Annotated in this window: 54 protein-coding genes and 1 pseudogene (1 of these 55 running past the window's edge); 34 read left to right on the forward strand and 21 right to left on the reverse strand. The window is 34.6% G+C overall.

All coding sequences use genetic code 11. From position 1 onward, the window contains the following. From BM246_RS16550 to BM246_RS16560, 3 genes are all read right to left on the reverse strand, one after another. Positions 1 to 1,627, reverse strand: the start of a protein-coding gene (locus BM246_RS16550) for a non-ribosomal peptide synthetase (RefSeq protein WP_083415836.1). 2,348 nt of this gene lie to the left of the window's left edge; 1,627 of the gene's 3,975 nt are visible here — the first part of the coding sequence; it begins with the start codon at positions 1,625 to 1,627; the stop codon falls past the left edge of the window. A 66-nt stretch (positions 1,628 to 1,693) separates the two neighbouring features. Next, on the reverse strand, positions 1,694 to 8,326 hold the full coding sequence (locus tag BM246_RS16555; RefSeq protein WP_074939419.1) for a type I polyketide synthase: 6,633 nt from the start codon (positions 8,324 to 8,326) through the stop codon (positions 1,694 to 1,696). A 329-nt stretch (positions 8,327 to 8,655) separates the two neighbouring features. Further along, the gene (locus tag BM246_RS16560) at positions 8,656 to 9,504 is read right to left on the reverse strand and encodes a class I SAM-dependent methyltransferase (RefSeq protein WP_074939421.1); all 849 of its coding nucleotides are present in this window, start codon (positions 9,502 to 9,504) and stop codon (positions 8,656 to 8,658) included. 492 nt (positions 9,505 to 9,996) lie between these two features. Between BM246_RS16560 and BM246_RS16565 the strand changes: the two genes are divergently transcribed. Both BM246_RS16565 and BM246_RS16570 read left to right on the forward strand, forming a co-directional pair. Continuing rightward, positions 9,997 to 16,818, forward strand: a complete 6,822-nt coding sequence (locus BM246_RS16565; RefSeq protein ID WP_074939423.1) for a T9SS type B sorting domain-containing protein — start codon at positions 9,997 to 9,999, stop codon at positions 16,816 to 16,818. Positions 16,819 to 16,999: 181 nt separating this feature from the next. Next, complete coding sequence (locus BM246_RS16570) at positions 17,000 to 18,361, forward strand: exonuclease domain-containing protein (protein WP_074939425.1); 1,362 nt, start codon at positions 17,000 to 17,002, stop codon at positions 18,359 to 18,361. 80 nt (positions 18,362 to 18,441) lie between these two features. On the opposite strand, the gene BM246_RS16575 is transcribed toward BM246_RS16570, so the two are convergent. From BM246_RS16575 to BM246_RS16645, 15 genes are all read right to left on the reverse strand, one after another. Further along, complete coding sequence (locus BM246_RS16575) at positions 18,442 to 19,176, reverse strand: acyl-CoA desaturase (RefSeq protein WP_042500276.1); 735 nt, start codon at positions 19,174 to 19,176, stop codon at positions 18,442 to 18,444. A 58-nt stretch (positions 19,177 to 19,234) separates the two neighbouring features. After that, entirely contained in the window at positions 19,235 to 19,807 is a 573-nt protein-coding gene (locus BM246_RS16580) for a Crp/Fnr family transcriptional regulator (protein ID WP_042500278.1), read from the reverse strand. 50 nt (positions 19,808 to 19,857) lie between these two features. Continuing rightward, positions 19,858 to 20,622 carry a hypothetical protein gene (locus BM246_RS19800; RefSeq protein WP_083415838.1) on the reverse strand — a complete coding sequence of 255 codons (765 nt, stop codon included), beginning with the start codon at positions 20,620 to 20,622 and terminating at the stop codon, positions 19,858 to 19,860. Between the two features lie 170 nt (positions 20,623 to 20,792). Next, entirely contained in the window at positions 20,793 to 22,244 is a 1,452-nt protein-coding gene (locus BM246_RS16590; RefSeq protein WP_074939427.1) for a sulfatase-like hydrolase/transferase, read from the reverse strand. A 151-nt stretch (positions 22,245 to 22,395) separates the two neighbouring features. Then, positions 22,396 to 23,106 carry an aspartate/glutamate racemase family protein gene (locus tag BM246_RS16595; RefSeq protein ID WP_175489810.1) on the reverse strand — a complete coding sequence of 237 codons (711 nt, stop codon included), beginning with the start codon at positions 23,104 to 23,106 and terminating at the stop codon, positions 22,396 to 22,398. 114 nt (positions 23,107 to 23,220) lie between these two features. Then, entirely contained in the window at positions 23,221 to 24,786 is a 1,566-nt protein-coding gene (locus BM246_RS16600) for a sulfatase (protein ID WP_083415840.1), read from the reverse strand. A 46-nt stretch (positions 24,787 to 24,832) separates the two neighbouring features. Next, positions 24,833 to 26,413 (reverse strand): sulfatase, encoded by a 1,581-nt coding sequence (locus BM246_RS16605; protein WP_074939429.1) that lies wholly within the window; start codon positions 26,411 to 26,413, stop codon positions 24,833 to 24,835. A 176-nt stretch (positions 26,414 to 26,589) separates the two neighbouring features. Next, positions 26,590 to 28,029 carry a SusD/RagB family nutrient-binding outer membrane lipoprotein gene (locus BM246_RS16610; RefSeq protein ID WP_074939431.1) on the reverse strand — a complete coding sequence of 480 codons (1,440 nt, stop codon included), beginning with the start codon at positions 28,027 to 28,029 and terminating at the stop codon, positions 26,590 to 26,592. Positions 28,030 to 28,040: 11 nt separating this feature from the next. Next, a complete protein-coding gene (locus BM246_RS16615) occupies positions 28,041 to 31,196 on the reverse strand; it encodes a SusC/RagA family TonB-linked outer membrane protein (protein ID WP_083415841.1) in 3,156 nt (1,051 codons plus the stop codon). A 347-nt stretch (positions 31,197 to 31,543) separates the two neighbouring features. Next, a complete protein-coding gene (locus BM246_RS16620) occupies positions 31,544 to 32,983 on the reverse strand; it encodes a transcriptional regulator (protein WP_074939433.1) in 1,440 nt (479 codons plus the stop codon). A gap of 142 nt (positions 32,984 to 33,125) precedes the next feature. After that, entirely contained in the window at positions 33,126 to 34,016 is an 891-nt protein-coding gene (locus BM246_RS16625) for a BPSS1187 family protein (RefSeq protein WP_074939435.1), read from the reverse strand. Between the two features lie 533 nt (positions 34,017 to 34,549). After that, a complete protein-coding gene (locus tag BM246_RS16630) occupies positions 34,550 to 36,256 on the reverse strand; it encodes a RagB/SusD family nutrient uptake outer membrane protein (protein WP_074939437.1) in 1,707 nt (568 codons plus the stop codon). Positions 36,257 to 36,274: 18 nt separating this feature from the next. Further along, a complete protein-coding gene (locus BM246_RS16635) occupies positions 36,275 to 39,574 on the reverse strand; it encodes a SusC/RagA family TonB-linked outer membrane protein (RefSeq protein WP_074939439.1) in 3,300 nt (1,099 codons plus the stop codon). Between the two features lie 718 nt (positions 39,575 to 40,292). Then, positions 40,293 to 42,008, reverse strand: coding sequence for a RagB/SusD family nutrient uptake outer membrane protein (locus BM246_RS16640; RefSeq protein ID WP_175489811.1), 1,716 nt, complete (start codon positions 42,006 to 42,008; stop codon positions 40,293 to 40,295). Between the two features lie 52 nt (positions 42,009 to 42,060). Next, complete coding sequence (locus BM246_RS16645; protein ID WP_074939445.1) at positions 42,061 to 45,255, reverse strand: SusC/RagA family TonB-linked outer membrane protein; 3,195 nt, start codon at positions 45,253 to 45,255, stop codon at positions 42,061 to 42,063. A 605-nt stretch (positions 45,256 to 45,860) separates the two neighbouring features. On the opposite strand from BM246_RS16645, the gene BM246_RS16650 reads away from it, so the two are divergent. The 3 genes from BM246_RS16650 to nagB all read left to right on the forward strand — a co-directional run bounded on the left by BM246_RS16650 (position 45,861) and on the right by nagB (position 51,926). Continuing rightward, a complete protein-coding gene (locus tag BM246_RS16650) occupies positions 45,861 to 48,215 on the forward strand; it encodes a beta-N-acetylhexosaminidase (RefSeq protein ID WP_074939529.1) in 2,355 nt (784 codons plus the stop codon). Positions 48,216 to 48,242: 27 nt separating this feature from the next. After that, a complete protein-coding gene (locus BM246_RS16655) occupies positions 48,243 to 49,883 on the forward strand; it encodes a beta-N-acetylhexosaminidase (RefSeq protein WP_074939447.1) in 1,641 nt (546 codons plus the stop codon). 129 nt (positions 49,884 to 50,012) lie between these two features. Beyond that, positions 50,013 to 51,926 carry a glucosamine-6-phosphate deaminase gene (nagB, locus tag BM246_RS16660; protein ID WP_074939449.1) on the forward strand — a complete coding sequence of 638 codons (1,914 nt, stop codon included), beginning with the start codon at positions 50,013 to 50,015 and terminating at the stop codon, positions 51,924 to 51,926. Positions 51,927 to 51,960: 34 nt separating this feature from the next. Here nagB and BM246_RS16665 read toward each other — a convergent pair whose 3' ends face one another. Together BM246_RS16665 and BM246_RS16670 are read right to left on the reverse strand one after the other, a co-directional pair. Further along, positions 51,961 to 52,671, reverse strand: a complete 711-nt coding sequence (locus BM246_RS16665) for a LytR/AlgR family response regulator transcription factor (protein WP_074939451.1) — start codon at positions 52,669 to 52,671, stop codon at positions 51,961 to 51,963. A 15-nt stretch (positions 52,672 to 52,686) separates the two neighbouring features. Next, entirely contained in the window at positions 52,687 to 53,775 is a 1,089-nt protein-coding gene (locus BM246_RS16670) for a sensor histidine kinase (RefSeq protein WP_042500313.1), read from the reverse strand. A gap of 126 nt (positions 53,776 to 53,901) precedes the next feature. On the opposite strand from BM246_RS16670, the gene BM246_RS16675 reads away from it, so the two are divergent. The 29 genes from BM246_RS16675 to BM246_RS16815 all read left to right on the forward strand — a co-directional run bounded on the left by BM246_RS16675 (position 53,902) and on the right by BM246_RS16815 (position 105,885). Beyond that, positions 53,902 to 56,157 (forward strand): GH92 family glycosyl hydrolase, encoded by a 2,256-nt coding sequence (locus tag BM246_RS16675; RefSeq protein WP_042506101.1) that lies wholly within the window; start codon positions 53,902 to 53,904, stop codon positions 56,155 to 56,157. Then, on the forward strand, positions 56,157 to 58,055 hold the full coding sequence (locus BM246_RS16680) for a sodium:solute symporter family protein (RefSeq protein WP_074939454.1): 1,899 nt from the start codon (positions 56,157 to 56,159) through the stop codon (positions 58,053 to 58,055). The genes BM246_RS16675 and BM246_RS16680 overlap by 1 nt, the downstream gene beginning before the upstream one ends. A gap of 24 nt (positions 58,056 to 58,079) precedes the next feature. Next, complete coding sequence (locus BM246_RS16685; RefSeq protein ID WP_042506104.1) at positions 58,080 to 59,045, forward strand: glycoside hydrolase family 130 protein; 966 nt, start codon at positions 58,080 to 58,082, stop codon at positions 59,043 to 59,045. Positions 59,046 to 59,055: 10 nt separating this feature from the next. Beyond that, positions 59,056 to 60,126, forward strand: a complete 1,071-nt coding sequence (locus BM246_RS16690) for a carbohydrate-binding family 9-like protein (protein ID WP_074939457.1) — start codon at positions 59,056 to 59,058, stop codon at positions 60,124 to 60,126. A gap of 6 nt (positions 60,127 to 60,132) precedes the next feature. Next, positions 60,133 to 61,242 (forward strand): family 10 glycosylhydrolase, encoded by a 1,110-nt coding sequence (locus BM246_RS16695; protein WP_074939460.1) that lies wholly within the window; start codon positions 60,133 to 60,135, stop codon positions 61,240 to 61,242. A gap of 6 nt (positions 61,243 to 61,248) precedes the next feature. Then, the gene (locus BM246_RS16700; RefSeq protein WP_074939463.1) at positions 61,249 to 63,495 is read left to right on the forward strand and encodes a GH92 family glycosyl hydrolase; all 2,247 of its coding nucleotides are present in this window, start codon (positions 61,249 to 61,251) and stop codon (positions 63,493 to 63,495) included. A 10-nt stretch (positions 63,496 to 63,505) separates the two neighbouring features. Next, positions 63,506 to 64,528: a glycosylasparaginase gene (locus BM246_RS16705; protein WP_074939466.1), complete on the forward strand. Its 1,023-nt coding sequence runs from the start codon at positions 63,506 to 63,508 to the stop codon at positions 64,526 to 64,528. Between the two features lie 8 nt (positions 64,529 to 64,536). Continuing rightward, a complete protein-coding gene (locus BM246_RS16710) occupies positions 64,537 to 66,873 on the forward strand; it encodes a glycoside hydrolase family 20 protein (protein ID WP_139221917.1) in 2,337 nt (778 codons plus the stop codon). An 83-nt stretch (positions 66,874 to 66,956) separates the two neighbouring features. Next, positions 66,957 to 69,176, forward strand: a complete 2,220-nt coding sequence (locus BM246_RS16715) for a GH92 family glycosyl hydrolase (protein ID WP_074939472.1) — start codon at positions 66,957 to 66,959, stop codon at positions 69,174 to 69,176. Continuing rightward, a complete protein-coding gene (locus BM246_RS16720; RefSeq protein ID WP_074939474.1) occupies positions 69,173 to 70,354 on the forward strand; it encodes a PNGase F N-terminal domain-containing protein in 1,182 nt (393 codons plus the stop codon). Before BM246_RS16715 ends, BM246_RS16720 begins: the two co-directional genes overlap by 4 nt. A gap of 366 nt (positions 70,355 to 70,720) precedes the next feature. Beyond that, entirely contained in the window at positions 70,721 to 72,025 is a 1,305-nt protein-coding gene (locus BM246_RS16725; RefSeq protein ID WP_042506109.1) for a sugar MFS transporter, read from the forward strand. Positions 72,026 to 72,069: 44 nt separating this feature from the next. After that, on the forward strand, positions 72,070 to 73,701 hold the full coding sequence (locus tag BM246_RS16730) for a sulfatase family protein (protein ID WP_074939477.1): 1,632 nt from the start codon (positions 72,070 to 72,072) through the stop codon (positions 73,699 to 73,701). 11 nt (positions 73,702 to 73,712) lie between these two features. After that, positions 73,713 to 74,774: an alpha-L-fucosidase gene (locus BM246_RS16735; protein ID WP_074939480.1), complete on the forward strand. Its 1,062-nt coding sequence runs from the start codon at positions 73,713 to 73,715 to the stop codon at positions 74,772 to 74,774. 22 nt (positions 74,775 to 74,796) lie between these two features. Further along, a complete protein-coding gene (locus BM246_RS16740; RefSeq protein WP_074939481.1) occupies positions 74,797 to 76,323 on the forward strand; it encodes a sulfatase family protein in 1,527 nt (508 codons plus the stop codon). Next, entirely contained in the window at positions 76,324 to 77,970 is a 1,647-nt protein-coding gene (locus BM246_RS16745; RefSeq protein ID WP_074939484.1) for an alpha-L-fucosidase, read from the forward strand. It abuts the gene before it with no gap. Positions 77,971 to 78,283: 313 nt separating this feature from the next. Continuing rightward, positions 78,284 to 79,885: a sulfatase family protein gene (locus BM246_RS16750; RefSeq protein ID WP_042506115.1), complete on the forward strand. Its 1,602-nt coding sequence runs from the start codon at positions 78,284 to 78,286 to the stop codon at positions 79,883 to 79,885. Positions 79,886 to 79,924: 39 nt separating this feature from the next. After that, positions 79,925 to 82,228 carry a glycoside hydrolase family 95 protein gene (locus BM246_RS16755; protein WP_074939486.1) on the forward strand — a complete coding sequence of 768 codons (2,304 nt, stop codon included), beginning with the start codon at positions 79,925 to 79,927 and terminating at the stop codon, positions 82,226 to 82,228. A gap of 8 nt (positions 82,229 to 82,236) precedes the next feature. Continuing rightward, on the forward strand, positions 82,237 to 83,607 hold the full coding sequence (locus BM246_RS16760) for a sulfatase family protein (RefSeq protein ID WP_083415844.1): 1,371 nt from the start codon (positions 82,237 to 82,239) through the stop codon (positions 83,605 to 83,607). A 13-nt stretch (positions 83,608 to 83,620) separates the two neighbouring features. Next, the gene (locus BM246_RS16765) at positions 83,621 to 86,302 is read left to right on the forward strand and encodes a glycoside hydrolase family 3 protein (protein WP_231961873.1); all 2,682 of its coding nucleotides are present in this window, start codon (positions 83,621 to 83,623) and stop codon (positions 86,300 to 86,302) included. 6 nt (positions 86,303 to 86,308) lie between these two features. Continuing rightward, entirely contained in the window at positions 86,309 to 87,739 is a 1,431-nt protein-coding gene (locus tag BM246_RS16770; protein WP_074939489.1) for a glycoside hydrolase family 30 protein, read from the forward strand. A gap of 8 nt (positions 87,740 to 87,747) precedes the next feature. After that, complete coding sequence (locus BM246_RS16775) at positions 87,748 to 89,640, forward strand: beta-N-acetylhexosaminidase (protein ID WP_074939492.1); 1,893 nt, start codon at positions 87,748 to 87,750, stop codon at positions 89,638 to 89,640. A gap of 4 nt (positions 89,641 to 89,644) precedes the next feature. Further along, positions 89,645 to 91,132 carry a sulfatase family protein gene (locus BM246_RS16780; RefSeq protein ID WP_052415494.1) on the forward strand — a complete coding sequence of 496 codons (1,488 nt, stop codon included), beginning with the start codon at positions 89,645 to 89,647 and terminating at the stop codon, positions 91,130 to 91,132. A 22-nt stretch (positions 91,133 to 91,154) separates the two neighbouring features. Then, a complete protein-coding gene (locus BM246_RS16785; RefSeq protein WP_074939495.1) occupies positions 91,155 to 93,488 on the forward strand; it encodes a GH92 family glycosyl hydrolase in 2,334 nt (777 codons plus the stop codon). A gap of 37 nt (positions 93,489 to 93,525) precedes the next feature. Further along, positions 93,526 to 94,830, forward strand: coding sequence for an alpha-L-fucosidase (locus tag BM246_RS16790; RefSeq protein ID WP_206672775.1), 1,305 nt, complete (start codon positions 93,526 to 93,528; stop codon positions 94,828 to 94,830). A gap of 13 nt (positions 94,831 to 94,843) precedes the next feature. Continuing rightward, positions 94,844 to 96,952: a right-handed parallel beta-helix repeat-containing protein gene (locus BM246_RS16795; RefSeq protein WP_074939501.1), complete on the forward strand. Its 2,109-nt coding sequence runs from the start codon at positions 94,844 to 94,846 to the stop codon at positions 96,950 to 96,952. Positions 96,953 to 97,577: 625 nt separating this feature from the next. After that, positions 97,578 to 100,673 (forward strand): SusC/RagA family TonB-linked outer membrane protein, encoded by a 3,096-nt coding sequence (locus BM246_RS16800; protein ID WP_074939504.1) that lies wholly within the window; start codon positions 97,578 to 97,580, stop codon positions 100,671 to 100,673. 16 nt (positions 100,674 to 100,689) lie between these two features. Continuing rightward, complete coding sequence (locus BM246_RS16805) at positions 100,690 to 102,366, forward strand: RagB/SusD family nutrient uptake outer membrane protein (RefSeq protein ID WP_074939506.1); 1,677 nt, start codon at positions 100,690 to 100,692, stop codon at positions 102,364 to 102,366. Positions 102,367 to 102,783: 417 nt separating this feature from the next. Next, on the forward strand, positions 102,784 to 104,859 hold the full coding sequence (locus BM246_RS16810) for a T9SS type A sorting domain-containing protein (protein ID WP_074939509.1): 2,076 nt from the start codon (positions 102,784 to 102,786) through the stop codon (positions 104,857 to 104,859). Positions 104,860 to 105,408: 549 nt separating this feature from the next. Further along, a complete protein-coding gene (locus BM246_RS16815) occupies positions 105,409 to 105,885 on the forward strand; it encodes a hypothetical protein (protein WP_042505125.1) in 477 nt (158 codons plus the stop codon). Between the two features lie 110 nt (positions 105,886 to 105,995). On the opposite strand, the pseudogene BM246_RS20135 reads toward BM246_RS16815, so the two are convergent. Continuing rightward, positions 105,996 to 106,228, reverse strand: a pseudogene (locus BM246_RS20135) (IS1182 family transposase); the annotation flags it as partial.

Consider the following 106,228-nt stretch of genomic DNA (forward strand, 5'->3'; position numbering starts at 1 on the left):
GCATTAAGGCAATTAATGAAACAACAAGCTCTATTGAACGCGGTAAAGCAACCCCAACAATATCTCCAGATTTTACTCCCTGCTCTACAAAGTAATGAGAAAGCTGATTAACTTGAACTTCTAATTCTTGATATGAAATTTCTGTTTCCTCAAACTTTAAGGCTTGCTTTTTAGCAAAAGTTTTGGACACCTCTTTAATAAGATCATGTAAAGGCATCTGTGGATAAACAGCTTGTGTTCTATTCAATTCTTCATATTGAGAAGCATCAACCTTTACAATTTCTCCGATGGTAATATTTGGTTGCGCTACAATCGATTCTAATATAGACTTAAAAGAAGCCATCATACGTTCTATAGTAGATGGTTTAAAAAGCGCTGAATTGTAAGACCACTCTAGAGTAAAATTTTCCTCTGTACCCGTAGCATTTAAAAATATTTCAAAGGTTTCCGACGTTCTCGGATTACTAATTACTTTATATTCTAATCCTTCAAAATTAACCTGAGACGTCATGCCCATATCAATATTAAAAACAACAGGAACCAGCGGTACTCGCGATGGATCTCTATGTAGTGGAAGCTTTTGTAATAACTCGCCAAAACTTAACTGTTGATGATCGTAAGCATCGAAAACAGAGTTTTTTCTATATTTTAAATATTCCCCAAATGAAAAAGACGTATTAAGCTTACTCCGAAGTGGTAATAAATTTACACAATGCCCAATTAACTGCGTTTTGCCTGTTACCGATTGTCCAGCTGCAGGTAAACCAAGCACAATATCATCTTGACCTGTTTCTTTACAAAGAAAAACCTCAAAAGCAGCCATTAAAGTGGTTACAAAACTACAACCAGATTGTATTCCTATTTTCTTTAATTTGGATAGCAAATCTTTCTCTATTGAGAAATCTAAACGATTACTCTTAAAAGTTCTAAGTTTTGGTCTTGCAAAATCTGTAGGTAATGTGAGTTCTGGTATTGATGATTGGTATTGCTCTAACCAGTAATTTTCTGTTTTAATATTTTCTTCGCTTCCTGTAAACTGAATTAACTCATCTACGTATGCACTATAATCGTCTACATTAGGAAGGTTATAGGTTTTATTTGCAGTATAAGAAGAATAAAGCTCTCCTAACTCTTCTAGCATAATTCCGAAAGACCAACCATCGCAAATAATATGGTGAGCCGTAATTAACAACTCATGTTCCTGCTCATTTTTTCTTATTAAAGCAAACTTAATTAATGGTCCTTTTGTTAAATCAAAAATAAAATTAGCATCTTCCAATACATAATTTGCTATAGCCTGTTTTTTTTCTTCTGAAGTAAATTGTGATAAATCGTGTTGTTCAACTTCAAACGAAATAAATTTCATAACGCTCATAAAGCGTCCGTCCCGACTAAAAACAGAACGCAATGCCTCATGCCTTTGCACTAATGTTTGCAAAGCCAGTTCTAAAGCAGAATGATTCAATTCCCCTTCTAAAACAAGAGATATTGATTCATTATAGGCTCTATTTGCATCAATTCCTCCTAAATTACAACTAATCCAGATTTCAGCTTGAGACTGCGTTATAGCAATCACCTTTTCTAGTTCTGGCCCAGAAAAAGGATTGAAATTATTAATTTTGTTCAACGTAATAGGGTTTTACATTAATTTTGATTTAAAACATATAAAGTAGTCGAAAAAAAAATAGTTTTCTTACAACTCTATTTTAGCGAAGCCACTCTCTACATTCAAATCTTCTATAAACCATGCAGGATTTCCCTGTTCATCCATACCTAGGCGTGCACCATTTTTTGGTGGTTCGTTTAAATCTGATGTAAATGATGTGCTATTTTTTGAGTTTGAATTAAAAACACCAGCTGAAACAAGTTCATCTAAACAAGAAACAAATACGCTTTTAAGCTTATTTATATCTTGTTCGTTATACGCGTTAGTAATAAAACAAGGGAAACCATCCCAAATGTGAATTCCTTTTTCTCTCATTAAAACAAAAAGTAATTCAGAATACGGTATTTCCTCTAAAAACTTTAATCGCCATAAAGAACCAAAATAATTAACTTCTATTGGAAGCTTACGTTTTTTGATTTCAATGATTAAATCTGAAACTAAATTTTCAGTCATTGCTGTTAATTTAGTTTGTAGCTCAGGCCCTTGCTCTTTCATGAAAACTAGAGAAGCCTTTGAAGCTGCTAAAGCAAGTGGATGACGAACAAAAGTACCTGCAAAATAGGTAACACCTACCTCAGGGTAAGATTCATCTCCATACTCCCAAAAACCACCATCAATAGCATCCATCCATGTGCTACTACCCGCAATTGCACCAATAGAAAGACCTCCGCCAATTACTTTTCCATAAGCAGCAATATCTGCTTTTATATTAAATAAGGCTTGCGCTCCTCCTGGATGCATTCTGAACCCAGTAATAACCTCATCAAAAACAAGAGCTGTTTCTGATGCTTTTGTAATTTCACGAACTTTATTAAGAAATTCAATGGGCTGAAACTCCGGTCTGCGACTTTGAACAGGCTCAACAACAACAGCTGCTAATTCGTGCGAACGTTGGCGAATGATTTCTAAACTTTCATCTGTACCATATTCTAAAACTAAAACATTTTGAACAGATTGTGATAAAATACCTGCCGCGGCTGGAAAAGTTTTAAGTTTTTTAGAACCTCTTACAAGCGCCTCGTCATTAATACCATGGTACGAACCTGAAAAGGCAACCACAAGCGAACGCCCCGTAACGGTTCTAGCAATACGCATAGCACCTAAAACAGCTTCAGAACCGGTATTACAAAGTGCAATACGCTCATGCCCTGTAAACTCGCTAAGCAACTCACAAACCTCACCAGCTAATGGATGCTGAGGCCCAACTTCATAACCACTTTCAATTTGTTTGTGCAATGCTTCTTTTATAAAGTCTGGTTGATGACCAAATAAGCATGAACCAAAACCATTCAAAGTATCAATATATTCATTGTTATCTAAATCCCATAGTCGATTTCCTGATGATTTTTCAACTACTATTGGGTATACAAGTTCTTTTGTTTCTGGTTTAAAACCCGATACAACTCTCGGATCAGACATATGACTACGATGTTTTTGAGAATATGCCTTACTACCAGCTGTTTTAGTATTATAGCTTTCAACTAAATTATCTAAAAATGCTTTTTGCTTACTATTTACACCTGTTGACTTTTTTTCTATTTTAGGGGACGCACCAAAAGGTTTTTGATGTTCCTTTTTTTCATCTTCAGATAACCCCTCTGAATCAATGATAATAGGAGCTATAATTGGTTTTTGGTCTTGAACAACAGGTGCAGGTCGCGGTTGAACAACCGTACTATCGTGACCTTGTAATAATTCCATTTGCTTTCCAAGAAGCTGTAGTTGCTGAGCTATTAAACCTAATGCCGTATTTTGGTTAGGGTTGCTTACCACATTTACAGGCTGCGGCGATGGCATACTTGGCGCTGTATAATTTACAGAAGCTTGTGCTTGAACAGGGGTAACAGCTGGGGCAGGCGCATATGCTTCTTTAGGTAAAATTTTATCGATATAATCTGCTAACAAATTTGGTGAACCAAGTTCATCATTTAACTGCCTAAATGTAATTGGCGTATTAAATTCATTTTTAAATGTTATAGCCATTTGTGTTAGCACTAAAGAATCTAAACCAAGTTCTAAAAAACTGTGATTAAAATCATTAGCTTCAATTTCAACTCCAGAGGTTTCTTCTATAATCTCTGATATTTTATTAAGAAGGGTAGGTTTTCTCATAAATTTATATTCGGTATTATGCACTAGATCAATAGACTGATCTTCGGTATTTACTATATTATTGATTTGTTTATTAGCATCTAATTCGATAGATAAAGGCTCTACCCAACAAGGTTTACGATCAAATACGTATGATGGTAATAAAAGTTTTTGTCTAGTTTGTTCACTATAAAAAGAATTCCAGTTAGGTTCTACTCCATGTAGCCATAAAGTACCTAATGCATGCAATACAGAATGGTGAGCTGTTTCATTTTCTTTAGGAAATGATAAGCTAGCAATAGAAGCTAAAGATTTTAAACCTGTTTTTTGCATTGACAAAGTTGTTAACGCTCGGCCAGGGCCTACCTCTAGCAATAAAGGATCTTCTAGTTTTAAAACAGTTTCCATGGCTCCCGAAAAGTTTACGGTTGCTCTTAAGTGATTCGTCCAATATTCTGAACTTGTCGCTTCAGCATCAGTTAACCAATCTCCAGTTACTGTGGATACTATAGGTAATCGAGGAACACTTAATGTTATTTTTTTTACTTCTGCTTCAAAAACATCTAAAATAGGATTCATCATTGTAGAGTGAAACGCATGACTCGTTAATAAAAGCTTATTAGCAATATTTTCTACATCTAATACTTTCGAAAAACTTTCAATTTCATTATCAGGTCCTGACACTACAATTAATCGATCTGAATTGATAGCAGCAATGGATAGTGTTTTAGGAATTATATTTTTAACAAGTTCAACATTAGATCGAACAGATAACATGCTGCCTCCAGGAAGTTCACTAACTAGCTTACCTCGCATTGTAATAAGATGTAATGCATCTTCTAAAGTAAATATACCCGCTAAATGAGCTGCTACAAATTCCCCAACACTATGGCCACAAAATAATGTTGGCTTTACCCCCCAACTCATCCATAGTTGTGAAAGTGCGTACTCTACAACAAATAATGCAGGCTGTGTGTATTTGGTGTCTTTTAGCTTTAATTCAGCCTCTTCTGAGTTTTCATCAGGATAAATTATTTGTCTTATGTCTAATTTTATATAAGACTTTAATAAGTCAGCACATTTGTCTACAGCTTCTTTAAATACTTTTTCTTCAGTATAAAGCGATTTACCCATTTGAAGGTATTGTGCACCTTGCCCTGGGAATAAAAAAGCTAATTCACTAGAGGTAATATTTAGTAAATGTGTTTTAATGTTTTTATTGTCGTCTAATAATAATAATTTATGAAAAGCATCTTCTGTATTCTCAGCGATTATAAATCCTCTATTTGCAAACGAATCTCTAGTATTGACTAAAGAATGAGCAACATCAGCAAGGGAAAAATCAGTATTTGTTTTTAAATAATTCCCTAATTCAGATTGATATCCTTGTAAACTATTTTGTGTTTTAGCCGACCAAGGCAGAACCTGTAACGATCGCGAAGCACTAGAAACTTTTTGTTCATTTTCATATTCTTCGACAACGATATGCACGTTTGTTCCTCCAACACCAAAAGAGCTAATTCCTGCTTTTCTGAGACCATCAGATTCCCAAGCGTTTAATTTGTTATTAACGTAAAACGGGCTGTTTTCAAAATCAATAGATGGATTTGGTTTCTCAAAACCTAATGATGGGGGAATTTGACGATTTTTTAGTGATAATATTGTCTTAATTACACCCGCAACACCAGCTGCAGCAGTAAGGTGGCCCATATTACTTTTAATAGTTCCAATAGCACAATACCCGTTAACAGGCTGTTTTCCAAAAGCCATTTTTAGTCCTTCAATCTCTATTGGGTCACCAATAGGTGTTGCAGTACCATGAGCTTCAATGTAACTAATTTCAGAAGGTTGTGCACCAGCATCAAGTAGCGCGTTAGATATAGCGCCAGCTTGCCCTTCTGTACTTGGAGCTGTAAAGCTTCCTTTATTACCACCATCATTATTTATACCAACACCTTTTATAACGCCGTAAATAATATCTCCATCTGCTTTAGCATCTTCTAAGCTTTTAAGAAGAATTACACCAGCACCATCACTAAATACGGTGCCTTTTCCTTTTTCATCAAAAGAACGGCAATGACCATCAGGACTAAGCATAGAACCTTCTTGATAAAGGTGTCCGCTATGAATAGGTGCTGTTATACTTGAGCCTCCTGCCAGAGCAACATCACAACGACCATTTCTAATCGCATCTGCAGCTTCAGCTATTGCTAACAATGATGTTGAACAAGCAGAATGTATACTTACAGCAGGTCCTTTAAGGTTTAAATGATATGCAGTTCTCGATGATATATAATCTTTTTCATTAACAGTATTTGCCTGAAGTACACCAACTTTATTTAGCAACTCTTTATTAGGCAGTACATTATTTTTATAATAGGTATTTGTGCCCGTACCCGCATAAACACCAATACTTCCTTTGTAATGTTTAGGTAGGTGACCTGACTGTTCAAGAGTTTCCCAAGCTATTTCTAAAAATAAACGTTGTTGCGGGTCCATTGCTTCAGCTAGCTTTTGGTTTAGACCAAAAAACTTAGCATCAAACTCCTTTACTGAAGGAACAATCCCTCTTGCTTTTACATAAAGTGGATCATTTCTTAAAGATTCTGAAATAGAATTATCAAGTTCCTCATAAGTAAAAAATGATGTAGTTTCTTTTCCATTTTTAAGAACATCCCATAGCTCATCAATTGATTCAGCTCCGGGGAATCTTCCTGCCATACCAATAATAGCGACATCGCTAGATGCTTTATTCTTTTTTACTTTTGAATAATCAATAGAAGGTGCTGTTTTGCCGTCATTTTCAATATACGTTGCTATTTCTTTTATAGTAGGGTGTTGGTAAATTTTTGTTACTGGTATTTTTAGTTTGAAACGCTTCCTCATTAAGGTTGCTACTTTTTGAGTAAGGAGTGATGTTCCTCCCATTTCAAAAAAGTTGTCATCAATACCTATGCTTGGCACCTGAAGTTGCTCGCTCCATATCGATGCGATATCTTTTTCTAACTTTGTACGCGGCTTTCTAAAAAGTGGTGCAGAATCTGGCCTTACATATTCTGGTTGTGGTAATTTTTCTTTATCAATTTTACCATTTGTAGTAATTGGAAATTCGTTTAACCAAATAAAAATTGAAGGAATCATAGATTCAGGAAGAATCTCTTCTAATTGATTACGAACAATATTCGAGTCTTGATCAGCTGTTGCAGATTGTAAATAGGCAACCAACCTTGGTTCACCACTTTTTAAATTGTTAACTAAAACTGCGTTTTTTTTAATATTTGGCAGTGTTTCTATAACTTTTTCAATTTCTCCTAATTCAATTCGATGTCCTCTTATTTTTACTTGTTGATCTCTACGCCCTAAACACAGCATTTGTCCATTAGGCAAAAGCTTCCCTAAATCGCCAGAAAAATACATTTTATTATTTGCAACGAAATGATCATCAACAAATGATGCAGTATTAAGTTCGGGCCTATTTAAATAGCCTAATGATACACCATCACCACCAATAACAATTTCACCTATTTCTCCTTCATTTACATGATTTCCTTTATCGTCTATTAAGTAAGCATGTGTATTTGCAACAGGTTCTCCTATAGTAATTTGAGCCTGATCTTTAAAAATTCTTGTTAAAAAAGCACAAACAGAAGTTTCAGTTGGCCCATAAATATTCCATAATTCACTACAAAGCTCTAAGAGCTTATTGGCTAAATTTAATGGTACAGGTTCACCACCAATCAACGCTTTAATATTTAAAGGTATTTTCCAATCAGAATCTAAAAGTAATTGCCAAATACTTGGTGTTCCCCACATTATAGTGATTTGATGTCTCAAAGCTTTTTCCAATAACATCTCACCATCCAACTTTGTTTCTTCATCAACTAAAACAACACAAGCCCCATGAAGTAATGGAAGAAAAATTTCCAATACCATAATATCAAATGAAATACTAGTAAGTGCGAAAATCTTATCATCTCTATTAATTCCGGGGTCTATTCCCATAGAAAAAACGAGATTGATAATATTAAGATGAGAAACCTGAACACCTTTAGGCTTCCCAGTAGATCCCGAAGTATAAATTATATAAGCAACCGATGATGGTTCTACTTTTAAACCAAGAGAATATGAAGGTTTATCTTTTATATGTTTAACAACATCTTCAACAAAAATATTTTTAGACGTATCTGAAAGATCATTTTTAGTCGATTTGCAAATAATATAGCTTGCTTCCGAGTCAGCAATAATCATTTCAAATCTTTTTAAAGGATAGCCAGTATCAATAGGTACATAAGCAGCACCACATTGCAAAACAGCAAATATAGAAACAAACAGATCAAGAGACCTATCTAATGAAATTGCAACAATTTGACCAGGACAAACTCCTTTTTCTTTTAAATAATGAGCTGTTTTATTTATCTTAATTTGTAGCTCCTTATAAGAAATTTTAACGTCATCAAACTCTAGGGCAATTGCATTTGGATAAGCTTGAGATTGCTTTTCTAAAAGTTCATGAAGAGTTGATTTTGGATATTCGAGACTAGGTCCTTTTATTCTGTATGTAGGCTTCATTTTTTACATTTATCAATACTTTACAATAATATATTAGTGGGCTCCATTTTTTCGAACTATAAAACATAGTTTTATAACAAGAAACAGGTTGTCACTATTTCAAAAAAACATATTATTTAAGTATCTTTTTAATAATTTACAAAGTTTGGATTTATTTGAGAGGGGGAAGTTTTATCTTTATAATTGTATTACAAATCAAAAATAATTACTATTTCAATGAACAACAATAATTTCCTTTTTGCAGTATTTATTAACGTTAAAATGCAACATCCAAAATAAACAAACCCTCAAAATGCTTTTTTCACATTAAAAAGCAGATTTCATAACATTTAGCTTTTTGCACCGACAAGACATTGAATATATTGCTCATTCCAATCCTTATGAGACATATGCCATATTGTAAATCCTGCATTTTTAAAAAGCTTGGAGTAATTATGAGAGAAGGAACGCTCATGTCCGTAAAGCTGTGAATTTGGGTTTAATCCAAAATCATGATCTAGACCATTAGGTTCCATGGCCACAAAATAACTTTTGCCTAAATTATTTATTTGTTTTAAAAAATCATTTAATTGCTCCTCTGTAAAATACTCTAAAACGCCTCCTGCTGTCAGAAAAACAGTATTAGGCTTACCATTTTTTTCAACCCACTTAACAGCATCTGAAGCGACAAATTCTAACTTAATATTGTTTGAAAACTTATCCCGATTACTACTTATTTGATCTTCACTAAGATCGATACCTACGAAGCGATTAATCTCAGGAAACTTTGAACTTAAATAGTTTAAAACATTACCTTTTCCCGTACCAATCTCCACAAATGTTGTAAAAGCCTCAGGTTCACTAGATAACTCTTCCTTAAGAAGATCCAATATATAAGAACAATTGGGTAAAAAATGACTATTAAAATTATCGTCTGTAGATGAGAAAAAAGCATTCCCCTGATTTTTCCAAAAATTTTGATGCAAATTTGCTAAAGTATCATTATCGGCCTTGCCCTCAACTTTTTTCATAATAGCATCACGCATGAGACGTTCTGAAATACTTAAACTATTCTTCATAACAAGCGTCATTCCTTTTTCTGATAATTCCTTAGCCTTTCTAGGAAACAAAAAAACAAGAAAATTACCAACGGTAAATGATAAAACTCGTAAAATGGTAGAGCGTAATTTTTTAATCATATAATATGTTCTTTTTCAAAACTAATTTAAGCTTTAGAGTTAAATTTTTATTCTATTTAACACCTCAAATTCTATTATTTAGTTTCTGTAACTCTTTACAATAATAACAAAATACAACAAATTAACTATCCTGATTGAGTATAAAACCACTACACATGTTGTACTCAAAACTCACTTTAAGTCTAAAAACCAGAACCTTATGATGAGATTAAAATATTAGAATAAAAACCAAATTTCTAATACCCAAACCTTTTTAAACTCAGCAATACAGAATTACAACTAAAAAAAACACTCAATACAACACCCATAAAAGGAGATACGTCGAACAAAGAAAACTTAAAGCTTTGTTAAATCTTATTTTCCATATATTTATTTTTTTATTAAAATAATCAAGATAATGATATGTGGCACTATAGGTCCCTCCTTATATCCCTAATACTACCAAGCATACTTTTTTCACAAAATATCACCCCTTCAATTGAAATTAGCGATGTGGGAGGTTTAACAGATATTTTGGTAGATTGTGATTATCCCACGGATGCTGACCGTTGTTTTGTTTTACAAGCCAATTATACCACTATTTACGAAACCACTTCTTACCAAGTAAACAGTATACCTTTTACTAACTTATCTGGTTTAACAAATGAGAATTCGGTAACCGTTTCTGCTGACGATAAATGGAGTTCTGTTTTACCCTTACCTTTCGATTTTTGTTTTTATAACGAAGGTTTCAATTCCTTTATTCTTGGAGATAATGGTCTAATCAGTTTCAACACGACACTGGCTCTTGCAGATAGCCCTTATTTTTCAGGAAGTTTACCAAACTCATCCATGCCAACCAATGCTATATTTGGTGCTTATCACGATTTAACAAACGATAACAATGTATTTGGTTGCACCGACGACCCGAGCACACCAGAAAACGAATGTGGCGAAATTAAAACCTATATTACAGGCACCGCTCCACAACGAACCTTTGTTATTAGTTACGAAAACTTAAACCATTTTAATTGCGAAAACACAAGGTCTACAACTCAAATTGTACTCTACGAAACTTCAAATATTATTGATGTTTATATCAAGGACAAACCAATTAACTGCGAAACAACATCTGGAGCTTATCGAAAAAATGCTTTAATAGGAATTCAAAATGAAGATGGAACTTCTGCAACAACGCCTACCGACAGAAATTCTGGTATATGGAGCGCCACTAATGAAGCTTGGCGGTTTACACCAAACGGAATTCCAACAACGGTAGTTCAATGGCGAGATGCTAGCAACACACTCATTGCAACAGGCGATCAAATAACCATTTGCCCAGAAGAATCGACAAGTTATACCGCAAGAGTTACTTACGATATGTGTATTGGCACCGATGTTGTTTTAGAAGATACCATAGATATTACCATTGATTTCTCTTACCCAATAGCTATAGACAATGTGCAAACCGTATGCGACATTGACTTGGTTGGAGAAGAGACTATAGATTTAACAACCTATGCGCCATTAATGGTTGGTACACAAACTGGTTTAGTGTTGAGTTATTATAATTCTCCAGACGATGCAAAAAATGAAACTAACCCTATACCTACTCCAGAGAACTACCTATTAACAAACCCAACAGAAAACATATATGTTAGATTACAACGTGGCGTTGGTTGCTTTGATGTAGGTACATTAACCGTTAATCTAGAAGAATTAGCAACCTCACAACTCTCTCAAATTTCAGAATGCGATGTAGATAATGATAATTCAGAAATTATAACATTTTCCGATTACACCACGCAAATTATTGGTAGCCAATCTAGCGCTACACTTACGTATCATTTAAATCAAAATGAAGCTGAAAACAATCTAAATCCGCAAACCAATCTAACCGCTGCAAATGGCGATTCTGTTTTTGTTCGCTTAACGCTTCAACCCGATGAATCTTGCCCAAATATTGTAGAAATACCCATAGTTCTAAATCCTGTTCCCGTTGTTGCACCTATTGAGGTTACGCTTTGTTCTAATATTGCTATTTACAATTTAACACAACATGAAACAGATGTACAATCGAACAATACCGCGGCTTTAAACTTTAGTTATCATCTTTATGAAAGTTGGGCGGAAAGAAACATTTATCCTTTTGATCCAAATGCCACGAGCAATCCTATAGACCCAGAAGTTTACCGTTTAAATAGCGCTTCTCAAATTTGGGTACGATCGTACACATCAAATGGTTGTGTTGAAGTTTTCCCTATAAATTTCACATATATTGATGGTGTAACCGTCCAAAACGATAACCAAGTCAGTACGGGAACTATTTTCGATTTAACCACATCTATCAATGATATGGTAACCGATTTAACAGGTATTACTGTTCAATATTACGATTCTGAAAATGGAGCACAAATACAAGATCCGAGCAGTTTAATAAGTGATCCTGCTAATTTTGGGGTTACCAATCCTGAAACCGAAGTCTTTGTTGTTTTCACCAATACAGATTCTGGCTGTATCACCATAGGAAGTATCGAATTAGAGTCTGTTGGATTTTCCGGAGGAGCTATCGATGGAGATTTTCAAATTTGTGATACCGATAACGATTCCGAAGAATTAGTAACATTGAGCGCATATGATGATAGCTTAATTTCTAGTTTTGATGATTCTAGACACATGATTGTTACCTATCATATTTTAGAAACCGATGCCAATGCCAACACGGGGGCTATTACCGAAATAAACATTACTACACCTACAACCCTTTATGCTCGTATTGCATTAGTTTTTGAAGGAACAGAACTCGATTTTACTGTGGAAGAAGTTAATTTAGATTTTCAAACCACCATACTTCTAAATCCAGTTTTAGCAACTATTTGCGACGAATTTGGTAACAACAGAGAAATACATGACATTACTCAATATGAAGACGACATCACTACAGAAACAGGTGCCATTTTCGAATATGAAGACATTTACGGACGAGACATTAGCTCACCAGAAACCTACAACATTATTGGACCAACACGAATTATTAATGTCTTTGTAACTACTCCTGACGGCTGTACAACAGAAACCGATATTACGTTCGATTTTTACCCAATAATTACTACAAACGACGCCGAAATTGAAGCTTGTGACAGCGACAACAATAATGAAGAGTTAATTAACCTAAACGATGCTTTACCAGATGTAAACATAAATTTTATAAACTATGAAGCTTCTTTTTACAATACCGAAGCGGAAGCAGAAACAGGCGAACCTACAGCACAAATACCAACACCTGAAAATTATTTAGCAACATCTAACCATTCCGTTTTTGTTCGTTTATATAATACAACCACAACATGCTATAACATAGCCGAAATAGAAATAACAATTGTCTCCATACCCGAGTTGCGATCTAATATGCTAAGTCTTTGTGATTTTGAAAATGATGGTATTGAAAACAATGTTGATTTATCCAATTTCAACTCAGAGATAATTGGAACTCAAAACAACATCAATTTAACGTATTACAACAGTTTAGATGATGCAAATAATAAAAACACACCAATAACTACGGCGAATATAACAAACACCACAACCCTATTTGTTAATCTTTCCGCGCCAGATGGTTGCGATATTTCTGGAGCCATTAACTTCAGCTTAATTTCCTCACCAGTAGTTAACAACATTGATGTTACCGTTTGCGATAACTTCACCGATGGCAGCGAATATTACGACTTGCGCTTAAGTCATGACGCTATCATTTCTGACCCTGCAAATCATACATTCCGTTATTTTACTTCAGAAAACAATGCTATTAATAACAGTGGAGCAATTTCATATAGATATCTAATTACTAGTGTTCCGCAAACTATTTATATAAGGGTTACAAATAGAACCACGGGATGTTTTTCAATTGCTGAAATAACATTAAATTTCTCTTTTCCTATCACTGTAAACGACACCGAACTTACGGCTTGCGACGATGATTTCAACCTTTCCGAAGAGTTTGATTTAACCACTGCTATTCCGGCTATGTTAGCCAATACTACAGGACTTGATATTACTTATTACTCCGATGAAGTAGGCGCACAAACCGCAAATACAACTTTTCTAATTTCAACACCCGAAAATCACAATACAGCTTCAGAAACCGATAATATTTTTGTTAGATTCGACAATACATTAACGGGCTGTTTTTCTATAGGTCGCGTTATTTTAAAAGTACTCGCTACACCTAAATTAATTGATAGCAGTCATACTATTTGCGATACCGATTTCGACGGATTTTACACGCTAGACTTAAGCGACTTAAATGCATTAATCATCCAAGACCACACCAATCTAGTGTTCGCATACTTCACCTCATTCTCAAATGCTGAAAATGAAACAGGAGCTATTTCTAACACTACAAATTATGCCATTCCAAATGATAATCATACTGTATATATTCGAGTAGAAAATCAATTTGATTGTTGGGCTGTTGCAGCAGTTAATATCAGTATTAGAACATCTACCAATGTTAATACTGTTACCGAAACTTTAGAAGCCTGTGACGATGATTTAGACAATTACTCCTTTTTCGATTTAACGTCTTTCGAAAATTTATTCACTACCGAAATTGGAGCTACTTTTAGATATTTTAACACCAGAATGGATGCTAATTTGGAGCAAAGCCAAATTCCAAATCCAACAGCACATCAAAATGTAAATCCAAATTCGCAAACTGTTTTTGTTCGAGTGTCTGTTCCCGATAAATGTGATAATATTACGAGTTTCAATATTGAGACTATCCATATTACCCCACCAACGCTAACCAAAGCAACCTTTTGCGCGGGCACTTCTGTGGTTTTAGATATGGGTCCAACTTACTCAACGTATACCTGGAGCACAACAGAAACCACACAATCCATTGAAGTTTCCGTTGCAGGAACTTACAGCGTAACTTTAGAAGATAGCGATGGCTGTATTGGTACATTTGATGTTGAAGTTGAAGAGTTACCTCTACCAAACGTAATTGCAACATCCATTACAGAATGTGATTATACAGGTATTGCCGATGGATTAATGCAATTTAACCTTCATGATTATGACATTCAAGTTACAGGCAACAACAGCAACGTTACAACTCACTTTTACTTATCGCAAAGTGAATTAGACAATGATTCCAACGAACAAAGCGCAACATTTACAAACACTACAAATCCGCAAACTGTTTACGTAAAAGTAGTAGATAATACCACAGGCTGTTTCGATTCTACAACGCTTACATTAAATAGTAGTTTTATAGAGTTAACGCCAAATACTTATGAAATTTGCGATACCGATTTCGATGGTAATTACAGCTTCAACCTTAGCCAATTAAACACTCTAGTAGTTGCAAACACCACTAACCTAGCTTTTGAATATTACAATTCGCAAACCAATGCCGAAAACCAAAATTCAGCACTTTCCGGTATTTACACCATCCCGAATAATAATCATGATGTTTATGTTCGAGTAGAAAACAGTTTAGGTTGTGCCTATATCACTTCCGTGGAAATACAACACAGAGCGGACACTTCCGTGGAAACGGTTACCGAAATACTAGAATCTTGTGACGATGATTTAGATGATTATGCCATATTCGATTTAACATCTTTTGAAAACTTATTTACTACCGAAATTGGAGCTACTTTTAGATATTTTAACACCAGAATGGATGCTAATTTGGAGCAAAGCCAAATTCCAAATCCAACAGCACATCAAAATGTAAATCCAAATTCGCAAACTATTTTTGTTCGAGTATCTGTTCCCGATAAATGTGATAATATTACGAGTTTCAATATTGAGACTATCCATATTACCCCACCAACGCTAACCAAAGCAACCTTTTGCGCTGGCACTTCTGTGGTTTTAGAGATGGGGCCAAATTACTCAACGTATACCTGGAGCACAACAGAAACCACACAATCCATTGAAGTTTCCGTTGCAGGAACTTACAGCGTAACTTTAGAAGATAGCGATGGCTGTATTGGTACATTTGATGTTGAAGTTGAAGAGTTACCTCTACCAAACGTAATTGCAACATCCATTACAGAATGTGATTATACAGATATTGCCGATGGATTAATGCAATTTAATCTTCATGATTATGACAATCAAGTTACAGCAAATAACAGCAACGTTACAACTCACTTCTACTTATCGCAAAGCGAATTAGACAATGATTCCAACGAACAAAGCGCAACGTTTACAAACACTACAAATCCGCAAACCATTTACGTAAAGGTAATTGATAATACTACCGGTTGTTTCGATTCTACAACGCTTACATTAAATAGTAGTTTTATAGAGTTAACGCCAGCCATATTATATGTTTGTGATGAATTAAATTCTGAAGACGGATTAAACACCTTCAATTTAAGCTTAGCGTCTCCTCAAGTTTTAATAAATTCAACTGAAAATTTTAATGTAGCTTATTATGAAACTTATCAAGATGCAGAACAGCAAATAGATCTATTAGCAAATAATTATCAAAATACTGAGGCTTATTCTCAAACCATTTACGCTCGTGTTGAAAATAACGAAGGTTGTTCATATATTGAAGAAGTTCTACTAGTTGTAAATAGCTTACCTAATATTGAAGTTACTCATGAAACTATTTATTGTCTAAACACCTACCCTGAAACGATCACCTTAGATGCTGGTTTAATTACGGGTTCTACAAATAATTTCACTTATTTATGGAACACTAATGAGACAACTCCTGAAATTGAAATTAACGAAATTGGAACATATAGCGTAACTGTAATATCTTTAGAAGGCTGTTCGAAAACAAGAGATATTATTGTTTCACCTTCAACAATACCAACCATAGATCGCGTAGATATTATAGATGCTATGGACATACAAACCGTTACCGTTTATCTTAACGAGAATAGTATTGGAGACAATGAATATGCCATAGACAGTGAGCTTGGACCATACCAAGACAGCAATATATTTAATAATGTAGAAGGCGGATTGCACACCATTTACGTTAGAGATAAAAATGGTTGTGGTATAAATTCTGAAAAAATTTCGGTTATTAGCATTCCTAAATTCTTTACTCCAAATGGAGATGGTTTTAATGATACATGGCTGCCTTTAGGCATATCTAGAGAATTCCAAACAAATGTTTCTATTTACATTTATGATAGGTATGGAAAACTATTAAATATTTTAGATCCCTTTGGTCCAGGATGGGATGGCTCTTTTAAAGGTTACCCAATGCCATCTTCTGATTATTGGTACACCGTTGATTTTCAAGAAATTTTCAGCCAAAAAAATCGTCAATTTAAAGGCCATTTTACTTTAAAACGATAAAAATCAATTATTTAAATGCTTCTTAAAATATATAAAAATCTAATTTTAAAAATATTTCAATCACAACAGAATCCATAGCTACATATTAAAGCAATTATTGCTTACATTTGTAGTACAACAAGAAAAACACTTCATTTAAATTTAGTGTAGTATTCCTTAAGAATTTAGAAAGATTAACATAATGATTTATACCGTAATTGATGTTGAAACCGCTGGACCAGGAAATAAACTTACCGAGATTTCTATTTTTAGATATGAAGACGATGAGTTAATAGATGAATTTACATCGCTTGTTGATCCTCAACAGTTAATCCCTGAATACATTACCGATTTAACAGGTATTGACGATTTGATGGTTGCTAAAGCACCAACATTCGCAGAAATTGCAGAAGATATTTTATCGATTACCCAAAACGCCATTTTTATAGCGCATAATGTGAGTTTTGATTATAACGCCATACAAAATGAATTTGCGGCAATAGATATAAAATTTGTTAGAAAGAAACTATGCACCGTTAGACTTTCTAGAAAATTATTACCAGGCCACAAAACCTATAGCTTAGGTAAATTGTGTGCTAAATTAGACATCCCGATAGTAGGTAGACACCGCGCAAGAGGCGATGCTGAAGCTACTGTTATTCTATTTAAAATATTGCTAAAACAACCTACAGCAGCAGAAGTTATTGAGTCTTTTTTAAAGAAAGCTACTAAAGAAACTAAAGTACCAAAACATCTTAAACAAGAAACTTTTGATCAGCTACCAAGTACCACCGGAATCTATTATTTTAAAGATGAAAACGATGCTATTATCTACGTAGGCCGAGCTAAAGATATAAAAAAACGCGTGCTAAGTCATTTTTCGAGTAAAGCAGAAAAAGAGATTAATTTATCTAAAGAATTAACCGATGTAGATTACGAGCTTTCAGGTAGTGAAACCATTGCATTACTTATGGAAGATGCTGCGCTAAAGGAACATCTTCCAAAATACAATCAAGCACCAAAACGTGCTCCTAAAGCGTATGCTATATTCAGTTACCAAGATAGAAATGGCATATTACATTTAGCTTACAACACGCTAAAATCGACGCCAAATGCCATACAAATATTATATAGTATTCAAGAATGTAACCATTACTTAGAGGTGCTTTGTAAACAGTTTAATTTGTGTCCAAAATACACGCATTTACAAGAAGGCACTGCAAATTGTTCGCTCTACCCTATTCAATCTTGCAAAGGTATTTGTGATAAAAAAGAATCGATGGCTTTATATAATCTTCGTGTTAAACAAGCTATAGATTACCTTAAAAATATATCTAAAAATGTAATTGTAAAACAAAAAGGACGATATGAAAATGAAGAAGCTTTTATTTTAATTGAAAACAGCAGCTACAAAGGTTACGGTTTTATCGATAAGTACGAGCAAATTAATACTTCGGAAGATTTAGAACCTTTTTTAATTCCTCAACAAGACAACATAGATATTCAAAGAGTTTTGAATAAAATATTGATTAGTCCTGATCAAAGTGTCGTGCAAACCCAGTAACATATTTTATATCTACATAAAACAAAAAAGCAACCTAATTAGGTTGCTTTTTTTGTTTTTGCTATATAATACCGAATTTACTAACTAACGGCTTTCTTCAATTTAATAATATGTAGTTTATCTAAAACAACCATAATACAATACGTAATATCAACCTCAAACCAACGCACTCCAAAATTTGCACGTCCACTGTGAGAATGATGATTGTTATGATAACCTTCACCCATCATTAAAAAATCGAATGGTAATAAGTTTTTAGACGTATCGGCAACTTTAAAATTTCTGTACCCATAAATATGAGCAAACCAATTTATAATTACGCCGTGTATTGGTGCCATTAAAAAAGCTACAGGTAAAAATAACCATTGCCACCAAGCAGTTGCAAAGAAAATAAAAAACACAGTGTATAATGCAGCCCAAACTAATCGAGATACTCTAGAACTTGCAAATTTATCGAAAGACTCCCATTGTGGAACGTTTTTGGTAAACTTATCGGCAACCTCAATTCGTTTTTGATTTATGTCTTGATATATGTTTTTTGTACGCCACATCATAGAAAACACATTGGCATCATATTTAGGCGAATGCGGATCTTTTTCTGTGTCGGCATAAGCATGATGCATTCTATGCATAACGCCATAACCATAAGCACTTAAGTAATTAGAACCTTGAAAAACCCAAGTTAAAAAGAAACATATACGTTCTGCTATTTTAGACATGGTAAAGGTTTGATGCGCCGCATAACGATGCAAAAAGAATGTTTGAAAAAACAAACCTGTATACCATAAAATGATAATAAAAATAAGAATACTCATAATCTTTGTTTAGATAACAAAGGTCTTATTACTTTATGGAAATTACAATGAACCTAGGTTAAGAAATTCGTTTCCTAATTCGGCTTAAAGCCTGTGCTGTAACCCCTATATACGAAGCAATGTATTTTAAAGGCACCTCTTTTATTAAGTTTGGGCGCTCTGTAAATAACTTAAGGTAACGCTCTTCTGCAGTTTCATTTAAAAGCGACTGTTCTCGTTTAGATTTTATAAGAAATAAACGCTCTGACGACATGCGCCCTATAACATTACCAACAAAACTTTTTTGATATACCTCTTGTAAATCTTCATAAGAAATACTCCAAATAACCATATTGGTAAGCGCCTCTATTTGGTAGAGCGATGGTTTGTGTGTTAAAAACGAATCGTAAGCGCTTATAAATTCATTTTCGAAACAAAACCCAAAAGTGATTTCTTTCTCTTTATCTTCCTTCGGAATTAAAAAACGTGCAATACCAGATTCTATAAAAGAGATGTAGTTCTCCACCTGACCAACTTCGGTAAGTTTATCTTTTTTATTAAACTCGCGCTTAATTAATTTAGATGAAAACAACGTCCAATCGGTATCATTTACCGTTATGGTCTCTTCTATATAGGCTCTAATATTTTTCATTTAAAACTATTCTAGTTCTCGAAAAACTCTGGATAAAATATTAATTAAAATTATTTTATATACGCATTAAGTAACTCTTTCAAAAGTAATATATCTTGTTCTTTATTACGTACTAAACGATTTTCTTTATCATTTTCAAAAGCAGCATAATCAATTTCAACTAAATCGATTTCTTTCTTTTGCAGTACATCTCTACGTCTTTTGTTATATTTTTTTATTTGTTCAGCTCTAGTTATACCACTAACGGTCATTACATTTAGCTTCTCTTCATCTTGATCGGCTTCACTTTCCTTTTCTAAAAACTCTATAACTAAATTAGCTTCTTTATAAAAAGCTGCTAAAGGCAATTTCGTTCTCGTTTTTCCTCTTTTATGCATATCTCCTAGTAAAAAAGGAAAGGTATGCTTACGCGATGCTTTTTCGTTAAGCACCTCATCGCATAGGTCTAAAACATAAAACTCATCACTATTTTCTCTAGTTTCTTGAGCTTTTTCTTTTTTAGAAACCGCACCAATAGCTTCATTCGGTACAAACTCTGCTCCTTCTCTTAATAAATACCAATAAACAGCTGTTTCTGTACGTTCTGCATGTACAGCAGGAATTTTATCTAATGCTTTTTCTTTATCTAAAGCTCTAAAAACCTTACGAAGCGGTAACCCTTTTTTTGTGTCTTTTGTAAAAACACCTGCCTCTATTAAATCGGACATAATATCCTTAGCCGGAATAGAGTTTTTTTCCGTATTTGTATTAAAATAATTCTCTATTACTTTATTAATTTGAGCGACTTGATCTTCGCTAATATTACTATTCTTCATGATTATAACTTTTATGCTAATTGTAGCAACTACAATTAAAACGGCCGCAAGATAAGCCAATATTATTACGATGTAATTATACTACTGGTTTTATTAATCTTAAACACATCATTTTACCAGCTAGAACGTAAAAGTCGTACTAATCTAGAAAAAATATCACCGTAACGCCATTACTTTTTAGAAAGTACCGTTTTCATTTGCGCAGGATTAGAATATAATACCTTTTCGTTCTGCATTAATTGTTTATGAATGTGGTGCGTAACATCCATCCAACTCCGTTCTTCAATCCATAACGGATCCATCATTTTAGATTCCCACAGCTTCAATTCATTTTGTAATAATTGATACTCTTCCTTTTTGAATGTTTTTAAGTCTGTGGTTTCCCCTAAATCATTTTCTAAATTATAAAGCGTTGCTCCAAAATCTTGCAATCTCACCATTTTATAATCACCTATTCTAGCTCCTGCTTCTTCCAGTTTTCTCCAGAATAATTTATCGTGCGGATTTCCTGTTTTTTCTCCTTTTAAATACGGCAATAAATTAGCTCCGTCTAAAATTAAATCATCGGCCTTTTTAATGTTTGCTGCGGCCAAAGATGTTGTAAAAATATCTAAAGATGAAGATAATCCACCAAACGTTTGACCACCTTTAATGATTTTAGGCCAACTCACAATAAAAGGCACGCGATGTCCGCCTTCAAACTTATTACCTTTCCAACCTTTTAAAGGTCCTCCGCTAGAACTATTATTTGCCGCACCACCATTATCACTTAAAAAATATATAAGTGTATTATCTGCTAAGCCCAATGCTTTTAATTTTTGCTGAAGCTTCCCTATATTTTCATCTAAAGCCCAAGTCATGGCTGCCAATTCTTGTCTTGGATGATTTTTATACTTTTCTAAATGCTCCGTTTTGGCTTCCATTGGTGTATGCACGGCGTTATAAGCCAAATACATAAAAAAGGGTTGCGCTTTATTTTCTTCAATAAACTTTACAGATTGATCTCCTAAAACATCAGTTAAATACCCATCGAACATAACTCGTTTACTATTATGCTGAAGCATTTTTTCTTTCTTAGGATTTTTATAAGAAAAGTAGGAACGACTCCCGGCTTCGAAACCAAAAAACTCATCGAAACCTCTTTGATTTGGATGATCACTTTTATCTGCTCCTAAATGCCATTTCCCTAAAGCTAGTGTTTTATATCCATTGGCTTTAAACACATCGGCCATTGTAGAAACATCATCCGAAAGGCCAATATCACCAGAATCACCAAAGCCTGTTCCATTAGCCTCAAAACCAAAACGTTGTTGATATTTACCTGTCATTAAGCCCGCTCTAGATGGAGCACAAACGGTAGCGCTTACATGAGCATCAGTTAAAATAACACCACTTTTTGCTAAAGCATCAATATTTGGTGTTTCTAAATCTTTACTCCCCATAAAACCAAAATCGGCATAACCGGCATCGTCTATAAGAATAACGATAACATTGGGTTGCTCTTTAGGTTTCACAACACTTTCATCTTTGTTTTCTTTACAAGATGACACAAAAATTAACAAAAGGATAAATAAACCAAATGCTTTTGAAACACTTTCTTGTATTCTGAAAAAGACTGTCATTTTTTGATGTTTGTATTTTAAATGACAAGTTATAAATTTATGCTTAAGTTAAATATAAAGATCTAAATTTATTATATATGATAAAAAAACATCCCTTTACAGAATGACTGTAAAGGGATGTTTAGATGGTTTGATTTTCTTAAAACATTAGTTATTTATTTAGAATATAATTTACGCCTGCCATGGCATGAATGTCTGTGGTATTAAAAGCCGGAATATCTAAATCTTCATCAAAAATCATTAAAGGAAACTCAGTACAACCTAAAACAATTCCTCCTGCTCCTCTATCCACAAAACCCTGAATAACCGCTAATACATAGGCTTTCGATTCGGGTTTAACTTCTCCATAAGTAAGTTCTTCTTGTATAATTCTATGTAATTCATTCAACACAACTTTATCTTCAGGAACTAAAACTTCTATACCGTTATCAGCAATTCTTTGGGTTACAAAATCGGATTCCATAGAGTAAATAGTTCCTATAAAACCAACACTTTTAATACCTTTATTATGAATTGCCTTAGCGGTAGCATCTGCAATATGTATTACCGGAAAATCTAATTGCCCCTGCACGGTTTGATATACTTTATGTGGAGTATTGGCACAAAACATAACAGACTCTGCTCCTGCTCTATTAAGGCTTAATGCAGCTTCCGTCAACATACCAGCTATAGAATCCCATTTATCTTCCTTTTGAAATCTATGAACCTCAGCCTGATTGAGCGTATAAACTAATAAAGGCGGATTGGTGTTATTCCCATAATAATCGTTGATAGATTGATTAATTGCCGCATAATACTCGATTGTAGAGTGCCAAGAGGTGCCACCTATTAGCCCCAGGGTTTTCATTTCTTTTTGATTCATTTTTGATTTTTCATTTAAAACCGTAATTTTTTCTATAGGTTTATTACATGCTATAGCCACTAAAAGCACTAAACAATATAGCCGTTTTTTTAGTAGAGCCATGAAAAAAATAAATTAATTATTAAACCCTTTGTTTAACACTTTTGCCATTTGTGCTATAACTACTTTATTTTCAGAATTATTAGCAATATTAATATTCTCCTGAGCATCTATTTCATGATCAAAAAGTTCACTTGTTATAAAATCACCTCGTGTTTTACTCTCTGGTTTCCACTCATACCACTCCACATAACGGTATTGACCTGTTCTAACGGTATAACCCATTCTTTCAATACCTCTGAGTGCTTTTGGACCATATCGCCCTAATAGAAATTGACTATATGCAGCATCTTTAACACTAGCTTCTGGGTTTTCTAATAAAGGTTTTAAACTTGTTCCATGTAAATGTTTAGGCACTTCAAAGCCAGTTACATCGCAAAGTGTTGGGTAGATATCAACGAGCTCGGTTAAGGCTTTACTTGTTTTACCTTTTCCGTTAACGTTATTACCACTTATAATTAATGGCACACGAGTATCTATTTCATAATTGGTTTGTTTTCCCCAACCATTGTGTTCGCCTAATTTCCATCCATGATCTCCCCATAAAACAACAATAGTATTTTCCATAAGCCCAGAACGCTCTAACTCATCCATTAAACGACCTATTTGTACATCGACGTAAGATATACAAGCATAATAGGCATGTATTAATTCCCTTTGCTCCGCTTCAGATAATGATGCTTCATTTGGTTTTGGTAAATCGTGTCTTTCAGAATACCCTCTAAGTTCTGCATCACCATGCATACTAAAAATCGGACTATCTTTAGGAGTAAATCGATTTGTTGCCAAAGGAATATCCTCACTATTATACATATCCCAATATTTTTTTGGAGCTGTAAATGGTAAGTGTGGTTTATAGAAACCTACCGATAAGAAAAATGGTTCATCTGATTCGCCTAATTCACGCATTTTTTTCAGTGCCATAGTTGTTTGTGCACCGTCGTAATAATCGTCATCATTGACTTCTGCCATTTCAATAGAATTGGCTTTTGTATAAATAAAACCGTATTTATCGAACTTAGCTGTTCCTTTTTTTACACGATTAAGCTCTTGCTCTTTTTGAATAATTAAATTCTCTTGATTAATATAAACAGCATCCGGATCGAAAGGAAAACCATCGACATGTAAATATTCATTCCAAGCAACAGAATCTTGTAACGTATTATGAAATGTTTTCCCTAAACCTACGGTATGATAGCCGTTATTTTTGAAAAACTGAGGTAATGAAACAATATCTGGTAAAACATCTCTAAAGTGTTTTTTTAAATCCCAAACCTGAGTAGAGTCAGGCCTTAAACCCGTCAACAAACTTGTTCTAGAGGGTGTACATACTGCTTGCTGACAATAAGCGCGATTAAAAACAACACCATTACTAGCGAGTTTATCGATGTTAGGTGTTTTTACAATACTGTTTCCATAGCATCCCAAATCTGGTCTTAAATCGTCTACTGGAATAAATAAAATATTCGGCCTTTTTACCTGTGTAGTTTTAGCTAATTTTCCTTTTTCCTGATTACATCCACTTAAAACTAAAATAGCTAAAAGCCATAATGCATTGAGGATTTTTATTTTTTTTCTCATAATTAAATATAAATTTTGATAATTCTATTTGGTTCTAACTGTATCTCTAAGATTTACTTTTTGGTAATGCGCCTCTCCAACCTTTTGCCAATTGCGCAGATAAACGTTTAACAATATCCTCCTGCTCGGAATTTTTAGCCACATTAACAGTTTCGTTACTATCTACAAAATGATTATATAATTCAACGTCAGCAAAATCGCCTTTCAATTTTTTATCATTATCCCAATGGTACCATTCAATATAATGGTATTGCTTGGTTTGCATGGAATAACCCATGTATTCGTTACCATCTTTAGAAACACGTGCACGTCTTCTAAACTGTGTAAAAACAGCATCTTTCCATTCTAAATCTGGGTTTTCAAAAACAGGAATTAAACTAGTACCTTGTAAATAATCAGCTTTATCTATACCTGTTAAATCGCAAAGTGTTGGGAAAATATCTACTAATTCTGAAAGAGCTTCAATACGTTTTCCTTCTGTTTGATAAGCTTCTTTTATAATTAATGGTACATGGGTGTCGATATAAAAGTTAGTCATTTTTCCCCATCCATTATGGTCGCCTAATTTCCAGCCGTGGTCTCCCCATAGTACAATAACGGTATTTTCATAAAGGCCTCTTTCTTTTAATCCTTCTATTAGTTTTCCTACGCAAGCATCAATGTAACTTACACTAGCATAGTAGCCCCTTTTTAGAGAATCGGCATAGGTTTCTGGAACTGGGGTATCTTCTGGGCGTCCAATTTTATAAGGATTAGTGTATGCTCTTAACTCATAATTAGAATTAGCAGACATTACTGTCGCATTTTTGGGTAATTTTGGGTTGGCTGCTGGTGAAACAGATCCAACAGGGTAAAGATCCCAATATTTTTTTGGTGCTACAAAAGGAAGGTGAGGTCTATAAAGTCCAAGTCCCATAAAAAATGGTTCATTTTTGTCTTTAATTCTATCTATGGTTTCTAATGCTAATTGTGTTTGCATAGCATCAAAATATAGTGAGTCCGGAACATCTGCTGCCTCTATTGCAGGGCCTCGATTCCAGCCATCGCCATATACTTTTTGACCTTTTCTTTTTTCTAATAAAAGTGCTCTTTTTGTTTTTTGATCTTCTAGAGCTTCTTCAGTGTAATAATAAGTTTCAGCATCGCGCAATGCGTAGGCTTTGGTATTGTAAGGATGTGGTTTTAAATCTGGTTCGTCCCAAGAAATAGAGTCGGGCATATAATTATGGAAAATTTTACCAATATTAACCGTGTAATAGCCCGCTTTATTGAAGTATTGCGGCATAGTAACGGCATTGGGGTTTATTTCTCTAAACTTGTCGCCTAAATGCCAAACTCTAGTAGAATCTGGTCGGTAACCTAACATGGTGCTTGCTCTCGATGGTGCACAAACTGCAGCTTGGCAATGTGTGTTTAACATGACCATGGAGGTTCCTGCTAAGGCATCTATATTTGGTGTTTTTATTTCGCTATTGCCATAGCTTCCAAGATCGGCTCTTAAATCGTCTATCGATAAGAAGATGATATTGGGCTTTTTTGTAGGGCCTCCATTTTTTAGAGAGGCGGCTTTATTTCCGCAAGAAAGAAATAAAAAAAATAAAGAAATACATGTTAATAAAATTCTCATTTGGTAAGGTTTAAGTTGTGTTAACCTATTTTTATAAGTGGTGATTTCCTGAAATATAGACAGTTAAAATACGAATTAAATAAGCCAGCGATTTTTATTTCCTTATGAAACAAAACTAATTCAAAGTCTAAAATCTACTGGCTCACTATTAACAGAACAAAGGGAGTGTGCTCTATTTATTTTTCGAACCACATAGGATCCTCGATAGTTACTTCTGTAGGTATGTTTATGTTCGCTGCAGCTTCATTGCTAGAATATGTATATCTTCTGATTATATCTGTTGCTCCAGAAAGGTTAGGGACATCAAAATCAACCGACTTTGTTCTTTTCCATAAATTCCATGCTTCTATTCCGTTACCAAATAAAGCGATATAATGCTGATCGTTAATGTAATCCAAAGCCTCTTCTTTTGTTAAAGTCGATAAATCGGGTAAACTAGCGATGTAGGTATCTTTATCTGTTTGTGAAATCTCTCCTAGAGAACCATCGAAATAATCTAAAGCCAATGTAACGCCTTCTAGAAACCATGTGTTTGCTTGAGCTAAACCTCCAGAAATATATTCGTTTGCGGCAGCATCTGCTAATAAAAAGTAGGTTTCAGATGCTGTTGAGTATCTATCAGGTGTTTCTGCTAGAATATTGTTTACATTTATTTTTGAAGCAAATGCGACACCTGTAAATCCTTGAACTAAACCAACATAAACACCATTTGTATTTTGATCAAAATAGGTTGCTCTGCGGGGATCGTCTAAATCGTTCATAAGGTTTACTAGTGGGCTTCCTGCGTACCATAAATTAATATTTCCACCCCAAAAATTATTTATAAAAGTATACTTAGGGTTTTCGTTACCAATTTCAGAACTGTATTGTAATTTGGCTTCTTGTTCGTTAGTGAAGATTAATGCGCTATTTGCTACCTCCTGAAGTCTACTAGAAACTTCACTAGGCTTTTTGTTTGCCATAAACATAAGCATTTTTAACTTTAATGAATTTGCCCAACGAATCCATGCTGCTTTATCGCCTTCAAAAATTAAATCATCAACAATATTAGAGTCTACATCTTGTTCTAAAATTGCAATAGCCTCATCCATTAAAGTTACGATACCCTCCATTACAGTTTCTTGAGAATCGAACACTGGATATGGATATTCTGCTGGATTTCCTGCTTGGGTAAAAGGAACTTCACCCCATACTTGCGTGATATTAGAATAAATAAAACCTTCTAATATTTTTGCTTGAGCAACAATATATATGTCATCTGGATAATCTTTTTCAACTAATAATTCTACTAAAGATAAATTTTTTAAACAGGTAGTATACCAGTTGGTCCATGCGTTATTTACTGAGGGTACACCAAGTGTATATCTACTTCTACTTCTCCAGGTGCCACCACTACCTGCCCATTGTTGGGCGTGCATATTAGAACCTGCAAATTCAATAACTCTTTGTGAAGACATATTCACTATGACCTCTGGAAATAAAAGATAAGGAGGTACTGTTGTTACTGCTAATGGATCTTCATTAATATCTGTGATATCCTTAGTACATCCGTTTAAGCTGAATATAATTATCGATAATATTAATAAATACTTTGCTTTTATGATTGTATTTTTCATCTTTTTCTTATTTAAAATTTAACGTTTACACCAAACCCAATACTACTTGTTGAAGGCAAACCATTATATTCTATACCTCCTCCATTACTACTTGAGCCAAACAAATTTGTTTCTGGATCAATATGAGGAATACTCGTGTTAAAAATGGCTATGTTTCTTCCTTGCAGACTAAATCTTAAACTGCTAAAAGGCGTCTTTTTTAACTGCTTTTTATTTAATGAATAAGACAAGGCTAGCTCTCTCCATTTTATATAAGTAGCATCAAACGTGTTGCTTTCATGAATTCTGGCGGCAGAATAGTTACTCCAATAACTTTGAACGCTTGGTATTGGTGTTGTGTTTTCAGAGTAAGTGCCATCTCCATTATCAACAAAGGTGTTGGGGTCTACAAAAAGTGTTTCTCTATCTACAGCTGTTTCTGCAGCCAAACCACTAGTTCTTAGGTTAGATACGGTTTGCGAATACAAAACACCGCCTTCTTTCCAATCGAAAGTTGTGGATAGTCTCCAACCTTTATAACTAAATACAGAAGTAAGCCCCATAGTAAAGTCTGGCATTATATCTCCTAAGCGTTCTGTGTTACCTTCATAACGTAAACCGGTACTTCCTACTAGTATTTGATCTTCTATAGTATCTCCGTTTTCATCTACAGCTCTAGCAAATCTATTTCCATATAGGCCTATACTTTGTCCTTCTCCGGCAGCTACTGTTAAACCGTTATAGGTACTTGCCATAGTATATACACCTAAATCGCCTAAATCTTCAATAATGGTTTCATTAGTTGTAAAATTGTAATTTACGTCCCATTTAAACCCTTTAGCTCTAATCAGTTTTATTCCTAATTCCAGTTCAAAACCTGTGTTTGAGATTTCTCCTAAATTAGTCCAAGCAGAACTATACCCTGTAGAAGGCGAGGTAGATAATGCTATAATTTGATCGGTAGTATTAGTCTTATAATAAGTTGCATCTAATGTAAATCTGTTTTTAAAAAATCCTAATTCAATACCAATTTCTTTACTTAATTGATTTTCTGGTTTTAAGTTTGAATTTGGTAGGGAGTTTGGACCAGAAAAAGCGAGCTGACCATCAAAAGGAAATGTTCCTCCTGTACTAAATTGTCCATACCAACTTGATTGAGGATAATACAAATAATCTAATTGATATGCGCTTGTATCACTCCCTACGTTAGCCCAGTTTCCTCTTAATTTACCATAACTAAAAATATTACTCTTAATATTAAAGGCATCGGAAAAAATAAAACTTAACGCTACAGATGGGTAGAAATAACTGTTATCAGCTTCTGGTAATGTAGAAGACCAATCGTTTCTAGCGGTTGCATTTAAGGTAAGCCATTTTTTATAAGTCATTGTAAAATCTCCAAAAGCTCCAAAAACACGTGTTTGAGAATAATTGTTAAAAGGGACATTACTTGCTACATTACCTGGGGCAAAAAGTTCTGGGATGGTAAGCGTTTCACCAATATTACCAATAATATCAGTTGTTCTTTGGTTCCATTGCATTCCTCCTCTTAAAGTGACATCAAAATCTTCAAAAGAATTATCATAAGTTGCTAAATAATCTAAAGTTATTTCGTTTCTGCTTGTAGTAGATTGTCTGTAATTACCTTCAAGAAGTCCTATGGTTCCTTTATGGTTATTTCTAAAATATTTTGTGTTATAGGTATCATATCCCACTCTTCCTAACATAGAAAAATGATCTATAGGACTATAAGTAAGCGCCACATTTCCAAAAAATCTTTCGGTATCGGCTGTTCTTTGATTTTCATTAACAATCCAATACGGGTTATTGGTTCCATCAGCATCAACAGGAGATAGCTGTGTTACTCCATCATCGGCTACCCATGGTTTAAAAACATCTATATTGGTAATTCTTGGTAAAGTATTTATAATACTTGTTAATATATTCGGGTCATTTGCCCCTGTTGCCACTGCACCATCTATACCTGTGTTAATATAATTTATGCTGAATACAGAGTTTAATTTATCGGATAATTCAGAACCTGCTTTAAGTCCTAAATTCAATCTGTCTAGAGACGATCCAGGTAAAATCCCTTCATTTGAACTATAAGAAGTACTTACTCTATAATTGTTTTTTCCTTCGTTTGAAGTTCCTGAAATTGAAAAACTATTTACCTTAGTTGAACCTAAATCATAAAAATCTTTTTGAAGATCTGGATTCGATGTAAAGGTTTGTAAATTACCTGCATAATCTGTGTAGGCTGTTCCGCTAGAAATTGCAGGTCCCCAACCTTTAGAGGCGTCTTTTATATTATCGCCATCAGCCTCACTATAAACTCCTAAACTACCTGGGCCATAGCTGTTTTGGAAATCTGGAAGTCGTAGAGGAGAATCGAAACGCATGGTTGAACTATAGGTAATGGTTACGCCTTTTCCTTTCCCTTTTTTAGTAGTTACCACAATAACACCATTAGATGCTCTTGAACCATATAAAGCTGCGGCTGATGCACCTTTAAGTACGGTTAATGTTTCAATATCATCTGGATTAATATCTTGGGCTCTGTTTCCATAATTTGCTCCTCCTGAAATACCACCGTCTGAACTATTACTATCTGATATAGGAACCCCATCAATGACCCATAAAGGGTTATTATCTCCAAATATACGAGTAAGCCCCCTTACTGTTATCTTTGTAGAAGTTCCTACACCGCCGCCGCCGCCGGTAATTTGAACCCCCGATAGTTTACCTTGTAATGCTTGAAGTACATCGGTTTCTCTTGCTTCTTCAAAATCTTCAGATTTTATTGAACTAACGGCATAACCTAATGTTTTTTCGGCACGTTCAATGCCCATTGCGGTTACTACAACTTCGTCTAAGGACTGCGCATCTTCTTTCATGGTAATATTTATAGTAGCGGAAGTACCAATAACTTGTTCCTGGGTTTCCATACCTAAATATGAAAAAATTAGCGTTTGCCCTGGGCTGGCTTTAATGGCATAATTTCCATCGAAATCAGATTGAGCACCTCTTGAAGTTCCTTTTATTATAATGTTAACTCCGGTAGCAGGCAATCCTGTTTCATCTACAACATTTCCTGAAATTGTTTTTTCTTGAGAAAAAATATGTTGCGTACTTAATAGGTGAGTGACTAGAAATAGAATAAGTAATTTTGCAGTTCTTGTTTTCATAAAGTTAATTAATTTGAGTGAGAGTTAGTTTTGAAGTAGAGTGTAACTAGCACTATTTTATCATGCAGTTTAGCCTTAGCTTCTACGTAAATAAACATAAAAACCGTAAAAAAGACCGTGTTTTGGAGGTTACACTTATACTACATCTATTGTAAACACAGATGTTTTGCTATATTTTAAATATAGATTGAAGATATTAGGAGATTATAAAAATGGCGGGTTTAAAATTATGGATATCTAAAATGAAATTCCATGGCGTATTTTTAAAAACAGACGGCGGAATGACTAGTTGTATGCTTTATATTTAAATAGAGTGTGGTAGAAGAATGTGTTTTAAGCAACAAATATTATAAGTTTTTAATCCAAACGTAAAGATTGGTGCCTTCTGGAAGGTCTAGTTTTTTACGTAATCTATATTTTTTAGTTTGCACTGTTTTTGGTTGAACATGAGTGTATTGTGCAATATTTTTTGAAGAAAAGTTAAGCCAAATCATAGCACATAATGATAATTCTGTGTTGACTAGTTTCGAATTAACTTCCAAAAGTTTTTCGCATACTTTGGGATACACCTCTTGAAATCTAATTAAAAAAGAAGCATCATTTTCTTTCGCTAAAGAAATCACCTCATCAAAAGCTACGTTAAGCTTTTGTTTAAGTTTATCACGCTCTAAGTTTTTCTGCTTTATAACGTTTTCTTTATCTTTTATTAAACCCAAACGTTTTTTCCTATAGTAATAGATAACAAACCCTGTTATTGTAATGAAGAGTAAAATCCCACCCCCTAACAAGTAACTAAATTGTTTTTCTTTTTCTTTATGGTTTTGCTCTTGACTTTTTAAAAACCCACTTATTACAACATCTACGTTTTTTTTATATATTATATTTACGCTATCATTAAAAGTGGTGTATTTCAAAAGATACTCATGCGCTCGGCTTTCTTGATTAAGCAACTCATAGGTTTCAGAAAGGAGCTTATACACCAATTTAACCTCTATATATTTCTTCATTCTAATAGAAATATTTAGGCATTCTTCATAATAATCTATAGCTTTTTGATATTCTTTAATAGATTTATAAAAGTTACCCTGCGCTTGTAATAAAATAGATTTATGGTATGCCGAAACCTTTTTTCCCTGCATGAACATCTTAGACTTATTTAGGTAATACCTCGCAGAGTCAATATTTCTATTTGTTTTTAAATAATAATTTGAAATCACGGCATACTTAAAAGATGATTCCTTAATTTTTAAGCTTTTATGAAGATAAAATAATGAAGAATCTATTTTGTGTTTTGTATTTAAAAAAGCAGATGCTTTATTAATATATAACGTGGCTAAGAGTTCGGAGGAAGTTGTTTTTTTGGTTTCATAAAGACGAAGTCCTTTATTCAGAAATTTAATGGATTTATCATTTAGTTTTAGTGCAGAATAATTTCTACCATAATTTTCGTAAATTTTAATTTTTGCTGTCACTAATTTTTCTTCGGAAATTATTTGGTCTGCTAAATCCAAATACTGCAAACTCTCCAAATGTTTCCCTATAGTACATAGTATACCCGAAATTTGGATATACCCTAATGCAACGGCATCATCTTCATTATGCTTTTTTGCCTTTTCAATAATATCGATACTTAACATTAGGGCTTGTTCCATTTCCCCTTGATTGACTAAAACTCTTACTTTTTTTCGTTGTTGCGAATAATCAATATGCTTTTCCTCATGCTCCTGCCCAAATATGCTATTTGAAAAAGCTATTAAAAAAAATATATTGATATATATATTACGCATTATAAAGAACTATAAGTTTAAAAAAAGCATGGGTTTCTACGTAAAAGTACCTCCTTTTTATTAAAAAAAATAGCCTCTAAAAAAATTTACAGATACCGCATTTTTATTATAAAAAAAATCAAGAAATAAAAATTATTGAAGCTTAATTACCCTTACCCAATAATTCTATCCAATCATTTACATATCCAATATTTCTAACACCGTTAGAATGGCCTTTTTTACCTTCTGGAACAGGTAAATTAAAAGGATAAATATGGCTTTCTGGAATCCCCATAGCGTCATAACTTTCTTTTATTATTTTGGCTGCAGGTTCTGTAACATGATATGTACCATACCAAACATCGCTTGGTGTTACACTTGGTGAATAATACCATTTCGCTATTTTTGGTTTATCTGAATAATCCCAGCCTCCGGAAAAATCTACTACACGCGATACCAATTGTTCTTTAGCTATAAAAGCGGCCATTCCGCCTCCTTGAGACTGACCAGAAACTGCAATTTCACTCCATTTAGGAACTCCATTTTCTAAGTAAGTATCCCAATTACCTGTTTTATCATGTTCCGATAGATAAATAAGTAACTTAGTTAATCTATTCACTATGGCATCTTGAGGAGCATCATCAATTAATGAGAAATTATTATTTCCATAAATACGTCTAGTTCTGAATTCTTTAGTACAATTAGAATTTTCAGCAAGCACTTTTCCTCTACAAATTTGCGCCACTGCTGGTGTGTTAATGTATGATATATTAATAACGTGATAGCCTTGATTTACGGCTGTAGCAAATAAGCTCTTTGGCCCTTTTAGTGCAATCCCTCCTGTTCCTGGCATAAAGAAAAGAAGCTTCCCTTGTTTAGCCTCTGGATTATAAACTACTAAATGTGGTGAATTTGCTTCTGAGATTGTAGAATCTGTTTTAGAAGGTTCAATATGTAAAACTTTATATTCTTCTGGAAACCCAGTTGAAGTTTGCGAAAAAGAACTGCTATTAATAACTACAATTAAAAGAAGTGATGTAAAAATCTGTTTCATTATTTTTTTGATTTAAAATTAGGCATTATTGGTTTTAGTAAAAAACTATCTACAATTTGGTAAAGCAGTTAATTCTCGCTCCAAACAACAATACGTAAATTAACAAAAAACCTATGTAAACCATTAATAAAAGGGGGTTACACTTATACTACACTTTATGTAATAAGTCTGTTCTTTTTGTTATGAAATGAGAAAATTGAGAAATTATGGAGATTAGCCTTTTGCTTTGGTATTGTAATCCCTCATGCTCCTGTTATAAAAGAATAAGATTCCCTTGTTCAGCCACTGGATTACAAACCACTAAATATGGCTAATTTAATACTGAAATTGTGGTGTCTATTTTAGAATGGTTAATATGCAAAACTCTTTATTCTTATGGAAATCTAGTAGAGGGTTGTAAAAAACAATTATTGAAAGCAAGAATTAAAAGACGCCATGTAAAAATCTGTTTCATTGTTTTTTTATGATAAAACAAAAAGCTCAACATCAAAATTTGATGTTGAGCTTTTTAATTAAAAACTAATTATTAAATTTTACCAACCTGGATTTTGTGGCAACAAATTAGGGTTAAGTATTAATTCATTACTTGGTATAGGCAATAAATAAGCTTTAGTTTCATCAAAATTATAAGGATCTGAATTAATAAATGGTGCAATATAACCTTCAGAATCTAGCGTTACATTTGATTCGGGTGTATCTGAATTTACAATACCATCATAAAAATACGCACCTCTAGGGGTTGTTCCATTAACTAATTCATGAGCTCTCCAACGTAATAAATCATCAAGTCTAAAGCCTTCTGCCATAAGTTCAACAGTACGTTCTCTACGGACTTCATATAAAATATCTGTAAGGTCATAGCCATAATTTGGCCAATCAGGATCTGTAGTTATTGATCCTAACGTTATACCAGGCATACCTACGCGGGTACGTAGCTTATTAATAGACTTTTCTAAATGGGCCTGAGTAATAGTACCTAATTCTGCTTTAGCTTCAGCAAAAATTAATAACGCTTCAGCATAACGCATTATAACCTTAGACGTGTTTTTAGTAAAATCGCTAGTAACAGGATCTATGTCAATATTTCTATATTTTTGTGATTCATACCCCGTAAGTCCTGCATTGGCAGTAGTAAAATCAGGAGCTATATAAGCAACAGTTGAGCTACCATCTCTTTTAATTAAATCTCCAGGCACCATTATTAAAGCCGCTAATCTTGGATCTCTGTCTACTTCTATGGTCGCTAAAGACTTATCTCCTTCATCATATAAATCACTTACTGAAATAGGGTCGCCATCAATACATAAATAGGTACGTATTGCTTCCCTAGTATAAGCACAACGGTTAGGCCAAGAAATTTGTAAGCTATTATTAAAACCTAAATCGTCATTAAAATCTCTCCAAAGCATCACTTCGCTATTACCGCTAAGCCCAATTTGGTTAAATAAAGTAGAGTAATCATCATGAAGCGTAAACACACCACTATCGATAAGTTCTTCAGAAGTATCTGCAGCGATTTCCAAATAAGCAGAGCCATTAGACCCAGCTACTCCAAAAGCTGTACCATTGTGATATTTTTCCCATGTACCTTCATAAAGAGCAATCCTTGCTTTTAGCAATAGTGCAGCTTCTTTACTTACACGAGGACTTGTTGCGATATCTGGAAAAGATTGTAATAAAGAAATAGCAGTGGTTAAATCTGAAAGTATAAAATCGGCTACTTCATTTCTTGGTTCTCTAGCAGCAAATAAAAACTCTTCATCCTTATCATCAAAATATTTATCAAATATTGGTAAATCACCATAATCAACTAAAAGATTAAAATAATAATACGCTCTAAAGAAATAAGTTTCTCCTATATATTGGTCAATTTCTGTTTGATCACCTTCTGCTTGATCTACATGATCTAAAAGCCAATTAACTTCTCTTACCTCGTCCCAACTCCAAACTGAGTTTGAAGACTCTGTAGCTATACCTGTTTGACCACTAAGTCTAGAGTTAATATTTTCAGCAATACCCATATCAGAATCGAGATCGGGTAATACAGAAAAACCTACAGAAGTATTTGACCAACTTGGCAAATCATTATAAAAAGCATTAACGGATGCTCTTAAATCACCAGGTGTGCTATAAAAATCAACCTCCGAGACAACATCTAAAGGTGTTTTTTCTAAAAAGTCATCGCAAGACGACAAAGTCACTGCTGTACTTAAAATAAATAATTTTAATATATTTTTCATATTTCTACAATTTTATAATTAGAATGATACATTTAATCCCATGGATACAATTTTCTGTAACGGGTAAGATATGGCACTACCTGTTACACCAGCTGTAATATTTTCTGGATCAAAGAAGAGCATATCATTAACTGTAAATAGGTTTTCTCCAGTAACATAAAGTCTAAAATTGGTTATACCATGCTTGCTAGTTACATCTTTAGGAATTGTATATCCTAATTGTAAACTTTTTAATCTGGCATAAGCTCCATTTTGTATATAACGGTCAACTACTTGACTATAATTTTTGTTATTTCTACCTGGGTTAGCAGAGTATGGTGCTGGGAAATAAGCATCTAAATTTGGCCCTAATGGATTTGTAGTATCTTCAGGTCTAAAGTAATCTAAGTGTTCTACCCAAACATTAGCATGGAATGCACCTTGAGCAGGACCTCTAAATCTTTGGTGATTAGATACTACGACATCTCTTTTTCCAACACCTTGTATAAAAGCATTAAAGTCTAAATTTTTATATACAAAACCAAGATTTACTGCATATTGATAACGAGGCGTGGTATTACCAAGTACACTCCAATCTCCAGTGTCGCCAACTTCCCATGCGCCTCTGTTTATAGATCCGTCACCATCAAGATCTTTATATTTTGTATCACCAGCTGAATAAGCCCAACCAGTAACTGCACTTTGATCTACAGGGTGATTTGCAGCTTCTTCATCTGTTAAAAACCAGCCATCCCATGTAAGACCGTAAATCGCACCTAAATCCTGTCCTGGGTAGTAGGTTTGAGTTAAAGATTGTGTTGCTGTTCCATCAGGAACAGGGTAATCTACAATGCTTCTTGTATAGTCAGAAAGTACAGCTCTAATATTATAACTAAAATCTTTACCTATATTTTGTCTCCATTTAGCCTCTACTTCCCATCCTTGAACTCTTGAAATTCCAGCGTTTGCTACAGGAGCACCTGTTCCTAACTGTGCAGGTAAATTAAGACCACTTGTAGCCATGTCTTCGATATCTGTGCGATACCAAGAAAAACCTATATCCAGTTTGTTGTTAAATGCGCTAAGATCAAAACCAATATCGGTAGTTTTTACTTTTTCCCAAGTTAAGTTTTCACTGCCTAAACCTGGCGTAAAAGTGTAAGTTTCGCGCTGACCATCAAACAAATAGCTTGTTCCGCCAGTATTTAATTCTATATTAGATAAATATAAATAATTACTAACATTTTGATTTCCTAATGTACCATAAGACCCTCTTAATTTGAAGGTACTAATAGCATCTATAGGCCAGAAATCCTCTTTAGCTACGTTATATCCAGCCGAATAACTTGGAAAACCAGCCCATCTATCCTCTGGAGCAAATCTAGAAGCACCATCTCTTCGGTAGCTAAATTCTAATAAATATTTTTCTTTGTAATTATATCTAAATCTACTAAATACACTTTGTGTTGCCCAATGTGTTATAGCTTCACTTACAAGTTGGTCATCATCCAAAGATGCATTTATAGAAACTACATTATCAGAAATTAAATAATCGGTCTGTGCACCTAAACTATGAAAATTGTTTACCTCACTTTGGTATCCTACGGTAGCATTAACAGTATGGTTCCCAATTACTTTATCATAAGTCGTAAAAATGTTTGGAGAAAAATATTCGGTTGTTGCGAAAGCCGGAGAATAAGAAGTGTTTTGCTGCGCTACTCTATCAATAAAGCCGTTAGGTCTTATTTCTTGAACTGATAAAATACTCTCTTCTTCATAGTTATTACTTCTTTTATAATTAAGATTAACATTTAATTTCAAGTCTTTAATAGGCTCAATAATAAATCTTGGTAATAAAACAAGTTGATTTTTTTCTGTTTTAACACGTTGAGTATCCCAAAACGGAAAATAAGAGTGTCCAAGCCATTCTTCTCCATAAATAGGATCTACTAATGGAAAGGTTGGTTTTATTTTAGATAATAAGTCTAAAACTCCTGATAAGTCATTATCTGTCCCTCCTTGCGTTGGGTAATCTGAGTAGCTTTTTAAAACTTTAGTTAATAACTCTATTTTTAACCATTTATTAACTTGTGAAGAAATTTTTGCATCAAGATTGTATCGTTGAAAAGATTCATTTCCTACTTTCAAAAGACCACCTTCATCATAAGCCCCTGCAGAGAAATAATAGTTTATTTTTTGATCTCCACCTGATATACTTAAGTTATGTTTAGTTCTTTCAGCCCAATCTTTATATAAAACATCAGTCCAATCGGTAGCACCTGTAGCATCAATTCCAATACTGGTATAGTTCCAGTTTGTACCCGCAGCATTAACACCTAATGATGGCGCACTTCCAGGGTTTGCCATATTGGCCAAAATATTAGCTAAATCTGTTTCATCGTGATATGGATTTTGATTATTATTTATACGAGAATCATTAACTGTATAAGCAAAATCAATAGCGCTGGCTAATTCAGGTATTTTTGTTGGTTTCGTTAAAGCGAAGTTAGTACTATAAGTTACTCTCATCTTCCCTTTCATATTACTACCACTTTTTGTGGTAATCAATATAGCCCCACCAGCAGCTTGCGACCCATAAATAGATGCTGCTGCAGCATCTTTAAGTACAGAAACAGTTTCGATACTTTCAGGGTCAATATCATTTAAATTCATTTCAATACCGTCTACAAGCACTAATGGCGAAGATTCTTGAACATTACCACCGCTACCTGCGCTAGTTAAAAAACCACGTATATTTATATTGGTATCAGCACCAGGTGCTCCACCAGAAGACGAGTTACTAATTTGTAAACCTGGTACAGAACCTTGTAATGAACGAGCAACGTTTGCTGAAGGTCTGTTTTCAAAAGTTTCTGCACCAATTTGAGATACTGCTGCGGTTAAATTTACTTTTTTCTGAGTACCATACCCAACAACAACAACCTCATCAAGAGCAGCAATATCTTCTTCCAAAGTTATTTTTAAAACTTTTTGATTAGTTACTGTAACTTCTTGAGTTTTAAATCCAACAAATGAAAACACTAACACAGCATTTTCTTTAGACGGTGTTATAGCGAAGCCTCCATCAAAATCTGATTGCGCTCCGTTTCCTGTTCCTTTCTCCCTAATATTAACACCTGGTACAGGTTGCCCATTAACATCGGTAATTGTTCCTGTTATTTGTTGCTGCAAATAACTACGCGTTACTTTTAAATCTGCACTCGTGTTTGGCGCCAAACCAAAACTTGCAGAAACACACGAAAAAGCCAAAACACTCAAGAAAAAACCTAAGTGCCTTTTTTTTCGATAGAAAGCGAAATTGTGTAATTTAATTTTCATAGAAATGTGAGTTAATTAATAGTTAAAAAATTTTGTGGTTAGTAGTAGCTTTTCGTCTTTAAACATCTTCTAAAAAAAACAAACGAAAGCAAAAAAATTCTTAAAGGAATTCGGTTTTGCAGCGTTTATTTTCATAAAACAATGTTAAAAACATAATAAACCTATATATTCTAAACGTAATGAAGATAAGAATTTCGACAAACAACACCTGCCATTCGACAAATAAGTATTAAAATCATGTTAATTTTTTATTAACTAAAAAAGAACCCTTTTTATACAGACAATAGAAAATTGATTAAATTATGGTATTGGGGTATATAAAATTTTAATATTCTAGGTGTTTAAACCAAATTAAAAACCTCCAATGATTTAAAATCATTGGAGGTTTTATTATGAATAAATACTCTGAATTTTAGTACCCAGGATTCTGTGTTAGATTAACATTATCATCTAAAATTAATATTGATTAATATATGTACTAAAAAAATTAGGAAGTTTGTTTCTTTAAAGTTATGATCTATTTAATTAGTCTCTTAAGTAAAGCTTAATATTGGTTTGAGAAACCTGCAAAATGATTTTTTGTTAAAAAATAAGTTCTAATTAATCTATACCCTCTCCCTTTAACACACTTAAATTTAATGGAATAAAAAAAGTTATCAAAAAAGTAATATAAACATATATATTACTTTTTTGATAACTTTTACTAATTTAACTATTTTTAATAGTTAGGGTTTTGAGTTAAATTAGTATTCGCATCTAAGAATGGTAAAAATATTGGTAATAAGTAATATTTATCATCCCATACTCTTTCAAAACTGTCATTATTACTAGCTCTATATTTTTCACCTACTAAGTCTCCTGGTTCTGCTTCACTTACAGGGATACCAAATACAGGCTTTATAACTTGGTCGGCTAATTTATATCTCCAGATATCAAACCATCTTTGTGGGCCTTCACCTGCAAATTCATAACGTCTTTCTAAAAGGATTGCATCTATCATTTGATTACCTGTTGTTCCTCTAGTAACAGTTGGTAAACCTATATCTGCGTATTTTGGCATACCAACGCGATCTCTAACTTCATCTAAGTACGGTAATGCTTCAGCATCTCTACCTTGACCAGCTAAAGCTTCAGCATACATTAATAGAACTTCAGAATACCGAATTATTTTTAAATCGGTTTCAGCATCTTCCATATCAACCGCTGTGTAATCTAAATATTTTCTAAAAAGATAACCTGTTGGACTGTTTACGGTTTCTATATTATCTCTCGAAGGATCAATATTTGGGTGTGGTTGAAATTCATATTCATCATCTAGACCACTTGTTGCAGGCACTATATCTCCAGATAAAACAGCTGAAGCTCCAAGTCTTGGATCTCTATTTATCCAAGGATTAGTGGGATCATAACTAGGATCATCTTTAGGAAATAATCCATTTATAGTTTGTACTTCTTCTATAAAATCAGAACTATAACCAGCTCGTCTTTGTCCAGTACCGCTATTTGCATAAGAGCCTCTAAGTGCAATTTGTCTTGATAGTTTGTTGTCTTCTCTATCCGTTCCTGTTTCTAGTGCACAATGTCTAGCAAGAATAGTTTCTGGAGAAACCAAATCACTCTCAACAGTGAATTGGGCTTTAAAACCCTCTATACCTGGAACTAAAGCGTAAACACCAATATCATTAATTATTTCATCACAAGCAGTTTCAGCACCAGCATACATTGCGTTAACGTCACTAACCCAGCCAATAGCATTTAAATACGTTCTTGCCTTTAAAGCCAGCGCAGCTCCTTTTGTAATACGACCTAAGTTTTCAGCATTATATGAGTTTGGTAATAAATCGTCAATTTCATCTAACTCAGTAATTACAAAATCAAAAATTTCTTGTCTAGGGGTTCTAGTTGGTTGTTCTGTTGGCGCAATGGTATTTGTTAAAAGAGGGACATCTCCATAAGCAAATAGCATAGATTCGTATATCCAAGCTCTTAAAAACCGTGCTTCGGCACCAAATCTAGCCCTGTTAGCTTCTGTTGTAAAACTTGCTCCTGGAAGTGCTTCTAAGAAAAAGTTAATATCAGCGATATCTTGATACCTATAAAAGGACCTTAAAGCTCTCGTATTTTCGCTCCATACAAAGTCCGATCCGTTAAAACCTGCACCATTAATATTTCTGTGGGTTGCATCATCTGTCCAAAAATAAGGCAATAAATAAGCCTGATCACTGTCTATAGCAAATACATTGTCTTCAAGGTTTGCTGTTGGAAGAGAAAAGTATAAAAAATCTAGAGCAAAAGTTAAATCTTCTTCTGTTTGATAAAGATTCGTGAGTTCATACTGATCAAGATCTTCCACTTCTAAGAAATCATTACAAGACACTAACGTGCTAAGTAATGTAACCAAAAGTATAATCTTATATGTTTTTATATATTTCATATTAAACTTTTTAATTAATTGTATGGATTTATGTTGTGTATTATTCATAATATTAGAATTTAATATTTAGACCAACTGCAGTTGTAAAAGGTAATGGATATTGCACTGCACTTACACCAAGTTCTGGATCCCAACCACTATCGTATAGCGGACTGTTTGTCCAAATAACACCTAAGTTTTCAGCAGATACGTATAAGTTCATACTTTTTATGAATGAAATTTTACTAAGTATATCTTGGCCAAAATCATAATTAAGAGTAATGTTTTGTAATTTGATATATTCTGCATCTATTATAAGGTGGTCTACTCCAAGGTTCCAATCTTGTAATGGACCAGTTGTAGTAAGTGCAGGATATAATGCATTTGTGTTAGTTGATGACCATACATCTGTTTGGTAAGAAAAAGGTACGGCATCTCCTAAAAATGGTTGTGATGCATTAGTCGTGTTTAAGTACTGGTTATTATCTAGTGCACCATAAAAACGAGCAGATAAAGATAAGTTTTTGTATGAAAAACCTAGATTAAAACCGAAGTTGAAATTGGTGTCACTGTTACTGTCAATTATAATACGGTCATCACCATTAATGATGCCATCACTAGCATCCATAGTTCCATCACCATCGGTATCTACGGTTAATTGATCGACAAATTTGAAATCTCCAACATCAGAACCTCCTACACCACTTTGATCTATAAGTGTTGCCCCATCACTAGACACATTGGCTGCAACTTCATTGGCATCATCAAAGAAACCATCAGTAACATAACCTAAACGATTATTAGCACTTAATCCAACTTGAAAATCAGGATCTGTAGAATCTTCTTGAATACGAGTGATTTTGTTGTCATAACTAGAAATATTTCCAGAAACTCTATAACCAAAATCTCCAATTTTATTTTTATGAGTTAAGTTTAATTCCCAACCCCAACTTTGTAAGTCGTAAGGGTTACCTTGGGCATCACCAAAGCCATATTCATATGCTGTTCCTTCTATATTTGAAAGAATGTCTTTACGCTTATTATCGAAGTAATCTAATTCGAATTGAAATTTACCTCCAAATAATGAAGCATCAACTCCTATGTTGGTAATTGTAGATGTTTCCCAAACTAAATCTGGGTTTACAAAAGTAGCTACGTTAAGTGACGAACCTATTGTCCCTCCTATAGGATAACCTCCTGCAGAAAAATTAACTAATTGTTGTGTAACAGCTCCTAAACCACCATCATCTCCGGCTTGTCCAATAGAAGCTCTAAATTTTAATAAACTTATAAAGTTAGCATTGCTTAAAAAATTTTCTTTCGAAGCAACCCACCCAACAGCTACTGAAGGGAAGTAGGCCCATTGATTACTTTCTAAAAAATAAGAAGAACCATCAGCTCTAAAGGCAGCTTCAATTAAATATTTATCATCAAAACTATAATTTAATCTTCCAATATAAGATAATGTAGTTTCATTTCCATTTCTAGTTTCTGCATTACCTGTACTATTTCCTACATCAGCATCTGCAATATCTCCTAGGGACAATGAAAGGATATTATCAAAAAAGAAACCTGTTCTTGCGGCTTGAAATGCCTCATCTTCACCCGTTTCCGTTTGAATGGCAGCAAAGGCTTTTGCTGCATGCTTACCTTTTTCGAAATCGTAAGTTGCAGAAGTTAAAGATCTAATGGTTTTACCAGTAAAAGAGGTTAAAGAAAGTCTTCTGTCTTGTGTTAGTCCATTTATATACGTTCTGTTTGCTGAATCTGGATTTGTATATGAATCTGGATCCGACGCATCAAATGTAACAATGTCATATATATTATCCCAATCTCTTCTTAATGAGTTTGTTTTAATTATTGAAACACGTTCCTCAATGGTTAAGCCTTTTACAGGTTTAAGTTGTGCAAATAATTGTAAGTTAACACGATCTAAATCTGTCGTATCAAAAGAACCCGAACCAGCATCTGCTACGTGATTACTATTGGCACTCGAACCATTACCTACCCATAAACCATCTTCACTCTGCACTGGAAAAAATGGTAAACCTCTAACATTACTACCTGTAACAGTAATAACACTTGTATCAGTCCTATTACTAATTAAAGCATTAACTCCCACTGTTAACCAATCGGTAACATCTGTATCTATTTTTAAACGTAGATTTAATCTTTCAAATTTATCATCACCTAAAGATAGACCGTCTTGTGTTAAATAACTAGCAGACATTAAGTACCCTGTGTTTTTTGACCCTCCTGTAAGTGTTAAATTGTGAGATTGTTGTAATGCCGTGTTTTCATAAAGTTCATCTGCCCAATTTGTATCTGGATAAAACCCACTTCTTGCAAGGTCTAATGCTGTATCATCCCATTTACCAGGTTCTACTGTATTCTGAAACTCCATATACTCTAATGAGTTTAATGTTGAAGGTAAATCTGGTTTAGATTGTATCGATGAGCTAAAGTTATAACTTACAGCTACTTTTTCGTCTCTATTAGTTCTTTTAGTTGTTACAAGTAGAACACCGTTAGCTCCACGAGCACCATAAACAGCAACAGCAGATGCGTCTTTTAATACAGATACACTTTCTATACTTTGTGGATCAATATCTGATAGAGAGCCTTCAAACCCATCTATTATAATTAGTAAAGTACCATCGTTAAGAGTACTTGTTCCTCTAATTGAAATATTTGGTACAGCACCAGGAGAACCATTATTATTGCTTAGTACCAAGCCAGGAACAGCTCCTATTAAAGCAGAGTACCCACTAGTTACCGGTCTTTGATCTATTTTTAGCTCTTCAGCAGTAACTTGAGCAATAGAACTAACAACTTTGCTTGATTTTTGAGAACCAAAACCAACAATTACAACTTCATCTAGTTGAGATATATCTTCTTCTAGTATAACTGTAATATCTGTTTGGTTACCTATAGGGATTTCCTTTGTAAGAAAACCAACAAATGAAAACACCAAAACGGCATTCTCGTTTGATGGACTAATAAAAAAGCCCCCATCAAAATCAGATTGAACTCCGTTTGTTGTACCTTTTTCAACAATATTAACACCCGGAATAGGTTGCCCGTTAACGTCTGTAATAAGTCCTTTTACTTGTTGTTGTAAATAGTTTGTAGTTTTTTTAGATTCTACACTCTTAATAGGTTCCAAACCGTAACTGGCAGAAACGCACGAAAAAACCAATACGCTCAAGAAAAAACTTAAGTGCTCTTTTTTTCGATAGAAAGAGAAATTTTTTAATTTAATTTTCATAGAAATTCGAGTTAATTAACAATATTTTTTTTTAGATATTCTTAATTTTATTTTCAGGCAAAAATATTAATCAACACTCAATATTGATTAAACAATATAGAATACTTTTAATATTAATACTTTTAAAATTTACATTAAGAATGTAATAAATTTATAAGTTCTTTAAAGTTAACAGGTAACTATTTCGACCAATGACCTCTAGCTCTCGACAAATAATCAAAACACAACCTAAAAGCCCATTATCACTAGGATAATCCCTAACACAAAACGTATTTTTTATCTTACAAAAAGCAGTATTTACCCCCAAATACGCACCTAAACACAGCATAAATTCTCGCTCTTAAAACCTACAAATACAACTTAGTACGCTATAATCTACATGATTACTGAATAATATTCCTTTAACCTTTTATAAAACCTTAAAGACGTAAGACGAAAACGACTTTTATCTATAACCCTAAGTTATTGGTCGAAATTTAAACTCATAAAACAGAAATAAGTATATTTTTATAACAAACTAATATGTGAAGATAAAATCAGTTTATTTTTTTACACCGCTAAAAAGTAAACGATTAACAACACTAACTTCTAACATCAACAAAAACATGAGTACCCCTTTTAGAAAGATAAAAAGCACATTAACCCCATACTTATTATGTTTCTTACTAGCACTTACATCATGCGATAAAAAAGAACTAAAAATAGGAGAAACTGCAATTATCCCGTTACCAGCAGAATTAATAGAAGGCGACGGACATTTTATCATTAACGATAAAACAACTGTGTCAGTTAATAACAAAGAACAACAAGCCATTGCAACCAATTTTTTAAAAAAATTTGAAACCGCATCCGGATGGATCCCAGAAATAAGTATAAATAATGAACAAGCAGATATTATTTTTTATACTGAAAAATCTCTCAACCCTGAAGCTTACGAATTAGTCGTAAATACAGGTGGCATACATATAAAATCGGCTTCAGGAGCCGGTTTTTTCTATGCTATGGAAACCATTGGACAATTACTGCCTACAACATTTTATTCCAAAGAAAAACAAACAAATACCATTTGGGGAATTCCCGCTGTTACCATTAAAGACGAACCGGCTTTTAAATGGCGTGGTTATATGCTCGATGTTTCTCGTCATTTTTTCACAAAAGAAGAAGTAAAAGATGCTATTGATTTTATGGCAGAAGTAAAATTAAATCGTTTTCACTGGCATTTATCAGACGATAATGGATGGCGCATAGAAATTAAAAAATATCCAAAATTAACAGAGATTGGCGCTTGGCGTGTAAACCAAAATGATAAAGATGAAAACACTTCTAATTGGTGGGGACGCCCAACACAGCAACCTGGCGAAAAAGCAACATACGGCGGTTTTTACACGCAAGACGATATTAAAGAAATTGTAGCTTACGCCAAAGCACGATATATAGAGATAATTCCAGAAATAGACATGCCTAGTCACTCTTTAGCAGCTATTGCATCTTACCCAGAAATTTCGTGTTCTACAGGCCCTTTTTACGTAGGTACAGGTGGTGTAGTTAGAAACAACACTTATTGTCCTGGCAAAGAAGTCACCTTTGAGTTTGTTGAAAATGTTTTAGGTGAAGTTATGGATTTATTTCCTTTTGATTACATGCATATTGGTGGCGATGAATGTAATAAAGAAGCATGGGAAGTCGATCTAGATTGCCAACTCCGCATGAAAGAAGAAAATCTTGCCGATACACACGAGCTACAAAGCTATTTTGTTAAACGTGTAGAAAAAATAGTAAATACCCACGGTAAAAATATGATTGGCTGGGACGAAATTCTAGAAGGTGGTTTAGCTCCAAACGCAACTGTTATGTCTTGGCGCGGAGAAAAAGGTGGCATTGCAGCAGCTAGACAAGGACACGATGTAATTATGACACCTTCACGATACTGCTATTTCGATTTAAAACAAGGTGACGACGACTTAGAACCGAATCTTGGTTACGCCTACTCTTTTTTAAAAGACACTTATAATTATAAAATAATTTCCGATAGCTTAACTACCGAACAAGGCAAACATGTTTTGGGTCTTCAAGGTAATTTATGGACAGAATCGCTTAGAAATTGGAGCCAAATAACCTACATGACATTTCCGCGTTTATACGCTGTAGCGGAAAATGGTTGGACCAGTCAAGCCGATAAAAACTGGGATGATTTTACAAACCGTTTACTTAACCAATTTAAACGTTTAGATCAAAAAGGCGAACGTTATGCAACAAGTGCTTATAATGCTAGAATATACCATACTGGACAAAAAAATGGTAGTATAGAAATTGCTCTTAAAACCGAAGTTAATGGCATGGATATTTACTACACATTAGATGGTACAGAACCTTCGCTAACTTCTATAAAATACAAGAATCCTTTCTATATTCAAAATACAACCACTTTAAAAGCAACCACTTTTTATAAAGAAGAACAAATAGGCAATATTTCAGAAAAAACCTTTCCTATACATAAAGCCGTTGGCGCCAAAGTTGTTTATAATACACCAAAAATTACCGGTGCAAAAGAAACAAACAAGCTCATAGATTTAAACTTCGGAAAATTAAACCGTGGCGATCGTAATTGGCAAAACATAAGAGGTAATTTAGATGTCGATTTAATCTTCGAAAAACTTACAGACATTCAATCTCTAGAAGTTACAAGTCTTAGGTTTACAAACTCTAGCGTTTATGTTCCCGAATACATTGAAATCTATGGCTCTAAAGACGGCAAAACCTTTACCAAACTAGGCGAAATTAAACAACTAGAAGCCAGCCATACTCAAGGCAGAAACAAAGTAAAATCTACTATAGAATTCGAAAAAACACAAGTAAAAGCCATAAAAGTTAAAGCTAAAAGCGTTAATCCAATACCAGAAGGGCATCGCAGAGCTGGTAACGCTTCGCTAATTCTAATCGACGAACTTATTGTTTTTTAAAAAATTAATACTAACAACACACTCATAATGAAAAACACTCTACTAATTGCGCTGTGCATCATTGTTTCAGCCTGTTCAAACAAATACGCAAAGGTCATCAATGCCGAAGCAGATTACCACATTATTCCAAAACCTACATCTTTAAAAATTTCCGAAGGCAGATTTTTGCTAGATAAAAACACTGTAATTACTGCAGAAACGGCATTAGAAAATGAAGGACAATACCTTTCTGAAATGCTAAGTACTGTTTCTGGTAAAAGCATTCCTTTTTCTAAAGAAACCCAAGGAAACATTCTATTAAAGCTAGATGAAACCATAGAAAACAATGAAGGTTATACCCTTTCTGTAAGCTACAATCAAATTACAATTACTGGTAAAACAAGCGCTGGTGTGTTTTATGGAATTCAAACCTTAAGTCAGTTAATTCCTTTACCTGCAACTGCTAGTAACACTCAAACAGAAGTTTCAATTCCTGCAACAAGTATTGTCGATAGTCCAAAATTTGTTTACCGAGGCATGCATTTAGATGTTGCTCGTCATTTTTTCCCAGTATCGTTCGTTAAAAAATACATAGACATATTGGCCATGCACAAAATGAACACTTTTCATTGGCACTTAACCGAAGATCAAGGATGGCGTATAGAAATAAAAAAATATCCAAAACTTACTTCTATTGGTAGCATTAGAAAAGAAACTATTGTTGGTCATGGCAACACATGGAATAAACCAGACGTGAAATACGATGGTAAACCTTACGGTGGTTTTTACACTCAAGAAGATATTAAGGAGGTTGTCGCTTACGCGGAAACAAGACACATTACCATAATTCCAGAAATAGAATTACCAGGACACTCTCTTGCTGCCATTACGGCTTACCCAGAACTTGGAAACACAGGCGAACAATATGAAGTTGGAAAAAGATGGGGCGTATTTCCAGAAATATATGCACCAAGCGAAGAAACCTTTAAATTCCTAGAAGATGTTTTAACAGAGGTTATTGCGCTTTTCCCTAGTAAATTAATACATATTGGAGGCGATGAAGCTCCAAAAAAACAATGGGAAGCCAGTAAATTAGCTCAAGATATTATTAAAAGAGAAGGCTTAAAAGACGAGCATGAATTACAGAGTTATTTTATTCGACGTATTGAAAAATTCTTAAACTCTAAAGGACGAAATATTATTGGTTGGGATGAAATTCTAGAAGGTGGTTTAGCACCAAACGCAACCGTAATGTCTTGGCGTGGTGAAAAAGGAGGTATTCAAGCTGCAAAAATGCATCATAATGTAGTGATGACGCCTACTCGTTTTTGTTATTTTGATTTCTACCAAACAAAAGATAGAACTAACGAACCTCTTGCTATTGGCGGAAACACTTCCGTAGAACAAGTTTATAGTTACAACCCGTTACCAAAAGAGTTAACCAAAGAAGAACAAAAATACATTTTAGGCGCACAAGCCAATGTATGGACCGAATACATCAAAACACCAGAACAGGTTGAATATATGGTTTTACCAAGGCTTACAGCGTTATCTGAAGTAGTATGGTCTAGCTATGAAACTAAAGATTGGAACGATTTTCAAACACGCCTTATTCATCTAACAAAAAGGTATGAAGCACTTGGTTTAAATTATGCAAAACACAGTTTAGAGATTAAAACCGAAAAATAAGCGCTTAGCAAATAAACACGTCACTCAACTGATTTTTTTGTCTATAACTAGAAGTTACTGGTCGAAATTTTAAGACATTAAAACAATAAAAAGATAGTTTTGGATAACTAAGGACAAATTACACGTAATATGCAAACAGAACCAATTAAATACAGAGAAGCCGGTAAATTTGAAGAAACACGTTTTGAGAAAATACATAATGTTATTTTCGAATCTTCGCAAGATGCTTCAATTATCGTTGCTCAAGAAATAGCTACTTTAATTAAAGAAAAAAGCGCAGCAAACAAACCTTGTGTTTTAGGTCTTGCAACTGGGTCTTCGCCTATAAAAGTTTACGAAGAACTTGTAAGAATGCACAAAGAAGAAGGTTTAAGTTTTGCTAACGTGGTATCTTTTAATTTGGATGAATATTATCCAATGGATAAAAACAACATCCAAAGTTACTATTACTTCATGCACGAGCATTTGTTTAATCATGTTGATATTCTTCCTGAAAATGTTAACGTTCCAAATGGTACAGTAAGCCCAGAAGATTTACATCAATATTGCATTGATTACGAAAACAAAATTACAGAACTTGGAGGTTTAGATTTCCAATTACTAGGTATAGGTAGAACAGGTCATGTTGGTTTTAACGAACCTGGATCGCACTTTAATTCTAGAACACGAAGCATTATTTTAGATCACATTACAAGAGCCGATGCGGCACCTTCATTCTTAGGTATCGATAATGTGCCTAGAAAAGCTATTACAATGGGTGTTGGTACCGTAAGAAGTGCTAAGCGTATTGTTTTATTAGGTTGGGGTTTAAATAAAGCTAGTATTTTAAAAGAAACTATTGAAGGTGAAATTACAGGGCAAGTTCCTGCAACATACTTACAAGAACATGATAATACTACATTTGTTCTAGATCAAGGTGCAGCGGCAGAACTTACTCGTGTTAAAACACCATGGTTAGTAGCGTCTTGTAAATGGACCGAAGAGTTAGAACTTAGAGCTGTTGTTTGGTTAAGCCAATTAACAGGTAAACCTTTCTTGAAATTAACCGACAAAGATTATAACGATAACGGCATGTCCGATTTGTTAGTTGAAGAAGGTTCTGCATACGATTTAAACATTAAAATGTTTAATAAAATGCAAAAAACCATTACTGGTTGGCCAGGTGGAAAACCTAATGCAGACGACTCTAATCGTCCAGAAAGAGCAACTCCAGAAAGAAAACGTGTTATTATTTTTAGTCCACATCCAGATGATGATGTTATCTCTATGGGCGGTACTTTCGATAGATTAGTACAGCAAGGACACGATGTGCATATTGCATACCAAACCTCTGGAAACATTGCTGTTTCTGATGAAGAAGCTTTAAAATTTGCTGAAATAGCAAAAACATTTAACGCAGATGCTAAAGAACCTCAAGCTATTATAGATTACCTAAACGATAAAACAGGTAATGAAATAGACTCTCTTGAAGTAAGAAAACTAAAAGCACTTATTAGAAGAAGTGAATCTCTTGGAGCTACACGCTACTTTGGATTAGACGATGACCACGTTCACTTTTTAGACCTTCCTTTTTACGAAACAGGAACTATAAAAAAGAATAATTTAGGTCAAGATGATATTGCCATTGTATGCGAATTAATAGACACTATTAAGCCTCACCAAATATATGCCGCCGGCGATTTAGCCGATCCACATGGTACTCACAAAGTTTGTTTAGACGCCATTTTTATAGCCTTAAAAGCTTTAAAAAGCAATAGCTATATGGACGATTGCTGGGTTTGGTTATACCGTGGTGCATGGCACGAATGGGAATCTTACGAGATTGAAATGGCTGTACCAATGAGTCCAGACCAAGTTTTAAGAAAAAGACATGCTATATTTTATCACCAATCGCAAAAGGATGGTGTTATGTTTCAAGGAGACGATAACAGAGAATTTTGGGTAAGAGTTGAAGATAGAAATAGACTAACAGCAAAAAAATACAACGATTTAGGCTTAGCTGATTATGCAGCTATTGAAGCCTTTAAACGTTATCATTTTTAGGATTTATTAATAGCAAATAAAACCAACCAAGGTCTTATATAGAGGAGTTCAATATTTTTTGTTTAACTTCTTCAACATAAGACCTTCCTATTACATACCTAAGCCCTTCTATTTCTACACTATTGCCTTCTACAGCATCAATTTTATCAATAGCTACGGTATAAGATCTATGAATTCTAATAAAATCATTAGAAGGTAATAAATTAGTAAAATCTGATAATGTACTGTGGATAATATATTTCCCCGTAAGGGTATTTATTTTTAAATAATCTTTTAAAGATTCTACGGTTAAGATTTCATCTAAAAAGATTTTTTTCATTTTCTTCTTATCAATTTTAACAAAGATATATGGTCTATCTTTAGAGGTATCTACTATTACTTTGTTATTCTCTAACCTCCTATTCACCTTATTTAAGGCCTTCATAAACCTCGGAAATTCTATAGGTTTAATAAGGTAATCTAGAACATCTAGTTCGTAGGTTTCTACAGCAAACTCATCATAAGCACTTGTAATAATTAAAAGTGGCGGATTCTCTAAACTCTTAATAAAGTTTAAACCATCGAGTACAGGCATGTTAATATCCAAAAATATAACATCTACCGTGTTACTCTTTAAAAAATTTAAACCATCAATAGCATTACTAAATGTATTAATAAGTTCAAAATCTTCTATTTGCTCCAAATAGTTTTTAATGACATTTATAGCAAGAGGTTCGTCGTCTATTATTAAGCATTTTACCTTCATGAGTTTGTATTAGTTTTAAGAGACTTTTATTTTAAGCTTAACAACAAACATGTCATCATCACTTTTAATATCTAATTTATAATCATTTTTTTCATAGCCTAATGCTAATCGTTTCTTCACGTTTTCTAAACCAATCCCACTAGATTCAGAAAACGTTTCCTGATACTCTGTAATTACAGGCATAGGATTTGAAATCGTAAAATACAGAAAATCTTCTTTAATAGATAAATCAATTTCAATTTTAACTTCTCCTATATTTTTGTGTACACCATGTTTAAACGCATTTTCTATAAAAGAAAGCAATATTATAGGTGCAATTTCCTTATCGGAAATATCTCCAGAAATAGACATATCTATCTCTAATTGATCATTATGCCTAACGCGTTCTAGGTCTAAATAATTTTGAATACAAAGAATTTCGGCTTCTAAAGATTGGCGTTTATTTTTTGTTTCATAAAGCAGATATCTCATCAATTCTGCCAATTTTAAAATGATTTTTGGCGTTTTTTTCGATTTCTCTACAGATAACGAGTAAATATTATTTAAAGTATTGAAGAAAAAATGCGGTGAAATTTGAGTTTTTAGAAATAATAATTCGGTTTCTAATTGTGTTTTTTCAAGATCTGCAACACGCTTATGTTCTTCTAAAAAATCTAAAGTAATTTTAATGGCGGTAACAAACGTAACCACATAAAGTTCTCCAAACATCATATCTATGGTATAATTTAACGATAGATTTGTAATGGTTGCAGGACCTTCTGGCCATACATTTTGATTTACCATAAAGTATGTTAAATTGAACTTTACCACTACCATAATAAAGATAGCCGATAGCATAATTACAATATAAGATACGTACTTTTTCTTAAAGGCAAGCTTAGGCATTAGCACATAAATATTAAGGTAACATAATATCATGTGTATCGGAAAACCAAGCGTATTTGTTTTTAAAGAGTACCAATAAGGGAACTCTAAAACGCCTTCAAATGAAACATCGTCAAAGTAACTACCCCAACGTAAAGTGTTTAGAGTAAAGTATCCTAACCAAAAAAGAATATGATGTTTTAAGGATACTTTGTAGAGGTGATTTGATATAAAATCCACGAGAGTAAAATAAAATTAGAGGTATTTTTTGATGTTTACCTGAGTTAATGCGTTATCCGTCTAAATAACTTTTAATATTCGCTAAATTTATGAAAATTTAAATAATTAAACCGCTTAAATCATTTTATGAAAAACTTTACTCTACTTTTTCTCGCTACCTTTTTAATCATTAGTTGTAACAAAAGTACCGAAAAAAAACAAGCTAAAAATGATTCTATAACCAAACATGTAAACCCTTTTATAGGTACAGGTGGTCATGGTCATACTTACCCTGGTGCAACAGTACCTTTCGGAATGTTACAAGTAAGTCCGGTAAACGGGAAAAGCAGTTGGGACTGGTGTTCTGGTTATCATTACTCCGATTCTATTGCTGTTGGTTTTAGTCATTTAAGTTTAAGTGGAACAGGTATTGGCGATCTAGCCGATGTTTTATTTATGCCAGTGAATAAAGCTGTAGACATCACGAACACACCAAAATCACGAGATTCATTAAGTTATAAGTCGACTTACAACCATAACAACGAGAAAGCTACTCCGGGTTATTATCAAGTTTTTCTTGAAGACCATGATATTAATGTAGAATTAACAACATCGTTACGCACAGCGTACCACAAATACACCTTTAAACCTGCCGATACACAAACGGTAGTAGTAAACTTAGGTTTTGGGATTAACTGGGATAAAGCCACAGAGACCTCTATAAAAATTGAAGACGAACATACCATAAGCGGTTACCGTTACAGCACAGGTTGGGCCAGAAACCAAAAAGTGTTTTTTGTTGCTAAATTCTCTAAACCTATTACAAAACAGACTTTAGTTTCAGATAAAGAAATCATTGAAAATAATGTTGCCACAGGAATACAAACAGCAACACAATTGTTCTTTAAAGCAGATGACAACAATGAATTACTTGCAAAAGTAGCCTTATCATCAGTAAGTATAGACAATGCAAAAGGTAATTTAGAAGCCGATGGTTTTAATTTTGAAACCGTTAAAAAACAGGCAGAATCTACTTGGGAAACAGCGCTTTCTAAAATAAAAGTAGAGACTGAAATAGATTCTTTAAAAACTATTTTCTACACCGCAATGTATCATGCACAATTAGCGCCTGTTACCTTCAGTGATAAAAATGGTCAATTTAGAAAAGAGAACGATAGCATAGTTACTGCTACAAATTACACCGCATACTCTACCCTATCACTTTGGGATACATTTAGAGCAGAACATCCCTTACTTACTCTAATTGCACCAGATAAAGTTTCAGATATTACCAACACCATGTTGGCTTATTATGAAACTAAAAAGATTCTTCCGGTTTGGACGCTTTACGGCAATGAAACCAACACCATGACGGGCTACCACTCTATTCCCGTAATTGTTGAAGCTTACTTAAAAGGTATTCGGGGTTTTGATGCTGAAAAGGCATACGAAGCCATGAAAACTACCATGATGCAGGATGAACGTGGTTTAAAATTTTATAAAGAATTTGGATACATCCCTTATAATTTATTAGATGAATCGGTTACTATAACACTTGAATATGCTTATGATGATTGGTGCGTGGCACAAATGGCAAAGGCTTTAGGAAAAACAGAAGATTACAATTATTTCTCAGAACGCTCAGAAGCTTACAAATTTTTATTTGATAATGAGTCGGGCTTTATGCGAGGAAAATCTGAAAACGGAAAATCTTGGAATACCCCTTTCGATCCTAAATATTCTAACCACAGAGAACATACAGATTATACAGAAGGTAACGCTTGGCAACACAGTTGGTTTGTACCACACAACGTAGAAAACTTTATTGAACTACACGGCAGTAACGATATATTTACCGACCGCTTAGAGCAATTATTTACTGAAAGTTCTGAAATTACAGGAAGTAATACATCTGCTGATATTTCTGGTTTAATTGGGCAATATGCTCATGGAAACGAACCGAGTCATCATATTGCTTACATGTTTAATCATGCCGATAAACCTTGGCGCACACAATATTGGTCGCGCTATATTTTAGACACGCAATACAACACCACACCTAACGGATTAAGTGGTAATGAAGATTGTGGACAAATGAGTGCTTGGTATGCTTTAAGTTCTATTGGTTTATACCCAATGAATCCGGCTTCTACCGAATACGAAATTGGAAGCCCTATTTTTGATAAAGCGATCATTAATCTTTCAGAAAACAAAAGTTTTACTATTGAAGCAGAACATGTTTCAGCCGAAAATATTTACATACAATCTGCCACTCTTAATGGCAGTCCTTTCAATCAATCCCTCATTTCTCACAAAACCCTTTTAGAAGGTGGAACACTTCATTTCACAATGGGAAATACACCAAACAAATCGTGGGGAATTAACACAAACAACGCAAAATAATGCATAGTATAGATGTAATAATAATTGTACTCTATATCCTATTAACCCTCGGTGTTGGTATTTGGATATCTAAACGTGCATCAAAAGGTTTAGACTCTTATTTTTTAGGAGGAAAAAGTATAAAATGGTACTACCTAGGGCTTAGTAATGGCTCCGGAATGTTCGATGTTTCGGGTACCGCCTGGATGGTTGGTTTACTCTTTTTATATGGTGCCAAAAGTTTCATGTTTATGTGGATGTGGCCAATATGGAATCAAATTTTCATCATGGTTTTCCTTGCCGTTTGGATTAGACGTTCTAACATCATGACGGGTTCAGAATGGATATTAACACGTTTTGGCGATGATAGAGCTGGCCGAGCTTCACACCTAATTGTGGCTATATTTGCTATTGTAGCTTCCGTAGGTTTTATTGCTTACTTCTTTGAAGGTGTTGGTAAATTTATGTCGGTTATTTTACCCTGGGATATTCCTTTTATTTTAAACGATGCTGTGCTACTAACTTCAAGTCAGAGTTATGCATTAATCATTATATTTTTAACCACTATTTACACCATTAAAGGCGGTATGTTTTCGGTAGTTGCTACCGAAGTTTTACAATACGGCATCATGGTTTTATCAGGTGTATTAATTGCTATTTATGCTTTCGTTTCGGTATCCGATGTGGAAATAAATAATATCATTTCTACGGAATGGAGTACTATTTTCTTCGGAAATTCTATTGAAGGCTCTTGGACCGGAAAACTCACTGCATTCAACGATTTGGTAGACACACAAGGTTACAAAATGTTCGGTGCTTTTATTGGCATGTGCTTGTTTAAAGGCTTTTTTGCAAGTATTGCTGGCCCAACACCAAGTTACGATATGCAACGTATATTATCGACACGCTCGGTAAAAGAAGCCGCATACATGAGTGGTTTTACAAACCTTATTTTATTTATTCCGCGCTATTTACTTATTGCAGGTATTGTTGTTTTAGCTTTAGTATACTTAGCGCCATCTTTGGCAGCTTCACCCACATTAAGCTTAGACGATTTAGAAATTATATTACCTACCGTAATTAACAACCACGTTCCTGTTGGAATTAAAGGTTTATTACTTGCTGGGCTTTTAGCTGCGTTTATGTCAACTTTTTCAGCCTTTGTAAATTCCGGACCGGCTTATGTTGTTAACGATATTTACAAAAAATACGTAAAACCAGAAGCCGAACCATCACATTATATTAAAGCCAGTCATATCACCTCTTTTGCTATTGTTATTCTTGGTGTTACTATGGGCTTTTTTGCCGAATCTATTAACGCAATAACCTTATGGATTACTAGTGCGCTTTATGGCGGTTACGTAGCATCGAATTTCTTAAAATGGATTTGGTGGCGTTTTAATGGTTGGGGCTACTTTTGGGGTATGACTTCTGGCTTAATTATTGCGACTATTCAGTTTTTATTAGACATGAATAAATCGAATTTCGAAGTCGGTTCTTGGCTATACCACTGTGCACACATTGATGTTATTTACATATTTCCAATTATCTTCGCCGTGTCGTTATTGGGGTCTTTTTTAGGTACCTATTTAACAGCGCCAACCAATATGGAAACCTTAAAAGCGTTCTACAACAACGTTCGCCCTTGGGGTTGGTGGCATCCGGTTTATAAAGCATTAAAAATAGACGAACCTGAGGTCACTAAAAACACAGATTTTAAAGCCGATATGTTAAATTGTCTAGTGGGTATAATCTGGCAATCGAGTATGGTTTTACTGCCAATTTACTTTATGATTAGAGATTACCCTAAAAGTTTAATAGCATTGCTTATTTTTATAATCACATCGGTTATTTTAAAATTTACATGGTTAGATAAAGTCCGTCAAATTCCAGACACCGAAGATTTATCTAACGAATAACAATTAACTCAAAAGTTGAAAAGAATGAAACAAATCCCTTGGCAAGAAAAACCTAGTCATTGTAATGATGTTATGTGGCGTTATAGCGAAAACCCTATTATAGATAGGTATGCCATTCCATCGTCTAATAGTATTTTTAATAGTGCCGTTGTGCCTTTTGAAGATGGTTTTGCTGGTGTTTTCCGTTGTGATAACAAAGCAGTACAAATGAATATTTTTGCTGGTTTCAGTAAAGACGGCATCAATTGGGATATCGAACATGAGCCTATTAAAATGCAGGCCGGAAATACCGAAATGATAGATTCTGATTATAAATACGACCCACGTGTTGTTTTTATTGAAGATCGTTATTGGATTACTTGGTGTAATGGTTATAATGGCCCAACCATCGGTATTGGATATACTTTCGATTTTAAAGAGTTTTTTCAATGTGAAAACGCATTTTTACCGTTCAACAGAAATGGTGTTTTGTTTCCGAAGAAAATAAACGGGAAATTTGCGATGTTAAGCAGACCAAGTGATAATGGCCACACGCCTTTTGGTGATATTTATATTAGTTACAGTCCAGACATGAAATATTGGGGCGAACATCGTTGCGTTATGAAAGCCACAAACTTTGAAGATAGCGCATGGCAATGTACCAAAATTGGTGCTGGCCCAATCCCTATTTTAACCGATGAAGGCTGGCTTATGCTTTACCATGGTGTTATAAATACTTGTAACGGGTTTAGATATGCTATGGGTTCTGCGCTTTTAGAAGAAGACGCTCCAGACCAAGTTAAATACAGAACACAACCTTATTTATTAGGTCCTGCCGAAATTTACGAGCAAGTAGGCGATGTACCAAATGTGGTATTCCCATGTGCAGCATTACATGATACAGAAGAAGATAAATTGGCCGTATATTATGGCGCTGCAGATACAGTAGTCGCTTTAGCTTTTGGAAAATTAAGCGAAGTGGTAGAATTTACAAAAAACAACAGTTTATAAAGCGATACAGATGAAGTTGAAGGTCACATTTTTATGGTTATTAAGTTGTAGCATTTCGGCTTTAAGTTGTGCTCAAGAAGAAACAACCACTATTCCCGAAACGTATACCGCTTATAAAACTTCGGAAGCTATAACTATTGATGGTGAATTTAACGAAGATGCTTGGACCAAAGTCGCTTGGACCAACCCGTTTATTGATATTGAAGGCAAAAAACAACCTAAGTATAAAACAGAAGTAAAAATGCTTTGGGATGATACTTATTTCTATGTTTTAGCCAAAATGGACGAGCCACATGTTTGGGGTGATATCACGAAGCGCGATGCCATTATTTTTCATAATAATGACTTTGAAATTTTTATAGATCCAACTGGAGATACTCATAATTACTACGAGCTTGAGATAAACGCACTAAACACCGCTTGGGATTTATTTGTAAGCAAACCATATAGAAACAACAACGTGGTGCTAAACGACTGGAATATTACTGGTTTAAAATCTGCTGTAAAAGTTAACGGTACCATCAATAACCCAAACGATATCGACAAAGGTTGGGTTCTAGAAATTGCTATTCCTTGGGCAGCTTATAAAACAGGTTATTTTCATAAAAATGTGCCTACCGATCAATTTTGGCGTGTCAATTTTTCTAGAGTCAATTGGGATCATCAAATTACCAATGGCAAATACGAAAGAAAAAAAGACGCTAACGGCAAATTGTTGCACGAATACAACTGGGTCTGGTCGCCAATGGGTGTTATAAATATGCATGAACCCGAAAAATGGGCTTATGTTTTATTTTCTTCGGAAGCACCAAAAACAGAAAATACTTTTACCATTCCTCAAGATGATAAACTAAAATGGGAGTTGTATAAACTGTATCGCATACAAACCGCACATTTCAAAAAAAATCAAACCTATTTTACTTCCATAGAAGATTTAACGACTTCAGAAATAAAAATAGACAAAAAATTAATAACACCAACTTTAGAAATGCACAGTACCGGATGGAATATTTCAGTTAAAAGTCCGTTCACAAATAAGGTACTCACCGTTACAGAAGATGGAAAATTTATATCAAAATAATAACTCATGAACGTATTAAAAATAGCATTTTTAAGCCTACTATTAAGTGTGGTATCTTGCGATAAAACAGTAAAAACTGAAACAGCAAGCGAAACTGAAACGGCAACTATTGAAGCTCCAGCAAAATTTAAATATTGGAACTGGATTACTGTTGGTCATAAAAAATCAGACTCTGCATACACGGCACATTTCAACAAATTAAAAAGTAATGGTATCGATGCCGTTTTAATGAACACAGGTGCCGATCCAAAACTATTAAAGCGCCTTGCTCCTCTTGCTAACAAAGCTGGTTTAGAGGTTCACGCATGGATGTTTACTACAAACAGACCAGGCGATTCTATTGCTCTACAACACCCAGAATGGTATATGGTAAGCCGTAGCGGAAAATCTTGTTTCGATGAGCGTCCTTACGTAAACTACTACCAATGGTTATCACCAAGTCATCCAGAAGCTAGAAAACACATTTTAAGCTTGGTTGAAGGTTTGTCTAAAGTTGAAGGTGTTGCTAGTGTACACTTAGATTATATTCGTTACCCAGACATTTATTTACCAATAGGTTTACTTCCTAAATACGATTTAAAACAAGAAGAAGAATTACCAGATTTCGATTTCGATTATTCTGATGCTAGTGTAGAAAAATTCATGGCGCTTCATCATAAAGATCCTCGCAAAATGGAAAACCCTGCTATAGATATTGAGTGGAAAAACTTTCGTTTAAACGAAATTAAATCTTTGGTTAACGAAGCTTATGATGTGGTACACAAACACAATAAAAAATTAAGTGCAGCTGTATTTCCTTATCCTGAAATGGCAGACCACATGGTTCGTCAACGTTGGGATAAATGGAAAATCGATATGGTTTTACCAATGATTTACTACAACTTTTATAACGAAGAATTAGATTGGATTGGTTACGCAACAAAACAAGGTATTGACGATTTAGAAGGTCGCCCAACCGAATTGCATACCGGTTTATACACACCAAAATTAAGCGTACCCGATTTAAAATCGGCTATACAATTAGCGAAAGATAATGGCGCCAATGGTGTTGCTTTTTTCGATGATTATAGCATGTCTGACGAACAATTTGAAGTCATTAAAAATTCTAAAGAATAAATTATCATGAACAAAAGTGTTTATATCGTTTTACTAACCCTTTGTTTTTATGCTTGTAAAAAAGAAACACAAGTTGAAGCAAAACCAACAACACTAACCGCTTTTGTTAATACATTTATCGGTACCGATGGCCCAGGGAATACGTACCCTGGAGCCACTGTTCCGTTTGGTATGGTGCAATTAAGCCCAGATCATGGCATACCAGGTTGGGATAGAATTGCAGGGTATTTTTATCAAGATTCTATCATTTCTGGATTTTCACACACACATCTTAGTGGTACAGGTGCCGGCGATATGTACGATATTTTGGTCATGCCAACTAACAGTCGTTTTTCAGAAAAAATTAAAGCCAATAACTTCAAACCGTTTTCTAGTTTCTCTCACGATAACGAAACGGCTTCACCGGGTTATTACAGCGTAATGTTATCCGATTTCGGTATTAAAGCAGAAGTTACAGCAACGCGACGCACAGGTATTCATCAATATACTTTCCCGAAGGATAGTTTATCACAAATTCATATTGATTTAGGGTATTCTCTAAACTGGGATAAGCCTACAGACACTCACTTTAAAGTGGTCGATAACGAAACTATAGAAGGTTACAGAATGTCTAAAGGTTGGGCTAGAGACCAACGTTTATTTTTTGTTATAAAATTATCAAAACCTTTTAAATCTTATAATCTTTTAGAAGATAACAAACCTGCAACTTCGCCATTAAAAGGAATAAACACCAAATTAATTCTTGATTTCGATACTAACGAAAACGAACAGATTGTTTTAAAAACAGGCTTATCTACAGGTAGTATTGACGGCGCATACAAATCTATTGCTACGGAAGCGCCTAGTTTCGATTTTGAAGCTTACAAACAACAAGCCGATAGCACTTGGAACCAACAATTACAAAAAATTACGATTGAAACTTATGATGTTGAAAAGAAAACTATTTTCTACACCATGCTATATCAATCGATGTTAGCACCAACTTTATTAAGCGATTTAAATGGCGATTATAAAGGTGCAAACGACACCATAATGAACGCCAAAAACTACGATAGATACGATACCTTTTCGTTGTGGGACACCTATCGCGCGGCACATCCTTTACATACAATTCTGCACCCAAAACGTGTGTCTAACATGGTAAACTCTTTATTAGCGCATTACAACGAAACCGGTTTACTGCCCGTTTGGTCTATGCAAGGTAACGAAACCAACATGATGATTGGTTACCACGCTGTGCCTGTAATTGTTGATGCTTATTTTAAAGGTATTGAAGATTTTGATGCCGAATTAGCTTTTGAAGCTTGTAAAGCCAGCGCCATGGATCAGTCAAGACAAATTGATGATTACATGACTTACGGTTATGTACCTATTGATGAAAGTCACGAAAATTGGTCGGTTTCAAAAACATTAGAATATGCTTATGATGACTGGTGTATTGCGCAATTCGCCAAAGCTTTAGGTAAAACGAAAGACTATACAACATTTTCAAAACGTGCTAATTACTGGAAAAACATATACGACGATTCTAGCACTTTTATGAGACCGAAATATAAAAACGGTACCTTTATAGAAGATTTTATTCCGAAGGATTACACTCCTTATTTTTGTGAAAGTAACGCTTGGCAATATGTTTGGTCTGTACCTCACGATATTGAAGGTCTAGTATCTACCATAGGAAAAGAAACAGCCTTCGAGAAAAAGTTAGATTCCATGTTTTCTTATTATCCTTTAAAAGAAGATAAACTTCCTATTTTTAGTACTGGAATGATTGGCCAATACGCCCACGGTAACGAACCGAGTCATCATGTTGCTTACTTATACAACTACATTGGCAAACCATGGAAAACACAAGAAAAAGTTAGAGAAATTCTACAAACTCAATATAAAAATGCACCTAACGGACACTGCGGAAATGAAGATTGCGGACAAATGTCGTCTTGGTATATTTTTAGTAGTTTAGGGTTTTATCCGGTAAATCCGGCACAAGGTATTTATAGTTTTGGTGCGCCGTTGCACGATAAAGCAACCATTCATTTAGAAAATGGACATAGCTTTACGGTTTCCGCAGAAAATAATAGCGACACCAATAAGTATATTCAATCTATTACCCTTAACGGAAAAAAAATCCATCAAAGTTATATTTCTCATAAAACCATTATGCAAGGTGGCGAGTTGGTTTTTGTTATGGGGGACACACCAAACAAGGATGATAAATTCCTAATGGCACCATCATCAGAAGTATTTAATTAACTATTAAGTTATGTCGAGTAGAAGAAAATTTATAAAAAAAGCAGCATTAGGTTCTGTGGCATTAAGCGCATTTAGTGCGTGCGGTGTTCAAGCCTCCAATGCAACAACAGCTCCAAAAGAAGCGCCAATAAAAACCGCAAAAAAACCATTAATTATTTCTACTTGGAATCATGGTTTAGCGGCAAACCAAGCTACTTGGGAGGCACTAAATGCAGGTAAATCTGGACTTACTGCCATAGAAAAAGGCCTAAATATTTCTGAAGCCGATCCAAAAGTTCGAAGTGTTGGGTATGGCGGACTTCCCGATAGAGAAGGTAAAGTAACGCTAGATGCTTGTATTATGGACCAAAATAGTGATTGTGGTTCAGTATCTTTTTTACAAGGTATAAAACACCCTATTTCGGTTGCAAAAAAGGTTTTAGAAGAAACACCACACGTGATGTTATCTGGTCAAGGCGCTTTAAATTTTGCTTTATCCCAAGGTTTTAAAGAAGAAAACTTACTGACACCAGAATCTGAAAAAGCCTGGAAAAACTGGTTAGAAAAATCGAAATACCAACCTGTAATAAACATTGAAAACCACGATACCATTAGTATGCTTGTTATTGATAAAGACGGAAACCTAACTGGTGGCTGTACAACAAGCGGAGCCGCATGGAAAATGCACGGTCGCGTTGGAGACTCCCCTATTATTGGTTCTGGATTATTTTTAGATAATGAAGTGGGTGCCGCTGCCGCAACAGGTTTAGGCGAAGCCGTAATTAGAACGGCCGGAAGCGCTATGGTTGTAGAACTTATGCGCCAAGGTTTATCGCCAAATGAAGCTTGTAAAACCATTGTAGAACGCATTTACAACAAACATAAAAACCATAAAGACATGCCTTATTTGCAAGTTGGTTTTATAGCCATAAATAAGCAAGGTGAATATGGTGGTTATAGCTTACGTGGTGGTTTCAATTTCGCAGTTTGCGATGCCGATAACGGAAACCGAATGGAGAAACCTGATTTTAAAATGACTTGGAAAGATAAATAATGACCCTAATGAAAAATAAATTATACAGACCCTTTTTAGCAACTGCTATTTACCTATTAACACTAACAGCTTGCCAAGAAAAAACACCTAAAATTTATACGGAAGCTGATATTAATATCATTCCTAAAATTGAAAAGGTTCAAATAAATCCGGGCGTTTTTGAATTTAATAAAAACACCACGTTTGCTGTTTCTAATGATGAACAAAAAAATGCTGCTACATTATTACAAGATAAATTTAAACTAGCAGCGAATTGGGATTTAGCAATCACCGATGCTTCAGAAAAAAGTAATACTGTTAGCTTTAAAGAAGACATAAACTTAGCGGAAGAAACTTATAAATTAACTGTTACAGATGCACAAATAACTATTGAAGCTTCTGGCAATTCAGGATATTTATATGCTGTGCAATCTTTACGTCAATTACTACCAACAGCTATTGAAAGTAAAAACGTGGTGAGTGATATTTCATGGGAAATTCCAAATATTGAAATTGAAGATAGCCCGCGTTTTCAATATCGCGGCTTAATGCTCGATTTATCACGTCATTTTTTCGACGCAGCTTATATCAAAGAAACAATCGATGCCATATCTATGTTAAAAATGAATGTATTGCACCTTCATTTAGTAGACGATCAAGGTTGGAGAATCGAAATAAAAAAATATCCAAAACTAACTGAAGTTGGTGCATGGCGTGTAGACCAAGAAGATATTCCTTGGAATTCTAGAACTAAAAATAGCCCTGATGATGAAGCTACTTACGGTGGTTTTTTAACACAAGAAGAACTTAAAGATATTGTAGCTTACGCACAATTAAAAGGTATCGATGTAATACCAGAAATAGAAATGCCTGCCCATGTTTCTAGTGCTATTGCAGCATACCCAGAATTATCATGTTTAGCAGAACCTATTGGTGTGCCATCGGGAGCCTTATGGCCAATTACAGATATTTATTGTGCAGGTAAAGAACATACTTTTGAGTTTTTAGAAGATGTTTTAACTGAAGTTATGGATATATTTCCATCAAAATACATTCATATTGGTGGTGATGAAGCCACAAAAACCAATTGGAAAACCTGCCCGCATTGTCAAAAAAGAATTAAAGATGAAGATTTAGAAGGTGTTGAAGAACTTCAAAGTTATTTCATCAAAAGAATAGAAAAATTTATCAATTCTAAAGGAAAAAAACTTGTAGGTTGGGATGAAATTTTAGAAGGCGGTTTAGCTCCTGACGCTACTGTAATGAGCTGGCGTGGTTTTAAAGGTGGATTAGAAGCTGCAGCGCAAGGTCACGATGTGATTATGACACCTGTTTCGCATTCTTATTTCGATTATTTCCAAGGCCCACCAGAGCAAGAACCTGCTGGAGGTGGTGGTTTTACACCTTTAAACAAGGTATATCAATTTGACCCAGTTGTAGAAACGATGAGCGATGCCGAAGCGAAACACGTTTTAGGCGGACAAGCCAATTTATGGGCTGAACATGTGCCAACAACTTCGCATTCTCAATATATGATTTTCCCAAGATTAACGGCTTTAGCCGAAACCGTTTGGAGTTCTAAAAACTTAAGAGATTGGGACGATTTCTCTAGACGATTACCAGCTGCTTTTGAGCGTTATGAATATTTAGGCATAAACTATTCAAAAAGTTCATTTATTGTAACCTCTAAAATGGAAACGAGTGTTGAAAACAAAACGGTATCGTTAGTTTTACAAAATGAATATACAGTATCTGATATTCGTTATGCTTTAAATGATGAACCTTTAAATAGCGGTTCAAAACATTATACAGAACCTATTATTTTATCTAAAACGACTGCTGTAAAAGCTGGCTTATTTAAAGATGATGTTTTAGTTGGAAACGTTTTTAAAGACACAGTGAAGTTCCACAATGCAGTAGCTCATAAAACCACTTACCAAACAGAATACCATAAAAGGTACCAAGGTGTTGGCGCATATAATTTAGTAAATACACTAAGAGGTACTAAAAACTTTAGAGATGGTAGATGGCAAGGTTGGTTAAATTCTGCTACCGAAATCACTATCGATTTAGAAAAAGAAACGCCAATCAACAAGGTTACTATTGGTAGTATGGAAAATCAAAAAAATGGCATCTACTACCCAACTTTAATTCAGGTTTTCACCTCTAAAGATGGTGAAACATTTAAAGAGACCGTTGCTTTTAAAAGACCATACGTCGATAGCTCTGAACCTGAACTGAAAGATTTTATATTAGAGTGTAAAGCAGAATCTGCACGATTTGTGAAAGTAAAAGTAAGCACTTCTAAAAATGAAAAGAATACCAACGAAGGTTGGTTATTTATAGACGAAATACTAATCGATTAAAATTCGATTAGTATTTCTGTTATACTAAGTAAATACCGCTTAATTTAGATGCTGTAATAACCATCTATAAACATCCCTACACGATGATAAAAAAGCTTTTTATTGTATCTATCCTAATAAACACCTTGGCTGTAAATGCGCAAGAATTCACTAAATATGTAAATCCGTTTATAGGAACTTCAAACTTTGGAGCCACCAATCCTGGAGCCATTGCACCACGAGGTATGGTAAGTGTATCTCCTTTCAACGTGGCGGGAACTCAAAATACATTAGAAAAAGATAGTCGATGGTTATCTAACCCTTATGTGAACGAAAACACCTTTTTAACAGGCTATTCCCACGTCAATTTAAGCGGTGTTGGTTGTCCAGATTTAGGTGTTATCCTTTTAATGCCAACCACAGGTGATGTTGAAACCAATCATTTAAAATACGGAAGTACCTACACCAACGAAACAGCCAAAGCAGGTTATTACTCTAATGTTTTAACAAAATATAATATTAAGGTTGAAACCACAACAACTACCAGAACGGGTATTTCTAGATATACATTCCCGAAAGGACAATCGAACATTTTATTAAATTTAGGATTAGGCTTAACGAATGAGGAAGGTGCCGCTATAAAAATAGTATCGCCAACAGAAATTGAAGGTATGCGCACTGTGGGCTCATTTTGCTATTACAAACCCGAAGAAGCCTATCCGGTTTATTTCGTTGCAAAATTTAGTAAACCTGCAACAAATTATGGTGTTTGGAAAACTCCTAAAAAATATAAGGGCGCTGAAGCTGCTTGGATGCCATACAATGGAAAACCAAGACTTATGGAAGGTTATCGCAAAGAAGTTTTAGGCGATAGTATTGGGAGTTATTTTTCTTATCAATTTGAAAAACCAACCCAAGTAGAAGTTAAAATTGGAGTTTCATATGTGAGTATTGAAAATGCACGCGAAAATTTAGAGCAAGAAACACAAGATTTCAGTTTTGAAACCATACACCAACAAGCCGAATCAAACTGGGAACAACAACTATCTAAAATCAAAGTTGAAGGCGGCACGGAAGATGATAAAACCATTTTTTACACAGCTCTTTACCACACGCTAATTCACCCAAATATTTTAAATGATTTTAATGGTGAATACCCAAAAATGGCAACCCGAGAAACTTTAAAGACTGAAAACACCCGATTTACAGTGTTTTCATTTTGGGATACCTACAGAAACCTTCACGCTTTGATGTCTTTGGTTTACCCGAAGCAACAATCGGATATGGTTAAAAGTATGCTTGATATTTATGATGAAAGTGGCTGGTTACCAAAATGGGAACTCAACGCTACCGAAACCACAACTATGGTGGGAGATCCTGCAGGTATTATTTTAACGGATACCTATTTAAAAGGCATCACCGATTTCGATATTGAAAAAGCCTATGAAGCTATGGTAAAAAGTGCCGATGCTTTAGAAAATAATCCGTTACGACCTGGTATTCAACCGTATATTGAAAATGGCTATTTAAACACCGATCAAAATGGTTCGGTTTCTACCACTCAAGAATATAACGCCACCGATTATTCCATTTCACTATTAGCCAAAGCGCTAAATAAAAAAGACGATTACCAACGTTTTTCTAAACGTTCCATTTCATATAGAAAACTATTTGATAAAGACTTAAAACTCTTACGCCCGCGTAATGCAGACGGTACTTGGCACGAACCTTTCGATCCGTTAGCTGGAGCAAATTTCACTAAAAATATTGGTTTTATAGAAGGCAACGCTTGGCAATATGCCTTTATGGTATCGCATGATATTAAAGGCTTAATGAAACTTATGGGTGGTAAAAAAGGTTTTAGCGAACAACTTCAAAAGGTATTTAGCACCAAACAATTCGATATGGCAAACGAGCCCGATATTGCTTATCCTTATTTATTCAATTATGTAAAAGGTGAAGAATGGCGCACGCAACAATTAGTGCATGAGCTAATGGATGAATATTTCCAAAACAAACCTGCTGGCTTACCAGGCAATGATGATACAGGCACCATGTCGGCTTGGTTAATTTATAGCATGATGGGTATTTATCCTGTATCTCCTGGAGATCCTATTTATACGATATCAACACCTGTTTTCGATAAAATAACTATCGATTTAGACTCGAATTATTACCAAGGAAAAACGCTTGTTATTGAAAAATCGGGTACTGAAAAAGGTATTATAAACACAATTCAACTTGATGGTAAGGCGTATAATAGCTACTTCATTAACCATTCAGATTTAATAAAAGGTTCAAAATTAAAAATCAATTTAAAATGAAAATCAGATTCATCACCCTATGCATTCTTTTAATTAGCAGTTTATATTCTTTTTCTCAAGAGAAAATAGAAAAAATAATCTTCCAAGATCAACAAGTTAATTACGGAAAACCAACGGTTGATAATCCGGATATTATTAGACTGCAAGGTGGTCGTGTGATTTTAAAGAAAGTCACTGTTCCGAAGTTCAAAAAAGGTACCGATGTTCATATTAAATTATCATTGCGTTCTAATGGTGATAAATGGGATAAATCGGGTTCTTGCTTTGTAATTACCAATCCAGATGATATTTCATTTTCAAATTTAGCACAAGGCAAAACTAAATTTCCGAAGGGATCTTATACGAACGAAAAACACGGTGGTGTAAAAGCGACTGAAGATTACAAACCTGTAGTTGAATTATTACGCTTTATGACGCCATTTGGAGTTGGCCATTACAGCAATGATGAAGTAAAACATAGAAAACCGGTTTATGTACCACATTGGGAAAAAGAAGTAGTTTGGAATCAAGATATATCAGACCTTGAAAGTATTGTTAGTGATACTTTTTATGTAGGTGTTTGGATTGATGCATGGAGTAAGGTTGGTTATAAAGTTGATTTAAGCCTAATCTATTCTGGCCGACCAAAACAACAACGCGAAGTATTACCGTTAGTTAATGCGGTAAACTATGTAAAAGGGCAAGCTTTGCCTGATTTTTTTGCTAACCGATCTTTAGAGCATACTTTCGTTTTAGATAAAAACATTAAAAATGCTAAACTGCATTACATTACCACAGGACACGGTGGACATAGCGGTGGTGATGAGTTCATTAAAATTAAAAACACCGTTATAGTTAACGGAAAAACGGTAATAGATACTATTCCGTGGAGAGACGATTGCGCATCTTTTAGACGTTTTAACCCAACTTCTGGCGTTTGGTTACGTAAAGACTCTACTTATTACAGAGATAGAAAAACAAAAACATATAAGATTAAGGAAATTGAAGAGCGTTTAGCGTCTTCAGATCTTTCTCGCTCAAATTGGTGTCCTGGTTCTAAGGTAGAACCTTTTGTTGCAGAACTTGGCGACCTAAAATCTGGCGAGCAATCTTTAACTATTACAATACCTGCTACAGCAGCCGGAAAAGATAAATCTAACCATTGGTTAGTGTCTGCTTATATCACTTACGATAAATAATTTTGTTGAATTAAATTCTTTTTAACCAACACCTTTTCAAACCTGTTATTCGTCGAACTAATTTTCTAATAATCTTTTATGTCACTTACTTTAGGGTAAGTTTATTTGAAGTTTAGTTTTGTTTTATTTTAAGTCTAAGGGAGGATCCTCATAACGTCCTCCCTTTTCTTAAAAGAATAAAATAGTTTTCTACTAACTTAGTATTTGTTTCAATACATTATAACATCTAATTTAGTCAACAATTAAAACTATCTGCAAAATTCAAAAAAACAATTAATCGACTAAAGAATTAGAATGGGAACCAACCATTAGATTTTTTGTATTTTTTTTATTTATTCAGATTTAATAATAAAAATCAAAAAAAATATGCAATCACCAAAAAAAAGTAATCTAGTTCCAATCGTTATTATAGCGAGTTTGTTTTTCATTTTTGGATTCGTTACCTGGATCAACGGGGCGTTAATTCCTTTCATGAAAACCATAAACGAATTAACAGATGCGCAATCTTATTTAGTCGCTTCTGCATCTTACATCTCTTTCGTTTTAATGGCATTACCAGCATCTTATATATTAAATAAGATAGGCTACAAAAAAGGTATGTCTTTAGGGTTAATCATTATGGGTATAGGTGCTTTACTTTTTATACCTGCAGCCGAAGCAAGAACTTATTGGGTGTTTTTAACAGGTATTTTTATTCAAGGTGTTGGTATGACGCTTTTACAAACAGCCGCTAACCCATACATCACAATTTTAGGCCCAATGGAAAGTGGAGCTAAACGTATTGCTATTATGGGAATAGCAAACAAAACTGCAGGAGCTTTAGGATCTTTAATTTTTGGTGCATTACTGCTATCGGGTATAGATGAAGTTAAGGATAAATTAGGAAGCGTTTCTTTAGAAGAGAAAAATGTACTTTTAGATACTATGGCCGATAGCGTATTTATGCCTTATTTAATTATGGCTATCGTTCTTTTTGTATTAGGTGTTCTGATAAGAATGGCACCATTACCAGATGTTGAAGCAGAAGATACTGACGATACTGTTGAAGGTAAAAGCACTAAAACTAGCATATTTCAATTCCCACATTTATGGTTAGGTGTGTTAGCCTTATTTGTATATGTAGGTGCAGAAGTAATTGCTGGAGATACTATTATATCTTACGGTATTTCTTTAGGCTTTACTGGAGAAGAAGCTAAATACTTTACAACTTACACCCTTATGGCCATGGTAGCAACTTATGCGTTAGGTGTATTTTTAATTCCAAAATATGTTAAACAAAAAACAGCTTTAATAGCAAGTGCAGTACTTGGTATTGTATTTAGTTTATGTATTTTATATACTACTGGTTTTACATCTATTCTATTTGTAGCAGGTTTAGGTATTGCAAATGCCTTAGTTTGGCCAGCTATATGGCCTTTAACCTTGGAAGGTTTAGGCAAATTTACCAAAACCGCTTCTGCCCTATTAATTATGGCTATTTCTGGTGGTGCAATTATCCCGCCATTATACGGTAGAATTGTAGATGCCAATAAAACAGAACTCATAGCGAGTGGTATAGATCAGGTGCAAGCAACTTCAAGCGCTGCAACAAGTAGTTACTGGATTTTAATTCCTTGCTACGCTCTTATTTTGTTTTTTGCTGTCTGGGGACACAAAATTGGAAAGAAATAAATATTTCACAAAAGAAAAAAACACTAACAATTCAATTCATAAAAATGGCAAAACACATTCTGAATACAACAAAATTGAATAATTCCTACTTGGTGGTTTTATCGGCTTTTATGTTATGCTTTAGCTGTAAAAACGAAACAAAAGCTAAGGTTGAAGCTGAAACCCCACAACGACCAAATATTGTTTTTATAATGAGTGATGACCATGCTTACCAAGCCATTAGTGCTTACGGTCATGGACTAAATAACACACCTAATATTGATAGAATTGCGAATGAAGGAGCGCTCTTTAACAGAGGTTTTGTAACAAATTCCATTTGTGCACCAAGTAGAGCTGTAATGCTAACTGGTAAACACAGCTTTGTAAACGGAAAAGTAGATAATATTAGTCCGTTTAACTGGGATCAAGACAACTTCGCTAAAACCCTTCAAAAATCGGGTTATCAAACCGCATTAATTGGTAAAATTCACATGGATGGTTTACCACAAGGTTTCGATTACTCCAACGTACTACCTGGCCAAGGTCAATATTACTCTCCAGAATTTATTGAGAATGGCGTAAAGAAAACCATACCAGGTTATGTAACAAACGTAACCACAGATATTGCATTGAACTGGTTAGAAAACAAACGTGAAAAAGACAAGCCTTTTTTAATGCTTTACCACCAAAAAGCTCCACATAGAACTTGGATGCCAGAGGAAAAATATTTAACGCTTTTTGATGATAAAACATTCGATCCGCCAGCAAACTTCTTTGATGATTACGAAGGGCGACCTGCTGCAGCAGCACACGAAATGGGAATCTACAAGGACATGGATTTAGTGTACGATTTAAAAATGCTAGATAAAGATGGTGATATAAAAACCAAGTACAGAGGCATGTTTCAAAAAAAATATGACCGTATGAATGCTGAGCAAAAAGCTGCTTGGGACACTTACTATGATCCTATTATAGCCGATTTTAAAGCTAAAAAATTAGAAGGAAAAGAACTTGCTCTTTGGAAATATAACCGCTACATGCACGATTACTTAAGAACCATTCAATCTGTAGATGATGGTGTTGGTGAGGTTTTAGATTATTTAAAAGAAAATGGTTTAGAAGAAAACACAATTGTTGTTTACACATCCGATCAAGGATTTTATTTAGGTGAACACGGCTGGTTCGACAAACGTTTTATGTACGAAGAGTCTTTTAGAACTCCTATTTTAGTTAAATATCCAAAAGAAATTAAAGCAGGTACTGTTGTTAACGGTCTTGTACAAAATTTAGACTTTGCACCAACATTTTTAGATTATGCAGGTGTAGATATTCCAAAAGACATTCAAGGAGAATCTTTTAGAAAGTTAGTAAATGGTGAAGCTAGTGAATGGCGTGATGCTATTTACTACACTTATTATGAATTCCCAGGAGAGCACCATGTAAAACGTCATTATGGCGTAAGAACACATCGTTACAAATTAATCCATTTCTATTATGATATTGAACAATGGGAATTATACGATTTAGAAAAAGACCCTTCGGAAATGAATAACCTTTACAACGATCCTGCTTATGCCGATGTAAAAGCAGATATGCATAAGCAATTAGAAAATATGCGCACTAAATACGGAGATAGTGATGAGTTGAATGCTTCTCACCTAGAGCGTTATTTAACCGCAAAACATATAAAACACTAATAAATTATACTGTGCAGAAAAAACACGTCATTTTAGTCACTCTTCTCTCATTAATCACTTTTGGCTTTGCTCAAGAACAGGTTAATTATTTAGAAGAATCTGAAGCCGATTTCACTAAAAGAATGCAATGGTTTACAGATGCTAAATATGGCATGTTTATTCATTTTGGTCTTTACAGCCAATTAGGCGGTATTTACAAAGGTAATGATGAAGGGCGCTACGCCGAATGGATTCAAGGAAATCAAAATATTTCTTCGGAAGAATATGCAACGTTAATAAACACTTGGAATCCTAAAGATTTTGATGCCAATAACATTGTAAAGCTAGCTAAAAAAGCAGGTATGAAATATTTGGTGGTTACTACCAAACACCATGAAGGTTTTTGCCTATGGGATTCTGAATATACCGATTTCGATATTGCTAAAAGTCCAATGAAAGGTAGAGATCTAGTAAAAGAACTTGCGGATGCTTGCAAAAAAGGCGGTTTACATTTTGGCACCTATTACAGCATCATAGATTGGCATCATCCATCCCAAACGGTGGAATATAACGAAGAAGAAAAGCGTAAAAACTGGGGCTTAACCACCATGAAGGATGGCAGAAAAGAAGAGTATGTCACCTACATGAAAAACCAAATTAAGGAGCTTGTCGAAAATTACGATAGCGAAATTATTTGGTTCGATGCCGATTGGACACATTGGTGGACCGAAAAAGATGGTAACGATTTATATCAATACATCAGAACCTTAAAACCAAGCGTTATCATTAACAACCGCGTTTCAAAACGTGATAAATTCAAAAAAGATTTTGGTACGCCAGAACAATTTCATCCAGATTCAACTTTAAAACATTATTGGGAAGCTTGCTACACCATGAACGATTCTTGGGGCTTCAAAATAAAAGACACCGCTTGGAAAAGTCCAGAAGTCGTTTACCAAAAGCTTAAAGACATCAACCAAAAAGGCGGGAATTTCTTGCTCAATATTGGCCCTGATGGTGATGGAAATGTACCAAAAGAATCGGCCAAAATTTTAAAGCAGGTTGGTAAAATGATTGCTAAAGAAGAAAAATAAAATTACTATTTAAAACATAAACATGTCTAACAAAACCATATTTTACAGTGTTATTCTTATTGCATTAATAGCAACAGGATGTAAAGAAAAGCCAAAAGCAGAAGAAGCTGTGGCACAAAAGCCAAACATCCTTTTCTTATTTACAGACGATCAGCGTGCTGGTACCATAGAAGCCATGCACAAATACGGTGTAAAAACACCTAACATGGATAAGTTAGTAGAAAATGGAACATCGTTTACCAACTCTTATATTTTAGGAGCAACAACGGCGGCTGTTTGTTCTCCAAGTAGAGCGATGTTAATGACTGGGCGTCACTATTTCAATATAGAACCCAATGTTTATGCGCAATTTGCTTTTCCGAAGGAAGAAAAAGGAAAAAGTGATTTATTAACCTTTCCAGAATATTTTAAAGCTAACGGTTACGAAACTTTTGCGACAGGAAAACAACACAATGGTGAAATTTGGCTAGAGCGTGGTTTCAATCAAATAAAATCAGCCTTTTTAGGAGGTATGACTACACATTTTGGAACTAAAGTAAAAGATTACACACCAGAAACGGGATGGTCTGCTACTTATCAAGATAAAGAAAAATTTAGTAGTGAAGTTTTTGCAGATGCCGCTGTTGGTTTTTTAGATAGTTATAAAGAAAAGGATCCGTTTTTAATGTATGTTGCCTTTACTGCTCCACACGACCCAAGAACTGCGCCTCAGGAATTTCATGATATGTACCCTACTGAAGACATGACCGTGCCAGAAAACTTTATGCCTGAGCATCCTTTTGAAATTGCTGATGATAGAATTAGAGATGAAGTTTTAGCGCCTTTTCCAAGAACAGAAGCTATTATTCAAAAAGAAATATCAGATTATTATGCCATGATTACGGCTACCGATGCACAAATTGGTCGCGTTTTAAAAGCTCTAAAAGCTTCTGGACAAGCAGAGAACACTATTATTGTTTTTGCCGGAGATAACGGTTTAGCTTTAGGTCAACATGGTTTATTAGGAAAACAAAATGTGTATGAACATAGTGTTGGTGTACCTTTAATTTTTTGTGGGCCAAACATTCCTAAAAATCAAAAAACCGATGCCCTAGCCTATTTACACGATGTGTTTCCTACGTTATGCGGCTTAACCGGACTAGAAATTCCTGAGTCTATCGAAACAGAAGATTTAACACCTGTTATAACGGGTGAAAAGAAAGAAGTTAGAAACAGTATGCTGTACGCCTATAATTCTTGGCCTGGCGATTTACTTAATAAAAACAGAAAACATAATCCTGGTGGTGGACACCGCGCGGTTCGTAAAGGCGATTATAAATTAATTGTAAGTGCAAAGCATGAAGTTTTCACCTATCAATTATTCAATGTAAAAGAAGATTCTTGGGAGCTTAATAATCTAATAGACGATGAAAAATTCAAAACTATTAAAGATGATTTAATGTCAGAATTACAAATTCTTATTTATGAAACAGGCGATCCTGCAGAATTAGATAAAAATGAATTTGGACTATTTGATGATATTGAAGCTTACAACTTTAAAAAAAAATAAATGACCAATAGACATTCAAATACAATAGTAATCTCAATTAAAAAGCCTGTTTTTTTAAACATGCTTTTTGTTGTTTTATTTTTCTTGGGCTCAACACAATTTATAAAAGCTCAAAACAAAGACTTAACATGGGATGAACTTGCTAATCAATATGAATGTCCAGAATGGTTTCGTGATGCCAAATTCGGAATCTGGTTTCATTGGGGACCACAAGCTGTACCTGAACAAGGTGGCGGTTGGTATGCTAGACATATGTACATGAAAGATGTTGGCCGCCAGAAATTTGGAAAAATGGCCAATCCGTATCACTTACAAACTTATGGCCACCCTTCAGAATTCGGTTTTAAAGATATTATCCATGCATGGAAAGCTGAAAAATTTGATGCTGAATATTTAATAAATTTTTCAAAAGAAAATGGTGCCAAATATATTGTAGCCTTAGCAAATCATCATGATCATTTCGATTTATTCCATTCCTCTTATCACCCATGGAATTCGGTTAATGTTGGTCCTAAAAAAGATATTATTGGTGCTTTTGAAAAAGCAACACGTAATGCTGGCTTAAAATTTGGAGTAACTAGCCACGACGATCGTTTTCTAAATTGGTGGCAACCTGCTTTTGGAGCAGATAAAACGGGCGAATATGCAGGAGTACCTTATGATGGACGATTAACAAAAGCCGATGGCAAAGGAAAATGGTGGGAAGGTTTAGACCCTAAAGATTTATATGGTCCAGCACCAGAAGATCGTACTCCAGAAATTATTGAAGATATTAAGAAAAACTGGCTAAAACGCCATATTGAATTAGTTACAAACTACAAACCTGATCTATTATATAATGATGGTTTTAACTTTACGTATGGCGATTACGGTAAAGAAGTTACCCGAAAACTGTATAACAATAGTTTAAAGGATAATGGCAAAATAGATGCTGTTATGCTTTTAAAAAAACAAGCAAAAGGCACGGTTAACGAAGTAGAATCTGGAGGTAGTAATACCTTAAGAGCATATCCTTGGCAATCGGAAATTACGTTTACCGATTGGTTTTATAAAAAAGACCGACACCTAACTCATAATGCGCGTACCATTTTAGAAATGCTAATTGAAGCCGTAAGTAAAAATGGAAACTTGCTATTAAGTATGGAATTAAAGCCAGATGGCACAATTCCTGATGAGATAAAAAAGAGTGTAAAAATAGTTGGTGATTGGCTTAAAATAAATGGTGAAGCAATTTACGGAACACGTCCATGGACAGTTTATGGCGATGGTAGAAGTGTTCGAGGAGAAGCCGTTGAAACCGTTGATGGCGAATTACGAAATGCTACAGAGTCTCAAAAGCATGGCGAACATTTTAACCAACGTACAACAGCAACACCTGCTTTTGCTCACGATGAAGTTCGTTACACCACAAAGGGAGATGATTTTTACATAACCGTAATGAATCCAAAAGGAGGTGAATTCGTTATTCCTTCATTAGGGAAGTCTAGCGAAGTTACCCCAGGAAATTTAAAAGGGTTAATACAATTATATAACGGTAGAAAGGTTTCATATAAACAAACAAATAACGGTTTAACTATAAATATGCCAGTGGTTAATGGAGATAGCTATCCTGTGGTTTTAAAAGCTAAATTCAAAAAGAAACATTAACTGTACAGCGGCAACAAAAGTATCTGTTAATGTCAAAAATGTAGGAGATTTGAAAGGAGAAGAAGTTGTACAATTGTAGAAAGTTCGGTTAAAACGAGCTTAATAAAATTTATGAGGTACAAAGCGTATTTCTTTAAAACCATAAAAGGCAACTACAATAACTTTTGAAACCACTTTAGAAGAGTTACAATTCTTTGATAGAGAGTTGCATAAAAAAGGAGTTGAGCCGGGAGATTTTGAAATAGGTATTAGTCCTTCATCAAATAATTTTGAAACTGTAAAACTAATTGTTACAAATTAAACTCAAAAAAAAATGAAACATGTACTTAAAATAGGTGCCATTTGCTTACTTGCCCTTACAACTGTAACCAGCTGTAAAGAAAAAACAAAACAAGTAGAAACTAAAGCTGAAGTAAAACCAGAAAGGCCTAATATCTTATACATCATGGCCGATGATCATACGTCTCAAGCCTTAGGTATTTACGATGGAATTTTAAAAGATTATGTACATACCCCAAACATTGAGCGTTTAGCTGCAGAAGGACTTGTGTTAGATAATTGTTTGGTATCCAACTCCATTTGTTCGCCAAGTAGAGCCACAATTCTTACCGGTCAATACAGTCATATTAACGGTGTAAAAATTCTAGCGGGTGGTTTACCTCCAACGCATCCTACTATTGCAGGTGTTTTAAAGCGTGGTGGTTACCAAACCTCTATTATAGGGAAATGGCATTTAAAACAAGAACCTACCGATGAGTTCGATTATTACAGTGTTTTACCAGGACAAGGTAGATACTGGAATCCTATATTGAAAACCAAAGAGAATTGGAAAGATTATATGGAAGGAGGTAAAGCTTATGAAGGTTTTAGTACGGATGTTATTGCAGATAAAACCATTGAATGGATTGATAAAAGAGATAAAGACAAACCTTTTATGATGATGTGTCATTTTAAAGCCACACACGAGCCATTTGATTATCCAGAACGTTTTAGTCATTTATATCGTGATCAAGATATTCCTGTTCCTAGTTCACTTTATGATAAAGGCGCAGAAACTACGGGTAGATCTTTTAAAGGCCAGTCTGTAGATAATTTAAAAGAAAGATATCTATTGGCTTCAAAAGACCCTGAAAATGTACCGGGTTACATGAAGTATCCAGAATTACCATTAACTGTAGATGGTTTAACAAATGATGAAGCTAGATATAAAACCTACCAAAAATATGTAAAGGACTTCATGCGTTGTGGAGCCGCTATTGATGATAATATTGGTAAATTATTAGATTATTTAGACAAATCTGGATTAGCAGAAAACACCATCGTTATTTATACAGCAGACCAAGGTTACTTTTTAGGAGAACACGGTTGGTTTGATAAACGATTAATATATGAAGAATCTATTCACATGCCTTTCGTAATTCGTTATCCAAAAGAAATTCCTGCAGGAACACGTAATTCAGATCTTATTGAAAATGTAGATTTCTCAGCGTTATTTGCAGATTATGCAGGTGTTGATTATCCTGAAACGATGCAAGGCCACTCGTTCCGTGAGAACTTAAAAGGAAATACGTCTAAAGATTGGAGAAAGTATGGTTATTACAGATATTGGGACCATTCTATAGATCGTCCTGGACATTTTGGAATTAGAGGAGAACGTTACAAACTAGCCTTCTATTACGGAAATGCATTAAAGGAAAACGGGTTTACTAAAGAAAATCAACCAAAGAAATTTTGGGACTTTTACGATTTAGAAAAAGATCCAAACGAATCTCACAACGCTTATAATGATCCGGAATACCAAGAGATTATTAAAGAAATGAAAGTAGAAATCTTGAAACAAAGAGAAGCTTTAAAAGATACCGACCCAGATAATCCGGAAATCCATGAGATTATAGAAAAACACTGGAACGCTTAATTTATAAAAAATACTGTAGATAGACTAAATATAACAATTATGAAGTTGAACAAAAAAACAATTATTTCCTGTGTGTCTATTCTATTATGTATAGCCACAATTTCAGCACAGGAAACTCATAAATTATCTTATGAGTCTCCTGCTGAAAAATGGACCGAAGCTTTACCTATAGGAAACGGTAGCCTTGGCGCTATGGTTTTTGGCGGTGTTACCGAAGAACATATTCAGTTTAACGAAGAAACTCTTTGGGCTGGAAAACCTCATGATTATGCACATAAAGGCGCTTACAAGTATTTAGATACCATTCGTCAATTATTAACAAATGGGAAACAAGTAGATGCTCAAAACTTAGCGATGCAAGAGTTTATGAGTACGCCTTTAAAGCAAAAGGCTTACCAACCTTTTGGTGATATTTACATCGCTTTTAAAGGTCATGAAAACTACAAGAATTACACAAGAGAGCTAAACATAGAAGAGGCCATTAGTAAAGTCTCTTATTCTGTAGATGGCGTAGATTTTAAAAGAGAAGTATTCTCTAGTTACCCATCACAAGTTATTGCTATTAATTTAACATCAAGTAAATCTAAAGCACTTCATTTCGATTTATGGTTAGATGCGCTTCACGAAGATAAAACGGTAAAAACCGTTGGAAACACACAAACCTTAAAGGTTCAAGTTAAAGAAGGTGCCCTTAGAGGCGTTGCCACTTTAAACATTCAAACTAATGGTACTATTGAAACTGTAAACGGAAAACTTCAAATTTCCAATGCATCAAAAGCAACCATATATTTAACAGCTGCAACCAACTATATTAAATATAATGATGTTTCGGGAAATCCTGAAAACATTACGCAAAACACTTTAGCACATGTTGCTTCAGAAAATTATAAAAAAGTAAAAAAACTACACTTAAAAGATTACCAATCGCTATACAATCGTTTTGATATTGATTTTGGTGATAATGGGAAATCAGCAAACACCACCGATAAGCGTATTTTCGACTTCTGGAAGACACCAAACGATCCGCAATTAATTGCACTTTACGTACAATATGCCCGTTATTTAATGATAGCGAGTAGCCGTCCAGGAACGAAACCACCAACATTGCAAGGTATTTGGAACCATAAATTAACGCCACCATGGTTTAGTAGCTACACAACCAATATTAATTTAGAAATGAATTATTGGCCAGTTGAAATTGCTAACCTTAGTGAATGTCACGAACCGCTTTTCGATTTTATAAAAGATGTTTCTGAAACTGGAAAAAACGTAGCCAAAGAACATTACGGCGCTAAGGGTTGGAATGTACATCACAACGTTGATATTTGGAGAGGTGCTGCACCAGTAAACCATTCTAATCATGGACTTTGGTTATCTGGTAGTGCTTGGCTTTGTTCGCATATTTGGGAACATTACTTATTTACAAAAGATGAAACTTTTTTAAAGAACAATTATGCTTTAATGAAAGAGTCGGCGCTTTTCTATACCGATTTTTTAGTTGAAGATCCAAAAACAGGTTACCTGATAAGTACGCCATCTACATCGCCAGAAATTGGTGGTTTAGTGGCTGGACCAACGATGGATCACCAAATCATAAGAGCGCTTTTCAAAAGTGTTGTTGAAGCATCTTCAATCTTAAAAACAGATGAAGCTTTCGCTGAAAAACTAACGACTATGATTCCTAAAATTGCACCAAACCAAATAGGTAAACACGGGCAATTGCAAGAATGGTTAGAAGATAAAGATAATCCAGAAAGTCATCACAGGCACGTGTCGCACTTATGGTCGGTCTATCCTGGAAGTGAAATTAATTACGAAGACACTCCAGAATTAATGAAAGCTGCAAAACAATCTTTAGAATTTAGAGGTGATAACGGCACAGGTTGGAGTTTAGCTTGGAAAGTTAATTTCTGGTCACGTTTTAAAGATGGAAATCGTGCTTATAAATTATTGAATGTATTATTAAGTCCGGCAGAAATTCCGGAACGCAAAATTAGAGGAGGCTCCTACCCTAACCTTTTTGATGCGCATCCACCATTTCAAATTGATGGAAACTTTGGTGGTGCTTCAGGTATTTTAGAAATGTTATTACAAAGTCATTTAGATAAAATCCAATTATTACCAGCCTTACCAAATGCTTTAGCCGATGGTGAAGTAAAAGGTATTGTTGCTAGAGGTGGTTTTGAATTGGCTTTCTCTTGGAAAAACTCGAAATTACAATACGTTGAAATTACATCTAAAAAAGGAGCACCTTGTGTTTTAGAATACAACGGAAACACCATTGAATTTGACACAAAAGCAGGAAAAACGTATAAGTTCGACGGTTCATTAAATAAAAAATAATTCAGAATATGAAATTCGTAATCAGCATACTCACCGTTTTTTTAAGTTGTACAGGAGCGCTTTCAGCACAAAAAACAATTGAGAAACCTAACGTCATTATATTCTTTACAGACGATCAAGGCTATCAAGATGTTGGTGTTTTTGGTTCTCCATTAATAAAAACACCCAACTTAGATAATATGGCTGCAAACGGTATAAAATTTACCGATTTCTATGCTGCTTCATCAGTATGCTCGCCATCAAGAGCTGCCTTATTAACTGGAGCATATCCGCCACGTGTTGGTGTGCCCAAAGTGTTGTGGCCTAACTTACCTGGAGGTTTATCAAATGAAGAACAAACCATTGCCAATATACTGAAATCTAAGGGATATACTACGGCTTGCATTGGTAAATGGCATCTGGGAGACCAACAACAATATTTACCTACTTCACAAGGTTTTGATAGGTATTACGGTATTCCGTTTAGTAATGATATGTCGGTAAATCCAGAATCTAAGGTTTCTAAAAATATCGTGTTTAGAGAAGGTATGACTTTAGATAGTTTACGAGAGAAAAAATGGAGAGGAAAAAGAGTCCCATTAATGAAACAAGATGAAGTTATTGAATATCCTGTAGATCAATCTACTGTTACTAAGCGTTACACAAAAGAAGCCATTAATTTTATAAAAGAAAACCAAAATGAACCTTTCTTTTTATACTTGGCTCATTCCATGCCACATGTCCCATTATATGCCTCGCCAGATTTTAAAGGTAAAAGTGCAAGAGGATTATACGGCGATACTATTGAAGAGATCGATTGGAGTGTTGGCGAAGTTTTAAAAACATTAAAAGAACAAGGTATTGATGAAAATACGTTAGTGATTTTTACTTCAGATAATGGTCCTTGGACATCAAAAGGAGATCAAGGTGGTAGTGCCTTGCCTTTAAGGGGACATAAGAATCAAACTTTTGAGGGTGGATTTCGAGTACCTATGATTGCACAATGGCCAGGTAAAATTAAAGCGGGTGTGGTTACCGATAAATTAGCTTCAACTATAGATATTTTACCAACCTTAGTCTATTTAACAGATGCAGAATTACCTAAACAAGAAATAGATGGTAAAAATATGTGGTCCCTACTTTCAGGAAATGAAAAAGCGAAGTCGCCACATAGAAAAGATGGTTTCTTTTATTACAAAGATTCTACCTTAGAAGCGGTTAGAAAAGGGGATTGGAAACTACGTATTACACAAAATTGTGTAGCGCTCTACAACCTTAAAAACGATATTTCCGAAAGTGAAAATGTAGCAGAGGCAAACCCTAAAATCGTAAAGAAGTTACAGAAAATGATCACAGAATTCGATACCGATTTAAAAGCAAACAAACATCAATATAATTAAAAATAATAGCAGTTTGAAAAAGATTCTCCATACCCTAAAAATAGTCAGTGTTCTTGCACTCATCATAAGTGCTTTCGCTTTTTCTAATAAGAAAGACCCACCTTATAAAAACCCTAAATTACCCGTTGAAGAACGTGTAAGCGATTTATTAGGCCGAATGACATTAGAAGAAAAATTCTGGCAAATGTTTATGATTCCTGGCGATTTAAAGATTGGAAAAGACAAATTGAAACACGGTATTTTTGGTTTTCAAATTTCTTCAAAAGGATTAAATGATAATGCAGCCGAACAAATTATGGATTATGGTTCTACGGGAACTGCAGCCAATATGGCTAACGAAATTAACGAACTTCAAAAGTTTTTCTTAGAAGAAACCCGTTTAGGAATTCCTATCATTCCTTTTAACGAAGCCCTTCACGGTTTAGCTCGAGATGGAGCTACCATGTATCCGCAAGCCATTGCATTAGCAGCAACTTGGGATACAGACTTAGTTGGCGAAGTAGCCGGAGCCATAACAAAGGAGACAAAAACAAGAGGAATTCGTCAAATATTATCGCCAGTATTAAACATAGCACGCGATGTGCGTTGGGGACGTACCGAAGAAACCTATGGTGAAGATCCATATTTAACAACGCAAATGGCGCTTTCTTATCTTGGAGAATTCGAGAAAGAAGGTGTAATAACCACACCAAAACACTTTGTTGCTAATGTTGGAGCAGGTGGTCGTGATAGTTACCCAATTAGTTATAACGAACGTATTTTAGAGGAAATTTACTTTCCTGCTTTTAAAGCTGTTTTTCAAAAAGTAGGTGCGCGTTCTGTAATGACGTCTTATAATTCATTAAACGGTACACCATGTACGTCTAACGAGTGGTTATTACGTACTAAACTGAAAGAAGAATGGGGTTTTGATGGCTTTGTAATTTCCGATGCTGGAGCTACAGGTGGTGCTAATGTATTACACTTTACAGCTAAAGATTATGCCGAAGCTACAGAAGATGCTGTAGAAGCTGGTTTAGATGTTATGTTTCAAACCAACTACAACCACTACCCTTTATTTTGGGAAGCTTACCAAAATGGTATGGTCGATATTAAAGCGATTGACGAAGCAGTTAGCCGTATTTTAAAAGCTAAATTCGAATTAGGTTTATTTGAAAACCCATACGTAGATGCTAAAGAAGCAGCAATTTGGAACGGACATAAAACACACCGTGAGTTGGCTAGAAAAGCAGCCTCTAAAGCGATGGTTTTATTAAAAAATGAAAATGAAGCTTTACCAATTGATAAAGCTGTTAACAAAATAGCCCTTATTGGTCACGATGTAAAAACCGTGCGATTAGGTGGTTACAGTGGTCCTGGAAATAATCTTATTTCTATGTATCAAGGTGTATCAGACAAGATAGGACAAGACAATATTATCTATACTCCTGGTGTAGCTTTAGCTGAAGAAAACTATAACGTAATAGCCTCTTCTTATTTATCAACTACTAAAGAAGGTAAACAAGTTGCAGGTTTAAAAGGTGATTATTTTGATAATATTAAATTAACCGGCCAACCTAAAGTAGAGCGTATTGATAAGCAAATTAAGTTTGGATGGACCTTATTTTCACCACATGAAGATTTAGCTTACGATTGGTTTTCTGTACGATGGACAGGAAAACTAAAAGCGCCAAAAACAGGTGATTTTAATATTGGTATTGAAGGTAACGACGGATACCGCATGTATTTAGACGGTAAATTAATTATTGATAACTGGCAAAAACAATCGTATAACAGTATTTTAAAACCTTTTTCTTTTGAAGAAGGAAAAACATACGATATTAAAATTGAGTTTTTTGAAGCCGCAGGAAATGCAAAATTCAAATTAATTTGGGATGCCGAAATTCAAAACGAATGGGAACAACAAATTGCAGATGCTGTTGCAGCTGCAGAAAAAAGTGATGTTGCCGTAGTGGTTGCTGGTATTCACGAAGGTGAATTTCAAGATCGTGCTTTATTAGCTTTACCAGGTCATCAAGAAGCATTAATTAAAGCCGTTGCTAAAACAGGAAAACCAACAGTTGTTGTTTTAGTTGGTGGTAGCGCCATTACTATGTCTAACTGGATTAACGATGTCGATAGTGTTTTAATGGCTTGGTATTCTGGTGAAAATGGCGGAAACGCTTTTGCAGATATCCTTTTTGGTGATGAAAATCCTGCCGGACGTTTACCAATTACTTTTCCGGTAGATGAAGCGCAATGCCCATTGTATTACAACAATAAACCAACCGGTCGTGGTGATAATTACCACAACTTAACAGGGCAACCTTTATTCCCTTTTGGTTACGGATTAAGTTATACGGCCTTTGAATATTCAAATATAGAATTCAGTAAAAATAATATTTCAGCTAACGAAAGCGTAGAAGTTTCTTGTACCATTAAAAATGCAGGAACAGTTGCTGGAGACGAAGTGGTTCAACTTTATATCCGTGATGAATTAGCTTCAGTATCTCGCCCTATTAAAGAATTAAAAGGCTTTAAACGTATCACTTTAAACCCTGGAGATTCTCAAAATGTAACCTTTAAATTAGATCCGGAAGCCTTATCTATGTTAGATAAAGACATGAAAAGATTAGTTGAAGCAGGCGATTTTAGAATCATGGTTGGCGCTTCATCAAAAGATATCCGTTTAAGAAAAATTTTAACAGTAAAATAAAACATTATGAACGTTTTTAAATATTCAGCTTTAACCCTTTTAGTCGCTTTTTCAGCTTGTAAAAAACAGCCTCAAGTAACTTGGGTAAGCAGTACTAATGATAATGTTTGGGTTGAAAAAACCTATAATCCTTCTGAGGAAAATACAGCTACTAACCTATCCATTACTATTGATACACAAAACCAAGAACAAGAAGTTACAGGTTTTGGAGGTTGTTTTAACGAATTAGGTTGGGATGCTTTGGCTATGGTAACTCCAGAAGAAAAGCAACAAATTTTAAACGATTTATTTAGTCAAGAAACCGGTTGTAAATTCAACGTTTGTAGAATGCCTATTGGCGCTAATGATTATGCTGTAGATTGGTACAGTCATAACGAAACTGCGGAAGATTTTGCAATGTCGAACTTCTCTATCGATCGTGATAAAAAACGTTTAATTCCATACATTAAGGAAGCACAAAAAATAAATCCAGAAATAGAAGTTTGGGCTTCACCATGGTGTCCACCATCTTGGATGAAACATAGCAAACATTACGCTTGTAAATCTAATCCTGAATTTAACGATTTACCAGAAGAATGGAGTTCTACGGAAGAATTAGTGTCTCGTTTTATTACAGAGCCTAAATATTTTGAAGCCTACGCTTTATATTTTTCAAAGTTTGTTCAGGCTTACACCGAAGAGGGGATTGATATTAGTGCAGTACATGTTCAGAACGAATATAATTCGGCTCAAAATTTCCCGTCATGTGTTTGGGACCCTAAAGATTTAGGTGTTTTTATTGCAGATTATTTAGGTCCGAAATTTAAAGCCGATCAATTAGATACTGAAATTTGGTTAGGTACTGTAGAGCGTCCACAAATAGAACGTGTGGATGATGTTTTACAATACAAAAACACTGAAGATTATGTTACAGGTGTTGGTTTTCAATGGGCAGGAAAAGGCGCTATTGAAGCTGTACATGCTAAATATCCAGACATGCAATTAATGCAAACTGAAACAGAATGTGGTGATGGTTCTAACGATTGGAAAGCGGCAGAATACACCTTCAACTTAATGAAACATTATTTTGAAAACGGTGCCAACTCATACATGTATTGGAATATGGTTTTAGATGAAACAGGAAAAAGCCAATGGGGATGGAAACAAAATTCTATGATTTCTATCGATAGTAACACCAAAGCTATAAAATACAACCCTGAGTTTTATTTAATGAAACATTTAAGTGCTTTTGTAGCGCCAGGTTCGGTAAAATTATCGGCCTCTGGAGATACTAATAACGCACTTGCTTTTTATAACAAAGCCAATAATGAGGTAACTGTTTTGGCTTACAACAATACTTCGGAAGCTCAAGAATTAGCATTAAACATCAATAACGAGATTGTAAAAGTAGCCCTAGACGGAAAATCTTTTAATACGCTTGCTGTAAGTTTAAATTAGAATAACACATGATAAACACTTCATATAAAACAAATATTTACAGAACAAAAACAGTAGCATTACTTTTAGTATGTCTCATGTTTTCAGTAAGTATTTATGCTCAAGATGTCCAGAATACTTTTATCCCGCAACCAGAATCTGTTGTCTACGCTTCTGGCGGATTTAAATTAGATGAAAACACGCAAGTTTTTATTCCGAAGAAATTCAGCAAAGCTTTAGCGCCTATCGTGTCTTCAACACTTACAAATGACACCGGTTTATCGCTTACTGTAAACGCAGGAAGAACCTCAGCGTCTAAAAACGTTATCGTTTTTGAAAAAGTAAAAAACGCATCTATTGAAGCCGAAGGTTATATTTTAGAAGTAAATGCTTCTAAAATTACAGTAAAAGCAACCGATTATGCAGGCTTATTTAATGGTTTCCAAACTTTGAGACAGGCTATTCCTGCCGGTTCAAACGGATCAACAGCCATACCAAGTTTGACTATTACCGACAATCCAAGATTCCATTGGCGTGGTGTGTTGTTCGATGTTTCTCGTCATTTTCAAACTAAAGCTTTTATTTTAAAGCAGCTTGATGTATTAGCTTCATATAAAATAAACAAATTTCATTGGCATTTAACCGACGATCAAGGCTGGAGAATTGAAATTAAAAAATACCCAAACCTAACTCAAAAAGGGGCTTGGCGTGCCGACAGAACAGGTATTGCTTGGTGGTCTCGTGAGCATGCTACAGCAGATGAACCTAAAACCGTTGGTGGTTTTTATACCCAAGAAGATATTAAAGAAGTTATTGCTTATGCAGCTGCTAGAAATATTGAGGTGATACCAGAAATTGATGTTCCCGGACACAGTAAAGCTTTAGTGGCATCATATCCAGAATTGTTTTGTTTTGATGGTGAAACTGATGCTAATTTTGAATTAGCCACTGGTGGAAAAGCACCCGATAACGCAGTTTGTGCAGGAAAAGAAACTACCTATGCTTTTTTAGAGGATGTGATAAAAGAAGTAGCCGAGTTATTTCCTTCTAAATACATCCATATTGGTGGAGATGAATGCAACAAAACCAACTGGAAAAAATGTCCGCATTGCCAAAAGGTAATGACAGACCACAATCTTGCTGATGAGGAAGAATTACAAAGTCATTTTATTCAAAAAGTAAACAAAATAGTAACTGCTCAAAATAAACTTATGATTGGGTGGGATGAAATTTTAAGCGGTAAAGGAGCCAAAGGCGCTACCATTATGGCTTGGAGAAGAGGACGACACACCCCAGAATTACAGGCGCCTCGTGAAGGTTACCCAACCATTATGACGTCGTATTTACACTCTTATATCAGTCGTGTTCAAGGCCCGACATTTATGGAGCCAGAAGGACCAAATTCGGTATTACCTTTATCTGTAGTTTATAATCATGAGCCTATTCCTGCTGAATTAACTGCGAAAGAAGCAAGCCGTGTATTAGGAAACCAAACTTGTTTATGGGCCGAGTTTACACCAACCGAAGAACATTTTGAATACATGCTTTACCCAAGAACCTTAGCAAGTGCGGAAGTATCTTGGAGTGATCCAAAAGTAAAAAACTGGGAACGTTTTCAAAATGCATTAAAAAGTGATCATTTTAAACGTTTAGAAAGAGATAACGTCAATTATGCAAATAGCATGTTTACTGTGTATCCTGCTTTTGCTATCGATCAATTAAATACAGAAGCTATTGTGTTTTTGAAAACCGAAACTGTTGGCTTTTCTATTTATTACACGCTTGATGGAAGCGATCCAACAATAAACGCGATTAAGTACGAAGGCGATTTTAAAACAAAACCTAAAACCCTTTTAAAAGCTGGTTTATTTAACGAAGCTGGTGAATTACTAGGTGAAATAACAGAAATAAGATTAAAATAAAATCATGAAAATATCAAAATTAGTAGCTCTTTTTATGCTCGTTGTTGCTTCAGCTTCAGCTCAAAAAAAACCGAATATTGTTTACATCATTTGTGACGATTTAGGCTATGGCGATGTACAAGTTTTAAATCCTGAAAAAGGAAAAATACTAACTCCAAAAATAGATGCTTTTGCTAAAGAATCGATGACGTTTACCGATGCACACTCTGCTTCTGCCGTGTGTACACCATCGCGTTATGCCATATTAACTGGGCGTTATTCTTGGCGCTCTAGATTACAACAAGGTGTTCTTGGTACTGGTGATGAGTTAGAACCACTTATTGCCGAAAATATAACTACAGTCCCTAAAATGCTAAAAAGCGTAGGTTATAAAACCGCTGCTATTGGCAAATGGCATCTTGGATTTAAGTTTGTTGACGATGAAGGAAAACCTGTTGAAGTTTACGATGGCAAAAAAGTAATTGGCCCAGCTATTGGTTCTACGGTACCAAACGGACCAGTTTCTCGTGGTTTTGACTCTTATATTGGCTTTCACCACTCTCGAGTTATGAAAACGGTTATAAAAAACGATAAGGTTGTTGATAAAATGGAACCTGTAAAGATGCTACAATTTTTAGCTGATCAGGCAGAAGATTATATCGTTAAAGAATCTAAAAACAATACGCCATTTTTTATGTATTTGGCATTAAACTCGCCGCATAGCCCTGTAGTACCATCAAAAGCTTGGCAAGGAAAAAGTGGCATGGGAGATTATGCCGATTTTGTTATGGAAACCGATGATGTTGTTGGTCGTGTACTTGAAGCCTTAAAAGCAAATGGTATTGAAGATAATACTTTGGTATTCTTCACGAGTGATAACGGTTGCTCCTACCCTGTTGCAAAAGTTGGTAAGTTAGAAAATGAATTTGGACATTACCCAAGTGCTGATTTTAGAGGTTACAAATCTGATATTTGGGAAGGCGGACACCGCATTCCTTTTATGGTAAGATGGCCAGAACATATTGAGGCTAACTCTATAAACGATAAACTCATTTGCCAAACAAGTTTAATGGCAACTTGTGCAGAAATTACAGGTTTAAATATGGATGATAATACTGGTGTAGATTCGTATAGTATTCTTCCAATGTTGAAAAACAAAAAGGCTAAAACCGATTATAATTTAGTAGTTCATCATTCTATACATGGTAAATTTTCTATAAGAAATAAAAAATGGAAATTAGAATTAACGCCAGGTTCTGGTGGTTGGTCTAACCCAACGGATAACAAAGCTAGAAAAGAAAACTTGCCAGAAATTCAATTGTATAACATGAAAACCGATGCTGAAGAAACGACTAATGTATATAAGAAACATCCAAGAGTTGTTGCTAAATTGACAAAAAAATTAAAACATATTGTTGAAAATGGTAGAACAACCTCTGGAAAACCACAAGAGAATGATGTACCTGTAGATCTTTACAAAACAGAAACTACACAAAATACAGCAGCGCACTAATAGATTAAAAGCAGTCCATTACATGAGTACTACAAAAAGAAACATATTATTTTATTTCTGTCTGGCATTAACGGCTTTAGTGGCGAGTTCTTGTAATTCTTCAAAATCTGATAAAGAAGCAACTCAAAACAAAAAGCAACCTGTAGATTACATAGACCCTATAATTGGAGCGATTACTTATGGTAAAAAATCGAAGGATGCTCATGGTTTTGGTAAAACATTTCCTGGAGCTGCAACGCCATTTGGGTTGGTGCAATTAAGTCCTGATACGGTTTCAGATGGCGATAATGGTTCTGGGTATTCTTATGAGCATCCAACTATGGAAGGTTTCAGTTTTACACACATGAGTGGTGTGGGCTGGTTTGGCGACTTAGGAAATTTTTTAGTGACGCCTACCATAGGTAAACTACAAACTAATCGTGGTGTCGCTAAAAATCCAGAAAGTGGTTACCGTTCTCGATATTCTCATGATACAGAAACTACAGAAGCGGGATATTATGCCGTTACTATGGACGATTATAATGTAAAAGCCGAATTAACATCAGCTCCAAGAGCAGGTATTATTCGCTTTACCTACCCTGAATCTGATAGTTCTAGAGTTCAAATTGATTTAGCACGTCGCGTTGGAGGTACTTCAACAGAACAATACATCAAAGTAGTAAACGAAAATACCATACAAGGTTGGATGAAATGTCCGCCTGAAGGTGGTGGTTGGGGCGCAGGACAAGGGAAAGCAGACTATGTTGTATATTTCTATTGTCAATTTAGTAAGCCTTTAAAAGACTATGGCATTTGGAGTGCCGATATTCCTGATGTTCCTAGAAAAATGCGTTTTATTAGAAGAGATAACTATCAAGATTCTATTAAAAATGCTGAGATTTTTGAAGGTAAAACCGAAATGCAAGGCAAACATTTAGGTTTTTACACCAATTTCAGCACTACAGCAGGCGAGGAAGTTTTAGTAAAAAGTGGTATTTCATTTGTAAATATTGCTGGAGCTAAAGAAAATTTAGAACACGATATTAACCACTGGGATTTCGACAAAACAAAACAAGACGCTCGAGATAGCTGGAGTAAAGCCATAGCAAATATTTCTGTAGAAGGTGCTACAGATACTGAGAAAACCATTTTCTACACGGCGATGTATCATACCATGATCGACCCGCGTACATTCTCAGATGTAAATGGAAATTATATTGGTGCTGATAAAAAAATACATCAAACTAAAAACTTTACTTACCGCACTATTTTTAGCGGTTGGGATGTGTTTCGTTCCCAATTTCCTTTACAAACAATTATAAACCCTACTTTAGTTAATGATGAAATAAATTCATTATTACAAATGGCTGAATATAGTGGTAATGCATATTTACCACGTTGGGAAATGCTAAACTCCTATTCGGGATGTATGTTGGGTAATCCTGCAGTTTCTGTAATTGTAGATGCTTACGAAAAAGGAATTCGCAACTACGATATAGAAAAGGCCTTTACCTACTCTAAAAACACTGTAGATAATACCGGCAACGGTGAGTTAGGCTATTCAAACAAACATATTTCTAAAACATTAGAATATGCCTATTCTGATTGGGCTTTAAGTATTATGGCCAAATCTTTAGGAAAAGATGATATTGCCGAAACCTATTTGAAGAAAAGCGAAAATTATAAGAATATTTGGAACAATGAGGTAAATTGGTTTAGAGCCAAAGACAGCAGTGGAACTTGGTTAGCATGGGAAGGCAAAACCGTGCATGGCCAAGGTTGTATAGAAAGTAATCCTTATCAACAAGGTTGGTTTGTACCACACGATATTGAAGGATTGAAAGAATTAATGGGTGGCGAAGAAGCCTTTAAAACCGAACTAGTTTCTTTCTTTGAAAATACGCCAGACGATTTTCTATGGAACAACTATTACAATCATCCAAACGAACCTGTACACCATGTCCCTTTTATGTTGAATGAAGCCGGTGTACCTCATTTAACTCAAAAATATACCCGCCAAATTTGTAGTGATGCCTATGGAACAGATCCTTATGGATTGTGCGGCAATGAAGATGTTGGTCAAATGTCTGCTTGGTACGTACTAGCCTCCATAGGCATCCACCCTATTGCTCCTGGCGATAATAAGTATCAAATTACGAGTCCGGTTTTTAGTGATATTGAAATAAAATTAGACCAAAATTACTACACCGGAAAAACCTTTAAAATTGTAGCAAATAACAATTCCGAAGAAAACATTTATATCCAATCCATGACACTCAATGGAAAACCACTCAATCGTTTCTATATAACACATCAAGAAATTACACAAGGAGGTGTTTTAGAAATGGAAATGGGACTCAAACCTAAAATAAATTAAAAAAAGCAAGCAAAAAAATACTAACTCAAAAAAAGAAATGATGAAGAAAATAGGACTAATATGTTTATTTGGTTTAATACTATTTAGTGCAAATGCGCAAAAAAAGTATGCCTACCCTATGCCAGAATATACGCCAACTGCGGGTAATTTAGAAGCTCGTGAAGAATTTCAAGATATGAAATTTGGAATGTTTATTCACTGGGGCGTTTACAGTATTTTGGCCGACGGAGAATGGGTAATGCTATTAAAAAAGATTCAAAAAGATAACTACAGTCGTTTAGCCGATTTTTTTAATCCTCAAGAATTTAATGCTGAAGAATGGGTTAAAATAGCTAAAGATGCCGGTATGAAATACATCACCATTACATCGCGCCACCATGATAGTTTCAGTATGTTTGATACAGATGCTAGTGATTTTAATATTGTTGATGCCACACCTTATGGAAAAGATCCTTTAAAAGAATTGGCAGAAGCTTGTAAAAAAGAAGGTATTAAATTAAACTTCTATTATTCTTTATTAGACTGGAGACGTGACGACTATAAAGATGGTAAAAAAGGAGATGAAGAAGCTTGGAATAAATATGTAGGCTTTATGAAAGCACAACTTACTGAACTGCTTACAAATTATGGCGAAGTAGGCTGTATTTGGTTCGATGGTCACTGGGACCAAAAAGAAGCTAACTGGCATTATGATGAGATTTACTCTTTAATTCACAAACTTAGTCCAAACACTTTAATTGCAAACAATCACCATATTCAACCGATTCCTGGAGATGATGTTCAAACTTTTGAGCGTGATTTACCAGGTGAAAATCACGGCGGATTTAACCATGGCGTAGAAGTGAGCCAATTACCATTAGAGTCTTGTGCTACAATGGCAGGGAAATGGGGTTACAGTATTTATGATAAAAAGTTTAAATCTACCAAACAACTTATTCACTTTTTAGTAAAAGCAGCAGGTAAAAATGGAAACCTTTTACTAAACGTAGGTCCAATGCCTAATGGTAAAATTCAACCAGAATTTGTTGATACTTTAGGAGAAGTTGGCGAATGGACTAGTAAATATGGTGAAAGTATTTATGGAACACGTGGAAATGTTGTTGGATCTCAAGATTGGGGAACCATTACTAAAAAGGATAAAACACTTTATGTTCACGTTTTAGAAGCACCATCAGAACCTTATATTTTCATTTCTGAATTTACCGAAAAAATTGCTTCAGCAACTTCTTTTGATGGAAAAACAAAAGTTAAATTCAAGCAAATGAAAGAAGGAACTTTTCTTTATCCTGGAAAAGATTTCGATGCTAGTATTGATGGTATTATCAAATTAAAATTGAAATAAAATTCTGAGTTCTATGATTAAAAAAGAATCGTTTTTTTTCATTTTAATAATTCTTTTAACCTTTAAACTTCAGGCACAAGTTACATTTTATGTTTCTACCGCCGGAAACGATTTAAATACAGGTAGCCAATCGCAACCTCTTGCTACATTGCAAGGGGCTCGCGATGCCATTAGAAACTATAAAAATGAAAATGGTATAAACCACAGTTTTGAAGTGCTTATCGAAACTGGAAATTACCTCATGAAAGCGCCTTTGGAACTCAACGCTATGGACAGTGGTTCATCTAACTTTCCAATAATCTACAAAGCAGCAAAAGGAGCAAAACCCGTTTTTAGTGGTGGAAAAAAAATAATAGAATTTAAAGTTAATTCAAATGGCCTTTGGGAAGCACAAATTCCAGAAAGCAGTTACTACAAATGGACCTTCGATCAACTTTATGTTAACAATAAACGCGCTACTTTGGCAAGAACGCCTAATAAAGGCTTTATAAAAATTGACACGGTAACACAAACTATTTGGAAGCAAGGCGCATCGAAAGTAGCCGAAAAAGCAGAGCAAAGCATTTTCTTTAATACTAAAGATGCCAAAATACTTTCAAAAATTAAACAGGAAGAAATTCACAATGTACGTTTTAAAGCATTCCATAAATGGGATTATACCTTACGACATATTGACGCCATAGATGCCGATAGTTTAAAACTTATTACTTCTGGTAAAGGTATGAAGCCATGGAATCCGTTAAAAAAGGATAGACGCCTTATTTTTGAAAACTATGAAGCGGCTCTAGATTCTGTGGGCGAATGGTATTTAAAAGATAACGGCACTTTATTATACAAACCGTTAGAAGGCCAAACTATAGCAAACACCGAAGTTATTGCTCCCGTTTTAGAAAACCTGATATCTATTTCTGGTACACCCAACAATAATACAAAACACATTACTTTTGAAGGGTTAACTTTTAAACATGCGCATTACAAAATTCCGGTTACAGGTTCGGAACCAAATCAAGCTGCAGCAAAACTTAATGCTGCCATTATGTTGGAATACGCAAACCATATTGAGTTTTTAAAATGTGAAGTTTCGCAAATTGGTCAGCATGCCATCTGGCTTGGAAAAGGTACCACACATTCCAAGGTAGAACACTGTTATTTGCATCATCTTGGTGGTGGCGGTATCTATTTAGGGGGTTTTAAACCTCTAGATGGTAAAGCGCATACTAACCATATTTCGGTAGAAAATAATATTATTCAAACCGGTGGCCAAGAGTTTCCTGCTTCAGTTGGTGTATGGGTTGGCCATAGTGCAGACAATACCATTTCTCATAACGACATTGGGAATTTCTATTATACAGGAATTTCGGTAGGTTGGGTTTGGGGCTATAAGCCTAGTTTAGCAAAACGTAACACTATTACTTATAACCATATTCATCATATTGGTTGGGATTTACTTAGTGATATGGCAGGTATTTATACCTTAGGCGCTTCCGAAGGTACACAAGTTACCCATAATGTTATTAATAATGTTCACGCCTATTCTTATGGTGGTTGGGGTATGTATGCCGATGAAGGTTCTTCTGGAATTACCTTTAAAAACAACTTAGTTTACAATACTAAAACGGGCGGATTTCAGCAGAATTACGGAAAAAATAATACAGTTGAAAATAACATTTTAGCCTTTGCAAAAAAGTATCAATTGCAATGTACTATTTCTGAAGATCATAAATCTTTCACCTTTACAAATAACATTATCATTTTTAAAGAAGGCCTTGTAGCAAAAGGTGCTTGGGACCATGTTAATGCCAGCATGGATTATAACATCTATTGGAATATTAATGGTGGCGATTATAACTTCAATAATCATAATTTTAAAGGATGGAAAAAATTAGGCTTCGATAAAAACAGCCACATTTCTAATCCGTTTTTTAAAGATGCTGAAAGTTTTAATTTCAACTTCAAAAGAAATACAACTTATAAAAAAATCAACTTTAAGCCATTTAACTATTCCGAAGCTGGCGTTTATGGTAGTAATGACTGGATTGAAAAATCAAAATTACCTCAATCTATTACAAAAGCCTTTGATGCCGCTGTTGAAAAGAATATGAAAATGAAGATTAAAAGATAATGGAATAACACCGTTAAAGTAATAGTCTATTGTAGTGTAAAACGACATCTTTTTAGCACTACAAGCATTATAAAATTACTAGTAAAAAACCTCAACTATTCTAGATAAATAGTTGAGGTTTTTTGTTTGTTTTTAAGTGAATATTTTATGATTGAAAAATGGCTCGATTACAACCTAACCATTCATCTAAAATCTTAAAATAAAAGCTCCTCATTTTCTATTAACATCGACTGTACCAAAACAAAAATAAATTCTTTCATTTTTTAATGAAAATTAATTTCAAAAACAGCTCTTTTTTCAAACTTCTTCCCAAAAGAAAAAAGAATATCATCAGTATAGCAACTGAAACTACAACATCACACAAACCGCTGAAAAATAACAACTTAAAACATAAAAAAAGAGACATTTATACGAGCTTAATTCATTTTAAAACCATGATTATCAGCACAAAAACAAAATATTTCTTACAAAACACCACAGGATAGTACAGGATGGAAGTACTGTGATAATAAAATACATTTATAATCTAGTTTATTTAATAAAACTCCTCTCGGATTTAAACATTAAATAAGCAAAAAAAACAACCAATTTTAACTAAAGAAGTATCACAATTAAATCAAGATTTATGAACAAAAAATTAATGTTATTTTATGTTTGCTTAATGTCTTTTACATTAGCAAATGCGCAATCGATTACAGTCTCCGGATTAGTAACCGATACACAAAATATGACTCTGCCCGGAGTTAATGTTTTAGTTGAAGGGAGTAATAACGGAGCTCAAACAGATTTTGATGGAAAATACAGCATTACTGCAAAAAAAGGTGATGTACTTGTGTTTTCCTATTTAGGAATGAAAACCGCTAAAGTAACAGTCGGCACATCTTCCGAAATCAATGTATCATTAGAAGAAGATATTGCCGGACTAGACGAAATTGTACTTGTTGGTTACGGTACAGCCAAAAAGAAAGACATTACAGGCGCTGTTGAGCGGGTTACATTAGAGAACTCTCCTATCGCACTTTCGGCTAACACAAGTGTTTTACAAGCTATTAGAGGTGCTACACCAGGTATTAATATTGGTGCACAAAACTCTGCAGGAACAACACCATCTATTTTAGTAAGAGGGCAAAACTCTATTAATGGTAATAACGATCCTTTAATTGTTTTGGACGGTATTGTGTTTTTAGGAAGTGTTAATGACATAAACCCTAACGATATTGCATCTCTAGATATACTAAAAGATGCTTCGGCTGCTGTTGTTTATGGGTCTCGTGCCGCCAATGGTGTTATTTTAATTAACACAAAAAAAGGTAAAACAAGTAAACCTGTTATTAATTTCTCTACCTCTACAGGTTTTAATACTTGGCAAGATCAACCCGATTTATTAGATAGAGATCGTTATTTAGAGAAATATATAGCACAACAAAACATCGGTTCTATAGATGATATTGTTTGGGAAGAAGAATATAGAGGTGTATTACAAGACGAAGGTGTAGATACAGATTGGCTAGACTTAATTTCTAGAAACGGACAAATACAGAAACATAATGTTTCTATTTCTGGAAGATCTGACAAAGTTAATTATTTCATGTCTGGAGGTTATGAAGAACAAGAAGGTGTTATTATTGGCGACCAATTTAATAGAATTTCTGTAAGATCACGTTTACAAGCAGATATAACAGATTGGTTAGAATTAGGTCTAGACGGATCGTACACAAACAGTGATTTTTCTGGAGTAACAGCCGACGTAGGTAGAGCATTTCAAATAGCTCCAATTGGTTACCCTTACCGTTACGATGGACAACCTTTTAATACAAGCTCTAACACCTCTACAGATTTAGAACGTTACCCAACGGCTAATAATGTACCTAACCCACTTTGGGGTACCGATGGAACTCAAGAAAATTTTGATAAAAGAAATTATTTTAGACTTGCTGCTAACGCTGTAGTCAAAATACCTTGGGTAAAAGGATTAAAATATACACTTAACTATACATTAAGTCAGCAAAACAGAAGTGTAGATCAGTTTCAGTATGAAGATTATTTTATAGCACTTCCTTCAGAGAATACGCCATATTTTGATAGATATTCTCAACAATCTATACAAGCAAACCTATCTCAAGCTAATGGTAGTAACTCTAGATATACCGATAGAAACTACGTTATAGACAATATTATTAGCTATAGCAATACCTTTGGCGAGCATAACATTGACGCCACTTTAGTTGCAACTAGAGATTACAGAGTAAACGACCTCTCTACCGTATCTGGAACCGATTTTGCTGCACTTGGTAATACAACATTAGGTGTTAAAGGTGTGCCTTTCGCAACAACCGTTACAAATTCATATAGTTTAGCAGAAAGATCTAACGTTGGTTATTTAGGTCGCCTATCATATGGTTATGCTGGCAAATACAACTTAACAGGATCTGTAAGACGCGATGGAGCTTCCGTTTTTGGAGCCGATAGAAGATTTGGTACATTCTGGTCTGTTGGAGGTGCATGGACGGTTTCCGAAGAAAACTTTTTAAAAGATAATTCTGTTTTAAATTATTTAAAAATTAATGCTTCTTACGGATTAAATGGTAACCAAGGTTTAGATCCATACGAAACACTATCTCCAGTAAGTGCAGGACAACCAGGTAATATTAGATATTCATTTGGAGACGATCCTTCTGTAAGTCAATTTGGTATTTCGCAGTCTGGTCTTGGTAATCTTGAATTAGGTTGGGAAGAAACTACATCTTTAAACTTAGGTGTGCATACAGCATTTCTAAACAATCGTATTTTCTTTGATGCCGATGTTTACTTCTCACAAACTCGCGATCAAATTTTTAATAGAGTTATACCAACTACAAGTGGATTTTCTAGCATATTGGCAAGTTTAGGCCAAGTAGACAACCGTGGTGTTGAGCTTACTTTACGTACTGAAAATATAAATACCGAAGAATTTAAATGGACCTCTACACTAACCTATTGGAATAACCGAAACAAAATTGTAACCCTATACGGAGACGATATTGATGGCGATGGCATAGAAGACGATGATATTTCTAACAGCTTATTTATTGGTAAATCTTTAGGTGCGCAATATGGTTACGAGTACATTGGTGTTGTACAAGAAAGTGACACACAGTATATCGCAGATAATGGAGCACAACCTGGAGATCCAATGTTTAGAGATTTAGATGGAGAACCTGGTATTACAGGAGACGACAGAAAAATTCTAGGCTATAATGTCCCTAATTTCAGAATGGGTTTCTCTAATACATTTACTTATAAAAACTTTAGCTTATACATGCTAATTAACGGCACGTTTGGTGGCGGAAGCGAAAATTATTTTATTGGTGCAAACCCTAGAAGTAACTCTTTCCAAAACCGATTTGATTTTAACGATATAGAAAATGGAGATTGGTGGACACCAGAAAACCAAAGTACCACGAACCTACGTCCAGATTTTAATGATAGTCGTTATAGCGGTTACCAATCTAGAGGCTTTGTACGTGTACAAAACGTAAACTTATCTTATGGATTTGACCAAGATATTTTAACCCGATTAAACTTAGGTATTCGTTCTTTAGACCTATATATCAGTGCCGATAACCCACTAATTTTTACAAATTGGTTTGGTGGTGGAGATCCAGAAAAAGGAATTGCAGCATTAAACGGAACGTTCCCTGTTATGAGCGCTTACACGTTTGGAGTTAACCTTAGTTTCTAATTTTAAAAAAAATATCATGAAAATAAATTATATAAAACAATTACTATTACTATCCCTGGTGGTTTTAACTACGGGTTGTAATGATGCAGAATTTTTAGACACGGCGCCAGAAACCTTTTTAACGGTAGATAATATTTTTACTTCAGGTACTCAAGTAGATCAGGTATTAATCACTATGTACCAACAAGATCGCGCCTTAAGATCGTATGTAGATAACAACCAAGGTCGTGTTATGCACGGGCAAGGTACAGATGTTTTAACCGTACCTACCTTTAGAGAAAACACGAATTTTAGTGATTACAACTCTACAATTACACCAAGAGCTGGCCGTTTAAACACGATATATTCTGAGCTTTATCAAATGATATCGCGAGCAAACCTTGTACTTTCTTTAGCAGAACAAACTGATATTACTTTTGAAAGTGAAGACGCTAGAAGCTATATCATTGCACAAGCCAAATTCTTTAGAGCAAAAGCACATGGCCAAGCCGCACAATTATTTGGTCGCGTTGCTATTGTAGACGAACCTACAACTACCGTTAGGTTTGATTATGAACAAGCTGAAAGAGCCGAAATTTATCAATTTGCTATCGATGATTTAGAATCTATTTTAAACGATTTACCAGAAATAACAAGCGAACCAGGACGCGTAGTTCGTGGTGCTGCACAGCATTATTTAAGCGAGTTTTACCTAGGTGTTGGTATTGAGAATAATGACAACCTTGCTTATGATCAAGCTATAAAATATGCTTCGGATGTTATTGATGGCGGAATTTATTCTTTGATGACAAGTCGTTTTGGTTCTAGAGCCGATGAGCCTGGAAAAAACGTGTACTGGGATTTATTTAGATTGAACAATCAAAATTATGCCGATGGAAATACAGAAAGTATCTGGACGCATCAATTTGATTATGAAGCTTACAAAGCTGGAGATAATGGTGCCAGATTACGTTACCCTTATTATTTTAGTCCAGTGTGGAGAGCTATAGAAGGTGTTATAGGCGAGCTAGAAGATGTTGGAGGAAGAGGCGTTGCTTTTCTTAGACCTACAGAGTTAACAGAAACCATTATTTGGGAACCTAGCATTTCTGATGGTGATATGCGTGGTGAAGAAAGTAACATTAGACGTACTGTTTTATACAACGACCCTAGTGCAGCTAATTTTGGACAAGTAGTACCGCAAGACGTACTAGATGCGGCAAATGTAGGCTTGGCCGATGGTGCATACTTCCCGATTTATGAAAAGTTAACTACAGATCAATTTGAAGGTCTAGATGATGGAGAACGCAGAGAAGATATATGGAGAGACCGTTATGTAATACGCTTACCAGAAACTATTCTTTTAAGAGCTGAAGCACACTTAAGAAAAGGAGATACTCAATTAGCTGCCGATGATATTAATTTAATAAGACAACGCGCAAATTGTAATGTATTAGCAACTGCTGCTATGGTAGATCTAGATTTTATTTTAGATGAAAGAGCTAGAGAGTTATTTGTAGAAGAAAGTAGATGGAACACACTATTACGTATGGGCGGCAACATTGCTTCAGATCGTATTAGAAGATATGCCAGATACGATTATCAAGTTAACAGTTTAACATTCGACTTTAATACATTCCCAATTCCGCAAACGGTAATAGACCGTAATAAAGATGTTATTTGGGAACAAAACCCAGGTTGGGAAGGCAGATAATTATCAGTACATTTTAAATAGTTAGTTTTAGAGACATCCGGTAAATATCATTTTTATCGGATGTTTTTATTTTATAAATTTTAAACCTCAATCAAATTCAACCTACCAAAAAACACCACACCTCGATTAATTTTTACCAGAAGCCCATTATATATAAAAATGGGGCATTGAAGTGGACGAATTAGGCACAGTTCCTTATAAAAAACATTCAATTAAGGCGCCTTAAAACCATCTTAAAAATCGAACATCAAAAATCTCACATAATTATTTTATGTGAGATTTTTCATTTTAAACACCACTCCTATTTCATTTCATCTTACTATTCATTACTTTTACCGACTGAATATCAGTTGCTTTTGGTTAGTTTCATTTTTAATTATAAAACAGTATCTGCTTTTCATATCATCCCAGATTACCATGAAACACATTATACTCTTAGCGATTTTAACATGTTCCTTAAATTGTTTTTCTCAATTTGGAGCAGATTATTCTTCTTACGGATTCAATTTTGTTAACGATACTTATAACCATGGTTTAAAAAACTGGACAGGCACTAATATTAATGATGCTAGTAAATTCAATCTATACAAACAAGATGCACAAAACAACTATGCGCTAGAGTTAAAACCAGTAAACGAAACGTTAAGCATCAATTACAACGATTTTGGTTACATGGATTTAAACCCATGTGCTTTTAAAATAAACATCAGGGTTAGAGTCAATCAATATTCTGGAGATACCGATAAACTCAGCTTCTCCCTTTTTACGGGTGCAAAAAAAGTAGAACTTCAATTTACTTCATCGGGAATATATTATGCCAACAGCACAAACACTTTAGAATTCATTACCTCAGCGCCTACAATAAACCAATGGATAACCTATTCTCTGGCCTTAGATAGCTGTTCTAGTAGTGCAACACTTATGTTAGAAAACGATGCCGCAAACTCATTCACGCTCAATTTACCAGATAATACCACGGCACAAAATATAAACCTCGAAGCTTTTACGGATAGTAACACAACGTTTTCATCGGAAATAGACCATCTATTCATTTACAGTAACCCAATAAAATGGTGGCTTGGGCCTTCTACCGCATTTGTAGACGATACGCCTGCCGGCTACACCAATACCACAGGCGACAGACAGCATTTTTTAGCCTTACCAAATGGCGAAAAAATTGGTTTAAATGAAAACGGTGGCGGCTACATTACCTTTACAGAATTAACACCTGGTGGCCCAAATCTAGATCCGTTTCCTAAATTTGGTTCTGGAGGCACAAAAACCCTAAGAGGTTATTTCCATACCAGTAATTTTAACCCAGTGCAAGCAGGAATTTCTAGTACATCGGGCGGGCATTTGGTTAATATAAATACTACCGCCAATAAGGTTGAAGTAGAGCGTTTTCCGTTGCACTCTTATATTCAAGATGATTTTATAGAAAACACACCTTTAGTTTACCCTAATAATGAAACCCTTGGAGATGAAAACGATCCTGCCATTATTGATGATGATGTTTACGATGAGTTCGGGCTCGATATGAGGCACGAGTTAATGTGCGAATTAGATTTTAACACCTCTATAGAAAATGTAACTAAAACCGGCAGTATATCTACCGTAAGGCACATTGCAGAATGGGAATACATACGTCATCCATCATTTATTCTTCAATTTCATGAAGTAAACGAGAGTGTGCGTCCAGATTTTGAAACCTTTACAGGTGCCAATAACGATATGGGCGAAATGCGACATAAATTTGAGTTTAGACTAAACAAAGATTTAGGTTACCAGTGGATTTTGTGGAGAGACTCCAATAACGCCTGGCAATCTTTAAATGTAACAGCCGTTGGCGATTCTAAAAAAATAACAATACGCACCAACACCGCATTAGAAAAACGTTTTTTAGTGTTTTCTACCTCATCAGATCCTGATGCTCCGGGAGCCGTTTCTTGGTTTTATCCAGAAAGTGATTATAACACCAATAGTACTTTAGGAAAAAGCAGAACCGATAAAACGGTTAACTACACACACGATAGAAGAACCTCTGTAACCATAGTTGCCGATTGGAGAAAAACAAATTGGTGCAGAATGAATTTGTATATAAGAAATGAAGGCTTAATTGCGCCATCTAACGGCGACCCGAATATATATGAAGCTTTCCAAATGGAAGCCTTACAGCTATTTGGTACACCTAACGAGATACTAGATGAAGTGATGGCTTATGATGATACTTTAGTTACCAATGCTATTGAACAGAATACAGCCACTCAAATTTTCCCTAATCCGTTTGCTAATAAACTAACCATTACTGGGAAAAATTTACTGAATAAAAAAGTGAAATTATACTCTATGTTAGGCAGAAATATATCCAATGCTGTTGAATTTATATCTCGCTCTAACAATAAAGTTGTACTCAGAATAAATAATTTAAATTCCGAAACTTATTTCTTGAAGGTAGGAAACACCACAAGAATGATAAATAAACTTGAACGCTAATTACCTTGCCATTCAAGCATATTTACAATGAAGCTGTTTATTTTTTGCTTGCTTTTTTAGCCAACTTTGCAGCTTTTTTTTCTTTAGGCGTTAATGTTGCCTCTTTTTTTACATTCTTTTTTGAATCTTGCGATTTAGCCATAACTTAATGTTTTAAAATGTTTTAATTGTGGATTAAATGTAGTGAAAAGGATGATATGAAAATTTTATTACCGCTTTCTTTTATAAAAATTAGCCGTTACGCCTTAAAAGAGATTAAAAAACCCTGAAATTCCTGGATAACAAAACAACCTGTTTTTATTATTTATTTTACTCAATTACGGTTTTCCGTAAAACTAATTAATTATGCCTTTGTACTTTAGCTTCAGTTTAAGAAAAATAGGTAGAAATACGTATGTTTTTTATTACTAAGAATAACTAACTTCGGCCGAATCTCTTCAATGGGTTTTCTATTATGTAGAATGATGCTGTTTGGGATGGTTTTGGAGTGAATGAATAGTTGAAGTAGTTATATGAATGAGTTGTACATAATTAAAACAGATTAACTCTATGATAGAAACAATTGAAAATTATTGTAAAACAAATGATTATGAAGATTTTGAAAAAATTGGAAATGAGTTTGTTTTTCATATTGATTGGCGCGAATTCGATGACGCAATAGTTGAATATTGTGAAAGTAGAATCCAAACAGGTTTCTTAAGTGCTAAGCTTAATAATGATGTACTTTCAATCAATTACGATAGAAATAACTTCCAAACCAAAATAACAGACAGTAGAGATACAACTTTGAAATTTTTAAACAAAATCTTATTGCCAAAATATGAAATAAGGTTTTGCTCCATAACTTTTCCATCAGACACATTGGGATTTATTATTTTATCAAGCGAAAAGTGGGGAGAAGTTGAAAAAAGAGTTTCAAAAGTGAAATTGGATAAGGTTTTTGAACCTATCAGAGAGAACTCTAAAATGTTTGAACGAGAGTTTAAGATTGAATTTGATGATAATATCAAACTTGATTTAGAATAAATAACTATGTACAACAATGGTAACCGTTGCACAACCCCTTAAAAAAGTATAAAAACAGCTTAAAATCTTTGTTTTTAAGCTGTTTTTATTTTTGATACTCCATATTTTCTCTAAAATATAAGTGGCTTAAAACATATCATTCGAACGCTTATTAGGTGTTTTTTTGTGCTTTTAATAATAACAAGTATTCCCGCTATACTTTCTGGCAGGTTTTTCATATATTTTAAATATTTTTTAAGATTATAGGCTGTTGCTGATACATGCATACACTTATTAGCTTGTTTAATCCCAAGGGTATTCACTTTCCCCATGCCTAAAAACTGAGTTAGCGTTCCAAAAACAG

The sequence above is a fragment of the Algibacter lectus genome (assembly GCF_900112395.1).
Classification (GTDB): Bacteria; Bacteroidota; Bacteroidia; order Flavobacteriales; family Flavobacteriaceae; genus Algibacter; species Algibacter lectus.

Excerpts from the sequence above, each read along its gene's own strand:
- BM246_RS16730 (WP_074939477.1), top strand. The coding sequence starts at position 72,070 with ATGGCAAAACACATTCTGAATACAACAAAATTGAATAATTCCTACTTG.
- BM246_RS16685 (WP_042506104.1), top strand. The coding sequence starts at position 58,080 with ATGAAACAAATCCCTTGGCAAGAAAAACCTAGTCATTGTAATGATGTT.
- BM246_RS16595 (WP_175489810.1), bottom strand. The coding sequence starts at position 23,106 with ATGAATCAAAAAGAAATGAAAACCCTGGGGCTAATAGGTGGCACCTCT.
- BM246_RS16610 (WP_074939431.1), bottom strand. The coding sequence starts at position 28,029 with ATGAAAAATACAATCATAAAAGCAAAGTATTTATTAATATTATCGATA.
- BM246_RS16655 (WP_074939447.1), top strand. The coding sequence starts at position 48,243 with ATGAAAAACACTCTACTAATTGCGCTGTGCATCATTGTTTCAGCCTGT.
- BM246_RS16695 (WP_074939460.1), top strand. The coding sequence starts at position 60,133 with ATGAACGTATTAAAAATAGCATTTTTAAGCCTACTATTAAGTGTGGTA.
- BM246_RS16740 (WP_074939481.1), top strand. The coding sequence starts at position 74,797 with ATGTCTAACAAAACCATATTTTACAGTGTTATTCTTATTGCATTAATA.
- BM246_RS16590 (WP_074939427.1), bottom strand. The coding sequence starts at position 22,244 with ATGACAGTCTTTTTCAGAATACAAGAAAGTGTTTCAAAAGCATTTGGT.
- BM246_RS16770 (WP_074939489.1), top strand. The coding sequence starts at position 86,309 with ATGAACGTTTTTAAATATTCAGCTTTAACCCTTTTAGTCGCTTTTTCA.
- BM246_RS16560 (WP_074939421.1), bottom strand. The coding sequence starts at position 9,504 with ATGATTAAAAAATTACGCTCTACCATTTTACGAGTTTTATCATTTACC.
- BM246_RS16780 (WP_052415494.1), top strand. The coding sequence starts at position 89,645 with ATGAAAATATCAAAATTAGTAGCTCTTTTTATGCTCGTTGTTGCTTCA.
- BM246_RS16680 (WP_074939454.1), top strand. The coding sequence starts at position 56,157 with ATGCATAGTATAGATGTAATAATAATTGTACTCTATATCCTATTAACC.
- BM246_RS16795 (WP_074939501.1), top strand. The coding sequence starts at position 94,844 with ATGATTAAAAAAGAATCGTTTTTTTTCATTTTAATAATTCTTTTAACC.
- BM246_RS16640 (WP_175489811.1), bottom strand. The coding sequence starts at position 42,008 with ATGAAATATATAAAAACATATAAGATTATACTTTTGGTTACATTACTT.
- BM246_RS16710 (WP_139221917.1), top strand. The coding sequence starts at position 64,537 with ATGAAAAATAAATTATACAGACCCTTTTTAGCAACTGCTATTTACCTA.
- nagB (WP_074939449.1), top strand. The coding sequence starts at position 50,013 with ATGCAAACAGAACCAATTAAATACAGAGAAGCCGGTAAATTTGAAGAA.
- BM246_RS16800 (WP_074939504.1), top strand. The coding sequence starts at position 97,578 with ATGAACAAAAAATTAATGTTATTTTATGTTTGCTTAATGTCTTTTACA.
- BM246_RS16555 (WP_074939419.1), bottom strand. The coding sequence starts at position 8,326 with ATGAAGCCTACATACAGAATAAAAGGACCTAGTCTCGAATATCCAAAA.
- BM246_RS16790 (WP_206672775.1), top strand. The coding sequence starts at position 93,526 with ATGATGAAGAAAATAGGACTAATATGTTTATTTGGTTTAATACTATTT.
- BM246_RS16760 (WP_083415844.1), top strand. The coding sequence starts at position 82,237 with ATGAAATTCGTAATCAGCATACTCACCGTTTTTTTAAGTTGTACAGGA.
- BM246_RS16725 (WP_042506109.1), top strand. The coding sequence starts at position 70,721 with ATGCAATCACCAAAAAAAAGTAATCTAGTTCCAATCGTTATTATAGCG.
- BM246_RS16650 (WP_074939529.1), top strand. The coding sequence starts at position 45,861 with ATGAGTACCCCTTTTAGAAAGATAAAAAGCACATTAACCCCATACTTA.
- BM246_RS16635 (WP_074939439.1), bottom strand. The coding sequence starts at position 39,574 with ATGAAAATTAAATTACACAATTTCGCTTTCTATCGAAAAAAAAGGCAC.
- BM246_RS16645 (WP_074939445.1), bottom strand. The coding sequence starts at position 45,255 with ATGAAAATTAAATTAAAAAATTTCTCTTTCTATCGAAAAAAAGAGCAC.
- BM246_RS16755 (WP_074939486.1), top strand. The coding sequence starts at position 79,925 with ATGAAGTTGAACAAAAAAACAATTATTTCCTGTGTGTCTATTCTATTA.
- BM246_RS16625 (WP_074939435.1), bottom strand. The coding sequence starts at position 34,016 with ATGAAACAGATTTTTACATCACTTCTTTTAATTGTAGTTATTAATAGC.
- BM246_RS16630 (WP_074939437.1), bottom strand. The coding sequence starts at position 36,256 with ATGAAAAATATATTAAAATTATTTATTTTAAGTACAGCAGTGACTTTG.
- BM246_RS16690 (WP_074939457.1), top strand. The coding sequence starts at position 59,056 with ATGAAGTTGAAGGTCACATTTTTATGGTTATTAAGTTGTAGCATTTCG.
- BM246_RS19800 (WP_083415838.1), bottom strand. The coding sequence starts at position 20,622 with ATGAAGAATAGTAATATTAGCGAAGATCAAGTCGCTCAAATTAATAAA.
- BM246_RS16700 (WP_074939463.1), top strand. The coding sequence starts at position 61,249 with ATGAACAAAAGTGTTTATATCGTTTTACTAACCCTTTGTTTTTATGCT.
- BM246_RS16675 (WP_042506101.1), top strand. The coding sequence starts at position 53,902 with ATGAAAAACTTTACTCTACTTTTTCTCGCTACCTTTTTAATCATTAGT.
- BM246_RS16605 (WP_074939429.1), bottom strand. The coding sequence starts at position 26,413 with ATGAGAATTTTATTAACATGTATTTCTTTATTTTTTTTATTTCTTTCT.
- BM246_RS16570 (WP_074939425.1), top strand. The coding sequence starts at position 17,000 with ATGATTTATACCGTAATTGATGTTGAAACCGCTGGACCAGGAAATAAA.
- BM246_RS16600 (WP_083415840.1), bottom strand. The coding sequence starts at position 24,786 with ATGAGAAAAAAAATAAAAATCCTCAATGCATTATGGCTTTTAGCTATT.
- BM246_RS16580 (WP_042500278.1), bottom strand. The coding sequence starts at position 19,807 with ATGAAAAATATTAGAGCCTATATAGAAGAGACCATAACGGTAAATGAT.
- BM246_RS16745 (WP_074939484.1), top strand. The coding sequence starts at position 76,324 with ATGACCAATAGACATTCAAATACAATAGTAATCTCAATTAAAAAGCCT.
- BM246_RS16715 (WP_074939472.1), top strand. The coding sequence starts at position 66,957 with ATGATAAAAAAGCTTTTTATTGTATCTATCCTAATAAACACCTTGGCT.
- BM246_RS16805 (WP_074939506.1), top strand. The coding sequence starts at position 100,690 with ATGAAAATAAATTATATAAAACAATTACTATTACTATCCCTGGTGGTT.
- BM246_RS16575 (WP_042500276.1), bottom strand. The coding sequence starts at position 19,176 with ATGAGTATTCTTATTTTTATTATCATTTTATGGTATACAGGTTTGTTT.
- BM246_RS16750 (WP_042506115.1), top strand. The coding sequence starts at position 78,284 with ATGAAACATGTACTTAAAATAGGTGCCATTTGCTTACTTGCCCTTACA.
- BM246_RS16785 (WP_074939495.1), top strand. The coding sequence starts at position 91,155 with ATGAGTACTACAAAAAGAAACATATTATTTTATTTCTGTCTGGCATTA.
- BM246_RS16775 (WP_074939492.1), top strand. The coding sequence starts at position 87,748 with ATGATAAACACTTCATATAAAACAAATATTTACAGAACAAAAACAGTA.
- BM246_RS16615 (WP_083415841.1), bottom strand. The coding sequence starts at position 31,196 with ATGAAAACAAGAACTGCAAAATTACTTATTCTATTTCTAGTCACTCAC.
- BM246_RS16620 (WP_074939433.1), bottom strand. The coding sequence starts at position 32,983 with ATGCGTAATATATATATCAATATATTTTTTTTAATAGCTTTTTCAAAT.
- BM246_RS16705 (WP_074939466.1), top strand. The coding sequence starts at position 63,506 with ATGTCGAGTAGAAGAAAATTTATAAAAAAAGCAGCATTAGGTTCTGTG.
- BM246_RS16665 (WP_074939451.1), bottom strand. The coding sequence starts at position 52,671 with ATGAAGGTAAAATGCTTAATAATAGACGACGAACCTCTTGCTATAAAT.
- BM246_RS16810 (WP_074939509.1), top strand. The coding sequence starts at position 102,784 with ATGAAACACATTATACTCTTAGCGATTTTAACATGTTCCTTAAATTGT.
- BM246_RS16720 (WP_074939474.1), top strand. The coding sequence starts at position 69,173 with ATGAAAATCAGATTCATCACCCTATGCATTCTTTTAATTAGCAGTTTA.
- BM246_RS16815 (WP_042505125.1), top strand. The coding sequence starts at position 105,409 with ATGATAGAAACAATTGAAAATTATTGTAAAACAAATGATTATGAAGAT.